92 protein-coding genes and 1 CRISPR repeat array (2 of these 93 only partly in view) are annotated in these 115,343 nt (G+C 45.2%); of the genes, 36 read left to right on the top strand and 56 right to left on the bottom strand.

Annotation, left to right across the window (positions count from 1 at the left end; genetic code table 11):
• On the top strand, positions 1-56 hold the 3' portion of the coding sequence (locus RA178_RS05975) for an AEC family transporter (protein ID WP_306684916.1). Its footprint begins 907 nt before the window's first position; 56 of the gene's 963 nt are visible here — the last part of the coding sequence; its start codon lies off the left edge, out of view; its stop codon occupies positions 54-56.
• 128 nt (positions 57-184) lie between these two features.
• Positions 185-1,843 carry a DNA repair protein RecN gene (recN, locus tag RA178_RS05970; RefSeq protein WP_306684915.1) on the top strand — a complete coding sequence of 553 codons (1,659 nt, stop codon included), beginning with the start codon at positions 185-187 and terminating at the stop codon, positions 1,841-1,843.
• A gap of 153 nt (positions 1,844-1,996) precedes the next feature.
• Here the strand turns inward: recN and RA178_RS05965 are convergent, their stop codons facing one another.
• From RA178_RS05965 to glyA, 9 genes are all read right to left on the bottom strand, one after another.
• Positions 1,997-2,491, bottom strand: a complete 495-nt coding sequence (locus RA178_RS05965) for a phosphatidylglycerophosphatase A family protein (protein ID WP_263199869.1) — start codon at positions 2,489-2,491, stop codon at positions 1,997-1,999.
• Between the two features lie 15 nt (positions 2,492-2,506).
• Complete coding sequence (gene thiL, locus RA178_RS05960) at positions 2,507-3,463, bottom strand: thiamine-phosphate kinase (RefSeq protein ID WP_263199961.1); 957 nt, start codon at positions 3,461-3,463, stop codon at positions 2,507-2,509.
• A 78-nt stretch (positions 3,464-3,541) separates the two neighbouring features.
• Positions 3,542-3,946: a transcription antitermination factor NusB gene (gene nusB / locus RA178_RS05955; protein WP_006082638.1), complete on the bottom strand. Its 405-nt coding sequence runs from the start codon at positions 3,944-3,946 to the stop codon at positions 3,542-3,544.
• 11 nt (positions 3,947-3,957) lie between these two features.
• Entirely contained in the window at positions 3,958-4,437 is a 480-nt protein-coding gene (ribH, locus tag RA178_RS05950) for a 6,7-dimethyl-8-ribityllumazine synthase (protein ID WP_006082639.1), read from the bottom strand.
• 130 nt (positions 4,438-4,567) lie between these two features.
• Complete coding sequence (gene ribBA / locus RA178_RS05945) at positions 4,568-5,671, bottom strand: bifunctional 3,4-dihydroxy-2-butanone-4-phosphate synthase/GTP cyclohydrolase II (protein ID WP_306684914.1); 1,104 nt, start codon at positions 5,669-5,671, stop codon at positions 4,568-4,570.
• A 95-nt stretch (positions 5,672-5,766) separates the two neighbouring features.
• Positions 5,767-6,423, bottom strand: coding sequence for a riboflavin synthase (locus RA178_RS05940; protein WP_306684913.1), 657 nt, complete (start codon positions 6,421-6,423; stop codon positions 5,767-5,769).
• A 50-nt stretch (positions 6,424-6,473) separates the two neighbouring features.
• Positions 6,474-7,652 (bottom strand): bifunctional diaminohydroxyphosphoribosylaminopyrimidine deaminase/5-amino-6-(5-phosphoribosylamino)uracil reductase RibD, encoded by a 1,179-nt coding sequence (gene ribD, locus RA178_RS05935; protein ID WP_306684912.1) that lies wholly within the window; start codon positions 7,650-7,652, stop codon positions 6,474-6,476.
• Positions 7,653-7,771: 119 nt separating this feature from the next.
• On the bottom strand, positions 7,772-8,221 hold the full coding sequence (gene nrdR, locus RA178_RS05930) for a transcriptional regulator NrdR (RefSeq protein ID WP_006082643.1): 450 nt from the start codon (positions 8,219-8,221) through the stop codon (positions 7,772-7,774).
• A gap of 274 nt (positions 8,222-8,495) precedes the next feature.
• Entirely contained in the window at positions 8,496-9,749 is a 1,254-nt protein-coding gene (glyA, locus tag RA178_RS05925) for a serine hydroxymethyltransferase (protein ID WP_306684911.1), read from the bottom strand.
• 189 nt (positions 9,750-9,938) lie between these two features.
• On the opposite strand from glyA, the gene ettA reads away from it, so the two are divergent.
• Positions 9,939-11,606, top strand: coding sequence for an energy-dependent translational throttle protein EttA (gene ettA / locus RA178_RS05920; protein WP_028761391.1), 1,668 nt, complete (start codon positions 9,939-9,941; stop codon positions 11,604-11,606).
• A gap of 140 nt (positions 11,607-11,746) precedes the next feature.
• Here ettA and RA178_RS05915 read toward each other — a convergent pair whose 3' ends face one another.
• Positions 11,747-12,688 (bottom strand): LysR family transcriptional regulator, encoded by a 942-nt coding sequence (locus RA178_RS05915; protein ID WP_306684910.1) that lies wholly within the window; start codon positions 12,686-12,688, stop codon positions 11,747-11,749.
• A gap of 275 nt (positions 12,689-12,963) precedes the next feature.
• On the opposite strand from RA178_RS05915, the gene RA178_RS05910 reads away from it, so the two are divergent.
• From RA178_RS05910 to RA178_RS05880, 7 genes are all read left to right on the top strand, one after another.
• Positions 12,964-13,887, top strand: coding sequence for an MBL fold metallo-hydrolase (locus RA178_RS05910; protein ID WP_306684909.1), 924 nt, complete (start codon positions 12,964-12,966; stop codon positions 13,885-13,887).
• Between the two features lie 202 nt (positions 13,888-14,089).
• Positions 14,090-14,782, top strand: coding sequence for a DsbA family protein (locus RA178_RS05905; RefSeq protein WP_306684908.1), 693 nt, complete (start codon positions 14,090-14,092; stop codon positions 14,780-14,782).
• Between the two features lie 2 nt (positions 14,783-14,784).
• Positions 14,785-15,255 carry a nuclear transport factor 2 family protein gene (locus RA178_RS05900; protein WP_306684907.1) on the top strand — a complete coding sequence of 157 codons (471 nt, stop codon included), beginning with the start codon at positions 14,785-14,787 and terminating at the stop codon, positions 15,253-15,255.
• Positions 15,256-15,552: 297 nt separating this feature from the next.
• A complete protein-coding gene (locus RA178_RS05895; protein WP_219254122.1) occupies positions 15,553-16,755 on the top strand; it encodes a metallophosphoesterase in 1,203 nt (400 codons plus the stop codon).
• Between the two features lie 246 nt (positions 16,756-17,001).
• Entirely contained in the window at positions 17,002-17,796 is a 795-nt protein-coding gene (locus tag RA178_RS05890; RefSeq protein WP_306684906.1) for a substrate-binding periplasmic protein, read from the top strand.
• Between the two features lie 210 nt (positions 17,797-18,006).
• On the top strand, positions 18,007-19,116 hold the full coding sequence (locus RA178_RS05885; protein WP_105251741.1) for an efflux RND transporter periplasmic adaptor subunit: 1,110 nt from the start codon (positions 18,007-18,009) through the stop codon (positions 19,114-19,116).
• On the top strand, positions 19,116-22,256 hold the full coding sequence (locus tag RA178_RS05880) for a multidrug efflux RND transporter permease subunit (RefSeq protein ID WP_306684905.1): 3,141 nt from the start codon (positions 19,116-19,118) through the stop codon (positions 22,254-22,256). Before RA178_RS05885 ends, RA178_RS05880 begins: the two co-directional genes overlap by 1 nt.
• A 79-nt stretch (positions 22,257-22,335) precedes the next feature.
• On the opposite strand, the gene RA178_RS05875 is transcribed toward RA178_RS05880, so the two are convergent.
• The gene (locus tag RA178_RS05875) at positions 22,336-23,499 is read right to left on the bottom strand and encodes a multidrug effflux MFS transporter (protein ID WP_306684904.1); all 1,164 of its coding nucleotides are present in this window, start codon (positions 23,497-23,499) and stop codon (positions 22,336-22,338) included.
• 145 nt (positions 23,500-23,644) lie between these two features.
• On the opposite strand from RA178_RS05875, the gene RA178_RS05870 reads away from it, so the two are divergent.
• Positions 23,645-24,412, top strand: coding sequence for an AraC family transcriptional regulator (locus tag RA178_RS05870; RefSeq protein ID WP_306684903.1), 768 nt, complete (start codon positions 23,645-23,647; stop codon positions 24,410-24,412).
• 75 nt (positions 24,413-24,487) lie between these two features.
• Here the strand turns inward: RA178_RS05870 and RA178_RS05865 are convergent, their stop codons facing one another.
• Positions 24,488-25,399 (bottom strand): DMT family transporter, encoded by a 912-nt coding sequence (locus tag RA178_RS05865; RefSeq protein WP_306684902.1) that lies wholly within the window; start codon positions 25,397-25,399, stop codon positions 24,488-24,490.
• 193 nt (positions 25,400-25,592) lie between these two features.
• On the opposite strand from RA178_RS05865, the gene RA178_RS05860 reads away from it, so the two are divergent.
• Positions 25,593-26,453, top strand: a complete 861-nt coding sequence (locus tag RA178_RS05860) for a helix-turn-helix transcriptional regulator (RefSeq protein ID WP_168822879.1) — start codon at positions 25,593-25,595, stop codon at positions 26,451-26,453.
• A gap of 115 nt (positions 26,454-26,568) precedes the next feature.
• Positions 26,569-27,042 (top strand): LabA-like NYN domain-containing protein, encoded by a 474-nt coding sequence (locus RA178_RS05855; RefSeq protein ID WP_006082658.1) that lies wholly within the window; start codon positions 26,569-26,571, stop codon positions 27,040-27,042.
• 113 nt (positions 27,043-27,155) lie between these two features.
• Here RA178_RS05855 and RA178_RS05850 read toward each other — a convergent pair whose 3' ends face one another.
• The 6 genes from RA178_RS05850 to RA178_RS05825 form a co-directional block, all read right to left on the bottom strand.
• Positions 27,156-27,632 carry a group I truncated hemoglobin gene (locus tag RA178_RS05850; RefSeq protein ID WP_306684901.1) on the bottom strand — a complete coding sequence of 159 codons (477 nt, stop codon included), beginning with the start codon at positions 27,630-27,632 and terminating at the stop codon, positions 27,156-27,158.
• The gene (locus RA178_RS05845; RefSeq protein ID WP_306684900.1) at positions 27,629-28,510 is read right to left on the bottom strand and encodes a DUF3034 family protein; all 882 of its coding nucleotides are present in this window, start codon (positions 28,508-28,510) and stop codon (positions 27,629-27,631) included. Before RA178_RS05845 ends, RA178_RS05850 begins: the two co-directional genes overlap by 4 nt.
• Positions 28,511-28,586: 76 nt before the next feature.
• Positions 28,587-30,893, bottom strand: coding sequence for a bifunctional diguanylate cyclase/phosphodiesterase (locus tag RA178_RS05840; RefSeq protein ID WP_306684899.1), 2,307 nt, complete (start codon positions 30,891-30,893; stop codon positions 28,587-28,589).
• A complete protein-coding gene (locus RA178_RS05835; protein ID WP_306684898.1) occupies positions 30,883-31,560 on the bottom strand; it encodes a methylamine utilization protein in 678 nt (225 codons plus the stop codon). The genes RA178_RS05840 and RA178_RS05835 overlap by 11 nt, the downstream gene beginning before the upstream one ends.
• Before the next feature lie 443 nt (positions 31,561-32,003).
• A complete protein-coding gene (locus RA178_RS05830; RefSeq protein WP_306684897.1) occupies positions 32,004-35,162 on the bottom strand; it encodes an efflux RND transporter permease subunit in 3,159 nt (1,052 codons plus the stop codon).
• 13 nt (positions 35,163-35,175) lie between these two features.
• Positions 35,176-36,414 carry an efflux RND transporter periplasmic adaptor subunit gene (locus RA178_RS05825; RefSeq protein ID WP_306684896.1) on the bottom strand — a complete coding sequence of 413 codons (1,239 nt, stop codon included), beginning with the start codon at positions 36,412-36,414 and terminating at the stop codon, positions 35,176-35,178.
• Positions 36,415-36,836: 422 nt separating this feature from the next.
• On the opposite strand from RA178_RS05825, the gene RA178_RS05820 reads away from it, so the two are divergent.
• Positions 36,837-37,454, top strand: coding sequence for a TetR/AcrR family transcriptional regulator (locus RA178_RS05820; protein ID WP_306684895.1), 618 nt, complete (start codon positions 36,837-36,839; stop codon positions 37,452-37,454).
• A 99-nt stretch (positions 37,455-37,553) separates the two neighbouring features.
• On the opposite strand, the gene RA178_RS05815 is transcribed toward RA178_RS05820, so the two are convergent.
• The gene (locus RA178_RS05815) at positions 37,554-38,441 is read right to left on the bottom strand and encodes a LysR family transcriptional regulator (protein WP_263140162.1); all 888 of its coding nucleotides are present in this window, start codon (positions 38,439-38,441) and stop codon (positions 37,554-37,556) included.
• A 90-nt stretch (positions 38,442-38,531) separates the two neighbouring features.
• Between RA178_RS05815 and RA178_RS05810 the strand changes: the two genes are divergently transcribed.
• Positions 38,532-38,966, top strand: a complete 435-nt coding sequence (locus RA178_RS05810; protein WP_306684894.1) for a PACE efflux transporter — start codon at positions 38,532-38,534, stop codon at positions 38,964-38,966.
• A gap of 319 nt (positions 38,967-39,285) precedes the next feature.
• Positions 39,286-40,110: a substrate-binding periplasmic protein gene (locus RA178_RS05805; protein ID WP_263140160.1), complete on the top strand. Its 825-nt coding sequence runs from the start codon at positions 39,286-39,288 to the stop codon at positions 40,108-40,110.
• Positions 40,111-40,138: 28 nt separating this feature from the next.
• On the opposite strand, the gene RA178_RS05800 is transcribed toward RA178_RS05805, so the two are convergent.
• Positions 40,139-41,029, bottom strand: a complete 891-nt coding sequence (locus RA178_RS05800; protein ID WP_306684893.1) for a LysR family transcriptional regulator — start codon at positions 41,027-41,029, stop codon at positions 40,139-40,141.
• 140 nt (positions 41,030-41,169) lie between these two features.
• Between RA178_RS05800 and RA178_RS05795 the strand changes: the two genes are divergently transcribed.
• Positions 41,170-42,426, top strand: a complete 1,257-nt coding sequence (locus RA178_RS05795) for an adenylosuccinate synthase (protein WP_028761418.1) — start codon at positions 41,170-41,172, stop codon at positions 42,424-42,426.
• Between the two features lie 152 nt (positions 42,427-42,578).
• Here the strand turns inward: RA178_RS05795 and RA178_RS05790 are convergent, their stop codons facing one another.
• Positions 42,579-43,559, bottom strand: a complete 981-nt coding sequence (locus tag RA178_RS05790) for a chemotaxis protein (RefSeq protein WP_105251730.1) — start codon at positions 43,557-43,559, stop codon at positions 42,579-42,581.
• Between the two features lie 354 nt (positions 43,560-43,913).
• On the opposite strand from RA178_RS05790, the gene RA178_RS05785 reads away from it, so the two are divergent.
• Positions 43,914-44,345, top strand: coding sequence for a thioesterase family protein (locus tag RA178_RS05785; protein WP_105251729.1), 432 nt, complete (start codon positions 43,914-43,916; stop codon positions 44,343-44,345).
• Between the two features lie 192 nt (positions 44,346-44,537).
• On the opposite strand, the gene RA178_RS05780 is transcribed toward RA178_RS05785, so the two are convergent.
• The gene (locus RA178_RS05780) at positions 44,538-46,031 is read right to left on the bottom strand and encodes a putative bifunctional diguanylate cyclase/phosphodiesterase (protein WP_306685400.1); all 1,494 of its coding nucleotides are present in this window, start codon (positions 46,029-46,031) and stop codon (positions 44,538-44,540) included.
• A gap of 90 nt (positions 46,032-46,121) precedes the next feature.
• Complete coding sequence (locus tag RA178_RS05775) at positions 46,122-46,964, bottom strand: HDOD domain-containing protein (RefSeq protein WP_028761421.1); 843 nt, start codon at positions 46,962-46,964, stop codon at positions 46,122-46,124.
• A 328-nt stretch (positions 46,965-47,292) separates the two neighbouring features.
• Between RA178_RS05775 and trhP the strand changes: the two genes are divergently transcribed.
• From trhP to RA178_RS05760, 3 genes are all read left to right on the top strand, one after another.
• Positions 47,293-48,660, top strand: coding sequence for a prephenate-dependent tRNA uridine(34) hydroxylase TrhP (gene trhP / locus RA178_RS05770; protein WP_105251727.1), 1,368 nt, complete (start codon positions 47,293-47,295; stop codon positions 48,658-48,660).
• A gap of 4 nt (positions 48,661-48,664) precedes the next feature.
• A complete protein-coding gene (locus tag RA178_RS05765) occupies positions 48,665-48,916 on the top strand; it encodes a YfhL family 4Fe-4S dicluster ferredoxin (protein ID WP_006082676.1) in 252 nt (83 codons plus the stop codon).
• A 521-nt stretch (positions 48,917-49,437) separates the two neighbouring features.
• Positions 49,438-51,327: a S8 family peptidase gene (locus tag RA178_RS05760; RefSeq protein WP_306684892.1), complete on the top strand. Its 1,890-nt coding sequence runs from the start codon at positions 49,438-49,440 to the stop codon at positions 51,325-51,327.
• Positions 51,328-51,436: 109 nt separating this feature from the next.
• Here the strand turns inward: RA178_RS05760 and ubiT are convergent, their stop codons facing one another.
• On the bottom strand, positions 51,437-51,970 hold the full coding sequence (gene ubiT / locus RA178_RS05755) for a ubiquinone anaerobic biosynthesis accessory factor UbiT (protein WP_219234640.1): 534 nt from the start codon (positions 51,968-51,970) through the stop codon (positions 51,437-51,439).
• Between the two features lie 138 nt (positions 51,971-52,108).
• On the opposite strand from ubiT, the gene ubiU reads away from it, so the two are divergent.
• Positions 52,109-53,119 carry a ubiquinone anaerobic biosynthesis protein UbiU gene (gene ubiU / locus RA178_RS05750; RefSeq protein ID WP_306684891.1) on the top strand — a complete coding sequence of 337 codons (1,011 nt, stop codon included), beginning with the start codon at positions 52,109-52,111 and terminating at the stop codon, positions 53,117-53,119.
• Between the two features lie 37 nt (positions 53,120-53,156).
• On the top strand, positions 53,157-54,044 hold the full coding sequence (locus RA178_RS05745) for a U32 family peptidase (RefSeq protein WP_306684890.1): 888 nt from the start codon (positions 53,157-53,159) through the stop codon (positions 54,042-54,044).
• A 36-nt stretch (positions 54,045-54,080) separates the two neighbouring features.
• Here the strand turns inward: RA178_RS05745 and RA178_RS05740 are convergent, their stop codons facing one another.
• On the bottom strand, positions 54,081-54,794 hold the full coding sequence (locus tag RA178_RS05740; protein WP_028761881.1) for a DUF998 domain-containing protein: 714 nt from the start codon (positions 54,792-54,794) through the stop codon (positions 54,081-54,083).
• Between the two features lie 706 nt (positions 54,795-55,500).
• Between RA178_RS05740 and RA178_RS05735 the strand changes: the two genes are divergently transcribed.
• Positions 55,501-56,859: a YjiH family protein gene (locus RA178_RS05735; protein WP_173243401.1), complete on the top strand. Its 1,359-nt coding sequence runs from the start codon at positions 55,501-55,503 to the stop codon at positions 56,857-56,859.
• A 325-nt stretch (positions 56,860-57,184) separates the two neighbouring features.
• Here RA178_RS05735 and RA178_RS05730 read toward each other — a convergent pair whose 3' ends face one another.
• Positions 57,185-57,958, bottom strand: a complete 774-nt coding sequence (locus RA178_RS05730; protein WP_306684888.1) for an HNH endonuclease — start codon at positions 57,956-57,958, stop codon at positions 57,185-57,187.
• 706 nt (positions 57,959-58,664) lie between these two features.
• Between RA178_RS05730 and RA178_RS05725 the strand changes: the two genes are divergently transcribed.
• From RA178_RS05725 to RA178_RS05715, 3 genes are all read left to right on the top strand, one after another.
• Positions 58,665-59,762: a UDP-2,3-diacylglucosamine diphosphatase gene (locus RA178_RS05725; RefSeq protein ID WP_306684887.1), complete on the top strand. Its 1,098-nt coding sequence runs from the start codon at positions 58,665-58,667 to the stop codon at positions 59,760-59,762.
• 100 nt (positions 59,763-59,862) lie between these two features.
• Positions 59,863-61,638 carry a bifunctional ornithine lipid synthase OlsF gene (gene olsF, locus RA178_RS05720; RefSeq protein WP_486669402.1) on the top strand — a complete coding sequence of 592 codons (1,776 nt, stop codon included), beginning with the start codon at positions 59,863-59,865 and terminating at the stop codon, positions 61,636-61,638.
• A gap of 115 nt (positions 61,639-61,753) precedes the next feature.
• Positions 61,754-62,185: a CBS domain-containing protein gene (locus RA178_RS05715; protein WP_113939315.1), complete on the top strand. Its 432-nt coding sequence runs from the start codon at positions 61,754-61,756 to the stop codon at positions 62,183-62,185.
• Positions 62,186-62,247: 62 nt separating this feature from the next.
• Here the strand turns inward: RA178_RS05715 and RA178_RS05710 are convergent, their stop codons facing one another.
• A complete protein-coding gene (locus tag RA178_RS05710) occupies positions 62,248-63,600 on the bottom strand; it encodes an NCS2 family permease (RefSeq protein WP_306684885.1) in 1,353 nt (450 codons plus the stop codon).
• A gap of 692 nt (positions 63,601-64,292) precedes the next feature.
• Between RA178_RS05710 and RA178_RS05705 the strand changes: the two genes are divergently transcribed.
• Entirely contained in the window at positions 64,293-64,664 is a 372-nt protein-coding gene (locus tag RA178_RS05705; protein ID WP_173243387.1) for a PilZ domain-containing protein, read from the top strand.
• A gap of 81 nt (positions 64,665-64,745) precedes the next feature.
• Here RA178_RS05705 and radA read toward each other — a convergent pair whose 3' ends face one another.
• Complete coding sequence (gene radA, locus RA178_RS05700; protein ID WP_006082696.1) at positions 64,746-66,110, bottom strand: DNA repair protein RadA; 1,365 nt, start codon at positions 66,108-66,110, stop codon at positions 64,746-64,748.
• Positions 66,111-66,210: 100 nt separating this feature from the next.
• On the opposite strand from radA, the gene RA178_RS05695 reads away from it, so the two are divergent.
• Positions 66,211-68,592 carry a PilZ domain-containing protein gene (locus RA178_RS05695; RefSeq protein ID WP_306684883.1) on the top strand — a complete coding sequence of 794 codons (2,382 nt, stop codon included), beginning with the start codon at positions 66,211-66,213 and terminating at the stop codon, positions 68,590-68,592.
• On the opposite strand, the gene RA178_RS05690 is transcribed toward RA178_RS05695, so the two are convergent.
• Both RA178_RS05690 and serB read right to left on the bottom strand, forming a co-directional pair.
• On the bottom strand, positions 68,589-69,575 hold the full coding sequence (locus RA178_RS05690; RefSeq protein ID WP_306684882.1) for an alpha/beta fold hydrolase: 987 nt from the start codon (positions 69,573-69,575) through the stop codon (positions 68,589-68,591). The two genes, RA178_RS05695 and RA178_RS05690, sit on opposite strands and share 4 nt — an antisense overlap.
• Positions 69,576-69,702: 127 nt before the next feature.
• The gene (gene serB, locus RA178_RS05685; protein ID WP_287480234.1) at positions 69,703-70,683 is read right to left on the bottom strand and encodes a phosphoserine phosphatase SerB; all 981 of its coding nucleotides are present in this window, start codon (positions 70,681-70,683) and stop codon (positions 69,703-69,705) included.
• Between the two features lie 79 nt (positions 70,684-70,762).
• Here serB and RA178_RS05680 point away from each other — a divergent pair, with 79 nt between their 5' ends.
• Positions 70,763-71,800, top strand: coding sequence for a YtjB family periplasmic protein (locus RA178_RS05680; protein WP_306684881.1), 1,038 nt, complete (start codon positions 70,763-70,765; stop codon positions 71,798-71,800).
• Between the two features lie 190 nt (positions 71,801-71,990).
• Here RA178_RS05680 and deoD read toward each other — a convergent pair whose 3' ends face one another.
• From deoD to cas1f, 14 genes are all read right to left on the bottom strand, one after another.
• Positions 71,991-72,701 carry a purine-nucleoside phosphorylase gene (gene deoD, locus RA178_RS05675; protein ID WP_006086929.1) on the bottom strand — a complete coding sequence of 237 codons (711 nt, stop codon included), beginning with the start codon at positions 72,699-72,701 and terminating at the stop codon, positions 71,991-71,993.
• 91 nt (positions 72,702-72,792) lie between these two features.
• Positions 72,793-74,007: a phosphopentomutase gene (locus RA178_RS05670; RefSeq protein ID WP_028761437.1), complete on the bottom strand. Its 1,215-nt coding sequence runs from the start codon at positions 74,005-74,007 to the stop codon at positions 72,793-72,795.
• A 9-nt stretch (positions 74,008-74,016) separates the two neighbouring features.
• The gene (gene deoA, locus RA178_RS05665; RefSeq protein ID WP_173243376.1) at positions 74,017-75,348 is read right to left on the bottom strand and encodes a thymidine phosphorylase; all 1,332 of its coding nucleotides are present in this window, start codon (positions 75,346-75,348) and stop codon (positions 74,017-74,019) included.
• Between the two features lie 184 nt (positions 75,349-75,532).
• On the bottom strand, positions 75,533-76,303 hold the full coding sequence (gene deoC, locus RA178_RS05660) for a deoxyribose-phosphate aldolase (protein WP_306684880.1): 771 nt from the start codon (positions 76,301-76,303) through the stop codon (positions 75,533-75,535).
• Between the two features lie 420 nt (positions 76,304-76,723).
• Complete coding sequence (locus RA178_RS05655; protein WP_263140120.1) at positions 76,724-77,593, bottom strand: nucleoside-specific channel-forming Tsx family protein; 870 nt, start codon at positions 77,591-77,593, stop codon at positions 76,724-76,726.
• A 347-nt stretch (positions 77,594-77,940) separates the two neighbouring features.
• A complete protein-coding gene (locus RA178_RS05650) occupies positions 77,941-79,236 on the bottom strand; it encodes a NupC/NupG family nucleoside CNT transporter (protein WP_263140119.1) in 1,296 nt (431 codons plus the stop codon).
• Between the two features lie 176 nt (positions 79,237-79,412).
• The gene (locus RA178_RS05645) at positions 79,413-80,177 is read right to left on the bottom strand and encodes a TatD family hydrolase (protein ID WP_306684879.1); all 765 of its coding nucleotides are present in this window, start codon (positions 80,175-80,177) and stop codon (positions 79,413-79,415) included.
• Between the two features lie 10 nt (positions 80,178-80,187).
• Positions 80,188-80,391: a DUF5363 family protein gene (locus tag RA178_RS05640; protein WP_306684878.1), complete on the bottom strand. Its 204-nt coding sequence runs from the start codon at positions 80,389-80,391 to the stop codon at positions 80,188-80,190.
• Positions 80,392-80,482: 91 nt separating this feature from the next.
• Positions 80,483-82,054, bottom strand: a complete 1,572-nt coding sequence (prfC, locus tag RA178_RS05635; RefSeq protein ID WP_173243370.1) for a peptide chain release factor 3 — start codon at positions 82,052-82,054, stop codon at positions 80,483-80,485.
• A gap of 268 nt (positions 82,055-82,322) precedes the next feature.
• Positions 82,323-88,110: direct repeats of the CRISPR family, unit length 28 nt; unit sequence TTTCTAAGCCGCCTGTACGGCGGTGAAC.
• Between the two features lie 129 nt (positions 88,111-88,239).
• Entirely contained in the window at positions 88,240-88,791 is a 552-nt protein-coding gene (gene cas6f / locus RA178_RS05630) for a type I-F CRISPR-associated endoribonuclease Cas6/Csy4 (protein WP_011919227.1), read from the bottom strand.
• Between the two features lie 8 nt (positions 88,792-88,799).
• Complete coding sequence (cas5fv, locus tag RA178_RS05625) at positions 88,800-89,810, bottom strand: type I-Fv CRISPR-associated protein Cas5fv (RefSeq protein WP_306684877.1); 1,011 nt, start codon at positions 89,808-89,810, stop codon at positions 88,800-88,802.
• An 8-nt stretch (positions 89,811-89,818) separates the two neighbouring features.
• Positions 89,819-90,766, bottom strand: a complete 948-nt coding sequence (gene cas7fv / locus RA178_RS05620; RefSeq protein WP_263236829.1) for a type I-Fv CRISPR-associated protein Cas7fv — start codon at positions 90,764-90,766, stop codon at positions 89,819-89,821.
• 3 nt (positions 90,767-90,769) lie between these two features.
• Positions 90,770-93,706: a CRISPR-associated endonuclease Cas3'' gene (locus tag RA178_RS05615; protein WP_306684876.1), complete on the bottom strand. Its 2,937-nt coding sequence runs from the start codon at positions 93,704-93,706 to the stop codon at positions 90,770-90,772.
• A 12-nt stretch (positions 93,707-93,718) separates the two neighbouring features.
• Positions 93,719-94,696 carry a type I-F CRISPR-associated endonuclease Cas1f gene (cas1f, locus tag RA178_RS05610; protein ID WP_263236825.1) on the bottom strand — a complete coding sequence of 326 codons (978 nt, stop codon included), beginning with the start codon at positions 94,694-94,696 and terminating at the stop codon, positions 93,719-93,721.
• Positions 94,697-97,819: 3,123 nt separating this feature from the next.
• Here cas1f and RA178_RS05605 point away from each other — a divergent pair.
• The 4 genes from RA178_RS05605 to RA178_RS05590 all read left to right on the top strand — a co-directional run bounded on the left by RA178_RS05605 (position 97,820) and on the right by RA178_RS05590 (position 103,816).
• Positions 97,820-99,643: an NACHT domain-containing protein gene (locus RA178_RS05605; protein ID WP_306684874.1), complete on the top strand. Its 1,824-nt coding sequence runs from the start codon at positions 97,820-97,822 to the stop codon at positions 99,641-99,643.
• A 528-nt stretch (positions 99,644-100,171) separates the two neighbouring features.
• On the top strand, positions 100,172-101,506 hold the full coding sequence (locus RA178_RS05600) for a hypothetical protein (protein ID WP_306684873.1): 1,335 nt from the start codon (positions 100,172-100,174) through the stop codon (positions 101,504-101,506).
• Between the two features lie 703 nt (positions 101,507-102,209).
• Entirely contained in the window at positions 102,210-102,557 is a 348-nt protein-coding gene (locus RA178_RS05595) for a helix-turn-helix domain-containing protein (protein ID WP_306684872.1), read from the top strand.
• Positions 102,554-103,816: a type II toxin-antitoxin system HipA family toxin gene (locus RA178_RS05590; RefSeq protein WP_306684871.1), complete on the top strand. Its 1,263-nt coding sequence runs from the start codon at positions 102,554-102,556 to the stop codon at positions 103,814-103,816. Before RA178_RS05595 ends, RA178_RS05590 begins: the two co-directional genes overlap by 4 nt.
• 259 nt (positions 103,817-104,075) lie before the next feature.
• Here the strand turns inward: RA178_RS05590 and RA178_RS05585 are convergent, their stop codons facing one another.
• The 12 genes from RA178_RS05585 to RA178_RS05530 all read right to left on the bottom strand — a co-directional run bounded on the left by RA178_RS05585 (position 104,076) and on the right by RA178_RS05530 (position 114,203).
• On the bottom strand, positions 104,076-107,321 hold the full coding sequence (locus tag RA178_RS05585) for a phosphoribosyltransferase-like protein (RefSeq protein WP_306684870.1): 3,246 nt from the start codon (positions 107,319-107,321) through the stop codon (positions 104,076-104,078).
• A 777-nt stretch (positions 107,322-108,098) separates the two neighbouring features.
• Positions 108,099-108,458, bottom strand: coding sequence for a hypothetical protein (locus RA178_RS05580; protein WP_006082022.1), 360 nt, complete (start codon positions 108,456-108,458; stop codon positions 108,099-108,101).
• The gene (locus tag RA178_RS05575; protein WP_006082023.1) at positions 108,448-108,663 is read right to left on the bottom strand and encodes a helix-turn-helix transcriptional regulator; all 216 of its coding nucleotides are present in this window, start codon (positions 108,661-108,663) and stop codon (positions 108,448-108,450) included. The genes RA178_RS05580 and RA178_RS05575 overlap by 11 nt, the downstream gene beginning before the upstream one ends.
• A 60-nt stretch (positions 108,664-108,723) precedes the next feature.
• Positions 108,724-109,992, bottom strand: coding sequence for a tyrosine-type recombinase/integrase (locus RA178_RS05570; protein ID WP_306684869.1), 1,269 nt, complete (start codon positions 109,990-109,992; stop codon positions 108,724-108,726).
• Complete coding sequence (locus RA178_RS05565) at positions 109,993-110,217, bottom strand: hypothetical protein (protein ID WP_106650792.1); 225 nt, start codon at positions 110,215-110,217, stop codon at positions 109,993-109,995.
• Entirely contained in the window at positions 110,207-110,890 is a 684-nt protein-coding gene (locus RA178_RS05560; protein WP_306684867.1) for a replication protein P, read from the bottom strand. Before RA178_RS05560 ends, RA178_RS05565 begins: the two co-directional genes overlap by 11 nt.
• Positions 110,887-111,657 carry a helix-turn-helix domain-containing protein gene (locus RA178_RS05555; RefSeq protein WP_306684866.1) on the bottom strand — a complete coding sequence of 257 codons (771 nt, stop codon included), beginning with the start codon at positions 111,655-111,657 and terminating at the stop codon, positions 110,887-110,889. The genes RA178_RS05560 and RA178_RS05555 overlap by 4 nt, the downstream gene beginning before the upstream one ends.
• Positions 111,658-111,800: 143 nt before the next feature.
• Positions 111,801-112,523, bottom strand: a complete 723-nt coding sequence (locus RA178_RS05550) for a hypothetical protein (protein ID WP_306684865.1) — start codon at positions 112,521-112,523, stop codon at positions 111,801-111,803.
• A gap of 163 nt (positions 112,524-112,686) precedes the next feature.
• On the bottom strand, positions 112,687-113,013 hold the full coding sequence (locus RA178_RS05545; RefSeq protein ID WP_006083868.1) for a hypothetical protein: 327 nt from the start codon (positions 113,011-113,013) through the stop codon (positions 112,687-112,689).
• A 5-nt stretch (positions 113,014-113,018) separates the two neighbouring features.
• Complete coding sequence (locus tag RA178_RS05540) at positions 113,019-113,642, bottom strand: toxin YdaT family protein (RefSeq protein ID WP_173497755.1); 624 nt, start codon at positions 113,640-113,642, stop codon at positions 113,019-113,021.
• Positions 113,639-113,944 (bottom strand): hypothetical protein, encoded by a 306-nt coding sequence (locus RA178_RS05535; RefSeq protein ID WP_306684863.1) that lies wholly within the window; start codon positions 113,942-113,944, stop codon positions 113,639-113,641. Before RA178_RS05535 ends, RA178_RS05540 begins: the two co-directional genes overlap by 4 nt.
• 28 nt (positions 113,945-113,972) lie before the next feature.
• Positions 113,973-114,203, bottom strand: coding sequence for a transcriptional regulator (locus RA178_RS05530; RefSeq protein WP_115336105.1), 231 nt, complete (start codon positions 114,201-114,203; stop codon positions 113,973-113,975).
• A gap of 107 nt (positions 114,204-114,310) precedes the next feature.
• Between RA178_RS05530 and RA178_RS05525 the strand changes: the two genes are divergently transcribed.
• Together RA178_RS05525 and RA178_RS05520 are read left to right on the top strand one after the other, a co-directional pair.
• On the top strand, positions 114,311-115,036 hold the full coding sequence (locus RA178_RS05525; protein WP_115334413.1) for an XRE family transcriptional regulator: 726 nt from the start codon (positions 114,311-114,313) through the stop codon (positions 115,034-115,036).
• Between the two features lie 218 nt (positions 115,037-115,254).
• Positions 115,255-115,343, top strand: partial view of a hypothetical protein gene (locus tag RA178_RS05520; protein ID WP_115334412.1) — the start only. Its footprint extends 673 nt past the window's final position; only the first 89 of its 762 coding nucleotides appear in the window; the start codon lies at positions 115,255-115,257; its stop codon lies off the right edge, out of view.

Below are 115,343 nucleotides of genomic sequence, written 5' to 3'. Positions count from 1 at the left end.
TAGTTACTTTTTTTAGTTTGCCTATCTTAGAAAGCTTAGTAAGAACCCATGCATAATCAGTCAATTAAAAATATTTACTGCCGATAATGCCGATTATTTACCCAAGCCACTTTACTGTATATAAAATCAGTATATACTGTTTATCAATACAGTGGTTTGGTATGTTTTTCGACAGGAATTCACTATGCTTTGCCAACTCAGCATTAATAACTTCGCAATCGTCCGTTTTTTAGAGCTGGATTTTCGCCCCGGTATGACCAGCATCACAGGTGAAACCGGTGCGGGTAAATCGATCGCCATCGATGCGCTAGGCCTGTGCCTAGGCAATCGCGCCGATGCCAGCAGTGTTCGCCCAGGAGCCAATAAAACCGAAGTCAGCGCCCGCTTTTCCTTGGACGATATTCCACTGGCAAAACGTTGGTTAGAAGATAACGATCTTGAACTCGATGATGAGTGTATCCTACGTCGAACTATTGGTAGCGATGGCCGTTCACGCGCCTACATCAATGGTAATCCAGTGCCGCTGACGCAGCTCAAATTACTGGGTCAGTTGCTTATCGGTATTCACGGTCAACATGCGCACCATGCGATGTTGAAGAGTGAACACCAACTTACCTTGCTCGACAGTTATGCCAACCACAGATTGCTTATCGATACGGTTGCCGCCAGTTTTCAACGCTGCAAACAAATTGAGGCCGATCTAAAGCACCTCGAAGCCTCCCAACATGAACGTATTGCCCGTAAGCAATTAGTGCAATATCAAGTAGAAGAACTCGATGAGTTTGATCTTAAAGTCGATGAGTTCGATGAAATTGAGCAAGAGCACAAACGTCTGGCCAATGGCACTGAGTTGATTGATACCTGTCAGGCGAGCTTAGATATACTCACTGAAGGCGAAGAGAACAATATAGAGTCGCTGCTTAATCGAGTCGTTTCCCTCGCCGAAGATCTGCAAAGCTACGATCCTGCATTAAGCAATATCAACACTATGCTCAATGATGCCTTAATCCAAGTGCAAGAAAGTGCAGGCGAATTACAGCACTATTTGAGTAAGCTTGAACTCGATCCAACCCACTTTGCCTATTTAGAAGAACGGCTATCAAAAGCCATGCAACTGGCGCGTAAACACCATGTCAGCCCAAATAAACTAGCCGAACATCATTTGGCATTAAAGGCAGAGCTGAGCACCTTAGACAGTGACGAAAGTAAACTTGAAGAAATTCAACTACAGGTCGATGCTAGCAGAGCCGCTTACCTTAGCAACGCACAAAAACTCAGCCAAAGCCGGGCTAGATATGCCAAAGAACTCGACAAACTCGTGACTCAGTCAATCCACGAACTGAATATGCCAAAGGGTAAATTTACTATCGAAGTCAATTTCCACCCAGAGCAAATGTCAGCCAACGGCAGTGATAATATCGAATTTATGGTCACCACTAACCCTGGCCAACCTTTACAACCGATTTCGAAAGTCGCATCTGGCGGTGAACTTTCACGGATAGGCTTAGGGATCCAAGTCATTACCGCGAAGAAAGTTGCCACGCCGACATTGATTTTCGATGAGGTGGATGTCGGGATTTCCGGTCCCACCGCCGCAGTAGTAGGCCGCATGTTACGCAGCTTAGGGGAATCGACCCAAGTACTGTGCGTGACTCACTTGCCGCAAGTTGCGGGCAATGGTCATCAACACATGTTCGTCGATAAATTTAATAAGGCAGGCAGTACTGAGACCACAATGAAATCGCTCGATCGTGAGCAGCGTATCCAAGAGCTTGCAAGACTGTTAGGTGGCGATACTATCACCAGCAATACCCTAGCAAACGCAAGGGAACTGCTGCAATAGTAGTATGGATCAAATAACGAATGAGGTCGCTAAACGCTTGAATCTACACACTGTATATCACAAGCTAAGGGGCTATATCAAAAACTAAGGGTTAGTTGTTGACTATGCTAACTAACATGCCGGGTTAACTATCATGTTAGGTTAGCGATAATGTTAGCTAAAAAACCAGACTAGCCCTTGCAGACAAATAAACGAAAACACGCCCGCTAAGACATCGTCAATCATAATGCCAAAGCCACCATGAACTTTGGCATCGAGCCATCGAATAGGCCAAGGCTTGATGATGTCGAAAAAGCGAAATAGACCAAAGCCGACTAACAACCAACCCCAACCTGCTGGTGCCGCTATCATAGTGATCAGTAGCCCAACCACTTCATCCCACACAATCGCACCGTGATCGTGTACCCCCATATCTTGAGCGGCTTTACCGCAGATATAAAATCCCGCAAATGCGCTCAATAAGGTTAAGCCGATATACCAAGTGAGCGGTAATGGCGCCATCAATAAATAGAGGGGAATGGCTGCTAAGGTACCGAAAGTACCAGGCGCTTTAGCGGCGAGTCCACTACCAAAACCGAGTGCCAAAAAGTGGACAGGATTTTTTAATGACAGGCGCGTTAGCACCTGATCCTTTGACAACCATTTCATTAACATGCTCTTCGCTTAAAAGTGCTCGAAACCGTGATACGGCGGTGTAAACGGCTCACCATTGAGTTGCAACTTGAGCTTACTGCCTGCACAAATTTGTCCAACGCGAACAAACTTTGCTCCAGCATGGCTCAACGCTGTCTCAAGCGCACCTTTTTGCGCTTCAGGAACGGTGAACAGCAGTTCATAATCTTCGCCCCCCGTAAGCGCATAACCTAAGGCATGCTCCTCGCTGACGGTATCTTGCATCGCGCGTGAAAGCGGGATGCAATTAACGTCCACCACAGCACCAACTGCCGAAGCCTTAAGCACATGACCGATATCCGAGATAAACCCGTCGGAAAGGTCGATTGCACTGGAGGCAAGCGAACGCAAAGCTTGGCCCGCTAAGACTCTTGGTGTTGGACGATAATGTCGATTAATCAGGAATTCTTTATGCTCGGCTCTGGCCTGCTGCGCGCCTCGAATGATATCCAGACCTAAGGCCGAATCTCCGAGCGTGCCCGTGACATAAATCCAATCACCCGCTTTAGCACCATGGCGCGTGAGTGCCTTGCCCGGTGGGACTTGGCCGTGCACTGTGATGTTAATCGCCCGTGGACCACGAGTCGTATCGCCGCCAATTAAGGCGATGCCATAGTAATCGGCCGCTTCAAACAAGCCTTCACTAAAGCCACTTAGCCAAGTCTCATCGACTTCGGGTAGCGTTAAGGCAAGCGTCATCCACGCGGGTTCAGCGCCCATGGCAGCCAGATCAGATAAATTTACCGCTAAGGCTTTGTAACCTAAGGCAGCAGGAGGCATATCGGGGAAGAAATGGACATTTTCAACTAAGGTGTCACAGGAGATAGCGATCGACTTGTTTTCTGCAGGTTGCACTAAAGCGCAATCGTCACCGATGCCAAGCTTCACATCACGGCGAGTGGGGCCGCGGTTGCTAAAATAACATTCAATTAATTGGAATTCTTTCACTGTACAGTTTGGCACGACTTACATCGGCCACCTTTGTTAGCAATGAAAAACGGTATCCTAAGATACCGTTTGTCTTTATTACTTGCGTGCAACCAGTTTGTCGAGCAGTCCGTTCACAAACTTATGACTCTCGTCCGCACCGAAAGCTTTTGCCAACTCAATCGCTTCGTTAATCGCGACCTTGTATGGCACATCTTTACGGAAAGTCAGCTCATAGGTCGCTAAACGAACTATGGCTTTCTCTACTGGAGACACTTCATCAATCGGGCGTTCCAGATGCGGGATGATCAGCTCATCCAATTGGGTTTTCTTCGTTGCAACGCCTGAAAATAGCTCACGAAAATAAGCTACATCAACACCGTCGAGACTTTGTTCAGTTAAAAACTCATGCTCGACATCGGCAATATTATTCCCGCTTAGTTGCCATGAATAGATGGCTTGAACGGCTAAACGGCGGGCCTTGCGGCGCTCAGAAGGCTTCATTATTTTTCCTACTATAACAACTGTTGTTCAAGTTCTTGCAGAACATTGACCATTTCAAGCAGGCTTAGAGCAGCTTCGCCGCCTTTGTTACCCGCTTTGGTACCTGAACGTTCAATCGCTTGTTCAATGGTATCAGTGGTCAAAACACCGAAAGCAACAGGCAGATCAAATTCTAAAGCAACTTGAGCTAGACCTTTATTACATTCGCCTGCAACAAAATCAAAATGAGGAGTACCACCACGGATCACCGCACCTAATGCGATAATACCGTCGAATTTACCACTGGCAGCTACGCGACGCGCAGCTAGCGGCAACTCAACCGCACCTGGTACACGGACAACAGTGATATTGTCGTCGCTGACTTGGCCAAAACGTTTCAGCGTGTCAAGTGCACCTTCAAGCAAGCTCTCAACTAAAAAGCTGTTGAAACGCGAAATTACAATCGCAACTTTGGCATTTTTCGCTTCGATATTACCTTGAACTACGTTCATTATCTTACCTAATTTAGCTAAAGCACCCAGCTCGGGGCGAAAAGTGGCGACATGATATCACAGCCAATTGCCCAGAGCCCTATGCAAATTATCAGAAATTGTTAATTTTACTTCAGTGTAACTTTGGGCTTCAGTCCGCCACATACTCAATCACTTCAAGGCCAAAGCCTGAAAGTGAATGGTAGCGTTTAGGCGAGCTGAGCAGACGCATCTTAGTCACGCCAAGGCTAGCGAGAATTTGCGAACCCACACCCACACGACGCGACGTCCCCTGCCATTTTGCAGATGCAGGCGCTTGGCCTTGATCTTCAGCTTCAAAGGCTTTCACCTTAGAGAGGATTTCACAGGGATGTTCTTGATTCCCGAGTAAAACCAATACACCACCTTCTGCAGAAATACGCTCCATCGCCTTTTCGAGTGGCCAGCTGCGTTGCTGATCGCGCTCTGAGTGGAGTAAATCGTTGAAGGTATTTTGCAAATGCACGCGCACCAAACAATCTTCTTTCACCTCACCTTTGACTAAGGCAAAGTGCAGTTGATTGTCGATAGTGTCTCTGAAGGTCACCATGTCGAACTCACCAAAACGGGTCGGTAATTTGCATTTAGCTTCACGCACAACCGTGGTTTCTTTGGTATTGCGATACTCGATTAAAGCCGCGATAGTGCCGATTTTGATGCCATGCAACTCGGAGAAAATCTCCAAATCTGGGCGACGTGCCATAGTGCCGTCTTCGTTCAAAATCTCAACGATAACGCCCGATGGCTCAAGTCCCGCAAGACGGGCTAAATCACAGCCAGCTTCAGTGTGGCCTGCGCGGGTTAATACGCCGCCGTCCTGTGCCATTAACGGGAAGATGTGCCCTGGTTGCACTAAATCAGACGCTTTAGCCTCTTTAGCCACAGCCGCTTTCACCGTTACAGCGCGATCGTGGGCCGAAATACCGGTAGTCACACCCTCCGCCGCTTCAATAGAAACCGTAAAGTTAGTCGAGAACTGGGCGTTATTATTCGTCACCATTAAGGGTAGATTTAACTGCTGGCAACGGGCTTTAGTCATGGTCTGGCAAATGAGCCCACGGCCATATTTCGCCATAAAGTTAATCGCTTCTGGCGTGACCATTTCGGCCGCCATGATCAAATCACCTTCGTTTTCTCTGTCTTCGTCATCCATCAAAATAACCATTTTGCCTTGACGAATATCTTCGATGATCTCTTCTATACTGTGCAGCGCCATTGTAGGACCTTATGATTTTGCTGTTATTATGAAATTCTATACCTAAATAACCTAAGCTGCCGATAAGCTTAAGTTAAATAATCTGCTCCTGTGCACTAACGCACAAAGCCGGCACGGGCTAACATTTCCATGGTGACGCCACCGCTCTTGCTGTCTTTGCTATAATAATTCATCAAGCGTTCAAGATAACGGGCGATTAAATCCACTTCGATATTCACCTTATCGCCCGCTTGCAGGTCGATTAACGTGGTTTCACCTGCGGTATGCGGCACTATGGTCAAGCGGAATCGACTGCCGTCCACTTCGTTAACCGTCAAACTCACGCCATCAATGGTGATGGAACCTTTATGGGCAATGTAACGCCCAAGCTCTACGGGTGCGGCTAACCAAAATTCAATGGCTTGACCACGCACTAAGCGTTGCTCAACCGTTGCAATACCGTCAACATGGCCGCTAACCATATGGCCGCCTAAGCGTGTGGTTGGGGTAACGGCCTTTTCAAGATTCACCTTAGTGCCCACTTTATAGTTGGCAAACCCGGTTAGACTCACTGTTTCGGCTGAAACATCAGCCACATAACCGTCTGCTAATTGCTGCACAACCGTTAAGCACACACCGTTGGTAGCAATACTGTCGCCTAAACGCACATCGTTTAAATCCAGTTTGCCGCTCGCCACGGTAAGACGAATATCATCGCCTTTACGCTCCAGTTTGCGCAGGGTGCCAACGGCTTCAATAATCCCAGTAAACATGGTTAACTCACTTAATTAAATAAAGAAGTAATAAGGCATAAGACTCAAGGTTAAACGGTTATCTTGCTCCAATTCGATTTAGATAAAGAGGTATCAAGCATAACGCTCAAAGTTAAACGGGTATCTGGCCCTAATTTGCGCTCATCTACCAAAATTAGTGCAGGAATGTGTGCCATGGTTTGATAATCGGGCAATTGCAGCAGATTTCGCCCATGCCCACCGAGGATTTTCATCGCTTGATATAGCACTAACTCATCGGCCAGCCCCTCCGCTAAAAATGCGCCCGCTAAGGTTGCACCCGCTTCCACCAACACGTGATTACAGCTTTGGCCTAAATAGCTTAATAGTTCAGGCAATGAGACGCGACCTGCAATTGCAGGTAACACGAGGCAACTCACATGGGAGGGCAATTGTGCTTGAAACTCTGCGGGATAAGCCACGGTCGAGACCAAGAGTATCGGCGATACGATAGTCAAGCAGGCGGCCGATAACGGCAAACGGACGCGGCTGTCGAGTATGACTCTTAATGGCTGCAGTAATTGCGCCTCGGTTACACTGTCTTTTAAGCTGCCAAGTTCCTGATAACGCACATTGAGTGAGGGATCGTCCGCCAGTATGGTTTCAATTCCCGTGACCAGTGCACAAGAACGTAAACGTAATCGCTGCACGTCGCGGCGAGATTCTGGACCGGTTATCCATTTAGACACACCGTTAGACAGCGCGGTTTTACCATCGAGACTCGCAGCCAATTTTACTGTAACTCTGGGTAAACCCGATTCCATGCGCTTCATAAAGCCTACATTCAAGGCATAGGCTTCATCGCGATGTAATCCCACATCCACTTCAATACCAGCGTCGCGCAGCATTTGAATACCGCGACCAGCCACTTGCGGATTAGGATCTTCCACCGCCACAACTACACGTTTAACGCCAATATTGATCAGCGCCAAGGCACAGGGCGGCGTGCGGCCATAATGACTGCAGGGCTCTAAGGTGACATAGGCGGTTGCGCCGCGGGCGTGTTCGCCAGCCATACGTAGTGCGTGCACTTCGGCGTGGGGCTCACCCGCTTTTTGATGATAACCTTCACCAATAATTTGGTTATCTTTAACGATAACGCAGCCCACACTAGGATTGGGTCTTGTGGTGTAAAAGCCTTTGCGCGCCAATTGAATCGCGCGGCTCATCATTTGGGTATCGAGTACGGACCAACTTATGTTCAAGCTCATGTTCAACCCTGTTGTTAAAGGTTTCGGCTTTCACCAGTCTTACAAACCTGTCTTTTAAATTTGTGCTTTCACGCCAATCGCTCGTACACGTCTGCCTTGTCGGCGACAAAACTCAATGACTACTTTTGCAGTTTGGCGATGGCTTCGCCAAATTCAGACACGTCTTCAAAGGCACGGTACACGGAAGCGAAACGTATGTAGGCGACTTTATCTAGGCTCATCAATTGCTCCATCATTAAGTTACCTACCATTTCTGACGGCACTTCCCGCTCGCCAGTGGCGCGCAGGGTTGACTTGATTTTGCTAAGCGCTTGCTCGATTTCATCCATAGACACGGGGCGTTTTTCAACGGCGCGCAACATGCCACCTTGGAGTTTTTCTTCATCGAAGGGTTGGCGTGAACCATCACGCTTAATCACCCTAGGCATGACTAATTCAGCGCCTTCGAAGGTGGTAAATCTTTCATGACATTCGGTGCATTCTCGGCGACGGCGCACTTGGTGGCCTTCTGCCACTAATCGGGAATCGATGACTTTAGTATCTGTCGCGCTACAAAATGGACAATGCATTGAGCCTCCTGCCAGTGAATGGTCGTAAAGCGTTAATGGGTTTACCTGTTAAATCTCAGTCAAACGCAATGGATTTAAGCCTAAGATTTTACCAATAAAAATGGCCGCAAGATGCGGCCATGGGATTTTATCCTATTTATGGGCTGAGGTTAACTACCTGAGCTTAACAACCTAATGTTAAGTGCCTGATGCTAAGTACCTGATGTGACAGGTATCAAGTCAGTCGGCGGTCAATCTCGGCCATTCATCTACTAAACGTAGATGCATAGGCAAATTAGCCGTAAACAGGGAAACGTGCGCAAAGTGCCAATACTTGGCCTTTAACACGCTCAATCACAGCAGGATTGCTTGCATCATCAAGGATGTCACAAATCCAGCCAGTCAGCTCTTTCGATTCCGCTTCTTTAAAGCCGCGGCGCGTAATGGCTGGCGTACCGATACGCACACCTGAGGTCACAAAGGGTGAACGTGGGTCGTTTGGCACTGAGTTTTTGTTCACAGTAATGTTAGCGCTACCTAAGGCGGCATCGGCTTCTTTACCCGTTAAGTCACGACCAATCAGGTCAACTAGCATTAAGTGGTTGCTGGTTCCGCCAGAGACGATTTTGTAACCGCGCTCAAGGAACACTTCAACCATAGCTTTAGCGTTGTTAACCACTTGCTGTTGGTAAACTTTAAATTCTGGCTCTAGGGCTTCTTTGAACGCCACCGCTTTACCGGCGATAACGTGCATCAATGGACCACCTTGACCACCAGGGAATACCGCAGAGTTCAACTTCTTATACAAGTCTTCATCGTCAGCAGCTGACAGGATCACGCCACCACGAGGACCCGCTAAGGTTTTGTGGGTCGTAGATGTCACAACATGTGCGTGTGGAACTGGGTTTGGATAAACGCCCGCAGCAATAAGACCGGCAACGTGTGCCATATCGACAAATAAATAAGCACCGATTTTGTCTGCGATTTCACGCATTTTTGCCCAATCAACGATACCTGAGTAGGCAGAGAAACCGCCGATCATCATCTTAGGCTTGTGTTCTAAGGCAATACGTTCCATCTCGTCGTAGTCAATTTTGCCAGACTCGTCGATACCATAAGGAATGATGTTGTACAGTTTGCCAGAGAAGTTAACCGGTGAACCGTGGGTCAAGTGACCACCATGAGCTAAGCTCATGCCCAGTACGGTATCGCCAGGCTTTAACAATGCCATGTAAACCGCGCTGTTTGCCTGTGAACCTGAATGAGGTTGTACGTTAGCGTAAGTTGCGCCAAACAGTTGTTTAGCACGTTCAATCGCTAAGGTTTCAACTACGTCCACATACTCACAACCACCGTAGTAACGCTTGCCTGGATAGCCTTCAGCGTACTTATTGGTTAACTGTGAACCTTGCGCTTCCATCACGCGTGGACTGGTGTAGTTTTCAGAAGCAATCAGCTCAATATGCTCTTCTTGACGCAGAGTTTCATTCTGAATTGCGTTAAACAGTTCCGGATCATAATCTGCGATATTCATATCTTTTTTCAGCATTGCTTACTCCAGCTGCCAATTCTTATAGGTAGGGTTGCGCGGTATTCTACTCGGAACGCGGTCACAATCCCAGTATTTGAAACATGAAATTCCTGCAGAGAGTGCTTGAACTTGGCTCATTGTCGAGTTGAGTTCGGCGCGCAATCGAGTAGAATTAGCCGCATCATTAGTCACTTAAGATAGAGAAAAATGGCTCAGTTTGTTTACAGCATGCTGCGGGTGGGTAAAATTGTTCCGCCTAAGAAGCAGATCCTTAAAGATATTTCTTTAAGCTTTTTCCCCGGCGCCAAAATTGGCGTACTCGGCCTCAACGGTTCAGGTAAGTCGACACTACTGCGCATTATGGCGGGTATCGACACCGAAATTGAAGGCGAAGCGCGCCCAATGCCGGGATTGAAAATCGGTTACCTGCCGCAGGAACCTAAACTCGATCCGAATCAAACCGTACGTGAAGCGATTGAAGAAGCGGTAGCAGAGGCAAAAAATGCCCTGACTCGCCTCGATGCCGTTTACGCAGCCTACGCCGAGCCGGATGCCGATTTCGACGCCCTTGCAAAAGAGCAAGGCGAACTCGAAGCCATTATTCAAGCCCAAGATGCCCATAACTTAGAGTACGTCCTTGAGCGCGCCGCCAACGCCCTGCGTCTGCCAGATTGGGATGAGAAAATCGAAGTATTATCCGGTGGTGAACGTCGCCGCGTGGCGATTTGTCGCTTGCTGCTTGAAAAACCAGAAATGCTGTTACTGGACGAACCAACCAACCACTTGGATGCTGAATCTGTGGCTTGGCTTGAGCACTTCCTGCAGGAATATGCTGGTACTGTGGTCGCGATTACCCATGACAGGTACTTCCTCGACAATGCCGCTGGCTGGATTTTAGAACTCGACCGCGGTGAAGGTATTCCGTGGGAAGGTAACTATTCTTCATGGCTTGAGCAGAAAGATGCCCGTCTAAAGCAAGAATCGGCTACCGAAAGCGCTCGCCAAAAGACCATTGCCAAAGAATTGGAATGGGTACGTCAAGGCGCGAAAGGCCGCCAGTCTAAAGGCAAAGCCCGTATGGCACGCTTTGAAGAACTGAACACTAACGATTACCAAAAACGTAACGAAACCAACGAGCTGTTTATTCCGCCAGGACCACGTTTAGGTGACAAGGTTATTGAAGTGAATAACCTGACCAAATCTTACGGTGACCGCGTATTGATCGACAACCTGTCGTTCTCTGTGCCTAAGGGCGCGATCGTCGGCATTATCGGTGCCAACGGCGCGGGTAAATCGACCCTGTTCCGCATGTTATCCGGCGCTGAAAAGCCAGACAGCGGCAGCATTGAGCTGGGTGATACAGTGCAACTGGCCTCGGTTGAGCAGTTCCGCGATTCGATGAATGATAAGAACACCATTTGGGAAGAAATTTCCGGTGGTCAAGACATCATGCGTATCAACAACATGGAAATTCCGAGCCGCGCCTATGTAGGCCGCTTCAACTTCCGTGGTGGCGATCAGCAAAAAGTCATCGGTACTTTATCTGGTGGTGAACGTAACCGCGTGCATTTAGCCAAACTGCTGCAAGCGGGCGGTAACGTATTACTCCTCGACGAACCCACCAACGACTTAGACGTTGAAACCCTGCGCGCACTGGAAGAAGCGATTCTGGAATTCCCAGGTTGCGCTATGGTGATTTCGCATGACCGTTGGTTCCTCGACCGTATCGCGACCCACATTCTGGATTATCGCGACGAAGGTCAAGTGAACTTCTACGAAGGTAACTACACAGAATACTCGGCATGGTTGAAGAACACCTATGGCGCCGATGTGGTTGAGCCACACCGCTTGAAATACAAGCGCATGATAAAGTAAATCTAGAATCTAGAATCTAGGCAAGTGTAAATCTGAGGAGTTTAGCTCGAAAGAGTTAAGCTCCTTTTTTATGGCATCCAGTTACGCTATGAGTGCCGTAGACTTTGGCGCTATTTCAAAGGTGCTATTTCAAACTGGCACTATTTCAAACTGCCAAAATAGGCCACCAGCATGTCCATCATCACCCTAAGTGCAGGCTGCATATGTTTGCGGGATTGATACACGCCATACACACCGAGGGACTGAGGCTTAAACTCAGTTAACAAAGGCACTAACTGACCCGAGTCTAAATAGGGTTTCGCCGCCCAAACAGGCTGCATAGCAATCCCCTCGCCTGCCAGTGTAGCATTGAGCACCACCATGGAATCATTGGCGCTAAAATTGCCATTCACAGGCACATTAAACGCCTGACCTTGGTTTACCTTAGGATCGGAGTTCAGCGCTTGAGCCTGTTTCGCCCCTACATCGGTTTTATAAAAGCACCACATCACATCGCCAAAATAGGAATAGGTTAAGCAGTTGTGCTGAGTTAAATCCTCGGGATGCAGCACGGCGGCGCGCGCGGCAAGATAACTCGGTGCGGCACACACCACAGACTCACACTCCCCTAAGCGCCTAGCGATAAGATTGGGATCGAGTTCATTGGTAATGCGAATAGCCAGATCAATCCGCTCGGCGACTAAATCGACGGTTTGGCTGCTCACGTGGAAATTCACGCTCGCCTGCGGATAACTGGCTAAATATTGCTGTACCACGGGCGCTAAAATCTGATGCGCCAAAAACTGGGAGCAACTAATACGGAGTAATCCCCGCGGAATCGCCACAGCGGCGTGGCTTACCGCAGGCACTTCGTTAGCCAGTTCGAGCAGCCGATGGCAATAGTCCAGCACTTGCTCACCCGCGGGCGTTAAGCTGAGGCTACGCGTCGAACGATGCAGCAACCTAGCACCAGACCATTCTTCCATTTCGCTCAAGTAACGGGTCACCATAGAACGCGACATATCTAAGGCATTGGCGGCGCTGATCATGCTGCCGCGCTCAACAATAGTCACAAACACCTTAGCCGCTTCAAGTCTATCCATGATTTATCTCCACTCACATTCAATCACTAACTTTCAATCACTCGAAGGCCCACTCACATACTCGCGTATCCACATAGCTAATAGCTAATAATTAAGAGTGCCAGAGTGCATACAGCTATTCGTCCGATTAATGCAACAAACATGGGCAGATACTCGCATTTATCTATTGATTATTGCAACCTATACTTAACTCACTTTTTGCAGCAGCTGCAAATCAATGAATGCTAAATCGAACCTTTTTACTCTTTCATCCTGTGACTATAAGTGAGCCCAAAATGAACACATCGACCTATGCTATACGCAACACAGTTAACGCCACATTGAAGGCCTCGTCTAAAATCAGCCTAGCCGCCACCTTGTTGCTGGCAGGGCTTAGCGCGGTCAATGCTGCGCCATTGCAAGTGAGCCATTTTAATCCCGGCGAAAACAGCATCTTTGCCGTGTCATCAAGCTTTATCAGCGGCGAACACGAAATGATGTTAGTCGATGCGCAATTTCAAAATAACGATGCCCAAACCTTGGTTGATACCATCAAGGCCAGCGGTAAAAAGCTGACTCAGGTGTATATCAGTCATAGCGACCCTGACTTTTATTTCGGTTTAGCCGTGATTAAAAAGCATTTTCCCGATGCTCAAATCGTCGCGACTCAAACCACAGTCGATGCCATTAAAGCCTCAATGGAAGGCAAACTCGCCTACTGGGGACCGATTTTAAAAGATAATGCGCCAAGCGAATTAGTGTTACCTAAGGCGATTCACAGTGACACTTTTACTATCGACGGTGAGCAAGTGATTATCAAAGGTTTTAATGATAAACACCCTAAACACACTTTCCTGTGGGTGCCATCGGCAAAAACCATTACAGGTGGCGTTGAAGTGTTTGATAACACGCATGTTTGGATGGCTGACACTCAAACTGCCTCTGAGCGTCAGGAATGGTTAACCCATTTAGATGCAATGGAAAAACTGCTGCCGACCACAGTGATCCCAGGGCACTATTTAGGCAAAGCGCGATTTAATACCCACGCCATCGGTTTTACTCGTGAATATGTAAAAGCCTTTGAAATCGCTGCAAAAGCCTCGAAAGATTCAGCCGAATTAATCCAAAAGATGCTGGCGCTATACCCACAAATGCCAGCTGATGCAGGGCTTGAGATCAGCGCCAAAGTTTACATGGGCGAAATGACCTGGCCTATGTAAGCCCAGCCATATCTATCTAGGCGATTAGGTACAAGCATTTAAGTGAAAACAGTTAAAGACGGGCACGTGAGCGATTGCGTGCCATTTTTTAGCTAAATGACTGCACCTAAATAACGGTACCAATCTAACTATTTTAATCAATAATCTCAAAGGGCTTAAGTCGCTAATGTCGCGACGAACTTAAGCCAAAAGGTTTAACACTATGACTCAGCCAACAACTCATCCAACTAGCAAAACCAGCAGCACAGCAACGGCCAAAGAGCGCACTCTGCACGCCATTATCGACCCTTTATGTGGCTGGTGTTATGCGGCAGCGCCTTTACTCGATGCCGCTGCAAAAGCAGGCTTTACCATTAAGCTCCACGGCGGCGGTATGCTCACGGGCCCAAGACGTAAACAAATCGATGCTAACTGGCGCGACTATGTTATGCCCCACGATCTGCGTATTGCCGAGCTAACCGGACAACCTTTTGGGAAAAACTATTTTGATGGTCTACTGCGCGATACCGCAATCGTACTCGACTCGGCGCCTCCGATTAAAGCCATGCTCGCAGTCGAGGCCATGGGTGGCGACAGTTTGGCCTATCTACACTCAGTACAACTGGCCCATTACCGTGATGGTCACAGCGCCAGTGATGAAGGTAATCTCGCAAGGTTAGCCGCTGAACTTGGGCTCGACCCTATAGGCTTTGCGCAGCATTATGCCCAAGGTGAAGACAAGCTATATGAGCATATTGTTGAATCCAGAGCATTACTGAATCTGATGGGTGCCCAAGGTTTCCCTTCAATGGCTATAGAGGATGATGACGGCAACATCACCGCCATTAATATCAACCGCTTTTATGGCCAACCCGCCCAGTGGTTAAGCCATCTTGAAGCACAGTTTGAGTCGTAATCATGCCAACGCTTAATAGTGTTCCAACAAGCTCTTTAGTGAGTGAGCCTGCTCAGTTAAATCTTATCGAAACAGCAAGGCAAACTGATGCGAATCTTGCACTTGTCAAAAGTACTTACGAGGGACATAGCTCAGCCGAAAATGCTAAAAATCTTGAGCATGCACTGGCAAATGACGCACGCTGGACAGAGGCGGCAGGTTTTCCCTATACGGGCACTTACATAGGTTTTAGTGCGATAGCCGCCAATGTGTTCGCCCGCCTCGAAAAAGAATGGGATAACTATCGCGTCGATATCGAAGACTATGTGGCACAGGGCGATAAGGTTTTTGCCTTCGGTACTTATTCAGGTACTTATGTCAAAACGGGCAAACATTTTACCGCTCGAGTCGCCCATTTATGGAAGATACACAGCGGCAAAATCGTCAGTTTCGAGCAGTTTGTTGATAGTTATACCGTCGTCAATGCCATGTAACTGCCAATACCATGTAACGACAGTCATGCACTTATTAGACATGCAATGATGGAATAACTGAATCACGAGGCGAACAAGTTTAATTTAGCCCGCCTCACGACTTGCCGATGTTAAGCCTTATCCGTATGATTTAGTGTTTTCAATAGGTTGAGCACTTGACATTAAGTACTTAAGATTAAGCACTTGCGATTAAGCGCTTGAAATTGAATTCGTCAAGCTGCACGTTCGAAGACTCATCAACTCAAGTGTCTAAAATGACAAAATAAATAACTAAAACAAGAACAAGGATGCGGTCTAATGCAAATCAATTCGATGCCAGTCGGGGCTCACCCAATCATGCTATCTATGACGCGACTTAGCCGAGCCAGCCAATGGATACTCAAGCAACAGAGAAAATTCACGCCCCTGTTATGGCTTGTCACCGCACTCCCCTTTACCTCACTTGCGTTTATCTCACTGGCGGCCAATGCAAGTGAAACTGATACAGAGTTAAAAATTCAAGAAAGCAGCATCACCGATGGCCCTTATGTGTTTTTAGATGATGCTCAAAAAGACACAGCCTATTGGATTTGCCATAGTGAACTAAAACAAACACCGATTGCGAAGGCGCAGTTAACTCGCCCTGCCAGTTGCGGTGAATTACCCCAACCACACCTTCACACACAAGCTGTCACGGTTGAGCCAGATACCTTCACCCATGTCAGCAAAATTGTCGCCCTTAGCGATGTACACGGCCAGTTTGATGTAATGATTAACTTGCTAAAAGCCCATCAGATTATCGACAAAGATAACCACTGGGCCTTTGGTGACGGTCATATGGTGATGACGGGCGACATGTTTGACCGTGGTCATCAAGTCAATGAAGTATTGTGGTTTTTATATTCCTTAGACCAAGAAGCCCAAGCTGCGGGCGGACGCTTACATCTACTCATGGGCAATCACGAGCAAATGGTGTTTCGCGGCGACTTACGCTACGTCAACGAACGCTACCAAGTCTCGGCAGATTTACTCAAACGCAGCTACGATGCGCTCTACAACAAAGACACCGAAATAGGCCAATGGCTTCGCAGCAAACATACTTTAGTCAAAATCAATAATATCTTGTTTATGCACGGCGGCATCAGCCCTGAATGGGTCGAGCGTAAATTAAATATCAACGATGCTAACCAATTATTTCGGCAGCATTTAGATGATAAAAAATCCGATTTAAAGCAAAATGATTTACTCAACTTTTTGTTTTTTACCAATGGTCCAACTTGGTATCGCGGCTACTTTAAAGATGAACTGAAAGAGTCAGATATCGATAGCATACTGAGCTATTTCAAGGTCGATCATATCGTCGTAGGGCACACATCGCAGGAACAAGTTATTGGGCTTTATCATAATAAAATCATTGCGATAGATAGCAGCATTAAGAATGGTAAATCAGGTGAGCTGTTACTTATCGACGCTGGAAAACTCCGCCGAGGTTTGTATCAGGGTGAGCAGGTTTCGCTATAACCTGCCTCACTAATATCTTTTGCCCCAATACGTGCATGAGCTAGCGCCTTAATCCACGAATGCGCTGGGGCAATAAGGCATGAATAAGCAAGGGTAAAACGGGCGCCCGCCATGGATCTAAATCGGCATAACACTCAATCGTATGCTCTCAATATACGCTCATCTTAATATCCATAAGTTCGCCAGTTTTAATTAACTCTGACTATACTCAAGCCAAGTGCGACTCACCTAAGTACTGGAGTAGAAATGGGGAAGAAATTACTCAGATTATCTAGCTTTTGCTTGTTTCTATTCAGCTTCTATCCCCCAGCATTTGCGGGCAGAGAACTCCAATTAGTCGCCACTAACTATCCTCCTTTTTATGCCGATGCCTTACCTGAACAGGGCGGCGTTGCGCAAGTCGTCAAAGAAGCTTTTAAACGCCAAGGTTACACTGCAAGTCTCAAGTTTTATCCCTTCGCCCGCGCAGCTTTACTCGTTAAAACAGGCCAAGCTGATGGCATCATTGGGCTCTGGTATCGTAAAGAGCGCGAGCAATGGGCCCAATATTCTGCGCCTATCCAACCCGTACAAATTGTATTTTATAAACGTAAAGATTCACCGCTGAGTTTCAGTCAACTTTCAGATCTTAAACCTTTCACTATCGGTATAGGTCGCGGTTACGCTAATCCACCAGAAATCTTCGCCGCGGGACTCACCACAGAGGAAGGAAATTCGGATGAGATGAATCTCAAAAAGCTGTTTTTAAAGCGTATTGACTTAGTCTTGATTGGCCATAACTTAGCGAGGTATTTAATTAAAAAAGGACCAAGTGAATATGAGGGTGCCTTTGAGCAAGTCGGCCACCCCATAGCGACTGAGGTATTTCATTTAGGGATCTCTTTGGCTGTGGCGGATCATCCGCAGTTAGTGACGGATTTTAATCAAGGTTTAGAGAGTATGCGCCGCGATGGACGATTAGCGGCAATTTTAAGCCAATATCCTCAGGTTGAAACGACTCAAGCGCCGATTGAAAAAACGCGAACTGAAGTCCATCCCTAAAGTCCGTCCAGCTTTTAAAAAGCAATAACAGCACAAAAAAACAGCAAAACTCTCGTTGAATTGTGCTCAATGCTCAAAAAACACAATTTCTTTCATTTTCGTTCGCTTACCTTTACAAACTTTTACCCAACTGGCGTACGTTATTCACTAGAATAGCGCCATTAGAGCGATTACCTTTTTAAACTGCCTTTGCGCGAGATAATAATTACAATGAAAAAAACCATTATTGCCATTGCCCTGCTTGCGATTATCGCCACAGCGGTGAGTTTTAGTGATGTCCTTCAAGCGGCTAAACCCGAGAACGCACCACATCTTATGCGTACCGTTCCTGTGGTCACGGGTGAAGTGATTGAATATCCATTAGCGCAATCTATCTCTCTTATCGGCAAACTCGCGGCTGAACGTGCAGTGATCATTGCACCGCAAGTCACAGGTAAGATTAAACAAGTCGCAGTGACCTCAAACCAAGCGGTAAAAAAAGGCCAGTTACTGATCGAACTCGATGATATGAAAGCCCAAGCCGCCGTCGCCGAGGCTAATGCTTTCCTCAATGATGAAAAACGTAAACTCAAAGAGTTTGAAAAACTGATCAGCCGTAACGCCATTACCCAAACCGAGATTGACGCACAAAAAGCCAGTGTTGATATCGCCCAAGCACGCTTATCCTCCGCCCAAGCAGATTTACATTACCACTCGCTGATAGCGCCGTTTGCGGGTAATACTGGCCTGATTAATTTCAGCGAAGGCAAGATGGTCAGCATGGGCACTGAGTTGATGTCGCTAGATGATTTGTCCAGCATGCGCCTCGACTTACAAGTGCCTGAGCATTTCCTATCGCAACTGAGTATTGGCATGCAAGTGTCAGCCACCAGTCGCGCTTGGCCGAATGAAATCTTTACTGGCAAAATGGTGGCTATCGATCCCCGCGTCAATGAGGAAACCTTAAACCTCAAAGTACGGGTGCTATTCGATAATCCGAAGAAACGCTTGAAACCGGGCATGATGATGTCGTCAACCATCACCTTCCCAGCGATTTCAGCACCTATGGTGCCAGTACAAGCTCTTGAGTATTCAGGAACTAAACGTTACGTATACGTAGTTAGCGCCGACCACATTGCCCACCGCACAGAAGTGACACTAGGGGCACGTATCGATAACCAAGTCTTAATCGAAAGCGGTTTAAACATAGGTGACAAAGTCGTGGTACAGGGCTTAGTCAATATGCGCGATGGCCTGCAAATCAATGAAGTCACGCTCGATGGTAAAGCCTCAGCCCGTGCGACAGAGCTTTCAGGTCCTAAAGCAACGGAGACGAAATAATGTGGTTATCCGATGTTTCGGTTAAACGCCCTGTCGTTGCCATCGTTTTAAGCTTACTGCTGTGTGTATTTGGCATAGTGTCGTTCACTAAACTGTCGATACGGGAAATGCCCGACGTCGAAAGCCCTGTGGTCACCATCAGCACCAGTTACTCGGGTGCATCGGCGGCGATTATGGAAAGCCAGATCACTAAGACTTTAGAAGATGAGCTAACAGGGATCAGTGGTATTGACGAAATCACCTCGACCACACGTAACGGTAGCTCGCGTATCACAGTTAAATTCCTCCTCGGTTGGAACTTAACCGAAGGGGTCAGCGATGTGCGTGATGCTGTGGCCCGCGCCCAACGCAGACTCCCAGAAGATGCAAAAGACCCCGTCGTCTCAAAAGACAACGGCTCCGGCGAACCCTCTGTCTATGTGAATTTAAGCTCGAGTGTGATGGACCGCACTCAATTAACGGACTACGCCCAGCGAGTACTCGAGGACAAATTCAGCTTAATCAGCGGCGTGAGTTCTATCAGCATTTCCGGCGGCTTGTATAAGGTCATGTACGTCAAGCTAAGACCCGAACAAATGGCAGGGCGTAATGTTACCGCAACGGATATTATCAACGCCCTGCGTAAAGAGAATATAGAAACGCCCGGCGGCCAAGTGCGCAACGACACCACTGTGATGTCGGTGCGTACCAAACGCTTGTACTACACGCCGAAGGATTTCGACTATCTTGTGGTGCGTACCGCCAGCGATGGCACGGCTATCTACTTAAAAGATGTGGCAGATGTGGCTGTTGGCGCACAAAACGAAAACTCGACCTTCAAAAGTGACGGCATAGTTAACATCAGTTTAGGCATTATTGCCCAGTCCGATGCCAACCCCCTGCTCGTTGCCAAAGAAGTGCATAAAGAAGTTGATCGCGTACAAGACTTCCTGCCCGAAGGCACTAGCCTAGTGGTCGACTTCGACTCGACCGTATTTATCGACCGCTCAATTAACGAAGTGTATAGCACACTTTATGTCACGGGCGCCTTGGTCGTACTCGTGCTGTATATCTTCATTGGACAAGCGCGAGCAACGTTAATCCCAGCGGTGACGGTTCCAGTATCTTTGATCTCGGCATTTATCGCCGCCAACATGCTAGGTTATTCGATTAATCTACTGACATTGATGGCATTAATCCTCTCCATCGGTCTGGTGGTGGATGATGCGATTGTGGTGGTCGAGAACATTTTCCACCATATCGAAAAAGGTGAAGAGCCCTTACTCGCCGCCTATAAAGGTACTCGCGAAGTGGGCTTTGCCGTTATCGCCACTACGGCGGTACTGGTGATGGTATTCCTCCCTATTTCCTTTATGGAGGGCATGGTCGGGCTACTATTTACCGAGTTCTCCGTGATGCTGGCGGTGTCAGTGCTGTTCTCCTCCTTAGTGGCACTCACACTTACGCCTGTACTGAGCAGTAAATTACTCAAAGCCAACGTCAAACCGAATCGCTTTAATCGTTGGGTCGACAGCGGCTTTGCTCGCATGGAAAGCGTTTATCGCGTCGCCGTGACTCGAGCGATTAAACTCCGTTTACTCGCGCCCTTAGTTATCCTCGCTTGTATCGGCGGCAGCGCTTGGTTAATGCAACAAGTACCGTCACAACTCGCGCCGCAGGAAGACCGCGGCGTGTTGTTCGCCTTTATTAAAGGCGCCGAAGGCACCAGTTATAACCGTATGACAGCCAACATGGACATAGTCGAAGACAGACTCATGCCCTTGCTCGGTAAAGGTGTGCTGCGATCCTTCAGCGTACAAGCTCCCGCCTTTGGTGGCCGTGCTGGCGATCAAACTGGCTTTGTCATCATGCAGCTAGAAGATTGGGAACACCGCGATGTGACTGCGCAACAAGCCCTTGGAATTATTAGCAATGCCTTAAAGGATATTCCAGATGTAATGGTTCGCCCTATGATGCCAGGCTTTAGAGGGCAATCGAGCGAACCCGTGCAATTTGTACTTGGTGGTTCGGACTATGCCGAACTGTTTAAGTGGGCGCAGATATTGAAAGAAGAGGCTAACGCTAGCCCTATGATGGAAGGGGCTGACTTAGACTACGCAGAAACAACGCCAGAACTCATTGTTACTGTCGATAAAGAGCGCGCCGCAGAACTGGGGATCAGTGTCGACCAAGTATCGGAAACCTTAGAAGTCATGCTGGGTGGCCGTACCGAAACGACCTTTGTTGATCGAGGCGAAGAATACGATGTGTATTTACGCGGTGATGAAAACAGTTTCAATAATGTCGGTGACCTGAGCCAAATCTACATGCGGTCAGCTAAGGGCGAATTAGTCACTCTCGATACTGTCACTCATATAGAAGAAATTGCCTCTGCACAAAGATTAAGCCACACCAATAAACAAAAATCGATCACCCTCAAGGCTAACGTCAGTGAAGGTTACACCTTAGGTGAAGGCTTAAAGTTCCTTGACGCTAAAGCCATTGAATTATTACCTAAGGATATTTCGATTGGTTACACGGGCGAATCCAAAGATTTTAAAGAAAACCAAAGCAGTATCTTTATCGTATTTGGTTTAGCTTTACTGGTTGCCTACTTAGTATTAGCCGCACAGTTTGAGAGCTTTATCAACCCGTTAGTGGTGATGTTTACTGTGCCTATGGGTGTATTCGGTGGTTTCTTAGGACTACTGATCACGAGCCAAGGGATCAACATCTACAGCCAGATAGGCATGATCATGTTAATTGGTATGGTGACTAAAAACGGTATCCTCATCGTGGAATTTGCCAACCAATTGCGCGACCGCGGCTTTGAACTCGATAAAGCCATTATCGATGCGTCATCCCGTCGTTTACGGCCAATCCTAATGACAGCCTTCACCACCTTAGTGGGTGCTGTACCGTTAATTTTCTCAACGGGCGCGGGCTCAGAAAGCCGTATCGCTGTAGGTACTGTAGTGTTCTTCGGAATGGCGTTTGCTACCTTTGTGACCTTACTGGTGATCCCCGCCATGTATCGATTAATCTCGGCCACAACGCACTCTCCTGGTTATGTTGAAGCTAAGCTCGAAGCGGCGATTAAAGCACAAGAGTTAGCGGCACAAGAGGCGGCAAAGCAGCAGGAACTCGCACCTAAAGCCTAGCTTTTCACGTCTACACAAAATGTAGAAATTACATAAAAAAAGCCAAGGTACTTACTATCTTGGCTTTTTTATTTGCGTCTTAAGCGTTTTTTGCTTTATTGGCTAAGCCTAAAAGTAAACCTAAGCCAACGCAAAGCAGTGCACTTAACGTAATCACAATACCTAAATGGTGGATGATTCCCGCGCCGCCTAAACCTAATCCCAACAGAATATAATAAAATAGTCCAAAGAGTGCGCCAGCAGAGCCCGCATAGGTGTGGTAGCTTGCCAGAGCCGAGCTGAGTATGTTCGGAATTGCGATACCGTAAGCCATCACAATCAATAGCATAGGGGCTAAAAAGTAAACATTATCCAGCCCTATAAAGGTCGATTGGATCAGCCAAATACCCAGCCCACCGACAAGTGCAATAGCACTGGCTAAGCGAACGAGTTGTGCGCTGGTGTGGCCTCGACCCAGCATTATTTTATTAACATAACTACCAAGGAAAGCACCAAAGCCTAACAGTAAGCCACTAGTACCAAAGGCAAGCGTCGATAAGCCTTGCGCCTCAAACATAAATGGCGCCAGTGAAAAGTAGCTAAACCACATTAGGTTAAACGCCGCCACCAACAAGCTGCTCTTAATAATCTCGCTGTCGGTAAGCATCTTAATCGCTAACTCGCCTATCGCGATTTTCTGGGTATGTGCGGGTTTCGTTTCGGTTAAGGATTTTACCGACAAAAACAGCAGCACAATTGCAGAGACCATGAGTGCGGCAAACACACCTTGACATCCCCAATACGCACTGAGGATACTGCCCAATAGCAATCCGATGACAGGGCTTATCCCAAGTGACATTCCCATCACAGAAAAGACTTTGGCTAATTCTTCGCCGCTATAACTGTCACGCATCATAGTTTGGGTAATCACAGAACCCACTGCCGCGCCAAAAGCCGACAATACGCGGGCCAGCAACAACAGGCTAAAATCGCTCACCATCAAGGCTAACGCTGAGCCAATGGCATAACATACTAATCCCGCGAGCATAGCTTTCCGGCGACCAATAATGTCGGCTAAGCGGCCCCAGCAAAATACGCCGATAGCAAAGGCAATAAAGTACACAGATAAGGTTTGCGATGCGCCAGCAATCGACACCGCAAAGTGTTCTGCAATATTAGGCAACGCTGGGCTATAGATAGTTTCCATTATTTGCGGAAACATCATTAGCAGCACAGCGAGCCCTAAAGGGGGTTTTATATTCATGATTTTTAGTCCATTTCAGCACTCCAACAAATGAGTTGGTTTACCGAAATGTCACTCCATACTTGTCAAAGATAGCGCAGTATAGATAAAATCCAAATGTAACAATTAACAACACTTAGACAAAAAACATCAAAAATAGGACAAGATGGCCTTTATTCTACCCGAACAACTATTTAATCCAGATCTGCTGGATAATCTGGTTATTGGCATTGCCGCCGATATGGGCGAACACGATTCGGGAATGCATTACCACAGGAAGGCACAACTGCTTTATGCTCCAGCAGGATGCATGACATTCACCCTAACCCAGGCTCAAGTGGTATTACCGCCGACGCGAGCCGCTTGGCTGCCAGCAGGTGTCGAGCACAGTGTCAGAATGCATAATGTCGTCGCCTATCGCTCACTCTACTTTGAGCCAGAAACCGTCAGCTCATTGCCCGATAAGGTCACTATTTTCCATGTAAACCCACTACTCAAAGCCTTAATCGACACTATGTCGTTTTGGCCTTGGGACAAACCAAGAAGCAGTCAACACAATGCCTTTTTGCTGCTCTGCGAAGAATTGGGCAATGCCACGGAAGAAAATCTGGCTTTACCCCTCCCACAGGATAAACGTTTAACAACCTGGCTTGCGCAACTACAGCAACATCAGAAACCGCCAGCCAATCTTAAGGATATGGCAGTAGAAATCGGAGCCAGTGAACGCACAATTAGCCGCATTTTTAGCGCACAAACGGGAATGGCTTATCAAGCCTGGCGCCAGCAATGGCGATTACTTGCGGCCATAGAACAATTAACAACGGGAACCTCGGTGGCGCAGGTGGGCTTTAATTTACAATTTTCCAGCGACAGTGCCTTTATCAGCTTTTTTAAGCAATATACCGGCACTACTCCGGCACAATATTTCAAATAAGTACTGGCTCGACTGACTTACAATCGTCGAATCGAGCCTTGCCTCATATGCACTTTCATGACGCTAGCTGCGACGTTAGGCTTTAAAAGCTGGCGTGGCAGAAGACTTAAACCAAGCAAGCGGTTTTTGACGGCGCGTTAACATGTTTCCGAGCGCGACCAGCAAGAGTCCCACGCTTGAATACCAAGTCCACTGATAATCCTCAAACACACTCGATACACTTAACGCCACCACAGGGGTAATCACCAACAGATATGCAGCGGCATTAGCGCCAATTCGCTCAACCAAGATCAAATAAGCGGTAAAGCCAATCACAGAGGCGATAACGGCTAAGTAAAACAAGCTGCCAAGATAGCTGGTTGTCAGCGGTAAACTAAAGCTTAAATCTTTAAACCAGATGATCAGCAGTAACGCCGCACTGCCATAGCACATGGCATAGGCTGTTGAGGTAAAGGGCGACACATTATCGCGCGAGTTGCGCATACTGATCATGTTACCAATCGAGAAAAACCACGTACCTAACAGCGAAAACAATAAGCCCCACACTAAATTTTGTGACCACTGAGTCGCGAGCAAATCGGCACCAAAGAGTAAGCTAATGCCCCCCAGACCGACACCGACTCCTAACCAAAAATTACGACTAGTTGGCGTACCGTAAAAAATGCGGCCATGTATCGCATTAAAAATGGGGGCAGTGGCCATAATCACCGCCGTTAAACCGCTGGCGATATAATGGGTTGCGGTATAAAACGCGATAAAGTTCAAACAAAATAGACACACGCCTTGTAGCGCAAACCAAGGATGCTGCCTAAGCTTTACCGCTTGCAGCTTGTTAAAGGCAAAGCCAATGGTGAACATCAAGAGACTCGCAATCGCAAACCGATAGAAAATCGAGACTTCCGTCGCCACCTCACCGTGCTGCCACTTAATGGCAATCCACGAAAAACCCCACACAAAAATCATCAGCAAATACATCACAGCAGCCATAATGAGTCCCCTACACCTTCATAAAATGCTTAATGAGGCAAACTATACAGCGATGGCTTTCGTCCTTATGTCACCATCTTGTTGGCCATAACACGATATTGCGGTTTTAATCGCGAGCGGACGTTGAGCCACGCCCATAAGTGCGATAATTTGGAAAGACAAAATGCTTAGCCAGTGAGATCACTAGGAACCCATGGAGCCCAAATACATCAGTTTTGATAAATCCGCCAAAACCTGTATTCGTAAACAAGCGATTACGGAGGATTTATCTTGGGCTCATTATCAAAATGCGAGCGAGCGTCTGTATTACCAAAACGATGCACAACATACGCTGAGCATGTATCTGGATGGCGGCTACGAAACCCACAGAACCGATATCAAGGCCGACTATGGTGCGCCCAGTAAGTTTTGTCTTATGCCCCAAGGTAGCGAGAGTCGTTGGCAACTGGGACAACCGCAGCAGTTTATGCATTTGTATTTTAGCGATGAACATCTTAAAAAATTGGCGGTGCGAGTCTTTGATAAAGATCCACGCCAAGTGCGTTTACCTGAGTTGACCTTTGTCGATAATCCGAGATTGGAGGCGCTGTTTCGGCACCAAGTTGCGGGGCTCGATTGGCAGACGAGGGATCACCATCTGATGATGGAACAAGTAACCGACACTGTGCTGGTGACTTTGCTGCAAAGCTCAGGCTTTAATTTGTCGGTGGGGCCAATTAAGGGCGGACTCGCACCTAAAGTGGCCAAAGCGATCAAAGAGTTTATTCATTGCCATTCCCATCGGCAAATTTACTTGTCTGAGTTGGCCGAGCTTGCCCAACTTAGCGAGTACCATTTTTGTCGCATGTTTAAATGCCAATTTGCGATGACGCCGCAGGAGTATTTGCTGCAAGTGCGCATTGAAAAGGTCAAACAAAGCTTGAGTCATTCAACGCAATCATTGACTGAGATCGCCCTCAATAATGGCTTTGCCAATCAAAGTCATATGGGGCGTTACTTTAAAAAACTCAGCGGCATGTCACCGGGCGAATATCAAAAATACCATAGAAGCTAACATACGCTTTGGGTTCACCATCTCGACGGCTGAACCCAACACTCTAACATCCTTGAAAACCCCATTGCCTCGATATGCTATAGTGCCCTTACTCCCCTAACCGCTGGAAAACGCCTTGAAGAAAATCGCTTTATTTGTCGATGTACAAAACATCTATTACACCTGCCGCGAAGCCTATGGTCGCCAATTTAATTATCGTAAACTGTGGCAACACTTAGGTTATGAAGGTGATATAGCGTTGGCCGTGGCTTATGCCATCCATAAGGGCGACGATGGGCAATTGAAATTCCAAGACGCACTAAAGCACATAGGTTTTGAGGTGAAGTTAAAACCGTTTATTCAGCGCAGCGATGGCTCAGCCAAAGGCGATTGGGACGTGGGGATCACCATAGATATTATGGAAGCGGCGAGTGAAGTGGATACAGTGATCTTATTGTCTGGTGATGGCGATTTCGATTTATTGCTGCAAAAAATTCATCAAAAATATGGCGTTGAAACCCAAGTGTATGGCGTCCCTACCCTGACGGCTAAATCCTTAAGGGATGCAGCCTCTCAATTTCACCCTATCGATGAGGCGTTATTGCTCTAGTCACAAGACAAAAATGAGGCGATTCATCACACTAACCGTATCTGACTCATTCACTCTTTCGCCCCACAATGTCGAGACACTATGTAGAGCTTCTACTTTAAAGATGAAGCAAGTCACTGATAGGTAATGTCCGTATACATAGGGGCGAGACGTTTTAGAAAGGCATTACGGGTAGATAGCGGAATATGTTGCTCTCTCATCGATTCAATCAAATGGCCGACTAAGGCATCGAAATCCGCTTGAGTAATATTCAAGCCTCTATGACTGTGCTGCATACTTTCGCCGTGATACACGCAGCCGCCATCGGCAACCAGACAGAAATGTTCAATGGCACGCTCACGAAATAACGCAATATCAGTCTCTTGAAAGTGATGCACTATGCGTGGATCTGTGGCAATACGTGCCAGCAAACCATCGACTATCGCCGATACGCCTGCGTTACCACCTAAATCTTGATATAAGGTTTGCTGGCTTGCGGTTTGATGACTCGAGTGAGTTTGTGATGCAGAGGTTTCGGTCGTTTGCACCGCACAGCCAGTGAAAAAAAACACTACGACGAAAGGTATTAACTTCACCCGTAAACGCCTCATAACGCCCCCTCCACCGATAGGTACCAACCCCGTTGCTCTTCAAACCCCGCTATGCTGCCCAAATTCGCATAGGCCGTAACCACGGAAAGATGCTTATTGATAAACCACGCTAAAAACACATCTTGCCAATCATCCTCACGGGCAAAAGCTAACTCATCGGGTTTCTGGCGATATTCGATACCCAGCGCCACATTATCCGTCAGCAATACCGCGGCAGAGGCTTCGAGCACAAACTGGTAATCATGATTGGCTTGAGTACCAAAACCCAATAAACCTGTTTGATTCGCCTTAGTCGCGCGCACGGTACCATTGAGTAATACATTTCGTCCCGCTATCGCATCAAAAAATACTTTGCTGGCAGCAACATACATATCTAAACCCCAATCATCCCGCGCCCCAACCGCCTGAGGAATCGCAAAGTCATCGACTCTTTTATACTGGGCACCTAAGGCAATTTGCGGCATAGCCGTATAAAGTAACTCTCCGGCAAGCTTGTATTTTACCCCAAAGATATCTTGGCCTAACTCGCCGCCCATAGTATCCAAATCAAAGGTTTGCCGAGCAACACTGAGCTCGAATCGATTATCAAAACTCAAGGAAGCGCCAATCACTTTCAGCGTAAAGTCATCGACATAAACGCCTGTCGCCATCGCCGTAGCGGACCATTCACCGCTACTACCATAACCGTTGATCACAGCCCATGGCACTATGCCACCGCCAGCACTGCCTTCAATCATCGTCCCGCCGCTAGTCGTGACCACACGGCTACCTTCAGCAAACGTAGGAACAGTGCCCAATAGTAAAAATAGGCAAAACAAAGCCTTAACATAAGTCCAAGTTAATGAATTCAACTTCAATGCATTTATGGAAATGTTCACTTGATGCTCCGCTCTAATTCTGTCGACGATGAATCGTTAGTCTAACGTCTTTGCATATTGACTTGAGTAAACGCGCTTATGCATCAGAGGTATTTGGATGGTTAAACGCCTCGAACCACAGATCAAATTCAGCCGCTTTTAAGGGTTTCGAAAACACGTAACCTTGAATGATATCGCAATCAAGATTGCGCAATATCTCAACACCTTCTTGTTCTTCAACCCCTTCGGCTACTACGGTAAAACCTAAGCCATGGATCAATTTAATACTCGTATCGACTATCATCACATCTTGGCTATCCGTGAGCATGTCTTTGATAAAGCTGCGATCAATTTTCACTTCATTAACGGGTAAAATTTTCAAATAGGCTAATGATGAATGACCTGTGCCAAAATCATCAATGGCAACAGACACGCCCATGTCACGGAATCGCTGTAATACACTCACCACTGTCTGTGCATCTTTCATCACGGCGCCTTCAGTGACTTCGATACAGAGTGCACCGCTTGGCAGATTATTGTCTTTCAGTAAAATGGCGATTTGATTCGGTAAGCGAGTATCGACTAAATCATGGGCCGACAGGTTAATAGCCAGTTTTAGCACCATACCCCGCCGCTGCCATGTCACTAATTGCTGAATTGCCTGCTTCAATACCCACTGGCTAACAATATCAATGTTGCCAGAGTTTTCTGCGAGTTGAATAAACTCATCGGGCGGAATAAACCCTAAGGTTGGATGCTGCCAACGGATCAGTGCCTCGGCGCCAGTACACTGATTTAAGTGTAAATCCACCTTAGGTTGAAACACGAGATAGAGTTGGTTTTGCGCCAAACCTATGGGCAAATCGCGGATAATAGTCAGCTCACGCTGGTATTTCTCATCGGCGCCCTGACGATAACTGACAATGCGTTGCTCCTCGAGACAGGCTTGATTGAGGGCAATTTCGGCGCGGCGCACTAACACATCGATATCGGCACCGTTGCCATCGATTTCCAGTAATCCCGCCCGCACGGTAAGAGAGATATTTGAGCCTTGGATTGGAAATGGCGACTCCAACATATCCAATGATTTCAGCAAGTGCTCGGGACGAATACCTTGGCTATACAGGAGTAAAAATGAGTCGCCGTCTAATCGCGCGAGTAAATCTGGAGTGGGGGCTAATTGCTCTAAGCGACGGGCAAAAAGCAGCAACAAAGTATCGGCGTTAGCAAAACCGATAATGTCGTTGATATGGCGAAAATGTTTAATATCCAGCAATACCATAGCGCCGGATAGCTCATGTTTAAGATCCGCTAAATGCTGTTTTGCCGCAAAACGATTGAGTAAACCTGTCAAGCTATCGTGGCGAGACTGGTAGACTAAATCCTTTTCCCGCGCTTCAATATCATCGCGCATTAAGGATAAACTCTTAGCCAACACCCTCAGCTCTGCTGGCGCACCTTGAATATTGGCAGGCTGCTTACCTTGACCGATTTTACGGGCATAATTCACAAGTTGATGCACGGGTTCAGTCAAACTGCCCGACAACCAAATCGCAATCGCAATCGCCAGTGCTAAGGTCAAAGCAAAAATCAGCAGCATATTATTGCGTAGTTGCTGATAACTTTGCTGCCACTTGAGGTTTGATTGATGTAGTAGCGCTAATTGGCTGCCGTTGTGATCATAAAGTTTGATGCCCATAGACAGATGATCTACGGGAATACTTTCACTAGGCATTTTCAGCAAGCTAGGCAATAAGCTCGCCTGCTCAATTACACTTAACTTTTCATTATCTGATAAGGTTGAAGCTATTTCAGTGCGGCCCGTTGCCTGATTGACAAAACTCACATCAATGCCCGTAATAGCTTTAGCTTGTTGGGCGACCTTCTCATCCAATAAAAAACCCATGCCAACCCAAGCGATTAAGGTCGGCGCCTTCACCGGCTGCAGCACAAACTGATAGCTAGCATGATCAAAATTAAGGATAGCTAACGCATTATGATTGCTGGTGGTCATATTAAATAAGGATTGAATATCATCCTGAGTGAGTCCGGGCAAACTCGAGGTCAAGAGCTCCCCTTTAGGTGATAGCAATACAGCGGCGTCGGCACCAATACGAGAGCCGTGATTAGATAACACTGATTCAATGGTTTCTTGCTCACCAGTAGCAATCGCGCGCTTAAAACCAAAATCGGCACTGAGTACGGACAAACTTTGACTAAGCTGAATACCGCGATTCGATAACACTTCGAGAAACACATTCGCGCCAATATCGAGGCTTTTCTGTTGCTGTAAAAAGTTATCTTTTTCGGTCGCTGTCAACACGGAAAAAGCCGTGGCAAATTGCACCAACGTCAGCACAATAAAGAAAACTAAAATCAGCCGAGCGCGAAAACTATTTAGCATGTAATGGCTTACCTTCAGAATCGTAGTGACCAAATCCCGACGGCGGAGCCGACGGTTTAGCTTGACGCTCAATGTCTAAGGACAGACTGAGTTGATTAGGACCATTAACTATCAGTAAATCCGTTGGCTCTGATGCCGCCTTCTGCCATGGATGCCAGCGCTTAACTTTATATTGACCGACGGTAAGTCCCTTAAACTGGATCTCACCTTTCTCGTCCGTCACAGCGACAATAGGGCTATCTGCCACATAGATAAATGCCTGCATATAATCGTGAATATTACAGCCAAGCGCGACCAAACCGGGTTTATCGAACTGAATCGGCGCTTCGGCCTGACCCACATACAATTTAAGTTCGAAAGGTTTAGCTTCTGAAAAAGAATACACATGGTGGCGAGTACGATCTAAGTTGGGAAAATCCACCTTTGCACCTTTAGGCACCGCCAGCACAAAGGGGATAAAGGTTCGATTTTTTTGCGACATTTCATAATGCTCGACAGGTATTGCATTATCGGGCATCACTGCAGGGATTAGCTCCACAACAGCATCGGCAATGGCCTGTTGTTGCAGATCTACTAAATTAATATTGAGTTCAGCAGCCATGACTTGAGGCGTGAAATAGATCAAAACGCAAAGTACTAACGCATATAAAACGCGATATAGGATCATCCGTTACCTCGGGCATAGTGATGCAAGGCCAACAAGTACCTTAGCTGAGTTCTGCGTAAAAAAACGATCTAGATTCATCTAGCATTGTACATTACTAATATATTGAATAATCATCAAATTATATAGAAAAGTCGTAAAACAGTAACCATTCTACTCATTCTGTGATAATGACGCGCTCAAGTGGCAATAAGTTATAAGCTAACAGAATGGTCTGGTAATAGTTATTCATTGTTTCTTATTGATGATCCAGAAAATACCAACGATATTCCTCATTTCTGGTTTTAGTTTTAACCTAGTGAGCAATACCATCACTAAGCATCAATTGACCTAATGTTATTTAACCCCAGCTAAAGATAGTCAAATCTAATCGCTCTCGCCGTGAATAAACAAAAAAGGCCTACTCAATGTAGACCTTTCATGTATTTTTCAACTAGAAAACAAGCTTAACCGACTGTTATCTCTTTATGCTCATCGGCTTTTTTACCGCCTCTCTTTGCTAAGGCATAGTAAAACAGCGGCGTTAGGATAAGACCAAATACAGTCACCCCAATCATACCAGCGAATACTGCCACGCCCATGGCTTGGCGCATCTCGGCGCCCGCGCCAGTGGAGAACACCATAGGTACCACTCCCATGATAAAGGCGATAGATGTCATCAAGATAGGACGTAAACGTAATCTTGCTGCCTCTAATATCGCCTCCATAGGTGCCATACCATGGTCTTGTTTCTCCTTTGCAAACTCGACAATCAAGATAGCGTTTTTAGTCGCCAGCCCCACCAGCACTATCAGGCCAATTTGGGTGAAGATATTATTATCGCCACCGTAAATCAGCACACCACTGAGGGCTGAAAGTAAGGTCATTGGGATGATTAAAATAATCGCCAATGGCAAGCTTAAGCTCTCGTACTGGGCGGCTAGCACCATAAACACTAAGATGATCACCAGCGGGAAAACCAAAAGACCCGTATTGCCCGCTAGGATTTGCTGATAGGTCAGCTCGGTCCACTCATAAGTCATTCCATTAGGTAAGGTTTCAGCCAAAATTTTCTCAATCGCCGCCTGCGCTTGACCTGTACTCACTCCGAGTGCTGGGCCACCGTTGATTTCAGCGGTTGTGAAACCGTTATAGTGCATCACTCTGTCTGGGCCTGAGCTTTGGCTGACGTTGATGAACGAACCCAGCGGGATCATATCACCATTCAGATTCGGCACCTTTAGCTGACTTATCTGCTGCGGGCTTTGACGGAACGCCTCGTCGGCTTGCATATTCACCTGATAGGTTCGACCGAAACGATTGAAGTCGTTGACATAGGTCGAGCCCATATAGGTTTGTAATGTCTGGAAAATCTGATCGAGCGACACTGCCTGCTGTTTCGCTTTAGTCCGATCGATATCCAGTTCAAGTTGCGGCACGTTCACTTGATAGCTAGAGAAAACTCCGGCTAACTGAGGATCGGCCCACGCCTTGTACATCACTTGTTGGGTCACCTGATACAAGGCCTCATAACCAAGGTTGGCTCTGTCTTGAATTTGCAGACGGACCCCTCCTATAGTGCCGAGGCCTTGCACAGGTGGCGGCGGGAAGATGGCAATAAACGCGTCTTGAATAGCAGCAAATTGCTGATTCAATTGTCCTGCAATGGCATTCGCCGACAGTTCAGGACTGGTACGCGAGTCAAAATCATCGAGCGCGACAAATACCACGCCTGAGTTAGGACTATTGGTAAAACCGTTGATGCTAAGGCCAGGGAAGGCAATCGAGTGCGCGACTCCGGGGTGATTTAGCGCAATCTCAGACATCTTCTTGATCACACTATCCGTACGTTCAAGGGATGCCGCATCGGGCAACTGAGCAAAGGCCACTAAATACTGTTTATCTTGGCCGGGTACATAACCCGTTGGTGTATTGGCAAATTGCACACCCGTTAACGCCACCATGCCTAAATACACTAGGCCAATAATGCCGCCAAAACGGATCACCTTACGCACTAACCAGCCATAACCATCGGATGCACGGTTAAATAAACGATTAAAAGGCACAAATAACCAAGCACCAAACAACTTATCCATTAGACGGGTTAAGCCGTCCTTAGGTGCATCATGACTCTTGAGTAACAGCGCCGATAATGCCGGACTTAAGGTCAGTGAGTTAATCGCCGAGATAAAGGTCGAGATAGTAATAGTCAAGGCAAACTGTTTATAGAACTGCCCAGTTAAACCGCTCATAAAGGCCGTTGGAATAAACACCGCCGCCAGCACTAAGGTGGTTGCCACAATCGGGCCTGTCACTTCCTTCATCGCCTTTTGTGTTGCCGCAACTGGGCTTAATCCTGCGGCAATATTACGCTCGACGTTTTCGACCACGACGATGGCATCGTCAACCACAATCCCGATGGCGAGCACCAGCCCGAATAGCGACAAGGCATTTAACGAGAAACCGAGCAAATGCATAAAGGCAAAGGTACCGACCAAAGACACAGGCACGGCCACCAGCGGAATAATCGATGCGCGCCAAGTTTGCAGGAACAGTACCACCACTAACACCACCAGTAACACGGCTTCGAGCAGGGTTTTTACCACAGCTTCAATCGAGCCACGCACGAACACTGTTGGGTCGTAAACGATTTCGTATTCGAGTCCTTCAGGGAATCCTTTAGACAGCTCTGCCATTTTGGCGCGCACATCGTCGGAAATCTGAATCGCGTTAGAGCCCGATGCTTGAAATACAGGAATAGCCACCGCATCCTTATTATCGAGTAAAGAGCGCAGCGCATAACTCGTTGCCCCGAGTTCCACCCGCGCGACATCTTTAAGGCGGATCACCTCAGCATTCTGACCAACTTTGATGATGATATCTTCAAATTCAGACAGTTCAGTTAAACGGCCTTTCACGTTAATTAAAAGTTGAAAGTCAGCACTGCCACTGGGCTGCGCGCCTAAACTGCCCGCTGCTGCCTGTTGGTTTTGCTCACGTACGGCGGCAATAATGTCCGCTGGCGATAAACCCAGCGCCGAGACTTTATTGGGATCAAGCCAAATCCGCAGGCTGTATTCGCCGGCGCCAAACAAACGTACAGCGCCGACACCGTTAATCCGCGCTAACTCGTCTTTGACGTTTAGCGCCGCATAGTTAGACAGATACAACATGTCGTAACGGTTATCCGGCGATAACAAATGCACCACCATGGTCAAGTCTGGCGATGATTTTTCGGTGACTATACCTAAGCGCTGTACTTCCTGCGGCAGACGGGGCATAGCGCGATCCACTCGGCTCTGCACTTGGGTTTGTGCCTTATCCACATCCGTGCCAATCGCAAAGGTGATGGTCAAGGTCATACGTCCATCGGACGTCGCCTGCGATGACATGTACAACATGTCTTCGACGCCGTTAATTTCCTGCTCCAACGGTGAAGCCACAGTTTCGGCAATCACTTTAGGATTTGCGCCAGGATAATTAGCAGTGACCACTACCGTAGGTGGCACTACCTCTGGATATTCGGTAATAGGCAACTGCCAAACAGCAATCGCCCCCGTGATAAGAAACAGCAATGACAGCACGGCTGCAAATATCGGTCTTTTAATGAAAAATTGCGACAACATAGTGTGTTATTCCTTAACCGCGGCTCGCCGTTTCAACCGCTTGCGCCGTCAAATGCTCTTGGTTTTTATCGAGTATTAACTGGGCTTGGCGTAGCGCCTCGAGCTTGTCGCTGTCGACCATGTCCACTATGTTTGGCTCAATTTGCATCTTAGGACGAACGCGTTGCATACCGTTGACGACGATCTTGTCTTCGGCCATCAAGCCTTGGGTTACAATGCGCAGTCCTTGGACTTTTTCGCCTAAGGTCACACCGCGATATTCGACCGTGCCATCATGACCGACGACCAGCACAAACTTATTATTGAGATCTGTGCCAACCGCTTTATCGTCAATCAAGATCCCCTCATAGGCGCCACTGCCCGCAGTACGAAGACGCGCAAACAAGCCTGGCAATAGGTTATTGTCTTCATTGTTAAAAGTCGCACGCACTCGAATAGTACCCGTCTGCTTATCCATCGCATTATCCACAAAGTCGACCATGCCAATATGGTGATAATCGCGCTCATTGGCTAAAGCCATGTAAACAGGATTATCGCCAGCACGGGGATCGTTACGTTTGTTCTGCGCAGTTAACTTCACGTATTTAAGGTAGGTTTGCTCGTCCACATCAAAATAGGCATACATGCTGGCGGTAGAGACTAAGCTGGTCAGCACACTCTGCCCTGCGGTGACATAGTTACCCGCAGTGACGTTGGCGTAGGATACTCGGCCATCAATCGGCGCTTGTACTTGGGTATAAGCTAAATCAAGCTCGGCGCGCATGAGTGCTGCTTTCACCGAAGCGACTGCGGCTGCAGTCTGACGTTTATTCGACTCACGGGTATCGAGTAATTCGGCCGAGACCGCCTTTTGGTCAAATAATTTATATGCCCGTTCAAAGTCATTAGTGGCCAGTTGCTCTGCAGAGAGTGCGCTAGCAAGGTCTGCTTTTAACCGGGCCACTTCCACTTCAAACACGCTTGGATCGATGCGAAATAACACCTCGCCTTTTTTCACTAAGGCGCCTTCTTTAAAATTTACTGAGTCGATATAACCCGACACCCGCGGGATAAGGGTGACACTTTCTGGCGCCTGTAAACGACCGGTAAACTCATCCCATTCGGTGACTCGCTCATGCAATACCTGAGCGACATCCACCTTAGGCGCACTCGGTGCAGGTCCCTGCTGCGCAGTTTGCTCACCACAAGCTGAAAGGACGAAAGCAGCCACAGCCGTTAACATCATTATTCGTAAAGGTTTGTTACTCATCATATTACTATCCTCAAAGTGGCGGGCATTTCACGCTGTTCGAACCACACACATGCAGCTGTGTTACAAACCAATTAAATACCGACTGGTAAAAAATATTCTGTACTGGACGGTAATATATAGCGTAAAATGATGCTGTCAACAAATTTATGTACCGAATGGTATTTAATTAAAAGTGTGCACTTACCCTAGGCATGCAATGCGTCCAGAGGCAAAAGGCTACAAGTTTGAACGGCAAAGCATTTTGATGAATATTGAAGCAAACACTGACTAACGCAGATAACATGCTGAACTTAGGTGACACCTTGAATGACTAAGTAGACATATCCCCCTAACCCCCCTAAGTCCGTCATCAGTGGCAAGTGTGGCTGGACAGGGACTAAACCCATGTCTATCCTAGGGGCAATTGAGAATTGAGGAGCCTAATGATGTCAACCGTCACCCAGACGCCCTGTGTTGGTCGCCCACGAGCTTTTGACACTGACGATGCATTAGCAAAAGCCTTAGAAGTCTTCTGGCTCAAAGGTTTTGAAGGTACATCGTTAACCGATTTAACCCAAGCTATGGGCATTAATAAGCCAAGCCTTTATGCCGCCTTCGGCAATAAAGAACAGTTATTTCTCAAAGCGATAGAATTATATGAACAACGCCCCTGTGCGTTTTTCTATCCCGCACTTGAGCAGAAAACCGCCTATCTGGTGGTCGAGTCGATGCTGCTCGGGGCCGCGAGCTCTTTTGTGGATAAAAGCCATCCGCAGGGATGTTTGATTGTTCAAGGGGCATTAACCTGCAGTGAAGCAGGGCAAGCGATTAAAGACACTTTGATTAATCGTCGCCGCGACGGTGAAATCGCTCTGTGCGAACGACTGCAACGCGCCAAAGATGAAGGAGATTTGCCCGCAGATGCCGAGCCATTACTGCTTGCCCGTTATGTCGGCACAGTATTGCAAGGCATGGCCGTACAAGCGACCAGTGGGATTTGCCCGAATGAACTGCGCAAAGTGGCCGAACTAGTGCTGGCTAACTTTCCGCGTAATGATTAATCCTGATTCACAAATCCTGATCCACAAAAACTAAACCCCAGTAGAGTACTCACTTAACTGGGGTTTTATTTATGCTTTGCTTTATTTCTGTCCAACCATTTATTTCTGTCCAACCAAGAGTTCTCTAAACAGTTGTCTGAGTCGTTTCAATAATGGCAGGCTGCTTTTATCTTGATGCTGGATCACATCGACGTTTGCATACCAGCCTATCTGCTCAAATTCTATGGGGACGCGAGTTAAGTTACCCGATAAAACTGAATTGGACGCCATGTGCTCGGGTAACAGACACCAACCATGGCCCTGTAATGCGAGCTCCAATAACACGTAATAGTTATCGGCATACCAAACATCAGGACTGAACGCCTGCTGAAAACTACTGGTTTTAGTATTCCGTGAGCGGATGAGTAATTGTCGATACAGTCGCAATGAGTCCATGTTCGGTGCAACTGATTTTGCTAAGGGATGCGAACTCGCCACATAAAGATCGAATTGAATCACCCCAATACTCTCAAAATCTATACTACTTGGCATAGATAATTCACTAAAAATCAATCCTGTAGATGCTCTTCCCGAATGCACCATGTCGATAATATCTATGCTTGAGGCACTGAGAAACTCGAGTTCGATATTAGGAAAATCACCTTCTAACAACCGAATAATTTCAGATATTCTCTGTATCGGAATGCCTTCATCCATCGCAAGGCACACTTCTGAAGATTGACTACTGAAGAGCGATAAGGCGGTATGTTTGAGCCTACGATGTTGAAGAATCGTCGCTCTTGCGTAGGGCAGTAATTTACTGCCTTCGGCCGTTAATACCGGATAACGACCCGAACGGTCAAATAACTCAACCCCACAGTCAATTTCAAGATTCATCACATGCTGGCTAATCACGGATTGTGCTTTCTTAAGTTGCCTTGCAGCATTCGAAAATGAACCAGACTCTACGGTTTCCATAAAGGCTTCGAGTTGTTCGAGACTAAACATATCGTTTTTACCGATACTATCTAACTATAACTTATCCCTATACTAGATAAAATTATGGCCATAGTCACATTAAATGAATGGGAAATAGCCATGAAAACGACAGAACGTATCTTTAACGCCTTACTCTTTGAAGCGATTGCACTCGCTATTATTATCCCCGTTTCTGCCCTTATATCAGGCAAGGGAACCAGTGAACTTGTCATAGTAGGTATCGCTTTGAGTCTTTATACCGTGGTATGGAACTACTTCTACAACCTAGGATTCGACTGGGTATTTGGGGCAAATCGAGAGCAACGTACTTTGAAAACCAGAATACTGCATACCTTTGGATTTGAAGGGGGACTTATTTTCATTAGCATACCGACCATCGCCTGGTTTCTACAGATAGGTTGGTTGGCAGCCATGGGCTTAGAAGCGGTTTTTTTGATCTTTTTCTTCTTCTACAGCACCCTATTCCATTGGTGTTATGACAAGTATCAGCCCTATAAGACTTGGATTACTATGCAAGCCACTAAGGTCAAATAGCGCAGCTAAGATCAACACACATCACCATCAAACGAACCTCACTAAACAATTTAGCGATTCGTTTGATGGCAGATTATCCATTTCAATTTCTTCTACTTAGCAAGAAAGCTAAGCCAGTTCATGTGTTGCCCAACGTAAAATTCCCCTTAAACACAGTACATAAAAATAATAAACCCGCACACAGTAAACTGAGGTTGTTGAAATATCCTATAAACATCACAAAAGGACTAACTATCAGTAATTAATATTCAAATCATTAGTCTAGATATAATTCTTTATGCTATAAAAGCCATATATTAAGCGGGGAGATGGAAGCAAAATGCGTGCAGGGAACAGAATGAGGCTCAGGATGCAGCAGGCATTAAATTTGCCGTCAGCATTGATACTTAGCATCGTTTTATTGCTCGTATCCATTATTTGTAACATGGCACTCGCTAAAGAAAGCAATGCAATACCAGCAGAATCGCAACCTCAAGCCATAACCTTAGCCGCAGAAGACAGTTGGCCACCTTTCGCCAATCAGTTTGGTCAAGGTATTTCCCATCGTTTAATCCAAGCCGCATTTAAACAGTCGCATATTGAAGTGAATAGCTTAGTTGTACCCTACTCCCGTGCCTTAATGATGGCGGAAAAAGGTGCAGTTGATGGGGTGTTTAACGTCACCCGCGAGAACAGTACTGAGCAACGCTTCATCTTTGGAAACACCCCATTATTTATCGCCACGGCATCTTTTTATCAAAAGAAACAAAAACCTATTCTGGCAGACAATAAATGGGCGCTACCTAAAGGCACCGTTATCGGCGTGATTAAAAGCTATGAATATGGCGATGAGTTTCCCAAATTAGTTAAACAGCAACAGCTCAATATCGTCACCGTCGCCAACCAACAACAGCTCATCAATTTATTATTGATTGGTCGCATAGATGCCGCCTTGATGTTCGACTTAGTCGCCAAGGAAAACCTGAAAAAAATGGGGGTAGATGATGAGATTATTCCTGCATTTGCTAACCACAGCAGCGATATTTTTTTGGCCTTCTCGAAAGGAAATCCACAAGCACAAACCTTAGCAAGCCAACTCGACGCTGGCTTATCACAGCTAAAAGCCACAGGCCAATACGACAAACTGCTCTTAGTCGCTGACTAATCCACTATCGCTACAAGCGAATGATAGATTACCGCTGCGAGCGAATGATCTCTTGATTCACCCAATATAACAGCTGCTTAATAGCCTTCGACAGGATCTGATTCTGGCGCACAATATAACCTAAACTCGTAGTAGGGAATTGCGGTAGAGGAGTGACTTTAGTGGTGATATTCGCCTTAGTGTAAACCGAAAACTCCGGTACGATAGCCACACCAAATCCCGCCTCAGCCCAATCGATTTGCGCGTCAACACTGCCGACTTCCATTATTCTGTAATTCGATAAGTTCAGCGACGGCAATGCAGGATCTAACAATTCGCGGGTTCGCGTATCGTGTCCTAATAAAATCAACGTCGGTTGCTCGGCTAAGGGCGTATCCACAGAGGGTTTTGCCTGCTGCCATTGTTGTAAGTTATCTCCGATTGCACACCATTTAATCTGTTGTAGCTCAGTAAAATGCAGTGGCTGACTTTCCTTCTGCGCAATCACAAACCCTAAATCGGCCTCGGCATTTTTCACCAATTCAGAGGCTTGTGATGAGGTTGTGTTGAGCAGTGAGAAATCTATTCCCGGAAACTCCGCCTTAAAGAGCTGAAACGGCTGGATCAACAATAACCGCGAGATAATGTCGCTGGCGGCAATGGTCAAGGTGCCTTGGCTAAGGTCATTAATCGCATTGAGATCCGCCTGACAAATTTGCAGCTCCATTAACGTCTTCTGACTGCTCTCTAACAGGCGAAATCCCGCTTGCGTTAATCGAAAGGGATTACGGTCAATCAACTTGACTCGAGTGCTTTGCTCTAACTGCTTAATATGCAAGCTAACATTGGGCTGCGTCATGTGCAGCGCTGTGGCCGCTTTCCCAAAATGCTTGTATTCAGCCAAAGTCACGAAGGTCTTTAACCAATGGATATCGAGCATCACGTCACCTTTTGCAAAGTATTAGAGTTAATGATAGCCAATGATATATGAAATTCTTATTGGGATGATAACCATAATTAATTTCTCTTATTCAAATGATGGGTCTAGCATAGCGTCTTAATCAATGAGGAGATGTTGTTATGCCGTCGATCGTGGTTGTGGGTGCAAATTGGGGTGATGAAGGCAAAGGCCGCATCGTAGATTATTTAGCCGCGGATGCCGCTGCCAGTATTCGCTTTCAAGGTGGTAACAACGCTGGCCATACCGTCGTCAACGACTATGGCACCTTTAAATTACACCAATTACCGAGTGGCATTTTCAACCCTAACTGCGTTGCAGTTTTAGGCCCTGGCATGGTGATCAGCCCTGAAAAACTCAGTGTAGAAATTGCTGAAGTGCAAGCGGCTGGCATTGAAGTCAAATTATGCATTTCTGACCGTGCTACCCTGTGCTTACCTCTACATGCATTAGAAGATACCTTAGAAGAACAACGTCTTGGCGACCTCGCCTATGGTTCAACCCGTCAAGGGATTGCACCAGCCTATGGCGATCGCGTGATGAAAAAAGGCATTTTAGTCGGCTGGTTAAACCAACCTGAAGTACTGCAAGAGCGCATTCAATTTATGCTCGACTGGAAATTACCACAGTTAAAAGCACTTTATCCAAGTTGCGATTTTAATCAAACCGCCGCCGAAATGACCGCATGGTTATTAGAAGTGACGGCACCTTGGCGTCCATTTATTTGTAACGTGACAGAGCCATTAAAAGCATTACAAAAACAAGATGCTAGCTTGCTGTTTGAAGCGCAATTAGGTGCTGGCCGCGACTTAGTCTACGGCGAATATCCTTATACCACATCTTCAAACGTGACTGCGGCTTACGCGGGTATCGGCAGCGGTTTACCTGCCCTGCGTCCAGAGCGCGTAATTGCTGTCGCGAAAGCCTTTAGCTCATCAGTCGGCACAGGCACGTTAGTGACCGCAATGGAAGAGCAAGACGCCTTCCGCGAAAATGCCAACGAGTTTGGTGCAACGACAGGCCGTCCACGTGACATGGGATATTTTGATGCTGTTGCCACCCGTAATGGTGTTGAGCTACAAGCAGCAACCGAAATTGCCCTGACTAAGATTGATTGTCTTTCTGGCATGAAAGATCTGAAAATCTGTGTTGCCTATGCTGGTGAACACACTGAGAACCCAATTTGGCCACAAACTGCTGCGTTAAGCCCAGTGTATGAGCAAATGCCAAGCTGGAGCGAAGATATTACTGGTTGTCGCACCTTCGAAAGCCTGCCAGTCGCCGCACAACAATATGTTGAACGCATTGAAGACTTAATGGGTGTACGCGTTAGCATGGTTTCTGTTGGACCAGAGCGCGATCAAATGATCATTCGCTAGTAAACAACGTTTACCCTACAAAAAAGCCATATTCGCCTCGGTGAATATGGCTTTTTACTTTGATATGGTTTGTCATTGAAGAATCACTCAAGACGTTGATAGCGATGACTCGAATACCCCATATTCAAATATCGCCACTAAATGAAATGGCATTACTCTTCGAATACGTATTTATCTATCATACCGACCATACGACCAATTTCTGGTTTAGTAATGGTATCGTTAGCACCTAATGCCATCGCCTTTGTGCGGTTATCTTCACTCATTAAAGAGGAAAACATCACAATTGGCATTTGTCGATACGCCTTGGATTCTCTTAAGCGTTTCACCAAATGCATGCCATCCATGCGAGGCATCTCAACATCTGTAATAATGGCGCTGACAAAATCAGAAATAGAAGCATTATCTTGGTCAGCAAGATTCTCAAATTCCATTAGCATTTCAAGGGCATCACCACCATCTTTGGCTGTGATAATGTTGTAACCTGCGCTGCGAAGGGTATTTTCGATCATCTTACGAATAAAAGCGGAATCATCGACAATTAAAATCGTTTTCGCTTCACGTTTCGCCAGCATTTTATCATTGATCAGTACACTTCTATCGAGCGTGACATCGTACTTATCCATACTCAGTTCAGGATTAATGTCAGCAATAATTTTCTCAAAATCCAATATCATAATGAGCATGCCATCACGGCGCACTACGGCAACGACACAATCATTTTCACCCGCTTCTAAAAATTGACTCGGCGATTCAACTTGCTCCCACGACACTCTATGGATGCTACGAACACTATCGATTAAGAACCCATTAATCATCTTATTAAAATCAGTCACTATGACCACTTTGTGGGTTAAATCCTCTGGTGTCGATATTCCGAGCCAACCGGCAAGATCGACCAAAGGGATCAACTTTTCTCGCAGCGAGAACACCCCAACCATGTGCCGCTGGGCATTGGGATAATCTGACGTTTCTGGCACCCTAATCACTTCTCTCACTTTGGCGACATTAATACCGTAATGGCACACTTTATGGCCACCGTTAGGAAGTGTCTTATGTAGATGAAACTCAATAATTTCGAGTTCATTTGTGCCACTCTCAGTCAATATTTCTGATTTTTTAATTTCGCTCATATAAAGCTCTCAACCTAGCAAATCAACGTAAGAAAGGGATTGCAGTTATCAGTATAGGAAGGGATTAATGAATTAGGCACGATAGTGTGATTTTACTGCCTGATTAGCGTGATATTTTTTGGGTAACAAGCATTTTATCTATAAGCAGAAAAGCGTCCCATAATCGAATCTAATGACGATTTCAGTCGTCACATTGTCAATCATGTCCAGATTAAGCATCGCCGTTGCCGACCTAAAGTAGCCTGCACATTTCCCTTAACAGCGCTTTTGTCTCTCCGCATTAGAGGTTTTGTTTTAAGAGATAAGCCGCTAAACTATTGCGCAATAAAAACTATCTAGAATAGCTGTAGCCCCATGCCGCAATTTAGCCCGACCTTTTCTTTCCCAGTGCAAATCTACTATGAAGATACTGATTTTTCTGGCGTGGTGTATCACCCCAACTTTTTGAAATACTTCGAGCGAGCCCGTGAGCATGTGATTGGTGCTGAGCGTTTAAGTGCATTATGGCAACAAAACCAACTGGGTTTTGCTGTGTATCGTAGCGATATGTTGTGCCATGAGGGGGTGGAATTTGCCGATATTATCGATGTTCGCACTAAGTTTTACTTTGAGAGTAAGTACCGCACTGTGTGGCAGCAGGAGATTTGGCGTCCACAAGGTAAAAAGCCAGCGGTCACGGCAACCATTGAAATGGTGTGTATGAATCAAGCCCGTCAATTAGCGCCTATGCCGGCAGAGTTAATCGCCATATTAAGTCTTGGTTTCACATCAAGCGAACAAAGCTAATACTCTTACATACAAGTACGCGCGCGATTTCCTGAGCTTATTTCGACATAAGCAAAGGCAACAAAAATCACTCAAAGAAGTACAACTCAAATAGCGATAACTGGACAGTATTAAGGCTCGACTGCAAGCCTTAGTACTCTTGATTTAACGAGCATTTGATTTAACGAGCGCTTACTTTAATGAGCACAAGGTTTAGATTGTATTATGTAGTTGGGCCCAGTTCATTTCGAGTTCGGCGGCACTCATGGGCTTCGCGTAATACATACCTTGTATAGTATCAACCCCCATAGCCACTAACCTATCTCTAATCTCAAGCGTTTCAATTCCTTCAACAGTTACCTCATAGCCGAGTTTTTTGGCAATATTAATACTGGCTTCGAGGATGTATTCCGACGGTTTATCCTGCTCTAGATCCTTTAAAAAGGCTTTATCAATTTTGACTTCATTAACGGGTAAATGCTTTAAATAAGCTAAGGAAGAATGACCCGTACCAAAATCATCAATTGCAAGTCTAACCCCTAAGGCACGTATCTTTCCTAACGTCTCGACCGCCTTAGTTAAATCCGCCATTAAAGTGCTTTCAGTAATTTCGATCATCAAGGATTCGGGTGGGAGCTGGTAATAGGCTAATCTTGCAGCAATTTCTTGGGGTAAGGTTTCACTGTCAAGATCCCGTGTCGACAGGTTAACTGCAACACACAATTGTATCCCCGCCGCGCGCCATTTTGCCTGCTGTGCTAAAACCTGATCGAGTGCCCATTGGCTGACTAAATCAATCATGCCAGCATATTCAGCTAAGGGAATAAATTCTCCCGGAGAAATAATCCCGAGTTCGTCATGCTCCCAACGCATCAAGGCTTCAACCTGAAAACATCGACCCGTGGCAATATCCTGTTTAGCTTGATACACCATATATACTTGATTACGTTGCAAACCTTTAGGCAAACTATCGATAATTTTCAGTTCCCTTAACTGACGAATATCATCATTTTGGGCATAGTAAGCAATCGCACTACGAGAATGGCGGGCTTTCTTCAGCGCCAAATCGACTCGACGTAGCATCTGACTCGTGTCGGCATGGTGTTCTTGTAAATGCAGACAGCCGATTTGAAGCTTAACGCTGACGGGTGTGTTCTTAATGCTAAAAGGCACTTGCAACCGCCCTCTTAAGTGGACTAATTGCTCCTCAGTCAACGCTTGCTCGTAATATAAACAAAATTCATCACCATTGAGGCGTGCGATTAATCTCGGGGATAAACTTAAGCTGTTTAAGCGTTCAGAAAATTGCTTCAGCAGGATATCGCCAAACACAAAACCAAAGAGATCATTCACATAGCGAAATCGATAAATATCAATTAGCACTAATGTCCCTTGAGTCAGCGGCATCATGCCAGTAAGAGTACGTTTCAAGCCGACACGATTAACAAGTCCTGTTAGCTTATCCTTACCCACACTTGCCGGTAACGCCTTTAATAATTCATTTAAAGTATGGTAGAGAGGAGCAAACGCTTGGGGGACGATGCCAATGTCTAAAGCTTGGCGTTCAACCTTTTGCTGCTCTAGCTGGGTACAAAGCTGTACTAAGAATTTTTGCTGCGACCGTAAAGATCTGTATTTTGCCTGCAGGATATACAATGAAAATATCAATAAAGCGAGAGAAGCGACAACTAACCCGATTACGAACATACCTTGGCCTCTGCCATACCACGTAAGCTTTTTCTCAAATGACACGATAAAAGATATCAGCGCCATTTGAATTCCATTTAGGCCTAACGATTATTGGTAACTTTCTCTAATTGAATGGAATTTTTCCATAAACTCATCACTGGCTAAATCATCGGTCGTCACAGGTAATCCACGGGCGACAAACACACCGAGACGTTGCTCTAGTTCAGTGCCCGCTCGCAATTCACCGGTATAAAAGGCCGCTGCACGGATAAAGTCGAGATAGGTGACGTGATCGGGTAGATAAGGTAAATCAGCCCAACGCTCAACCACTTCCATCACTTCGGTAGAGAAATCCCAACTTTTCAAAACAGCACGACCCAAAGGCCCTTGCATTTTACGTACGAGCGCGCGTAATTGATCAATGCTAGTGAATAAATGGGGATGCGCCTCCGCTTCTGTTAATACAGGTAAGGCGCCAATGTTATGCACGAGTCCAGCTAAGGTTAAGGTATCAAAATTTAACCGGCTGGTTGAATGGCGCTTATTGTACATCTGCAGCATGGCACAAGACGCAGCAGTTACATCGATTGAGGTACGCCACACTTCGTCCATGACTTCCCACACCATTTCATTGGTGGAAATGAACAATTGCTCCATCGCCACCGAAGTGGCAATGCTTTTAATCTGGATTAAACCAATACGAGAAACCGCACTGTTGATACTTTCAGCTGGCACGCCTCGGCTATATAGCGCGCTGTTGGCGACCTTAATAATACGCGCAGAAATCGCTGCATCTTGACCGATCACTTCAGCCACTTGTTTAAGGCTCGCATCGGAGCGTCCAACCACTTCTTGCACCCGCATCGCCACTTCAGGCAAGGTCGGTAGTACTAAGGCATCGTCTTTTAGTTTTTTTAATAAACTGACTAACAGTAGATGTTCGGTAGACATCTTAACTCCCATCAATCTGTAAACATCAACATTGGATTGTTGGAGTATATCAGTTGGCTGTCATTAGATGCGTAGAAAAAACAGCAGACGTTAATAATTTGTATGATTGCGTTATCAATTTTGCCTTACTTATCTGTCTTGATCATCGACCTCAATCATCACTCAAGTTGAAATATTCCGCTCCAGTCGATCTAAGCCAAACTCACTATATTCGTAAAATGTGAAGTACTGCTAAAGTTAGCTAAGGCAATTTGCATACCCCTACTTTCATTGTGTAAAATGCCGCCCCCGCGCACCGCGTCATTTATTAACCCATTTGAGAGTGATTATGTTTAAACCTGAGCTGCTGTCTCCAGCTGGAACCTTAAAGAACATGCGCTACGCCTTTGCCTATGGTGCAGATGCAGTGTATGCCGGTCAGCCAAGATATAGTCTAAGGGTACGTAACAATGACTTTAAAATGGAAAACCTTGCCACTGGGATTGAAGAAGCCCATGCACTCGGTAAAAAGCTGTATGTGGTGAGCAATATCGCACCCCACAATGCCAAGCTAAAAACCTATATCAAGGACATGGAACCCGTAGTGGCGATGAAACCTGACGCACTGATCATGTCCGATCCCGGTTTAATTATGATGGTGCGTGAAGCGTTTCCTGATCAAGTGGTACATTTATCCGTGCAAGCGAATGCCATCAACTGGGCCTCGGTAAAGTTTTGGCAAACCCAAGGCATCAAACGCGTGATCCTGTCACGCGAATTGTCTTTAGATGAAATCGAAGAAATTCGTCAGCGCTGCCCCGATATCGAGCTTGAAGTGTTTGTGCACGGCGCCCTGTGTATGGCGTATTCAGGCCGTTGTTTACTCTCAGGTTATATCAATAAACGCGATCCTAACCAAGGTACCTGCACTAATGCTTGTCGCTGGAAATACGATGTACACGAAGCGCAGCAAAATGACAGCGGTGACATCATTGCCATGCCAAATGCGGTGCAAATTGAAACGCCAACGACCTTAGGCGCAGGCGCCCCCACAGATCAAATTTACCTACTACAGGAAGCCAATCGCCCCGGCGAATACATGCCCGCCTTCGAAGATGAGCACGGCACTTATATCATGAACTCTAAAGACTTACGGGCCATTCAGCACGTTGAGCGCCTGACTAAAATGGGCATAGACTCGCTCAAAATTGAAGGTCGCACTAAGTCCTTCTATTACGTTGCCCGTACCGCACAACTGTATCGCCGCGCGATTGAAGATGCTTCATCGGGTAAAGATTTCGACCGCAGTCTAATGAATCAATTAGAAGGCCTAGCCCACCGTGGTTATACCGAAGGCTTTTTACGTCGCCATGTGCATGATGAATACCAAAATTATGACTATGGCTACTCAGTTAGTGACACCCAACAATTTGTAGGTGAACTGACGGGCAAACGTAATCTTGCAGGATTGGCCGAAATTGAAGTAAAAAACAAGTTCTCCGTTGGCGACAGTGTTGAACTGATGACACCGCAAGGCAATATCAGTTTGACGATTGAACAACTCGAAAATCGCAAAGCTGAAGCAGTTGAAGCAGGCTTAGGTTCTGGGCACACTGTGTATCTACCCGTGCCGAAAGAAGTCGATTTGAGCCACGGTATTTTGCTGCGTAACTTGCCCCAAGGTCAAGATACTCGCAACCCACATGAACTAGGTTAAGATCATGGCACTACTGATCGACGATAGCTGCATCAATTGCGACATGTGTGAACCTGAATGTCCTAATCAGGCCATCACTATGGGCGAAGAGATCTATGAAATCGATCCAGACCGTTGCACCGAATGTGTGGGTCACTACGACAAACCGACTTGCGTGTCTGTCTGCCCCATTGATTGCATCGACCCAGATCCAAACCGTGTCGAATCTAACGACGAATTGTTAGTGAAATTTGCCGTGTTAACGCAAAAAGCTTAATCACGTCACCTGACCGAGTGGCTATAATGCCTCTCGGTCAAATCTGCTCTAATACCTGCCATAACCTGCGCAAAACAATCCGCATAAAAAATCACAATAAAGATGCATTTAACGGTATGGAAAACCTTTAAATCGCTTAAATCCAAGCCTTTATTTCAGTATTAGTCAAAACACTACTTTAGACTGACTTCTTTTCAGCGGTGAATGTCAAAAAAGTAGCAGACGGAATTTATCGCTGCTTCACAGTTTGTGATTCGGACAAAATGTCGCTTGATAAATCACCACTTTTATAGACTAGGTTGTTTTAATAGACTAATAGTTATTATTTTGACGCTTATTTGTACACCTCACTCTTTAGCTAAGTAAAAAGTCACTTGCGGTCAAATTGTAAATCAAGTGTTACATTTTAACCTTGTAAATTAGATATACCTTAAGCATCGAACTGGGCAGGTTGAAAATACCTTCTACATTGAATTATGTCTCGAAGTCCGTGGAGACATAAAAAGAAAATGGAGTTCAACATGCATAAGAAACATTTAATTGCAGTCGCGGTCGCAACTGGACTTGCTTACTTCCCTGTTAACGCTAATGAATACCAAGCGAGTATGGTAAGTGTCCCACAATCTAAAGCCATCAAAGATACTTACATTGTTGTATTCAATACCCCAAGCGTTCTTAATCTAAGTAATAACAACACCATAGCTGAATTCGCGACGAAACAAGCCGAGAGTTTAGTCAACCAATATGATGTCACTGTGATGAAAAACTTTGGCAATGTGCTCAATGGTGTACTCATCAAGGCCAGCGCCCAACAGATTAAAGCACTGCGTAAAGATCCAAATGTGAAATACATAGAACAAGATCAAATCATGTCAGTAACGCCTATGGTTGAAGCCAATGCCAATCAACCGAGTCCGACTTGGGGCATAGACAGAATCGATCAACGAAACTTGCCATTGGATAGTAACTATCACACGGATTTCGACGGCTCTGGTGTAACCGCCTTTGTGATCGATACTGGCGTGCTTAATACTCACAATGAGTTTGGTGGTCGCGCCAGCAGTGGCTATGATTTTGTGGATAATGATTACGATGCGACTGACTGTAACGGCCATGGTACCCATGTGGCAGGAACTGTTGGTGGCGCTACCTACGGTGTGGCTAAAAATGTCAATCTTGTGGGAGTCAGAGTACTCAACTGTTCAGGTTCAGGTAGTAACTCTGGCGTGATTGCAGGGATAAACTGGGTGAAAAACAATGCTTCCGGCCCCGCCGTCGCAAACATGAGTTTAGGAGGAGGAGCCTCCCAAGCAACTGATGATGCAGTCAATGCCGCAGTTGCCGCAGGGGTCACTTTCGTAGTGGCGGCGGGTAACGACAACAGCAGCGCTTGTAACTACTCACCCGCCCGTGCGGTAAACGCCATCACAGTTGGTTCAACCACCAGTAACGATTCCCGCTCGAGTTTTTCTAACTTCGGGACTTGCCTTGATATCTATGCGCCTGGTTCGAGCATTACGTCCGCTTGGTATAACTCGAATTCAGCGACTAATACCATAAGTGGTACCTCAATGGCAGCCCCACATGTGGCAGGCGTTGCCGCATTATACTTAGATGAAAATCCAAATCTCTCTCCCACACAGGTGACAAACTTACTTACGACACGCGCCACGTCAAATAAAGTTACAGACGCTAAAACAGGTTCACCCAATAAATTACTCTTTTCACTCGCAGGCGATGATGGTGGCTGTGGCAATAATTGCCCCGTCGATGAAACACCGCTGCAAAATAATGTGGGTGTCGCAATCAGTGGTGCCACAGGTTCTGCGACGTATTACTACATCGATGTCCCAGTCAATGCGGCAAGTTTAGGGATCAATCTAGCGGGTGGTTCTGGTGATGCGGATATTTATGTCAGCCAAGGGCAAAAACCGACGACAACAAGCTACCAATGCCGCCCCTATCAAAATGGCAACAACGAGAGCTGTAATTTCACCACACCTACGGCGGGTCGGTGGTATGTGATGGTGCAAGGCTATAATAATTACGCCAATGCCCAACTGACAGCCAGCTATAACCTGAATGGCGGCGGAAGCTGCACCGATGCAAACTGCTTAACCAATGGCGTACCTGTCACGAATTTAAGCGGGGCAACGGCAACAGAGAAACTGTATAAGATAGTGGTTCCAGCCAATAGCCAACTCAACATTGCCACCAGTGGCGGAACTGGAGATGTAGACCTGTATGTCAAAGCAGGTACTACCCCAACGACCACCAGCTATGATTGCCGTCCCTATAAAAACGGGAACAATGAAAGCTGTTCAATTTCCGTGACTCAAGCGGGAACTTACCATGTGATGTTACGCGCTTATTCGAGCTACTCGGGACTACAACTGAGTGCAAGCTACTAACTCATTGACCAAACCATACAATAAAGTTTAAATAAAAATAAGCCCACTAAGATAACAACTTAGCGGGCTTCTTTATGGAGTTAGCAGTGTGTAGTCTCACTAAATAACGTTAAAAGCTTGGGGATTTGGCGAGAATAATTGTCGGTTTCGCTTCAATTTGCAGACGCTCAATCACAGCGGCAAGCTTTTCAACACTAAGACGAATTGGGGCTGGCATACTGGCAAATTCGATACTTAACAGCAGGTTTTTCACTTCAAGTCCTAATTCAGTATCACCTTGAATACTCAGCTTACGCTGGAAGAATAGCGTGTCGGGATCTTCCTTCGCCGCCGCCACTAACACTAGCTCAGCAGAGTTGGCACTGAAGGTCACCTGCGCATCCGTGAGCTCTCTGACTTGCCATTTTCCATTAAAACTGACTTCGAAGGCTAAGTTTATATCTTCCACTCGAATTGCGACCCATTTATCCGTCAAAAATCCAAGCTCATCGTCAGCAGCTTGCTCGGCAAGTAAGAGTTCAAGCAATTGGCTGATGGCTTTTGCTTTGAGGCTAAACGGCATCTTAGCAAGGGGAAAGCCGATGGCTTTTGGGGTGAACTCTAAAAGTTGCTGAGCAAATTTTGCGAAAAAAACAGCGGACATGGTGGGAACCCTACAAGAATAAAACATGATATATCCCAGTTTATCGGGATTTTATGATCTTAAACCTGTTTTAAATCAATTCATCGCCATTCAATCTTACCTACACTCAGCGGCTATCATTTTATCGGGAGCATCACTATGGAGCTGTTGTGTCCAGCAGGAAATCTGGCCTCGCTAAAGTCGGCATTACATGCCGGAGCCGACGCTGTGTATCTAGGGTTAAAAGACGACACCAACGCGCGCTCGTTTGCAGGATTAAACTTCACCCCCGCAAAATTGCAAGAAGCCACTGAGCTGACGCAAAAGCACGGCAAGAAAATCTTTTTGACCTTAAATACTTTTCCAAAGCCCGGTGAAGAGCATCGTTGGTATCAGGCTATCGATTTAGCGGCAAAACTGGGTATGGATGCATTAATTGTCGCCGATCTTTCTTTACTCGATTATGCCCATAGGCACTATCCAAACCTGCCACTGCATTTATCGGTGCAGGCCAGTGCAACCAATCTGGGTGCGCTGAGCTTTTATAAGGAAGCCTTTAACATCGCCCGAGTAGTATTGCCACGGGTGTTATCCATGAAACAAGTACGGGATCTTGCTAAAGTCAGCCCAGTGGATTTGGAAGTATTCGCCTTTGGTAGTCTGTGCATTATGGCCGAAGGGCGTTGCCAGCTGTCATCCTATGTAACGGGCCAATCGCCCAACACAGGTGGATCTTGTTCACCGGCAAAACACGTACGCTGGCAAGAAGAAGGACAGAACAGATTAACCCGGCTCAACGATGTGTTAATTGATAAATCGGCCCTCGACGAACAAATGGGTTATCCCGTGGTATGCAAAGGCCGTTACATCACAGCAGATCAAGACTCGCCGCAATATTTACTCGAATCACCAACCAGTTTGAATACCTTAAGCTTAATTCCAGAACTAGCCAAGGCTGGCATAGTGTCGCTGAAAATCGAAGGACGTCAACGCAGCCCCGCCTATGTTGAACAAGTCACTCGAGTATGGCGTCAAGCCATAGACACCTATCTAAATAATCCAGCGCTGTACTCACAAAGCCAAAATCAACCCCATTGGGAACAAGCCCTAGCGAAAGTATCCGAGGGTCAGATCACTACGCTTGGCGCCTACGAGCGCGATTGGCAATAAAAGGTAAATAGAGAGCAAGATTGACAAAGGACACCTTATGAAGATTTCCCTAGGACCACTGTTGTATTGCTGGCAGAAACAGCAAGTCGCTGACTTTTACCAGCAAGTCGCCGCCAGTCAAATTCCCTTAGTGTATTTAGGTGAGGCGGTTTGTAGCCGCAGACGCGAACTCAAGTGGGGCGATTATCTAGAGCTGGCGCAAATGCTCAAGCAGGCGGGTAAAGAAGTCGTGCTTTCGACGCTGGCCTTAATCGAAGCGCCATCTGAATATACTGAGCTCAAACGCCAGGTCGATAACGGTGAATTTATCGTCGAAGCAAACGATATGGCGGCAGTGTATCTTGCTAAAGAGCGTAAGTTGCCCTTTGTCTGCGGCGCGAGTATCAATAACTACAATCGCGCCAGTTTAGACATTTTGCAGCGGTTTGGAATGCAAAGATTTGTGATGCCAGTGGAGCTATCTAAGGCTTGGTTACAACAAGTGATTCAAGAGCAGCCATCATTTGAGGTGGAAGTGCTCGGCCACGGCTATTTACCACTCGCCCATTCAGCGCGCTGCTTTACCGCTAGACACAAACAGCTCACGAAAGATCATTGCGAAACGGTGTGCCGTGAATACAGTAAAGGACTACTCGCGCAAACCCAAGAGCAGCAGCCTTTACTCAGGCTCAATGGAATTCAAACCCAATCCGCTAGCTGTTTAGATTTACGCAGTGAAATAGCGGTAATGACACAAATGGGGGTCGATGTGTTTCGAGTATCACCCAGTAGTCTTGACTGCATCATTAAAGCCAATGCTTTGGTCGATACGATTCAAGCGACTAAAAATGTTCAGGATTTTTCGATGAATAGCAACCTTGATATAACCCAGTGCAACGGTTATTGGTTTGGTGAAGCGGGCCTTGCTGTGCATGTGAATCCATAGCCTAAAGCTGAAGATAAGTCTAAATTTAAAGATAACTCAGCCAATGATTTTGGGATCTTGGCTGAAGCTTAACTGGCTAAAAAGCAGCACACTTGTCCAGCACAATAAACTTCCCAGTCCAATCCATTCTAGTAGGGCTGGCCACCACAAAGTAGGACGCGGCAGTTGCAATACCATCTCCTGATAAAACGGTCTATCGCCTTCGGTCAAACCTAAATTGAGCTGTGGCGCATACAGAAACGTCAACATGCTACATAAGACTATTAACGCCAACAACCCAGTCCAACGGCCAAAGTTAGACTTGCCGAAACAGACCAAGGCTAAATAGAAGATCGCACTCAAACTCCCCAGATAGAAAAACCATTTCAGCCCAAGAACATGCAAGTGATACACGTTCACCGGAAATAATCCCACGCTCGCTAAAGCCAGAAAAGTGAGAGCCAAACTGATAAAGAAAGGGTATCCCCAGCAAGAAGTTACCTGCTGCAAAGAAGACAAACAATAGAAAACGAGGCTTAAACTGCCAAAAAACAATCCACCGTTGAGAATGACAGCGAAAGACGAATGACCATAAGTCCCTAATTCACTTAGGGTGTGATTCAAAAAATTGAAGCGATGGAATTCAGAATCATCGAACCCCAAAACAGTAATAACAATGCCAATTAAAAGCCCAAAGATCCCCAAAAAACCAAACTTAATGGCCAGTGTTGAGCCGCCTTTAATCGTAACCTTCTGTACTTTTGCGATCATGAATACTAGAGCTGGATGGGAGTAATACTAACTTACATGGAAATGAGAAGATTTAAAGCGGCGGGTATCCGCTTTATGAATAATATTTTTACTTTCATCGTTATTTGCGACTTTTTAGTCAATCACAAAAGCATCAAGATAATGGAGAAGGTCACTTTTAGAGATAGGTCGATTTAAAGGCTTATCGCATAAAAATGTATCCTAGTGCCCAAGGCTCCTTAACATTACCGCGATATGCACAAGAGGTTCTCGTCAACGCTATATAGCCAGAGTTATCTCTATTGCACTTTAAAATCGAACAGAAAACCAGCCAACATGGTGGTAGCGCTAAAGTTGCTGATGTTTTTTTGTGCAGAAATAACATCTGGATAGTTTCACACACATCAGCAAACAAGTAATTAACCAGTCGTTAACCCACCTAAGGTAGGCTATGGTAAGTCCATGTTTAATAATTCTTTTACAGTAATACAATCCAATATAACCACTCTTAATTTATCGACAACTGAAGTAAAATAACTATGCTGTTTTGCTGCTTATATCAAACTAACTAGCGAATCGTTTTACATAGAGAAGCTAAGCGAGTAATCTTCCCCATTCTCGTTTTTGAGTTGAATTTAAATGCACCTTAATTAGCGTCGACAGCTTGTTACGTGCGGCTATTTATTCAAATTTACCATGTACGACTCGTACTTTAAGGTGTACAACATTGGCTACTGAAAATAAAAACCGAAACATTAAGACGATACTCACCTTTATCGTCCCTTCGCTGATTGGTCTGTTGTTATTTATGACTCCTATCAGCTACAACGATGCGATCACGATTCCTATAGCTATCATATCTAAAGCACTGCAAGGCGCATTGAGCGGTGTGCTAACCCTCATAGTGACTATTATTGTTGTGACTACGGCGCTGGCCTCTTTGCTGTCAAAAGTGTTTAAGCCCACATTCGTTACGCAAAATCACTTCCTTAATGGTTTATTGAATGTCAGCCCTATGTGGTTGACGACTCGGATCTTAGGTGCAGTGTTTATCGTACTGACTTACTTAGGTTTAGGTCCAGAGATCATCAACTCCTCGAGCACTGGCGCATTAGTCTTAAACGACTTATTACCTGTGTTGTTCTCAGTATTTATCTTTGCGGGTATGTTACTGCCGCTGCTGCTGAACTTCGGCCTACTCGAGCTCTTTGGCACACTCTTAACGAAAGTCATGCGTCCCGTGTTCAATCTACCGGGTCGTAGTGCTATCGATTGTATGGCCTCATGGTTAGGTGATGGCAGTGTCGGCATTTTGCTGACCAGCAAACAATACGAAGCCCGTTTTTATACCCAGAGAGAAGCCGCAGTTATTGGTACAACCTTCTCGGCGGTATCGATTACCTTCAGCTTAGTGGTGATTTCACAAGTTAAGTTAGAGCATATGTTTGTGCCCTTTTATTTGACTGTGTGCCTCGCGGGTTTTGCCGCCGCTGTGATTGTGCCTAAGTTGCCACCATTATCGTGGAAGAAAGACAACTACATAGATGACACACCACGCATGCCAGATGATGAGCTGATCCCTGCTGGACACGGCGCCTTATCTTGGGGCTTTGATAAAGCCTTAGAAAAAGCCGCCAGTGCCGGTGGCATAAAAGCGGTCTTAAATGAAGGCATTAAAAACGTTGTCGATATGGTATTTGGCATTATCCCTGTGGTAATGGCCATTGGTACGCTGGCACTGATTATTGCCGAGCACACGCCCATCTTTAACTATCTGGGTATGCCGTTTATTCCATTACTCGAATTACTGCATATTCCAGAAGCCACTGAAGCCTCTAAAACAATCGTGGTCGGTTTTGCGGATATGTTTATTCCGTCAATCCTTGCCAGCTCAATTGAATCAGATATGACCCGCTTTGTAATTGCAGCCTTATCTGTAACTCAGTTGATCTATATGAGTGAAGTCGGTGCGCTGCTTATCGGCAGTAAAATTCCCGTCAACTTCGTTGAGCTTTTCGTAGTATTTATTCTACGCACCTTAGTGACACTGCCTGTTATCGCAGGCGTAGCACATTTATTATTCTAACATTACGCTAGTTTGGGCCTAACGTAGGTTTTAATGTAAGTCCAACAAGCGTTCCAAAAAAGGGGAGTCAGATTAACTGACTCCCCTTTTTGTACTAACTCATACACGCGCTCATACACGAACAAGTAGTTTTGATTATTTAGTGTGGCTTAAGCGTACAATCTCCACTCGACACCACACAACTCACTTTGGGACATTTCCGAGTTAGACTTTTAGCTCGAATGAGTGAGTTTAGAATTAAAATTTCTATGGTTAACGCTCCGCACATGGGCGCGAGTTTACGAGCGTCCCGCCGACGCTTGCGGCGCCGTAATGGTGCGGCTTGTTAGCCGTAGTGCGCTTCTCTATGGCAATTTGGGCATAGAGCAATTGCGTTCTCCACTGTGTCATCACCATCTTGAGATAAGGGTACTTTATGATGAACTTCCAAAAACGGGCTGCCATCTGACTTACGATTAAATGGGGCTAACCTAAAACACTTTTCACAATTGCCTTTTGCTCTATAAAGAACTTCAGCAACAACATCAGGATTTCGCTCATAAATTATTGTAATTACAGATTTTTTATTCGGTTTGAGTATTGCTGATTTTAGACGTTTACGTCGCTCTTCTGGGGGCGTTCTTGAGGAGCTTATAACTTTCTTTCTGAAATTATCTATAACACTTTCATAAGATATACCGTGAAAACCTATTTGAGCTAGCAATAGCTCAGCGACCTCAGGTTCTAGGTATTTTTGAAAAGTTATACCTTGAGCACAGAAGTGTTTCTGAAAATTACTCCAACCTTTGTTGCCACCAGTTATAGCAGGAAGTTCATCACTTAGTTCAACATCATTTAAAACAACATACTCAGTCAATTTTGATACATTTTCCAACGCAAAACGATATGGAAAACCATTTGTCATATCATCATAGTGCTTAGTGACCTTGAACACACCACACAAACGGAACTCCAAATCTTTATCTGGTTTTTGAATAACAATGACTTGTGAACGTACAGGAACTTTATCTCTCTTAACTTTACTCGTCAGCCCGTAGCCAAACCTCCAATCAAAATCACTTTCATTTTTCGGCCCATGATAAGCATAATAATACTTCATCTATTCTCCATACTTTGACTAAGGCTAACGTCTTAGTATTTATGCGCTGCGCTGTTTGCAGGGCATAAATCGCTTGTTGGACTTGGCAGCTGCCACATCCATGTCAATTGGTATAAATGATGCTATAGGAACTTGCTTTTTTGCGGTAGCGGTTTTTTATACAGTTTGATGAATAATCACTTGATATCATTTTAGCTTTCTCATTTTTCGCGCTTATTTTTTGCTGATCAATCGCTATCTAACGACTCAAAACTCCAAGGAATACACCTACCCTCGGAGTTGCCGCAGGGCGAATAGACAAATTGCGTGAGTTCGGTCATGGATGACCGACTAGCTTTCGCAGGTGCAGGGACGCATCCTTCGGAAGCGATAGCAAATTTGGCAATGAGCACAAGGGGCTTTCAACTCCGTTGGGGGCGTCTTGGAGCATCCAAGGAGGATAGGACGAGCAGTCCTCCTTGGTCGGGTGTGGGGTGAAGCCCCACGACTTTGATTTTGATTAAAGCATTCAAACTACGAAACACACTTTGGGGCAGAAGTAAGTTAAACCAACCTATCGGATCTAATTGCATCCTGATGTGAATCTTGCAGGTTCAGTCCAGGCTAATCCACCTTTTGTCATCTGCATGTCATCTAAACTTCATCATTCGGTCAAAGCCCCCCACTAAGCTCATATTCGTTAACAGCCTAATGGGGTGAATACGAGATGACAGGATTTAATTTCAGGAAACTTGAGAGGTCTACGCGGGAAGAGATAAATGACCCCAGCCTTTCTCCTCCCATCTTTAATCGCTCAACACAAACGCCAACATTAGCACCAACATCCTCAAATCAATTCAATTGTGCCGCTATTACCCCATCCGCATTAACTTCAGCCCATACAGCAAGCATCACAGTTAACTCCCTCTGGTTGTCAGATATCCATTTAGGCTGTAAAGATTGCAAGGCCGACTACCTGCTCAGTTTGCTTGAAACCGTGCATTGTCAGCACTTGTATCTGGTCGGTGACATAGTCGATTTATGGGCGCTGAAACGTAAGCTGCATTGGCCCGATAGCCACAATAAGGTGCTACAAAAATTCATTGAACTGGCACAAAACGGCACCCAAGTGATTTATCTGCCGGGCAACCACGACGAACTGATCAAACCCTATGCCGAACTAAGCCTGTGGAATATCAAAATTGCCCGCCAACATATTCACCACGGAATTGGCGGCCATAAATTGTTGATGCTCCACGGGGATCAGTTTGATGCCGATGTGTGTGTAGGCCGTTTCTACGCCATATTGGGCGACCATTTATATGACTTATTACTGTTCCTTAATCGCAATCTCCACAGTCTGCGGGAACGTTTAGGTTATCCCTATTGGTCACTGGCAAGTTACATCAAATCCAAAGTGGGTAAGGCTCAAGCCGCTATCGGACATTATCGCCAAGCGGTGCTCAACTATGCCCAGCATTTCGATGTTGACGGCGTGATCTGCGGCCATATCCATCAGCCAGAACTCTCAACTCACCCCAGAGCAGCACAATACTGCACGCCCCAAAGTACGCCTGAGCAGAGGCAGATCATCTACGCCAACGACGGTGACTGGGTCGAAAACTGCAGTTTAATCACAGAAACCTTAAGCGGCGAATTACAACTTTGCCGCTGGAACGAGCAAACGCTCAAGCTCGATATTCTCAACAGTATAGCGCTGGTACAACAGCCGTCTGAGACGCACAAAGACAAGCAACAAAAAACGGCAGCGCAGCAAATGCCAAACACAAATACCGGCGAAACTCGCCCAAGGGATGTTGCCTAACACTATGAATCAATTACATAACGCTATGGAATACAATGAAAAAACGCTAAACAGCAACCTTAGCCATAACAAGCATACTGTGCCGTTTAAGGCGAATAACATGATTTTTACCGTTGATAATGTGGTTGAACAAAATCTACCAGCGATCAATGACAAACCTTGGCTCGCTAAACCTGCCAAGGCCATGCTGCGTTACCTGCTCAATGAAAAACAGTGCAACGATATCGCCAGTCAATATACCTATTTACAGGGCGTAGACTTTGTCGAACAAATGCTGGCGAGTTTTGACTTTAGTTTTACCGTGCCCGCCAACGAAATAGAAAATATTCCCTGTGAAGGCCGAGTGGTCATATTCGCGAACCATCCTATAGGTTCACTCGATGCATTAGCGCTCATCAAACTCATCAGTGAAGTTCGCCCTGATATTAAAGTCGTCGCGAATGAACTCTTGATGGCGCTGGAACCGCTGCACTCAATCCTACTGCCGGTGCGCAATATGACTGGTGGCACACCGAAACAACATTTAGAAAAAATCCACCAGCACCTGCGTAACGAAGGCGCAGTGCTGATTTTTCCGTCGGGCGAAGTCTCGCGTCTGCGCCCTAACGGCGTGCGTGATACCCAATGGCACTCAGGCTTTTTAAAGATGGCGATTTCCTGCAATGCGCCCCTACTGCCAATATTTTTAGATGCCAAAAACTCTGCCACTTTCTACGGCGCATCTATGATTTACAAGCCACTTGCGACACTGCTGCTAGTGAAGGAAATGTTCAAGCAGGCTAAACGTAATATGCCGATCCGCATTGGCGAGCTCATTCCCAATGAAGCCGTACGCTCAATGGACTTTCCACTCAAGACAAAGATAAAACTGCTTAAAAATCACTTGTATCGTATCGGCAAAGATAAAGATCCACTGTTTATCACCCAGAGCGCTATCGCCCACCCCGAATCGCGCCGTGAACTGCAAGCGGCACTGCAACAATGTGAACTTCTAGGGGAAACGCAAGATAACAAGTTGATTTATCTCTACCAACACCACGACAGTAATCCCATCATGCGGGAAATTGGCCGCCTGAGGGAAATCGCCTTTCGCGCCGTAGGCGAAGGTTCTGGCAAGCGCCGCGATATCGATAAATACGATTCCTACTACCAACACTTAGTGTTGTGGGATAAAGAGCAGTTTGAAATTATCGGCGCCTATCGTTTTGCCAGTGGTGAGCAAGTCTTAGCAAAATATGGCGACAACGCACTCTACAGCCAATCCCTATTCCAATACGCCGACAGCTTTATGCCCTTTGTGAAGCAAGGGTTAGAACTCGGTCGCAGCTTTGTGCAGCCTAAATATTGGGGTAAACGCAGTTTAGATTATCTGTGGTTTGGCATTGGGGCTTATCTCGCCAAGCATCCTGAATATCGTTATCTATTTGGCCCTGTGTCCATCAGTAATCAACTGCCTGGAAGTGCTAGGGAAATGCTAGTGCACTTTTATGCGCGGGAATTTGCGCCTGCGCAGCAGATGGCGGTTTCCATGTCGCCCTTTGGTTTATCCAAATCCCAAAAAGCCAAGTTAGATGATTTGTATTTCTCCGAGGATTATCAGAGTAATTTCAAACAACTCAAACAAGTGCTCGCGAGTATGGGCGCTGCAGTGCCTACCCTCTACAAGCAATATGGTGAGCTGTGTAAAGCGGATGGGGTTAAGTTTCTCGCCTTTGGTATCGACGCCGACTTTGGCGATTGTATCGATGGCTTAGTGCTGGTGGACACCCACAAACTGAAAGGCAAAAAGTATCAACGCTACATAGGCGCACACTTGCCCGAATCGGAGCGGATGCCAATCACAGCGGATGATGAGCCAGAGGTCCAAGATCTTTGAGTTAAAACTTTGTAATGGGTGTTGGCTAAACTTGCACCACTCTGTTATAAGTAACTGTAATGCAGCGCATTAACAGAGCGCATCCTAGGATGCGCAAGCTTATCAGGGGATCATCATGCCGATCATTATCGCCGATATTATGAGTACCCGAGTCGTCACGGTTGAAATGGACGATCGATTAACTGTGGCGAAGGAAATCTTCGACCAAGCGAGCTTTCATCACTTGTTGGTCGTCGATGAGTACCAACTTGAAGGCGTGTTATCGGAGCGGGATCTATTGCGCGCGATTAGCCCGAACTTGGGCAGTAGCGCCGAAACCGCAAGAGACTTAGAAACCCTACAAAAACGTGTGCATCAAGTGATGACGCGTAATCCGGTTACCGTCGCACCCCACATCAATTTAGACACGGCCACCCGCATGTTATTAGATAACAATATAGGCTGTTTACCCGTGTTAGAGGACGGTAAATTGGTTGGAATTGTTACTTGGAAAGACTTATTACGTGCCTATTGTGAGTACAGAGCACAAAATCAAAGCGAGTGCTAATCCTAAGACTGCACTCGCTTCTGTTCTCAATAACTCAGTTAAAATCACTCAGTTTGCCTAACTTAAATCGCCCAACCACCCATATAAAACACCACTAAACCTAAGGTGATGGCAAGCACGCCTAACTTCAGTTTACGCCATTCGCCACTGCAAATACGGCCTACCACCAGTGTCACAAAACCCAGCATAATACCGGTAACGATATTACAGCTTAAGATGATAAACACAGCGCAGGTTAAGCCCGACATGGCATCAACTTTATCGTCAAAGTCGAGTTTCGCCACATTACTCAGCATCAACAAACCCACATACATCAAAGCAGGCGCTGTCGCATAGGCAGGCACTAAATAGCTTAATGGTGCTAAAAACATCATCAATAAAAACAGTACGCCAACTATGGTAGCCGTTAAACCTGTCTTACCGCCCGCTGCAGTACCCGCCGCCGACTCGATATACACAGCCGCTGGTGCGCCGCCCACTAAACCCGCCACCATGCTGCTAACGGAGTCTGAGGTTAAGGCTCTGCCGCCGCCGACAATATTGTCGTCTTTATCGAGCAAATTCGCTTGGCCAGCCACAGCACGGATAGTGCCGGTCGCATCGAAAATTGCCGTCATCACTAACGCTAATACGATAGGCAATACCACAGGATTAAAGGCGCCCATGATATCGAGCTGACCAATCAGTGAATGCTCTGAGGTTAAATCAGGCAAGGCAAACAAACCTTGGTATTTCACGCTCGGATCGAACACTAAACCAAATACCGATAACGCGATAATCACCAACAGAATACCGCCAGGTACACCACGGCGCTCTAAACCAATAGTTGCCGCTAAACCTAGAATAGTCGCGATAACAGGTAAGCTGTTAATGTCGCCCAACTTCACCGGCAAGCCTGCGCTATTGGCCACAATCAATTGCACGCTGTTAGTCGCAATCAATAGTAAAAACAAGCCGATACCTATGCCAGTACCGTGGGCAATACCCTTAGGTAAATTAGCCAGCACCCACTGACGAATACCCGTCACACTCACAAGCGTGAAGGTCACGCCCATTAGGAAAATCGCGCCTAAGGTAACCGGAATCGACATGCCCTGACCTAGCACTAAGCTAAAGGCCGTAAAGGCGGTGAGCGAAATCGCGCAGCCAATCGCCATAGGTAAATTTGCCCATAAACCCATGAGCAAAGAACCAAATGATGCAATTAAACAGGTGGCGATAAACACGGCACCAGGATCAAATCCCGCTTGGCCTAACATGTTAGGCACCACAATCACTGAGTAGACCATAGCGAGGAAAGTTGTTAATCCCGCAATCACTTCTTGGCGAACTGTGCTGCCACGTTGTTGAATAGAAAAATAACGGTCCAGAAACGAACCAGAGGGTACGGCTGTTGAACTCAATTGCTCAGACATAATGTTGTTATACCTTGTGATCTCTTAAAATGGGGTCGATACCAATTACCCTAAAACGCAATTGGCGACGCTGGCTGCGGCAGATTAGAGCCCCAAATCCATCGGACTTGGGTGAGAGATCCACATCATTTTCCTACTGTGGGAAAAATCCATGATCTGCAAGCAGTGATGCTTCGCGATGATTAAAAAGCCATTAATCATGTAGACGCAGCCGTTGTTGGCCGCGGATGATACTGGAATCTCCCAAAGATAGCTAAGACATCACCTGCACTTCGATAAAAAATTAGCGGCAAAAGCCGAAATCAGTTGTTCAAAAAACTGCCTAAACCTATGTAATAACTGCTACTTAATATCACATTAATCACGATAAGAGTCTGCCAGTGCCGCGTAAACGTACGCTAACTTCCCCCCTCCTTCATCTCCCAATATTAGAATATGGCAAGTCAACCAAGCCTTGATACTGTGTATTGATACTTGGCGTATTAACGTTTCAGGGGTTGTTGTACAAGGAGCCACACTTACGCTTTATGTAACGAACACCTCTTCATTCACACCGCCTGCGTAAATATGCGATCTTGGTAGCTTTATTGAACAAAAAATTACTCTGCTTTTACAGTCACATCAATATGACTTATGCTTAGAGGCACTGATGGGACTACACTTAGCTGACTATGAAAGAAAAAGGATTGGGTATGGACGAAAGGCGTAAGTTTTCGCGGATTCTATTTGCCACGAGCGCACATCTACAACAAGGTGGTGCACAGTGGGAGACGACCATTCTCGATTTGAGTCTAAATGGCGCCTTGGTTGAAGAACCGCAAAATTTTATTAATTCGGGTGATGCTATTACCCTCAGTTTTGCCTTACCAGAATCTGACATTGAGATCCGTATGGAAACTGAGTTGGTCCATCAAAAAAATGCCCAATTAGGTTTGAAGTGTAACTTTATCGATGTTGATAGTATCAGCCACCTAAAACGTATGGTGGAACTGAACCTAGGTGATGCTTCTTTGCTAAATCGTGAACTCATGTTGTTTATCGAAAAACACAATATCACAGATTAAGACACTCGCTCACAAATACAAACAGCGCCTAATGGCGCTGTTTTGCTTGCTGGTGTTAATCTCACTCGCGAGCATTTGATGCTAAATCGCTTCTAGCGCTTCGGATAACTTAGAAACACCCACCACTTCCATCCCAGCTGGAGGCTTTTTCGGCACATTGGCCTTGGGCACTATTGCTCGCTTAAAACCATGCTTAGCGGCTTCGATTAATCGCTCTTGCCCATTGGGCACAGGACGAATTTCGCCGGACAGCCCGACCTCACCAAAGGCAACTAAATCGCTAGGTAAAATGTCACCGCGAAAACTCGATACCATAGCAAGCAGCAAGGTTAAGTCGGCACTGGTTTCAGTCACTTTCACGCCACCCACCACGTTAACAAACACGTCCTGATCCGACATCTGCAAACCACCATGGCGGTGCATTACGGCAAGCAACATGGCCAAACGGTTTGCATCCATACCCACAGCCACGCGGCGCGGGTTAGACATGGCCGAGTTATCCACCAGCACTTGCAGCTCCACCAACAAGGGTCGCGTTCCTTCCCAAACCACCATAACAAGCGAGCCAGATGATTCTTCTTCACCACGAGAGAGGAAGATTGCCGAAGGATTGGCGACTTCCTTTAAGCCGCGCTCTGTCATGGCAAATACGCCTAATTCATTGATCGCGCCAAAACGATTTTTATGGGAGCGCAAGGTGCGGTAACGACTATCGCTATCCCCTTCGAACATCACAGAGCAGTCGATACAATGTTCCAATACCTTGGGCCCAGCCAAACTGCCATCTTTGGTCACATGGCCGACCATGATCACGGCAATGCCATTTTCTTTCGCAAAACGGGTTAAGTAAGAAGCGGATTCACGCACCTGCGACACACTGCCAGGGCTCGATGCCACATCACTCATGTGCATCACTTGAATCGAGTCAACAACGATGACTTTAGGCAATTCTTTAAGGGCAACTTCGCAAATTTGCTCGACGCTGGTTTCAGACAACATCCGCAATTTATTGGTTGGTAAACCAAGGCGATGGGCGCGCATCGCTACCTGCTGCAACGATTCTTCACCCGTGACATACAGTGCAGGCATTTGCTCGGCCAGATGACACAGAGTTTGCAATAAAAGCGTACTCTTACCTGCGCCTGGATGTCCGCCTATCAAAATGGCAGAACCTGGTACAATCCCACCACCGAGCACTCGATCTAATTCGCCAAAATGACTCAAGATCCGCGGTAAGGCATTGAGATCGATTTGATCTAATGTCTTCACTTCATTGCTGCTTGCTCCGGCATAACCGACAAACTTAGTGCTGCGCCCAGGCGAAGCTGCACCGAGCCTCACCTCAGTGATCGTATTCCATTCCTGACAAGCGCTACACTGCCCTTGCCAACGGGGAAAGTCTTGTCCACACTCATTACATACGTACGCCGTTTTATTCTTTGCCATAACTCATTAAAATCTGTATAAAATCAATTTAAGTAACTGCGAATACTGCCGACATAAGACTAACAGCCCAATACAAAATAAGCATTAAAAAGAACCCTACATGAGTCTAGATAACCATAGTGCACTCATCGAACAGCTCAAGCCATTGCTCATGGAACCTAACTTCCAAGAGATTTTCCAGCAGCTGACGATAGATGAAACCAATTCGACCCGTTTTCTAGTGAAAATGGAACTCAGTCGTTTGGCTTCACCATGCACGCGAATTATCGATCTCAGGGATAAATCTGAGCTTCCTTGTGTTGAAGTGATGTTAGGTCAACAGCGACATTTTTTAGATGAACCCGCCAAAAACAGTATGCATGAGGCCATGTCACTGTTTCGCAACCAATATACCTTGGGAGTATACGAGTATGTGCTCAATGCTCACCAACAACGTCGGTTAAAGTTGCGCCAAGGTGTCACGCAGGTAGAGGCCCCAGAATCAGAGCCTTTTATGGTGCCCGGCGTGGTATTAGGCAGTTATTTCAACCGCACAGAAGAGCGGATGAATTACAGTATTCGCATCGCAGCATCGCAAACCGGCCGTGGTGAAGTACAAGGGATAACTGCAGATTTATCCGTAGGTGGTGCCCGTATTCGCCTTGTAGCTAACCATCCCTTCGATCTCGACCATCCTCTAAAAATAAAGTTACTGGAACTCAGTGAAGAGTTTTACTATCCCGATCTCCAGCTCGGTGTTGACTATGAGGTTGTCGATAGCCAAACCAATGGCGAATATATTTGGTTAAGACTCAAGCGTATTGGGGGCAGCGAAGCCTTAAGTGAAATGCTTGGCAATTTAATCCGCGGCTACAAACTGCGTTACAAAGTAGATGTGAATGATGTGATAGTCACAGCAACAGGGCTTGGATTTGAGCGTCATTATTTACCCCATTTGCCGCACTTACCTTTATATTTCAATACTCAAACTCAAGGTTTGAGCCACATGCTACTCAGCCGAGATAACCAGCAGATAGTGCATTATTTTCAAGATGAAAATGATGTGAGTCAGTTACCAGCTATGCTGACACCAAGCCGTTTATCTGAGCTACTTAATCACCCTGAAAATCCCGACCATGGGCTATTTTTTAGCTTTACCTATAATGCCCAAGGTTGCTTATATTTTTACTCTGCCACCTTAGCAGAGCTTAAAGCTAAGGGCATGATGCCTTTATTTTTAGGCTTTGCATCGACCAAGCCCAGCTGGCGGATCTTCAAAGTCACCCAAGATAAAATTTATCATGATAAGGGTTATCGACGTGCGACCCTCCCCGGAGATGAAGCAAAATTTAGCCCATTGGTCGAACAACAATTATCACAATTTAGTCATTTGCTTCAGCTCATCGAAATCAGTAACGAAGATACCAGAGGCCATTACAAAGCTTGGCAAGACGACAGTAATGCCAACGCCCTAAAAACCTTTGGTCAACAACGACTGACCACCAATCAAATTAAGTTAGTTTCCATGCAGTTTAGCGAGCGACGCCAAGAAGCGCGTTTCGCCTTTAAAACCTTAGTCAATGTGACTCAAGACAAGCACAAAGCCACGGGCATTACTTTAGATATTTCTAGCCGAGGCATGCAATTAACCTTGGATAACCCTGCCGATTTTTCATCAAATAAACCACTACTGTTAAGCTTCCCAAAGCTCCAAACCATTGCAGGCAAAACACAGCTAGATAACCTCCCCTACCGCTTAGTGCGTACCCGCAAGAATGGTGTAACCTTGCATTTAACCGCCGTTATGGGCCATACGCCCCATGTTGGGGTCGAATTTTTAAATAAACTTATTGCCCATAACAAAGAAAAATTAGAGCAACTCACCGAAAACAATAGTGAAATCAAAGAACTTGCCGATGGTTTAAAAAATATTTTGATGCATGATTTACATTCTGTGCCCTATTTTGTTGAAAAAACGACAAAATCTGCCCAAGTCGCTTGTTTAGGCGTTGGCACACAACAAGATGAGATCAGCGATATTTTTGCCGCGGGCACCTCAGATACCCTGCAATATAATTTAGCGCCGCTGCTAAAAGACGGTTTTTTTAAGCGAGATATTCTCGAACCTATCCGTCAAATGAAACCCCAACAGGACATGGATTTTATTGAAGTGTTTATTCAGTTAATTCGCCAATCTCGCGGAAAAATCTTTTTAAAGTGCACTCTTGCAACTGAAATCGGTGATGTCGAAGCACAGATAACCTTTATCAATCAGAGCAAAGCATTAGGCAGATTCCTCGCCCTACGGATTTATCGCGGCGCGACAGAGAAGCCTGACATGAACTACCTACGCCGTGAATTGGAATACATTAATATTCATGCAAACCATAAAGCTAAACAGTTAGAAGAACAGTTATGGCGTGTGATTGGTGTCGGCGAACTGTTAGATATTACCCAAGAAGTCGAATTAAGATACCCAGTACTTCATAAAAAGCAGTCTTAATTGTTCAATACCGCCAGATCAAAACTTAAATACCAATCCCTTATCTTAGGAAAATGATCACTGGTGGCATCTAAATGCGTCAGCATATCTGCATGGCCATAGTCATGCTTAAAGCCATTCTCCTTAGCGAGAAGCGTCGATTTAACCCGTTTAAAGCCACACTCTACGACCATGTCCGCCACATCTTCTGGATGCCCCAACACAGTATCGTTTTGCCCTGAGATAAACCAAGCCGGTGGCCAATGAGCGCACTTTGCAGCTTTAGCATAATCAAACCCATCATCGTGATCGATCCAATCGCCCCGTACCCAATCGATACTTTGAACTAATGAGGCGCGGCTCTCATTGTCCATACCAATACGCAGCTTATCGGCGGCGAGGTAACCTTGGCCCATCGCTAAACCTGGCGCTAAACGATTCCAAAAAACATCAACCATTAACCACTTTTTGAAGGACTTAACCCGAATTGTCCGTTTGCTACCGAAAGTAAGCAGTGAACGAACGCTTTGCTGCAAATCAGGATATCGGGCCAAACTACTCGCCATCAACACGCCGCCCCATGAATGGGCACACCAATGCACCTGCGAAGGCGCCACGGCTTTACGAGTCGTCTGCTCTTGGCAGATTTTTTGATGTAAATCGAGAATCGCCTGCTGCACTAAAGGTAACTGCTCGCGGATCACTTCCCCCTGCCCTAAGGTAAAATCACGATCGATTTTAGGCAAGCTGAGCCCTCTTCCTGCAGTATCCAGCACATACACCACAAATCCCACCTTCGCTAAATAACAACCAAGACCACGGCCACTCTGGCTATAAAACACCCGACCGTTAGACATAGCACCATGGAGCATGAGGATAGGCGTTTTAGAAAAATCAGGCGCAGCCGGTAATAACTGGCGTAGATGCAGTTGACCATCGCGGTACGGCAGGTAGATTGAAGACTGTGAAATAGTCGAAATTGAGCCTTGGGCGAGCTGAGTCAAAATAAGTCACTGGTAGTTTATCAATATCCCTAAACTACCAGCTCATCAATAAAAGACAAGAGTCATTGCTCTAACTCAGTCCTTACTTAGGCTTTCATCTCGACTTATATTTAAATAAATGAATAACCTAGATTTGTAGCAGGTAAGGTAGAACTCGCAGGTCGAGGTGACGAATATTGGCATCCGCCGCCGCTGCCAGCTTAGGTTTGGCATGGAAAGCGATACCAAAATCCGCAGCCATCACCATAGGAATATCATTCGCGCCATCGCCGATAGCGACTCTTTGGCCTTTTGGAATTTGCCACTGCTCACTGCAACGCTCAACCACATCCGCTTTAAACTGCGCATCCACAACTTTACCTGTTACTTCACCCGCAAGTTTACCGTCAGTGATCACTAACTCATTAGCAAAGGCCGCATCTAAGTTTAGAAGCTGCCTTAAATGGCCAACAAAAGGCGTAAAGCCGCCAGATGCAACCACTAAACGCCAGCCATGGGATTTAAGCTCTAAAAGCATAAGCTCAAGCCCAGGCATCAAAGGCAAGTTGTCGCACAAGGTCCTGATAATACTGGCATCGGCGCCCTTAAGCTGTGCCACACGCTGACGCAGACTCTGCTCAAAATCTAGCTCACCTTGCATAGCACGTTCAGTAATCGCCGCCACGCGCTCACCCACGCCTGCCATGGCCGCTAATTCATCAATACATTCAATCTGAATCGCCGTGGAATCCATGTCCATCACTAATAAGCCGGGATGATTCAAGCGAGGCAAATCAGCATGAATGACATGCAATTCAGCTAAAGACTGAGGGAATGCCGCTAACTGCGCCTGAGAAGGCAAATTTACCAGTGCCAACTCGATACAATGTAAACCAACTTGTCGTTCGATATGGGCGATACCGATAACGTTAGACTGAGGTAATTGCGCTATCCATGCCGATATTGTCGCCTCTACCACGGCATCTTGATAAATAATTCGCACACGTGAAACACCTGCGGGGTTTGCTGACTCTTGATAACGTTCAAACACTTGCCCTTGGCGTTCAAACCTTGGGGAATGGTCAGAGACTAACCACAAAAAAAGCGCATCTTGGTTCAAGCTTTCCATCGGACTTAAATTCTCCAACTATCGGGCTCACTCAGAATCAATTATGATTAGGCAAGCGCTCTACATTTTAAGGGTCAAAGTGTTATATCTTAAAGGGCTAAAGAAAAGCCATAAAATCAGTAGACTGATCCAAATTGCCGCCGCATTCGCCTTAATATTCGGCTTAGTGCAATTGTGGCAAACAAGCCTACTACAAGGTCAGCTGCTTCTAAAGTCCCAAACTCAAAAGATGGCCAGATTACTGGTACAGCAAACCGCTTATGGTGCCGCACCCGCGCTACAACTGCAAAATGACGAGCAGTTGCAATGGCTCGCCAGCGCTTTAGTGGAAGATCCTAAGGTGATGTCCGCCGCCATCTTCAGTGACCAAGGCATGCGGCTATCCTTCGCTCAAAGCATCACTAAGGATGTAGTTGATCCTGACTCTGAAGATATGAATTTGCTGCTAAGCAAATATCCTCCCTATGTAGAGCCCGTGATCCAAGAAGGGAAAAATCTAGGTTATGTCGAAGTTAGGCTTGATACCAAGTTATTTTTCAACGAAATCAAAGAAGCCCATAATTTAAACATGGAGCAACAACAAATCATGCTGTTGGTTGCAGGCTTGATTGGTATGTTGCTTTCGCGCTCTTTGTCTTTCAAACGTGCCGACTTCGACCGCCGTCGCTTTCGGGTTAAGTTGCGTCAAGCGCCGAAAAAACCTAAGAAACGATCCATAGCTGAAGAGCCATCAGAAAGTGTTAATAATGGTTTGGCGCAAGTGCTAACCGAAGAGCAACCGGTGGCAACCACTGATAACCCACAAGAGAAAGTGACTAAGCCCACTAAGGCACCAAAAGCAGTGACAGAGGCAAATACCGATAAGCTCACTCAGACCAGCGTGCAAACTAAGGCCGAAAAAACGTCAGAAAAATCATTGGAATTACAGGATAATACAGCAGTTGAAAACGCGGCAAACGATGCGGAACAAGCGGCACCTGTTAAGGTTAAACCTAAAGTGAAAAGTGTCCGTCGGGTAAAACACGCGACTAAATCAACAGCAACAGCAGCAGCCGAAACCTCGACGCCAAAAACACCCAGTGAACCAAGTGATCTCGACACAGATTCAACAGGTTAATCTCTATTTCGATAGATAAGGCAAATCACTAATCTATTGATAGCTAAGCTCTAGAAAAGCCATGAACAAGCAATTTCGAATAACCAAACCATTAATAACAAAGTCGAATAGAACAGCCGCTAAAAATTGGCATAAAAAAGGGTTCGCATTGCGAACCCTTTTTCAGTAGCACACTCTTACAACGTAACAGTTACAGTGTAATCGCCGCTTCTAATGTCATGATGATCATGTCATTGAATGTGGTTTGACGTTCTTCTGCAGAAGTCTTTTCACCGGTGCGGATATGATCAGATACAGTCACAACGCACAGGGCACGCGCACCAAACTCATGGGCAACGCCGTACAAACCAGCCGCTTCCATTTCTACGCCTAATACGCCCATCTTCTCCATCACGTCAAACATTTGTGGATCAGGAGTGTAGAACAGGTCCGCAGAGAAAATGTTACCTACGCGAACTTTAGTGCCACGAACTTTCGCAGATTCGATAACCGCATTCATCAGCTCATAGTTAGCGATAGCGGCAAAATCTTGGCCTTTAAAACGTAAACGGTTAACCGCTGAGTCAGTACATGCACCCATACCGATGATCACGTCACGTACTTTAACGTCAGTGCTGATCGCACCACAAGTACCCACACGGATCAGGTTCTTAACGCCGTAATCACGAATTAATTCAGTTGCATAGATAGAGCATGAAGGAATACCCATGCCAGAACCCATTACTGAAATACGCTTACCTTTGTAAGTACCAGTAAAACCTAGCATGTTTCGAACATCAGTCACTTGCTCAACATTTTCTAAGAATGTTTCAGCAATATATTTTGCACGTAATGGATCGCCTGGAAACAGCATTGTCTCAGCGAATGCGCCCTCTACAGCATTAATGTGTGGTGTTGCCATCGAAATAACCCCTGTTTATTTTATTAAGACTTAAGTCTTTGTTTACTGACGGCAAATGTCAGCCGCCAAATCGAAATAAATGCTAATTTGCCTAAAGGAACGATTCGCCATAGGCCATAGGTTCAAGCTTAAAGTGGCTCGCAATAGATTGGCCAATATCGGCAAAGCTATTACGACGACCCAGCGATCCCGCTTTCAATCCAGCGCCAAAGGCTAATACTGGCACATATTCACGGGTATGATCCGTGCCTTGCCATGTTGGATCGCAACCGTGATCCGCCGTTAAAATCAGCAGATCGTCTTCGCCTAATAATGCGAGCATTTCAGGCAAACGGGCATCGAAATATTCCAGCCCTTTCGCGTAGCCAGCAACATCACGGCGATGACCGTAGTGAGAGTCGAAATCAACGAAGTTAGTAAACACGATAGTGTTATCACCCGCAGATTTCACTTCGGCTAAGGTCGCATCGAAAAGTGCTTCTAAGCCGTTCGCCTTCACTTTTTTAGTGATACCACAGTAAGCATAAATGTCGGCAATCTTGCCCACACTCACTACTTCACCGCCAGCCTCTTTCAGCTTATCGAGTACAGTTTTTGCAGGTGGTGCGAGTGAATAATCCTTACGATTGCCGGTACGGGCAAAATCACTTGGACCAGTACCATCAAATGGACGGGCAATGACGCGACCTATGTTGTAAGGCTCTAACTCTTCACGGGTTATTTCGCAAAGACGATAGAGATTGTCTAAACCGAAGGTTTCTTCATGACAAGCGATTTGGAATACTGAATCAGCAGAGGTGTAGAAAATAGGCTTGCCAGAGCGCATGTGCTCTTCGCCTAACTCTTCTAAAATGGTTGTACCTGAGGCATGGCAATTACCTAAGAATCCATCCAGACCTGCACGGGCTAAGATCTTATCCGTCAGTTCTTTAGGAAAAGAATTTTGATGCTCGCTGAAATAACCCCACTCGAATAGTACGGGCACGCCCGCCATCTCCCAGTGACCGCTCGGCGTATCTTTACCCGAACTTAACTCTTGTGCATGACCATAAGCACCAATCAGCTCAACATTATCGCCAAAACCGGAGGCAAAGGCGCCAGTACTTTCCATCGCTGCATGGCCTAAACCTAAGCGCGCTAAGTTAGGTAATTTCAGCGGGCCTTCACGGCCAATATCGGCTTTGCCTTCGGCGCATGCTTTAGCAATATGACCAAAGGTATCGGAACCGACATCACCAAAGCTTGCTGCATCAGCAGAAGCACCGACTCCAAAGGAGTCCAACATCATAATAATGGTACGTTTCATAATTCTTCCTTAAAGGTCCGATGCACGAATATAGGCATAGATCTCAGGTGTTTTTTCTGGAGCGGTTTCACCAATGTGAATCGCTTTTTTCACCGCGAGTTCAGCTTCCGCGAAGGCGGCTTCAGACTGTGCATGGATAACGGCAATCGGAGTCGATGAATCTACTTTATCGCCTAAAGCACACACTTGAGTTAAGCCAACACTATAGTCTAGTGCATCACCGGGCTTACGGCGGCCGCCACCTAAGGTCACAACCGCTAAACCTAATTCACGTGTATCCATGCTATAGGCATAACCTTGCATATCGGCAAAAACTGGGCGAATAATTTGTGACTGCGGTAGGTATTTACTGTAGTTTTCAACAAAATCGACTGGACCACCAAGACCCGACACCATCTTGCCAAAGAGTTCTGCAGCGCGACCATTATCGAGCACACGATTCAGTTTAGCGCGAGCATCGGCTTCATTGCTTGCAAGACCGCCCAGAAGCAACATCTCAGCGCAAAGACCCATAGTGACTTCATATAAACGCGGGTTACGGTAAGCACCCGTTAAAAAGTCGATGGCTTCTTTCACTTCAACCGCGTTACCGGCACAAGATGCAAGCACTTGATTCATATCGGTAAGCAAAGCTGTCGTTTTAGTGCCCGCGCCATTAGCAACAGCTGCAATACTGCGAGCTAATTCTTCAGATGCCTCATAGGTTGGCATAAAAGCACCACTACCAACTTTCACATCCATCGCTAGCGCATCTAAATTACAGGCTAATTTCTTAGACAGAATCGACGCTGTAATGAGGGAAATGGATTCAACGGTGGCGGTATTATCGCGGATAGAATAGAAACGTTTGTCGGCAGGAACGAGATCGCCTGTTTGACCAATAATCGCCACACCGACTTCTTTAACCACTTTGCGGAATAATTCACTTGATGGCTCAGTTTGATAACCCGGAATGGCATCAAACTTATCGAGCGTGCCGCCCGTATGACCTAGGCCACGCCCAGAAATCATTGGCACATAACCACCACAAGCCGCAGCCATAGGACCAAGCATAAGGCTAATCACATCACCCACACCGCCAGTGCTGTGTTTGTCGATAACAGGGCCATTGAGTCCCAATGATTGCCAATTAAGTACAGTGCCAGAATCACGCATCGCTGTCGTTAAAGCGATTCTTTCATCCATATTCATGTCATTAAAGTACACAGCCATGCCTAATGCGGCAATCTGACCTTCGGACACTGCGTTAGTAGTGATACCTTGAACAAAAAACTGTATTTCTGCGGAACTTAGCGCTAAACCATTACGTTTTTTACGAATAATCTCTTGAGCTAGAAACATGATACTGCCTCCAAGATAGGCACTAACAACCCTGTCGCTAGTGCTTATCTTTGCAATGAAACATCAAAACTGTAGCAATATTACAAGTTCATACTATCGAAGTTTTGAGTTTGCCAAATAGATTTAGGTCACACTTAATTAGGCTCGCTATACGCTGATAGTATTAATCAGCGATAGTATGCAATTAATAGCCTTGAGTCGGCTTAGGCGCATCAGCTAATTCTAGTGTGTGTAACAAACTGTTTAGTAAACTTGAAGCACCAAATCTAAAGGTACGTGGTGAAACCCAATCAGCACCTAAAATACGCTCAGCAACACCGAGGAATTCAGCCGCTTGCGCAGCATCACGCACACCACCGGCAGGCTTGAAGCCTACTTGGGTATTCTTCTCACTGATCACAGTTAACATGATTTCAGCTGCTTCAAGTGTGGCGTTTACAGGCACTTTACCAGTAGAGGTTTTAATAAAGTCAGCACCTGCATCGATTGAAAGCTCTGATGCACGGCGGATAAGTGCAGGATCAGCTAACACGCCAGATTCGATGATGACTTTTAACAAGACTTCACCACAGGCTTCTTTACAGGCTTTGACTAATTCAAAACCAATCGTTTCATTGCCTTCCATCAGCGCACGGTATGGGAATACCACGTCAACTTCGTCGGCACCATAGGCAACAGCGGCGCGAGTTTCTAGTACGGCAATGGCAATGTCATCGTTGCCATGGGGGAAGTTAGTCACAGTGGCGATTTGGATATCTTCAGCACCGATTTCATCGAGTGTCTTACGTGCAATTGGGATGAAGCGAGGATAAATGCAGATAGCGGCAGTATTGCCCACAGCCGTTTTCGCTTTGTGGCACAGGTCGATCACTTTTTGATCTGTGTCGTCATCATTCAAAGTCGTTAAGTCCATTAACTCGATGGCGCGTTGTGCTGCTTTTTTTAAATCAGTCATAATAGCTCTCCAAAATAAAAATTAAATGAATAGAAATCAGTCGCATAAAAGCAACGCTTAAGAGGTGGCATTATTTTGATTATTTTTATGGCCGGGCCTTCAGGCGGTGCCGAGTAATTTGCTTATTACAAACTACCTTGTTGTAGGTATTCAATCTTGCCTAAGTCATAAAGAACAATAGGCATCCTGACACTTAAAATAACTTATAAGTGACCACGACTTGAATCCTTGAAGACCGGAAGAGAGGATACGAATAAAATCTTGCTCCTACTTTTCCGCGAAAAATCCATTTTAGCGCGAGAAAAACACAAACCTTTATATAAACCCACTTATTAGCCTAATAGGCTTAGATAAAGACTCATGGTAAAACTAAAGATGGAGCCGCATAATGCGGCTCCAACAAGCAATGATTACAAGAGATTAGAACTTGTAAGTTGCTGACAGGTAGTGTGACCAACCTGTTGATTCTAGGCCAGTAGCACCATCATCAGTTAGCAAGTAAACATCTTTGAAGCCTTTCAAGCCATAACCCAGAGCATAACGATCTGAATGCCAGTATAGACCGAAGAATACGTTACCGCCGTTAGTTGATTTGCCCTTAACTAAAGGACCATTCTCAACAGCAGGCCAATATGCTTCGTCAGCACCAAATTGATAATCGATGTAACCTTGGAATGACAGGAAGCTTTTGTTATCGAAGAAGTAGAAAGGTTTGAACCAGTTAGCAGAGAACTGATACCCATTCCACTCTTTAGCGTTCATGTCATAGTAACCGTACAGGTTCATGCCTGTTTTGCCTAACCAAGGCACGTTTACATCAGCACCGACACCCCAAAATGTAGAGTTAACGCCAGAACCATCACCATCGTTAACTAATCCATCCCAGTTGAACAGAGTAGAGAAGTAAACTTCTTGGATTGGTCCAAAAGACAAGTCTTTACCAGTCAGCGCATCGATAGATACACGTGGAGCAAACTTCATAAACAGCTTACTTTTACCTGTACCTGGATTCTTGTCACCATTGCTTGATGTTTCGTTTGCCAAGTTGAATACGTCAACATAACCGTATAGATCGAATACGCCAGAACGACCGCCGAATTCCATTTCTAAGTAGTTGTGTTGATCGCCAGCCGCTGGGTTCTCTGGCTTTTCACCGATAGAGTACATAGCGTTGAACTGCATCCACTTGTAATCAGAACCGTGAAGGTCTGTACGATCAGCAGCAAATGCGTTGCCAGAGATTGCTGCTACTGCAGTAGCGGCTAAAGCTAAAGTTTTAACGTTTTTCATCATCAACCCCATTTATCTTGTTTGCTACCATCGAGGGTAGCGTTCTTTTTGTGGCGTTCGCATTCTACCTAGATTAAAAAAAATCTCAATAATCTAGCGTAAAATCACAAACACAAAATTCTTAATTGTGAACAAAGTCGCGACTTCTGCATTACGATTAATTAACGTAACCGTAGACTCACGACATTTAAGACAGAATGACAGCTACACTTCAGTTGCATTCTGTGTCTTTCAATTGGAGAAACTATTCACTACTGGAATCACTACTGGAAAATGGTTGAATTAACTTAGGCCCTGCCCCGCATGGTCAGGACCCAGTTAGTGGGGTTTCCCCCTGCTGTTGTTACTTAGATAGCTAAGAACAAACCAGCAAGTGTTGCGCTCATTAAGTTAGCTAAAGAGCCGGCGATAACCGCACGAATACCCATTGTAGCTAAATCATGACGACGGTTAGGAGCCATAGCACCTAAACCACCAAGCAAAATCGCGATTGAAGACAAGTTAGCGAAACCACACAGAGCAAACGAAATAATCGCTTGTGTTCTATGAGTCATCACAGCTTGAGTTTCAGCAACGCATAACGGCAGGCCTTTAACAACTTCAGCAGCAACCGCTGTACAAGTAGTGGCAGCATCAGAGATATATGGAGCAAAGTTTAAGTAAGCAACGAATTCGTTAACAATGATCTTTTGACCGATGAAAGAACCTGCTACTAATGCTTCATTCCAAGGCACACCGATAAGGAATGCTAATGGCATAAACACATAGCCAAGGATCAGTTCAAGTGTTAAACCTTCAACACCAAACCAACCACCCACACCACCAATAATGCCGTTGACCATAGCGATCAAACCAACGAAGGCTAACAACATAGCGCCTACGTTTAAGGCTAAATGCATACCAGATGAAGCACCTGCAGCAGCGGCGTCTAACACGTTAGCTGGTTTGTCAGGATCTTCTGGTAAATCGCTCATGTCATTTTTAGCAGCTTCAGTTTCAGGGTGCATCAGTTTAGCCATTAATAGACCACCTGGTGCTGCCATGAATGAAGCGGCAACTAAGTATTCGATAGGTACACCCATCTGCGCGTAACCAGCCAATACTGAACCCGCGATTGATGCCAAACCACCCACCATGATCGCAAACAGTTCAGACTGCGTCATAGTTGGAATGAATGGGCGAACCACTAATGGGGCTTCAGTCTGACCAACGAAGATGTTAGCAGTTGCTGACATAGATTCAGTACGGCTTGTGCCCAATGCTTTTTGTAAACCACCACCGATGATACGGATGATCCACTGCATAACGCCTAAGTAATATAGAACCGCAATCAGAGAAGAGAAGAACACAATAACGGGTAACACGTTAACTGCGAAGATAAAGCCAAGTTTGAAGTTAGCTAAATCACCAAACAGGAAACCGATACCGTTTTGTGCGTAACCAATAACGCTAGAAACCGCATCAGACATCCCTTTCAGAATGTCTTTACCAACAGGAATATACAGTACAAAACCACCGAAGGCAGCTTGGATAGCTAACGCGCCGCCCACTGTACGTAAATTAATTGCTTTTTTGTTATTCGATAGGAGGAAACCTATCGCAAGTAGGGTGACCACCCCTACTAAACTCATTAATATATCCATTAACCATCACCCTATTGTTAACACTTTTTAATTATGTTGTTAATCAACCTATTTCCGAGTCAGATTATACCCGAGGCAAAGTCGAAAATCGTCGTTTTGATCATATTTTTGGAGTTTAATTTCAATCGCTTAGTGCAGAATGCTAGTGCGACCTACACCTGTTTATTTAAAAACAGCTAAAGGTCAAACAGTTGCATTGCATTCGACACCAAGTGTTCTGATATTAGAACACTTGATTTTTTTTGCAAATTGGCAATTTTGTCTATAAAAAGAACAAGGTTAGCGGGCTGGTTACGTTTTTCAGTAACATTTATCGGCGTCATTGCAGGAGAGTCAGTCTCAAGTATGAAGTGCTGAAGTGGTAATTCGCTGACAGTTTTAAGCAATTTTTTGGCATTAGGGTTCATAATCAAACCACCAATTCCCAGCTTAAAACCTAATTTGATATATTCCAGTGCAATTTCAGTACTGCCAGAAAAAGCATGTATCACACCGCCTCTAGGCAATTGATACTTTTTCAAACACCCTAAAACCTCTAAATGTGCTTTTACGCTATGAATAATAACTGGCAGATTAACGGACTTAGCTAAAGCTAATTGTGCCTCAAAAAATGCGAGCTGCTGAGGCCACGTTGAGGAATAGAGCTTATCTAAGCCACATTCACCAATAGCAACAAAGCGAGGACATTCTAGTAACGCCGAAACTTGAGATGTTAATGCTAAGATCCCAGCATCAACATCCTCTGGACAAAACCAAGGATGAATACCAAGGGCAAAATAAGTTTGGTATTGTTCGGCAACGGCGAGCTGTTTGTGCCAGTGCAGCGGGGACACACCAGGAATAATCAGATTATCTACGCCAACACTGTGCATTCGCAACACCACATCGTCACGGTCAACATCAAACTCGGCAAAATCCAAATGGGCGTGGGTATCAATCACAGTAAATGCCTCACTCTGCGGTCGATTTACCAATTGAATGAGGTTCAGGTGATGATACCGTTTCGTCAACCACCAAAGCTTTGGCGCATTTTACCGCTAATGGAGGATCTTCAAGGCGTGGCATGCAACAGCGACGATTTTCAGGTGTCAGCCCCATTCGGTCGCACCAATGAATATAAGCCTGCCATGTTTTTGTGATCCAATTCGCCATCATTCACATCCAGAACCGATTTTTAGTTTTCGTTAGATACAAAAATGGCGGTGAATTCACCGCCATTTCAACCACTATTCTAAACCGAACCCTATTAGTGTTCGCGGGTTTTCGCAAACTCAATATCAGGATATCTTTCCATCGAAAGATTAAGGTTAACCATAGTTGGTGCAATATAGGTTAAGTTATCGCCACCATCGAGAGCCAAGTTTTGGCTACACTTACGGCGGAACTCTTCAAGCTTACGCTCATCCTTACAATAAACCCAACGAGCTGTCGACACGCTAATACCTTCGTAAATAGCTTCGACGTTATATTCACTCTTCAGACGACCAACAACCACTTCAAACTGCAGTACACCCACAGCGCCAACAATCAAATCGTTAGTATCAATTGGGCGGAATACTTGTACAGCACCTTCTTCAGATAACTGTACTAAGCCTTTTAAGAGTTGCTTCTGTTTAAGCGGATCGCGCAAACGAATACGGCGGAACATTTCAGGGGCGAAGTTAGGTACGCCAGTGAAACGAAATTTTTCACCTTGGGTAAACGTATCGCCAATACGGATAGTGCCATGGTTATGTAAACCGATGATATCGCCTGGGTAAGCTTCTTCAGCACGCTCACGATCGCCTGCCATAAAGGTCAATGCATCGCTAACGTTAACATCTTTACCAATACGCACATGGTGCATTTTCATGCCTTGCTCGTAACGGCCAGAACACACACGCATAAAGGCGACACGGTCACGGTGTTTTGGATCCATGTTTGCTTGGATCTTGAACACAAAACCGGTGAATTTTTCTTCATCAGGCATGATAACGCGTGTATCGCTTTCGCGCGGTAATGGCTTAGGTGCCCACTCGACGATGCCGTCAAGAATATGGTCCACACCAAAGTTACCTAGCGCAGTACCGAAGAACACTGGCGTCAACTCGCCTTTCAAGAAAGCTGCATGGTCAAATTCATGCGACGCGCCGCGCACTAATTCCATCTCATTGCGCAAATCAGCGGCATAACTGCCAATCGCTTTCTCAAGATCAGGATTATTAATGCCTTTAATTACACGACGCTCTTGGATCGTGTGTCCCATACCTCCTTGATACAAGACCACTTCATCACGCAGTATGTGGTAAATACCTTTGAACTCTTTACCGCTGCCAATAGGCCAAGTAATAGGTGCACAGGCAATATTCAGCACGCTTTCGACTTCATCCATCAGATCAATAGGATCACGGATATCGCGGTCGAGTTTGTTCATAAAGGTCACAATCGGCGTATCACGCAGACGTGTCACTTCCATCAACTTGATCGTACGGTCTTCAACACCCTTAGCAGAGTCGATAACCATTAGACAGGAATCAACGGCCGTCAGAGTACGATAAGTATCTTCAGAGAAGTCTTCGTGACCAGGCGTATCGAGTAGGTTAACAAGGGCACCACCATAGGGAAATTGCATGACAGACGTAGTAATAGAAATACCACGGTCTTTCTCCATTTCCATCCAGTCAGACTTAGCATGCTGACCCGATTTTTTGCCTTTAACCGTACCCGCTTTCTGCAAAGCGTTTCCGAATAACAGCACTTTTTCGGTAATGGTTGTTTTACCCGCGTCGGGGTGCGATATAATAGCAAAAGTGCGTCGTTTATTGATTTCTATAGACATATTTATTAGGTCTTACTCGTTGTTCAGTCAGTTTGTACACATGTTTGTACACAAAACTAAAATAATGATTTGTCATTTGATATCTTGGCGCGGAGTATAGCAGAATCATTCAATTAAAATCGCGCTCAAAAATCGGCTTGTCATAGATTTTATGTACAGCCTTTACGACTGTGAACAATCATATATTTTGAAACTTAAATATAAAGAATATCTAGGCTACCTGTGCGGTAGTAAACAGTAACACTTCATTGACGGAAGTAGGGCGAAATTTCTAAGCCACCTATTCGGCGGTGAACGAATTTTAAACCGTCAGTTTAATCATACACAATTTCCGAGCCGCCTGTGCGGCGGTGAACGGTGGGTTAGATAAACCACACACTCTAATAGTTTTTTAAGCCGCCTGTGCGGCGGTGAACAGTCATTGCGAAATTATTGGTTTACAAATAGATTTCTAAGCCGCCTGTGCGGCGGTGAACAACTTAGCTATCATAATCGAGGGCTGATACATTTTCTAAGCCGCCTGTGCGGCGGTGAACAACAAGATTCAGGATTTGGCGGTTGAGATTGGTTTCTAAGCCGCCTGTGCGGCGGTGAACTCCGCTACCTCGCCACGGGTAAACCGATTGACTTTCTAAGCCGCCTGTGCGGCGGTGAACGGAAGATTTTCTTTTGCGCTTACGACAGATAATTTCTAAGCCGCCTGTACGGCGGTGAACAGTCATTTAGCGATACAAAACTCATAGTCGAATTTCTAAGCCGCCTGTACGGCGGTGAACTTCCCTCGTGTCGCGCTTAACCCAGGAGAAAATTTCTAAGCCGCCTGTACGGCGGTGAACTACTCAAACAGATTGGACACAGATACCTGATGTTTCTAAGCCGCCTGTACGGCGGTGAACGGAAAGTGACTCAGCAAACAAACACCCCGCTATTTCTAAGCCGCCTGTACGGCGGTGAACTCCTTTGTTGCTGGTTAAAACGTCATTCTATCTTTCTAAGCCGCCTATACGGCGGTGAACAACAACATCGACAGCAGAAAAGGACACAATATTTTCTAAGCCGCCTGTACGGCGGTGAACGGTCGCTAAAAACATAAGCGGCTTGCTCTAATTTTCTAAGCCGCCTGTACGGCGGTGAACGGTGCGACATAGCTTACTCATGTTGCTGGAATTTTCTAAGCCGCCTGTACGGCGGTGAACATAACAACGATGTGCGCCAGGTTAGTTCGTGATTTCTAAGCCGCCTGTACGGCGGTGAACAAACGATTCTAGGTGCTGTGATGATCGTAGTTTTTCTAAGCCGCCTGTACGGCGGTGAACTGACTGCGTATGAAGTCGCTTTGTTTATAGCATTTCTAAGCCGCCTGTACGGCGGTGAACTATAAAATGCAAACAATCGAACAACAATTAGCTTTCTAAGCCGCCTGTACGGCGGTGAACTGGTCAGCATGCGGGGATACCTCCATGCGTTCTTTCTAAGCCGCCTGTACGGCGGTGAACCAGACTTTGAGCGCCAAGACGGTTGGTGGGAATTTGTAAGCCGCCTGTACGGCGGTGAACTCTACTTGACTTAGTTTCTAGTTCATTCTGTATTTCTAAGCCGCCTGTACGGCGGTGAACAAAACTGCCAATTACAAACACGCACTTTTGAATTTCTAAGCCGCCTGTACGGCGGTGAACGAACCCTAACCATCATAGTCTTTTCGGTTTTATTTCTAAGCCGCCTGTACGGCGGTGAACCTGATACCTTGTGCCTTAGCCTTAGTTACAAATTTCTAAGCCGCCTGTACGGCGGTGAACCTCGGTACGGCCGTCATGGATAAAGTGAAAGATTTCTAAGCCGCCTGTACGGCGGTGAACCCTGTGCTGAAACCTTCTACAAACATATAAACTTTCTAAGCCGCCTGTACGGCGGTGAACATCGCACTTTGCAGACCTCAGGCGGCTCTACGTTTCTAAGCCGCCTGTACGGCGGTGAACTTCGGTAATATCGGCCGTTGCCATAGCTTCGATTTCTAAGCCGCCTGTACGGCGGTGAACTGCCAATCTCCGCCCATAGTCGGGTCTGTTACTTTCTAAGCCGCCTGTACGGCGGTGAACAGTTGCTACGGCTGGCGGGCATTATTACCACATTTCTAAGCCGCCTGTACGGCGGTGAACTTAGAACTTTACTGCCTGATCTTGCGCCCTCATTTCTAAGCCGCCTGTACGGCGGTGAACTAAAATTAAGGGGTTTTAAGCCCTTTTTGTTATTTCTAAGCCGCCTGTACGGCGGTGAACTATTTGGACCGCTTACAGCCCTTGGTATACATTTTCTAAGCCGCCTGTACGGCGGTGAACATCTGCCTTGGGCTGAATACATGCTACCTACATTTCTAAGCCGCCTGTACGGCGGTGAATCAATGCATAGCGCGTATAATTAGGTCACTTTTTTTCTAAGCCGCCTGTACGGCGGTGAACCCTATAAGTGCTTGTGAAATACTCCGGTTGATTTTCTAAGCCGCCTGTACGGCGGTGAACTACTAACCTGCCTCTTGGTGTTTAAATAAATATTTCTAAGCCGCCTGTACGGCGGTGAACCGTCAACGGTCGTACACTCAACACCTGTGAACTTTCTAAGCCGCCTGTACGGCGGTGAACGAAGCCGCTTGAGCTTGCAAATTCTGTAAATATTTCTAAGCCGCCTGTACGGCGGTGAACCCAGCGAGCCATTTACGCTAGTTAATAACAACTTTCTAAGCCGCCTGTACGGCGGTGAACCTAAGTGATCGCGGCCTGAGTCTTAAGCGCAATTTCTAAGCCGCCTGTACGGCGGTGAACGTTAAATCTATCTGTCCTCCAATCTTTGTCACTTTCTAAGCCGCCTGTACGGCGGTGAACAACTGAATAAAATAATAGTTGCGTTACTGACATTTCTAAGCCGCCTGTACGGCGGTGAACACTAGCCACTCGCTGATATTCGATTGGCGCCATTTCTAAGCCGCCTGTACGGCGGTGAACCCAGGCGAATGCCGCGAGCTGGTTAACTACGATTTCTAAGCCGCCTGTACGGCGGTGAACACCCATGCGAGCTGACTCGACACTGGCCAAATTTTCTAAGCCGCCTGTACGGCGGTGAACAGCTTACGAGCATGTCACTCTCTCTAATATTATTTCTAAGCCGCCTGTACGGCGGTGAACGTCAGTCATCTGCAATAAAAACGAATTCTACATTTCTAAGCCGCCTGTACGGCGGTGAACGTAAAGAATTTAACGAAGTCTGCCCATTTCTTTTTCTAAGCCGCCTGTACGGCGGTGAACGCGTGTCGATTGGTTTACGTCGCGAAATGTTATTTCTAAGCCGCCTGTACGGCGGTGAACACTAAGCGCAATACCCGCTTTGCATGGCGTTCTTTCTAAGCCGCCTGTACGGCGGTGAACTGGCCGCAGAGCCAGAAGAAGAAAAACAATCATTTCTAAGCCGCCTGTACGGCGGTGAACCTACAGTAGTCGGTGCGGGTGCTACAGTAGTCTTTCTAAGCCGCCTGTACGGCGGTGAACATTAGCGAACCTAAATCCCTTTTGTTACGTACTTTCTAAGCCGCCTGTACGGCGGTGAACGCACATGCGGCGACTACCCGGACAGTGAATAATTTCTAAGCCGCCTGTACGGCGGTGAACTATCTGGAAGATTGTAAGCATTATATGATTTATTTCTAAGCCGCCTGTACGGCGGTGAACATAACCCAAGCAAATATCCGTATATCGATACATTTCTAAGCCGCCTGTACGGCGGTGAACTGTGATGAGTTTTTCAATGCGATAGGGGATGCTTTCTAAGCCGCCTGTACGGCGGTGAACACTATTCAAATTACAAAATACCGTGCGCGGTGTTTCTAAGCCGCCTGTACGGCGGTGAACTGGGTCAGCTCTTCTACATACAAAAAGCGAATTTTCTAAGCCGCCTGTACGGCGGTGAACTACAATGTATCTAATCACTGAATACTCGACAGTTTCTAAGCCGCCTGTACGGCGGTGAACTCTCATTTGAACGGTTCGACCTAGGACCTATATTTCTAAGCCGCCTGTACGGCGGTGAACTGCCCAGTCATAGCCCACGTTTGGTACATAATTTTCTAAGCCGCCTGTACGGCGGTGAACGCCGGGCTCGATATGCAGAATGATCGGGTTGATTTCTAAGCCGCCTGTACGGCGGTGAACATAAGATGCTTGGTCTTTGCTCAATGGCTAACTTTCTAAGCCGCCTGTACGGCGGTGAACCAACCTTGCCTGTTCCCATGGCTACGTCATTATTTCTAAGCCGCCTGTACGGCGGTGAACCAACAAAAAGCCCCTTACCTGCAGCTGTTACTTTTCTAAGCCGCCTGTACGGCGGTGAACGGTGACTATGAGACAACGATCTATTTCAACAATTTCTAAGCCGCCTGTACGGCGGTGAACCGCCAATGACTCAGTTAATGGGCTATCAAACTTTTCTAAGCCGCCTGTACGGCGGTGAACAGCGCAATTCAGCTTCACTCTGCATTTCAAAATTTCTAAGCCGCCTGTACGGCGGTGAACTTCACTACCGACTCGCATAACTTCAGCTTTAATTTCTAAGCCGCCTGTACGGCGGTGAACTTTCCGAGATAGCGACAATCGAGCGCTTCCAATTTCTAAGCCGCCTGTACGGCGGTGAACTTATGCATGGCCTTAAATACTGTTTGGTTTCGTTTCTAAGCCGCCTGTACGGCGGTGAACCGCAGGGGGTTGTTAGCCATGTTGGCCATAATTTTCTAAGCCGCCTGTACGGCGGTGAACGCGTTTGATAGCAAGCTCGCGCGCATTGTGCATTTCTAAGCCGCCTGTACGGCGGTGAACACTAATTCGTCCCCTTCGGTCTTGGTCTGCCATTTCTAAGCCGCCTGTACGGCGGTGAACCTAACCACGGGAAACCATGGTTAGCCTTCCATTTTCTAAGCCGCCTGTACGGCGGTGAACGAGTAGCGGAAGCCGTGGTTTTGCGAGCATAATTTCTAAGCCGCCTGTACGGCGGTGAACTAGAACCGATGACGTTTATTGAAAAAACGTATTTTCTAAGCCGCCTGTACGGCGGTGAACTACAGACAAACTTAACTGTTAACGCTCCGTCATTTCTAAGCCGCCTGTACGGCGGTGAACTTTCAAAAGGATGCCAATCTTTCAAACACTCATTTCTAAGCCGCCTGTACGGCGGTGAACCATATACTCAAACTCTGACACTATGGCGTAAGTTTCTAAGCCGCCTGTACGGCGGTGAACTTTATTTATGGGTTAGCAACTTCAACATCACATTTCTAAGCCGCCTGTACGGCGGTGAACGCTGTGTTTATTCGCCACATGATGCCGCCTTATTTCTAAGCCGCCTGTACGGCGGTGAACTGGACAGAAAGCAACGAGTAGGGCAATACGCATTTCTAAGCCGCCTGTACGGCGGTGAACTAGCATCTGCTAAGCCTGACCTTTTGGAGTCTTTTCTAAGCCGCCTGTACGGCGGTGAACGATGTAATATCGCGCACGTTAGAGTTATTGAATTTCTAAGCCGCCTGTACGGCGGTGAACGGGCGCGCCGTTTATGTCGTTAAATGTCACAATTTCTAAGCCGCCTGTACGGCGGTGAACCGCCAAAAACCACAATGACAGTTAACATCGAATTTCTAAGCCGCCTGTACGGCGGTGAACCTGAACAGACTAAGCTGATGCGAGTTCCCCTCTTTCTAAGCCGCCTGTACGGCGGTGAACTTATGAACATGCCAATAATGAGCTTCTTACGTTTTCTAAGCCGCCTGTACGGCGGTGAACCTTTTGCACTATCTGGATTGGAAGGGTCAATATTTCTAAGCCGCCTGTACGGCGGTGAACATCAAAAGCAGAAATAGTTTTCCGATTAAAAATTTCTAAGCCGCCTGTACGGCGGTGAACCTAATGGCCTTAATGGGGCAACTGGAGCAACTTTTCTAAGCCGCCTGTACGGCGGTGAACTTTGCGGAACCTGTGGCAACTGATGTTGTAACTTTCTAAGCCGCCTGTACGGCGGTGAACAGTAGAAAATCTTCAAAAAAATAAGCTACAACAGGCGGATAGGTAAAATTCACTTTTTTACCTATTGAATAACCACCTGAAATAAGTAATTGTTTTACAATCAATTTTTTAAAGAGCAAAAATAAAGGGTTAAAACCAAGGTACTGTTGCGGTTTTGCTAAGACCATAACTATCAAACTCACCATCAAGGGGGTGAGCTTGAATGTCGCTAAACTCAAAGAATTTACGATATACCTGCCCTGTGGAACTACTAAACAGATCAAGATATGGATTATCAAATCCTTGGCCGAGCATTTTTACCTTGTACCGTTTCTCTCCGTCTTTATCTATGCTGCCTCTGGCAATTAAACGCTTCAATTTTGCTTTACTTAAATTACTGCGTTTAACGGAAACAATACGATATTGCACGTGATCAGGCACGGCAGAAACAGCAGTAACCTGACAATATCCTGCCAAAGGGCCTAACCAATCCAGGCCTTGTAAATCATGCAATAAACTCGCATCACCATGAATGCGAAATAACTGCCCTAAGCTTAATTTCATTTGCGGAAAGCTAATGCCAATTTTATGGCTATTGAGCGTCACTAACGCTTTGTGAAATTTAGTAAATACTTTACTACTGAGCTCAGCCTCCCGCATTTCGGCATCTGGCTTAAGCCGTATATCAATATATGAGTTCATAATTCCTCCTAAATTCGAATGTTTGATACATAAGCCAGCCCTTTTTTCCCAAGGTAAAAGCTTGATACGCCAGCATTTTCAATCAAGCTTTTGATTTCTTGGGCTTTGTTTCGATCCACATCGATACTAATTTCCAATTGACCACTGGCTTTGGTCATCATGGAAGTCACTTCACCTTGCCCTTTTATCTTTTCTTTTTTGATAAAAGGATTACCCCAGATTGTTTTTTTGGGTCCCGTTGTATATCGGTCCATGAAGTCTTTTTTAGTGAAACCTCGTTTGGAAATTCCACTAATCCCCCCTGCTTTCGTTTTAGCTGTGGTCATATTAAAGCTAGTTTCTAAGCGGGCAAGCTGAAGGTAAAGCGCCGAGCAATAAATGCTGATAGGTGTGATCAAACCTTTATTATTTAAATATTCAATATCAGGAAAGTATTCATTTAGTACCTTTAATACTTGGGCTAAATCATCACTATTTTCTAGTGCTTTTTCCTGATTAAGGCTCTCCAAGCGATTGATAATACTTAACGGGTTTAACTCAATAGATCCTACAACTTGTGATTGCTTAATAATAAAATCACAGAGCTGAGTGAAATCGAGATCCAAAACGCCCCAAAATTGCTGTGAATATTCAGAGGTAAAAACAGGATCAGACACTTTGATCATTCCAGTAAATGCATTCTGATCCGTACTGCCATTCATATTACGAATAAATGATATTTCATTGGTCAACTGCGGCTTATCTATAAAGCTGACTTTATCTTCCAGTGCTTCGAAGTAATAAGCGGATTCGTACATTTTACTGCGCGCCTGATAAAGCTTTCGTTGGTCGCCAATTAAACGATTTAGTACTCCCATTACGGTATCTAAGGTATTTTCACACACCTTAAAATTGCCTTCTTTTTTTAAGCTCGTCATTGAGCCTAAAAATTCGCGGCCTTTTTTCGGTACAGGTTCATTATTTGAACCACCTAAAAAGGCATTACGCCAGCAAGAGTCATATTCTATGATTATTTTCATGCAACCTCCTATTTTGCATAAAAATACTGTGCAAATGGTGCATGCTGCTCATTGATGATTTCTGACTCATCACGCTTGATACGCATCATTTTATGGCTGTCGTTGTAATCCACCGTGATGTCATCCACGTACATATAACCTTTAGCTTGGCGAATAGACAAATTAGCTAAGCGTTCTAATGTTTCAGCAATCAAGGCTTTTACTGCATCATCATTAAGTAAAATGCCGCATTCTCCCTCTTCGAATATAGTGCCTCTTCTGACGTAGTTTGAATGAAAAATGGCTTGTGGATTTAAGCTGGGGTTAAGTGACTGAATATAATTCTGTAGTTCAGCGGCAATAACCTCCCCCTCTCCTTCTTTGATAACCATTGCAGCACGATCAAACTTCTTATCCAACGATATAAACTGCAGCTGTTCAATACTAATAGAGCCATAGGAAATGTATTCTGTATCCCCAAAAGTGGTTTTTGAAAAAAATGATGTACTATCTCTTGCTCCTGCCTGCCCATATTGTTCAAAATTGCCGTTGCCCAATTGATCAACAAAATCTTCCAACAATAGCGGACTGGTGCGCTTACATTGACTTGATGGCACTACGTAACCACGGATCAACCCCGTAATTGAAGCTAGGACATTTTTGAGGTTTTTGTCACTGGCATAATGTAAATCGAATGCTTGTTCACGAAATAAATGATGGCGAATGCAATTTTGACTTATATACAGTGGCGTTTCTTTAAAATTAATGTCAGTTGCTTGTTTTTTATATTTATAGCCCGTTTCATCTTTCACTTTACCGGTCAAGTTTGTGTAACCACGCAATTTTGGCAAGGTATGATTATCAACCGTTTTACCATCATCGCCGGTTAAGGTTGTAGGCCCATTCCAATTCACTACGCCATGACCTAATGCTTTAATTTTAAAATCAACACTTTTAATTCCCGTTACTTTTTGCATGATTTATTCCTCATCTTCAGTGGTTTGATTAATTTGTTTAATGGACATAGCACCGATGGCTTGTTTGTCGCACACGGCGTAATAAATGGCATGAGGATGACGAGCACTTTCGCCACCCACTTGCAGTAAATCATTAGTGGTATAACTCAAATAAATCGGTGACTCTGGGTCGCGTGCTTCGTTGAGTAAAATCTTATCAGTGAACGCCTTACCCGTGCCGCCCATAATGTTGTGATGTTTTTTAAACATGTGGGATAGTAAATCTTTATCGCTTTGATCATAACCACAAATAGCTTTGATGGCGTATGTGAGATTGTCGATATTACTGTCATCATCCACTGGAATCGAATAAGCGTAGGCTTCAATATATTTCGGCTCAGCTTGACTTAAATCCACCACAGCTAATTGTACAAAGCGATTATCACCGCGCAGTGATCCTTTGCTGATCTTGGTGCGTTTTTTATCTTTGTTGTTCTTTGGTGAAGCAGTAATGGGATCAACAATTTTCGCTTTGATTTGTTGCACACTATTTTTGAGGGCGGCCACTAAGTCACTTGCAATAACCCCCCGATTACGCTCGGTGTGATGAAAGGTGAAATAAAGTTGATAAATCTCTGGCAAAGTAAAGGTATTGTCTACCAATTCACTATGTAAAAACTGATACCAAGCCCGAACAGAACTCAATGTATACATTTTTGATAGAAAGCCCGCTGCTGGCCCCTTACCTTTGCCATTGGCGATTGTTTCAGGCACAGCTAAGGTATAGGTATTCACCTGACTATTTTCACCAAAACGATCTAAACGACCCAAACGCTGTAAACAATCTTCAGCACTGGTGATTTCGGCCACCATATAATCACAACTGATATTAAGCGACGCTTGTACAATCGGACCACTGCGTAGCACTTCATATTTGCGAGTGCCATCGCGCTTGTAAGCCTCGTACACTTCACCAAACCATTTACGTTTATCACTTTTAATAAATTTGGAATGCAATAACACCGCATTCTCGTTGTGCTGATTTTTAATAAAACTGTTTTGCGCCGTCAGCGCCATGTTACTGATAACAAAAGTACAGCCACTCTGTTGTGCAAATAGCGGGTTTATATTGCTTAGATTAGTATCATCAAAGATTTTAAAATCGAGTTGATACTGGCTTGGGTTAAATGATGGCATGACTTTAATATCGTCAGGGTGAATACCGAGTAAATCTTCTACAAAGACATAATGAGGTGTTGCCGACACTAATAAGGTCTTAGCTTGATCTTTTTGCATTTTTTTTGCTGCTATGAGTTCAGCAAACAGCAAATTAAAAGCTGGCATGTTGACGTATTCATGGAACTCATCAAACACTACATGCACATTTAAAAAATCAATAAGCGTATTAGCTTTCGTGTGACTGATCACTGAGCCAAGAATTTGGTCTATGGTGGTGATCACTATATCACCGGAAAAGTTTTCATCATCAGGAATAGGGTTATCCCATTGATTGTGGAATTTAAATTCACCTGTATTAATTTCAATGGTGCTATTGGGAAGGTATTGCTCTGAGGTCAGCTCATAAAATAATCCTTGGCAGACTTGTACGCGAGGGCAAACCCAAATAATCCGTTTTGCCCCCTGCAATTTGGCCCACTCTAAGGCGATTTTGGTTTTACCACAGCCTGCAGCCCCCGCGAGCACAGCGACATCTTCGGCGGTGGTTAGCTGCTTGGCAATATCCCTTTGTTTTTGACTGCGCTCACTCGTAGGAAAAAAGGCGTTTAGGCAAGTGTCAATATCAGAACTAAGTGTCGTTTCCACTTCAAATAGCTCGGTAACTATTTCATCTAACTGGCGCTCAAAAATGGCAGTATGTAACTCTGCCGCGCTCAATGCCGATACAGTACGATCAGCTGAGATCAAACAAGCACGTACTATGTTGTTTAGCGCATTGAGTTTAACATTGGTGCTATTGGCCAATACCGACTCTTCAAATTCATATTCTTTGTAACTGGGTAAGGCTGGTGCATCGGGCAGATTCGCCACTAGATCTTGTTCAACTTCAGTTAAGAAGGCTTTTTCAAGAAGGCTATTCGTTAACTCACGATACTTTTTATCGATTCCGATAACCTGCCTAAGCAGTGTTTGAGCTTGAGCGACAATATCAGATAGACCTATCTCTTTTTGATTTGCCACTAGCTTTTTGCTGATGTCTTTATAGGTATCAAAACCATTCTTTTCTTTACGAAATGGCTTAGCATGATGCCAGTACACCGCATGCTTTACTGAGCGTTTATTACTTGGGTTTAGTAATTTAAGTTCTGCACTATCAAGCAATTGATAGAGTAGCAGTGACACTTCATTATGCCTTGGATGTTTATCAAAGCTAAATTTAGCATCATCAATGTGTTGTCCATCTTCGGCAATTAAGCCCCTCTTTTTGGGATTAGTCACCCACTCTTGAAACTTGGGGTCAATTTTTCCTAAGTCATGCAAACAACCTGCAATAAAATTCGCAATTGAAAACTGTGTATTGTCTGGAAATAACTGACGGTGCAGTAGCTCGGCTACAAAGCCGACCGCAAATAAATGCTCACTCAGCGGCTGTAGTTGGGTGTTGGCATACAACACACCTTGCTTGGGTTTGTCTGTTACAACATCCATAAAAACCTCTTTCACTGTATTATTAACCGGCACTATGCCCTGGGCATTAAATTTCGACCTGTTACCCACCACCCACAACAGCTGAGTTCTTGAACGTGAGCGGATCCAGTGGCAACTCACGGCGGTGCTTTTACTGGCGGTTTGGCGCAGCATTTTTTTAACAGTTAATAGCCCATCTTCGGTGATCAGAGTTTGCCAAGTGTTATCACCTATGCGATTGGCGAAAGCATCAAGCACGCGGCGGGTCTTTTTCAGGGCATTTTTCTCGCACTGACTGATAAAAGTCACCATCATAGCTGCTGTACCTTATAAGCCTTGGGCTGCAATTTGCTCAGCACTGTAGTCTTGGAGTGCAACGGCTTTAACCGTATTAAACATAAAATCTAATGCTTTATGATCGGTAAATGCCTGCAATACTTGCTGACGAAATTCTTGCTCAGTGGCGTTCTCTTTGGCGCAAACAAAAGCCCATGGCAACACTATGGCATCTTTGATGAGATCCGCGACGTCGAACACTAAGGCCCCGCGGCGAGTCTTGCCATGCATCACCGCAAAACCGTGGGGAATGCCCAGTACCCAGAGGCAACTAGCTGCAAGTCCATAGGCTAAATAATTGCCGTGGTTTAAAAAGTCATTAGCGATATCTGTGCTTTGGTGTTGACGGGTAAAATCTTTGAGTTGGGTATTATTGGCGGCGTGCTTGTATAGCACTTTCGTTAACTGAGCTTCGGTCAATAGCAGGTCGGACTGTTTGGTTGCCACCTTTGTGCGGGTATGAAAAGTCTCAAGCGCGGCTTGGATTGCCGGATCCTTAAAAATAAAGCCTTCCGTTTTGAGTTCGCGATCCCTCTGCCACACTTGCTCGATAAATTGGATGCGGGCTTGCTGAAAGGTTTTCGCGGCGAGTAATCGTTTTTCATCATCGAACCAAAATTGCATCCAACCGTGCAAATATTCAGTGGGCCGGTATTCACTCTGGGGCGTCAGCCATTCCACTTCGCAGGTCATATAAAGTGGCGTGCCGCCACCGCCACAAAAGCCGACTAATACACCTGCCTGCGCCAGCATTCGCATGGCAGCTTGGGTGACGGACGTGCCATTGCCCAATAACAAAACTGTGGTATTGGCGATGGGGATATTGAAATATTGGTTTTCGTTTTTTGCTTCGGTTAAGTAAAGCACACGACCGTCTTTCTGCATCACTCGACAGTATTCGAGGTAATAAACATTAGCTCGTTTAGAATGAAGTATCGTTTTTAAATCCGAGGGAGAAAGATCGTCCATAAATACCTCCATGTGGAATGAAAAGCTTCAACAAATCAAAGCTATCGTCCTAATTCAAGCAATAGTAACTTAGAACCATTTGATTCCCTATGCAACAATCGATACATCGCTCACATATCAGCAACAACCTCACGAAAAACATACATTGTCAGAACCAAAGTCAATAATTAAGAAAGGATCAAAGGATCACAAAATCGATCTATTGAAGTTGGTATATCCGAGCACACCTATTTTTTGAGCTTCTGAGAAAGTAAGGAGAATAATTATTTATAATCAACACTATAGATAGCGTTCAAAATTATGAACGCCCCTTAAAAGCCCGCTAATAAAACAACAACCAAGCCCTCTAAAATCCTCATATGTAGTGAAGCACTGCGCGTCACTGCCCCCGCAATCAACCGAGCCGGAAGGACCCGTGATGATAATGGTTCGCATCTACATCGAGTTGAGAGCGATTCTCATCATCATAAAGTGTCGCGTTCGGTTTCAATCAAACCGTGAGCATCGGCGAGACACAAAATCCGCCCATCTGAAAATCAAAATTCCTCATAATTGCACATGATCATCGCTCCATTCCTATCCATGCAGGATGACTAATATAGGTAAAGATAACGACTCTGGCACTCGGTTAAAATGAGCCTAGTCCTAGACAGAAGCAATTCACCTAAAACCGTCTAAAACCGTTTAAAACCTTGGCTTTTACCCTCTTCACCCTATTGCCAATATTTAACACCAAAGCAACAAATGCACGCTGTTGCATCCTCCACTAGGGTTGATGCAATGACTCGTCTGTAGCCTTACTGCTGCATGGGCTAGAGTGCTCCCAACTTTTTGAGGCTATCTAGGGATTATCTAGGCCGCATCGAAAAACGGTTGAACCATATTGGTGCAACACACTGAACAACACCCATTGAATAGAAACATATCAGTAACAATTCAAACTAAGGCAGCATGAGCCTAAAAACGCGTTCAATCACTCAGAAACAGTGTGCAGATCATCCCACTTTGCCTGCTTTTAATGACCAAAAACGGCGAGCGGATAGCACCCAAGCAGGATGAGGCAACGACCGAAACCGTGAGCCGAATAGAAGGATCCATTTGGGCGCCATCAATTCACCCAGAACTGCCAAAAAACTCACCTTTTGCCCTACCCTTTACGCCCTTCAAGCGTTAACACAAAAGCAACAAAAGCGAGCCGTTGCATCCTCCTCTAGGGTTGATGCAACGACTCGCCTGTAGCCTTACTGCTGCATGGGTTTGAGTGCTCCCAACTTTTTAAGGGGATCTAGGGATTATCTAGGCCGCATCGAAGTACTGTTGAACTCGAATGGCGTAATCCCCCTATCGCCGTATAACATATAAGCAACAACTACAACTAAGAAAACGTGCGATATTCTCACTCGTCATCGTCGCATAACACGCCTATATCCGCCCTAACATTACCGACTTCACCCACAGACATGATGTAAATGCCTGAACGACTAATACATCTGCAGGTATTAAGCAGCTAACGAACGGAAGCATGCACCTTAATGCTTGGTATCAGCCCTATCCATCCCCTTATCCCAACAAGCAATTAGCCAGCGTGAGATCAGCGGACACAGCTGCAGGTAAACACGGCAGGATCATAGAACCAGCGGAACAACATGCTTAGGTACCCACCATCATCGACCACCGGCATTAGCGAATTACTGTTCAGCGCTCATGATGCGCTTTGGGATTGGATAAAGCTGACGACTAGGCATGACGCGTAAGGTGCTCGGGTGACACGTCTGCAGGTGAAGAAAGTGGTCTAAGAACAGGTCAAACAGAACGCACGATGCAATTAGATCCGACAGGTAGCTTTAGCTCACTTCTGCCCATTCCTTGTTTCGGCGTAGTTCGCTGACAGCTCTCGAGTCATGATTGATGACCAAATTTTTGTAATGCTACAGTGGCTACTTTGACTGTGGCGATTCTGGCGCCAGCAGAGTATGAGAGGCTGTATTTTGAGGATTTAGAAAGGTGTACTTAAACGCTAACAACATAGAGTCTGGAAAATATAGGCTACTCGAAAGCAGCCTATATCGGCAGTGTTACATATCATTTTTTCGAAGACTTGCTAGGTTTTAAATCGGGGTTGTTGCCGGGGGTGTTTTTATTGTCACGTCTGCGTTGATCAACTTTACCAGTAGAATCAGCAATCGGTTTTGGACCTGGTTTAAGAGCCATAATAGTTAACCTTATTTTTAATGAGGGAATATCCTCACTTTAGTAGATGAGGGTGTGAAATCAGGTTTCAAGGGATGCCAAAAAAATATTTTAACTTCTCACTGGTGACTCACTCTAACCAAGAGTATTTCATTGCCTGACCTTTAAAGGACAACCTTTTACCGGAAGTCACCCCAGTGAAGCTCTTGTGATAAGGCTTTTGACACAGCGGTTATTCTCTCTGGATGTTAAATTGCACCCAAAATTGTTCCACTTCCCCCCCTAATTTGCATCCAAAACAGATCCACAAACTTAATGAAATCCTGCGGACTACTGGTAGGGAGGATGTTGAGTGTTAGATGTGTCTTTATTAAGCGTGCTCAGACGTTGGTGTAAGCTAAGCATCCCGTCTTAGGTGGCGAGCTGAATAGCCCAGAACACGAGTGGGGTTTCAAGGCAATAAAGTCTGTGATGCTCATGATCCCGAAGGCAATATCTTTCAGGTCCGGGGCAGTATGCTGTAACAACTGGTTCAAACCATTCGCTTCGCTCATTGGGACGGGCTTAAAGCCCGCCCCTTAACCAAACGTAGAACTAAGCCGCTGCGCGTAGCCCAAAAGAGGCTCAGTTGAGTATATTATCCTCATTAAATCAGCTAAACTTAAAAAAATATGAAGGATTACAACGATGACAAAGGATTTTCAATGAAATACGTAGAAACCACGCAATATTATTTTTTCAAAAAAGCTCTACAGCTCAGAGGCTGTGTCAAAGAAATAAAATCCAATGACGTGAAGAATACTAACTAACTTTAACTCAGATTTTGTAATGAATTTAGCGAATGGTACAAAAACTAAAATGTTAATAAAATTTCAGTTATTTTATCACAAACCATTATATTGTTGACCGCAATAGTCATAGGAAAGAAATTATATGGATAGCATTGAGACTGCAACAGTAGCGGCAATTAAGAATGTAGCAGGTAAAGAGGCCGAAGCATTAACAAACTTCCTAAAGAAAAAAATTACTAATAAGTGGCAGGAGCATGTAGGTGAGAGAGAACTAATAAAATATCAGAGCAAGATAATTGGATATCTATATTTCTTTACAATTAATAATCCAGACCAAAAAACATATATTGATGATATATATGTACCTATAAATATAGAAACTGCGCAAGGAAATAAATTCAAAGTAGAGTCTCTTCTAAGTCGGGGGCGTGGTTTCAGTGCGGTTTCAGGTGTAGCTGGACATGGAAAATCAACCTTCCTGCGTCACTTAATGAGAACTCTCATTGTTGATGAATTATCCGAACAAATCCCAATTTTCTTCGAATTAAAGTACTTTAAGGATGATAGGATTGAAATCCAATTATGCGAATGGCTTAATCAGTGCGGACTGCAAGTCGATATTAGCTTTGTAACCAAGTTGCTTAGAGAGGGACGATTTACAGTATTGCTTGATGCTTTTGACGAATTGCCATCAGATCTTATGGATATTTGCGAGCAGAGAATTGTTCAGTTTTGCCAAAATTATGAAAACATAAACCTAATTGTTACAACAAGGCCAAACTTGCAGATTTCACGAAATTCTTTGGGAAATCATTACCAGATGGTTGATCTGGATAGAATGCAGGTGACAAAAATATTGGAACAAGTATGTGAATCAAAAGCGGACGCAATAAATGCGACTAGTGCCATCTTCTCTAGCAGTTTTGCCTCTGGTGCAATTAAAACTCCAATTTTAGCTGTTCTTGTCTCTCTTACATACAAAAGATGGAAGAGTATCCCTAAAACAATGTCGGAGTTTTATAATCGTGTATTTAACACTTTACTTTCTATTCACGATAACACTAAATCCGGTAAGCAAATTCGTCGAGAAATAAAAACAAATCTTGAAGATGTTCAAATACTAAGCGTTGTTAACAATCTGTCCTATTACTTGACAATAGATGAGAAGTATAACTTTACAAAGTTTGATTTTGATGATGTGTGTTTAAAGTCGCTAAAGAACCAATCTTTCGAATCAAGCGAATTAGACGCAATTTTTAAATGCCTAAAGAGTGCTTGCAATATCCTAGTTAAAGATGGTTTCGATGAATATAAATATATCCATCGCAGTTTTCAAGAGTTTTACGCTGCAAAGTATATTACTTCATTGCATCATAGTAAAAAGAAGGTCTTCTATTCTAAATGTTTAAGTGACAACAGCTTCGGTCTTAGAATGAGAGAAGTGATTAAATTTCTTTGTGAAATTGATGAAGTATATATGTATGAATTTTATATTGTACCATACTTACTGCAGAACAAATGTATAGCACCGTACAAGCATCTCGACATCTTTTCATTAAGGGAGATTAATTTCACTCACCTAGTTGAAATAATTATTGAGTCCAAAAGTGTAGCCCTTGAAGGTAGGATGATTGAAACGTCATACTCTAACCTTTTTATCTACATATTATTGCTTGGTGAGGATGTTATAGATGAAATTTCTGAACAGATTGATATATTGTTGTGCAAAAACGACTTGTCTATCATAAATGAGAAACTAGTTCCCTCTCATACTACCCATCGCCAATTGAATATGTATCCAGCAAAAAAAATTGTCGAATTATACTATTCCGATGATAGTTTTATTCAAAAGGTTTGTAGGGCGTTAGAAGAAGAACTGAGTGATGCTGAGACTGAATTAGATAGAAAGCTTGATAAAATTTCTAATAAGACAGAAGAAGATGTTGATGACGTATATAATCTTTAGAAACTGTAGGTCATACTTCAGTTGTACTATAATCTGGTATATGTTAACAGGTGATAGCAAAGACAATAATAAATAAAACAGTCTGTCCTTTCGAATAAACTAACCTACTTTTTATAATCAACGGTAGGTTAGTTAGATTCAATGTTCTAACACGCTTTTGTCCAGGTACTTGTCAGAGGAATGCAGTTGACACGTTCGTGCCCCAAAACGAGTTAACAGGTTGTCAGTGGTAAAGTAATGAGCGGACTTTCTAGGCTAAAAATTTTCATCGTTACACCCCGTGTGATGTAATTCACTAATCCCCCATCAAAAAGCAGGATAAGAACACAGTCGTATTCAAAGCATAATAATTTTGAACTATTTTTACCCTGTACTTGTGCGCGTTTGTCCGGATGGCATATTTGAGGAAAATCTGATAAGTTCCTTTTATTACAAGTAATTAACTATACGCGTTTTTACTGGTCTAATGAGGTAAACGCGCATGCACATAAATACTAAGACGTTAGACATAAAAGGAACTTCTATCCTATGAATTGTTTTATCTGCAACAAACTACTGGTTGATAACATTGAACAAAAAAATGAATGTGAGAAGCACTGTGAACATATTTTACATAATGCTCTTAGAGGAAAGCTAAAGTCACAAAATATTTTATGCAAACAATGTGGAAATAAACTTAATGACGAGATAGACATTGAATTTGTTAAATTTTTCTCCCCCATAAATGAATTATTTAAAGATTACATGAGGAAAAAGGATCATGGTTCTGCTTCTTCAACAACGATACTCGGCAAACTATTTAATGGAAGGTTATCTGATTTCGATGTTAACTACAAAGACGGTACTATTTCCCCATCAAGACCAAGTCATTCAATAGACTATGAAAATAGAATAGCTGAAATATTTGCCAGTAGCTCAATTATTACAAATTACAAGAAAAGAGTAACAGATGAAATAGAGGGGAATGGATATAACCAAAACTATTTCGAATATATAAATATTGAAACATATAAAGATTCGTTATTTGTGCCTTATATCGGCTTGAATATTGATAACTTAGATGAAAATATTAAGCTAGGTTATAATAAAATTGCTTCAGAGTTCGCCTTATATAGTGGTATTAAAAGAGAGAATTTAAACAGAACTATTAAAATTGATATAGATGGTTATGGAAAAATAATTTTTTCTAATAATATATTCCCATACTTTCCTAATTCATTGATAGAAGCTATTTATGAAGAGTTCAAGCCATTGATGGAGCCTAACTATCCTACTCACACCTTAATACTTTTCACTGAAGAGAAAAGCAACGGAAGGTATGTGTTGTACTGCTATATTGAGCTATATAGTACTTTTCAGAATTATGTAATCCTTAATCATGATTACCATCAAGAAGAAAATCATATTTATCATCAAACAATTTTGAAGCCTAAAATTTTAGACACTTCTGTTGGTGATGATTTGCGACAATCACTGAGAAGGTCACATGAAATGTTGATGAAAGCCATTAACAATGATGAAGTGCTAGATCCTTTAGAAAAAATTGTTAGAAAAAGAATAGATAGTTTATCGGAGTATGAATTATCTATACTAGAAAAAGAAGTCGATATAATAGAAGACTCTATATATAACCAAAACATGAGAAAAGAAAATTATTCATCAAGAGAAAGTTATGATTTAACATGGATTTATAAAAAGCTGTTTTATAATCTGCACAATGAAAGATTAGAGTCTACCCCCAAATTTTTAAGCATTGGCGCTACAACTAGTAAGGAGGCTACTGAAAAAATGGCTCAAAAATATTACTATGAAAAGTTGCAAAGACTACTAGTTACCATTCAGGCAGTAAAATACTCACTATAAAATGTCTAACAAGGCCATTTTATACGCTCACTTTAGTCACCTGGCGCTCGCAAGCTCGCGCCGTTTATGTCAGCATAAATTCATAGAAATTTTAATCTGAAACTGACGAGTTAGAGCAAAGGGTCTATCACGTTTTTGTCCCAAAAGTGTGATGTCGAGTGGAGATTGAGCGCTTGGAGCTCACGCAAGACTACTCAAAACCTCGCAATTCCCCTGATCTTTTTAACCTGATAAAATTAACATAAGGCCAACAAAAGCGAGTCATTGCATCCTCCTGTAGGGTTGATGCAATGACTCAACTGTGCCCCACTGCTGCATGAGGTTGAGTACTCCCAACTTTTTGAGGGGATCTAGGCCGCATCGAAGTGTAAGCAGGCTAAATTGACCCACTATAAATATCACCATCTAAAACTAGCAAATTAATAACATTGCAGATGTTCAATAACGACTCTTCAATGTCTACACAATCAAGCCGGCCTAATCACACACCCCAGCGCGGCCATATCGTACCCCACGACAACCTCCTCAACTATGACAAAATCCAATACGACATCAAAGGCACATATACAACGAATATGTTGTATCTATCCGTATAAACAACAAATTGATTGTATTCATACAAATTAACATCGTATTAGTTGTAATTAATAGCAAATAACAACTAATATGATGTTTATGAGTAAAAGATAACCGAGCCAACACCATGAAGCACCTCAGTGAATTAGCCGTAGAACTCAAGCACTACCGAGAACAACTAGCACTAAGTCAGAAAGACATGCTGCTGAACATTGGTATGTCACAGCAACAATACCAACGAATAGAAAGTGGCAGTGATACTCGCTTATCGACATTACTGAGAGTCTTGGAAGGATTAAATCTTGAAATGATGATCGTTCCTAAACAGCACATAAGTGCAGTAAAAACACTCATTAACCAAGCAACTTTAGAACCAGAAATTGACCGTCACTCGCCTAACAACTTAACGACAGAGACGGGCACATCTTGGGATAAGGTCCTACATTCAGTTGATGATAAAGAAGATAACCTATGAAACCGGCTGAATCAGTAGAGGCCCTCGCGCTTTATTTAAATCATCAACGGATTGCGATACTCACCCATTATTCTGGTGGTAAAAACATTCTGAAATTTGACCCTGAATATATCGCGATGCCAAAAGCACTTCGACCAACATTAACGCTCACCCAGCTGCTAGACCCCCACTACATCGATAAAATACAAGTCAGAACACAAAGATTATCACCGGTGCTGTCCAACTTGCTCCCCGAGGGCGCATTGCGGCATTGGATGTCTGCCGCGCTAAAAGTACATGAGAACAACGAATTTCCCATATTGGCATGGGCAGGAAACAATCTTCCCGGCGGCTTAATCGCATCAGCCATAGCAAAAGAAGATATCCCAGCCTGGGCACTATCACCACGGGAAAGAACAGAAGCTATCGTAATCGACATCACCCACACCAGTAATAAGTTCTCACTTGCTGGTGTTCAAATGAAATTCTCGACAAGCAGAAACGATGGACGATTCAACATAAATGCCAATCAAGAAGGCCAAGATAGTTGGATTATCAAGACGCCTTCAACAGTACACCGCAATGTCCCACAAAATGAATACACTGCAATGAAATTGGCACAAATAATCGGAGTCAATATCCCTGAAATTGAGCTCATCTCGCTTAATGCATTGGATAATCTACCCAACATCAAACTACCAGATGAGCCAACGGCTTATGCAATTAAGCGCTTTGACCGCAGTGATACGGGCCGCATTCATGCAGAGGACTTTGCCCAAATATTCGAAGTTTACGCTCATGATAAATACGGTAAATACAACTACGAAGCCATAGCTAAAGCTCTATATATGAGCAGCTACAATGGACTAAAAGACGTGCAGCAAATGGCAAGGCGATTGCTGGCCAATATCTTGCTCGCCAACGGTGATGCCCACTTAAAAAATTGGAGTGTTATCTACCCAGATACCCAAAATGCGATACTCTCGCCCGCTTACGATATTGTGAGCACCTTACCCTACATAGAAGGCGAAACCGCCATTGCACTCAACATGAATAAACAAAAGCTATGGTACGCCATTGATATCACTACCTTCCAAGCATGGGCAACGAGAACAGGCATACCATGGCCCGCGATAAAGGTTCATTTACTAGATGCCATGCAAAAAGCCCGTACTCTTTGGCCAGAGGCACTTGCTGAACTCCCAATGCATGAAGAGCATAAAGCGATATTAAAAGCACACTGGGCCAAACTACATAACGACTTTAAAATCCTCTGCTAGCTAATGATGTCAGGCCCTAATAACAATATTGATTTCGGTGGCAACATCGGGGTATAGGTGTGAATTAATTATCTAGAGATTTGATTCATCTTAAGGGAAAATTCCGCCCCAGAAGAGCCGCAAATGGGGGACTAGGGCGGGTTTTAGCGGTTGGTGTGAATCAGTCTGGGGTAGTGTGATTCAACCATACTGTTTCAAAATTATGTGTCCGATGAAATCGGACCATAACAAACCACTATAGCCAAGTCATTCAGATTATTCAGGTTGTAGGCCGACAAAAAAGCGGAACCCAAGATATAGAGCCGACTTTGGAGCAATGTAGTATTGGTAATGAATTATTAGGACATGTCTCTGGAAGAACTAAAAGTAGCCCCTGATTCTTATAGCCTAATGGATGTTTGTATAGTTTTGAACCTAATTGTAGGCAAAGTGCTTTAGCGTTATGCAGCTGTTCTTCGCTCTCCCAAAATGCTTGTCCTTCAGAAGGAAAAGCATAAGAGGCCGTGGATAATATTTCGCAAACATATACGTTGTATCTAACTCCATACCTTTCAAGTGTAGATTTGACTTTACTCTCCCCCTCTTCAGTTCCTATCAACGCAATTACCAAGATTGGAACGTCCAATTTCTTAATGTGAGGAGCAAGCTTCTCTAGTAGGTCAGACATCCCTTTTGATAATGTATCGCCACTACCAATAACATCGTCCACGACTATAATCGCTTTACAAAGTTCATCAGCTTTCTGGCTAGTTAGTCGTTTTATGAGCGAATTGCTTTCCAGGATACATGTTGTTGACATCAAGTTTATTTTAGCGTAATTCCTAGCATATTGGAGGCCGCTTTTTCCTACGCCATCTACAAATGTAATTAGGACATCATTGCGACGATCGGTACGACGAGTAATTGTTGAAATTCCGATCTCTGATCGAATAATTTTATCGTGTGCTTTTTTTAGATGCTCTTCAATCTCAAGTGGGTTAATGAATCGAGTTTGTTTAAGTATCGTAAATAACAGTCGTTGGTTCAGTACTTCAGGAACTTGGTCAAGCCAAGCTCTAACTCGTTCGCTATCAACTTTTTGTGAACGATATAGTGGCCACTGGGATACTAATTCTTGAATTTCTTTCGCAGTTACGTGGGCCTTGTCCTCTGCAGCTTTTATACCTTCTTCCAATTCGTCACCAAGAGTGCTCGTAATTAACTTGGTCAACCCATATTCTGTGAGCCAATGTTCGAATAAAGGTACCGTGAAATACAATTCACCGCCTCGCTCATATAAAATCTCTCTGCGTTGGAAATCTGAAACTAGCGGCGTTATCTCGTGCTCTGGTAGATGCGGACTAACACATCTCAACTTCACTTCATCTTCTTTTCGCTTCTGCTCGCGAAGCGATCTAGCGATCCCAACTAAAAGTCTTTGTCGCTTGAGCTCAGTAACTTCGGCATATTCACGTTCGAAACTGATACCATCTTTCCACAAATGTGCAAATGCATTCGTATCTAATTCGGATAAAACCATGGGTAAACTGTTTGCGACATCTGAAACAATAATTTCAGTGTCACGTACAGTAATTGCTGCATTAACAATTTTCGAGCACAACAGTTTTGTATAGTAGGGATGCCCATGTGTTAAGTTGAAAATATCATTTATAGCTTCATCATCCCAATTTAATTTCTCTTCTACAGGCTTAGTTATTAGTTCTAAGTATTCAGCCCACTCTGTACTTCGAGAGAAGTAGTCCAGTGTTTCTCTAGAAAATTTATTGAGTTGATCACCTTGAGCTCCAATAATGAAAGGCATTTTCTCACCACCAACCAATATGAACGCTAGATTCTTTCTTGCTGCAAGTGTCCTTAGGTTTGCAAAAAATGTTTCAGCAATTGGACCAGCTCGATACATCTCAGGGTGAATTTCATCAAACTCATCCAATATAATAATAAATTTTTTGTCTGAATGAGTTTGTTCTAGAGACTTTGCAATTAGATTGAGATGAGATAGGGATTCACTAAAATCAGCAGGTTTTACATCCTTCGCATTCATATATTCCGATAAAAAACTGTGAATATTTTCACCAAGAGCCTTCAATGTACCTTGTGGGGTTGTGGAGCAATATTCTCCATACTCCAAATATAAACTATGGAAATTTGAATGTTCGCGTTCCAGATAATTAACTACTGCTTTAGCAAGAGATGTTTTTCCTATTCGCTTTTGCCCGGTAACATAAGTTGATGTCATTGGATATTTTAGTAGTTTATTTGCGATTGCTTTCACTTTCGCACTTCTTCCCACGAACATATCACCTTCAGCCACTTCTAAACTATACGGCTCAAGAGTTTCTAGAGAACACCAATCTACATGCTCATTTTGCCCTTCAACGATTAAGTCAAATATTTCGCTCTGTTGTGTACCAAAAACTTCCCTCCAACTTATTTCTACCGTCATCTCAATTTTTTTAGAAGGTTCTATAACGAATGCTCTTATGGATACTGCAAACTTGCCAGGAGTAACATCACCACAACGCAGCTGATCATTTTCTATGATTATACTGGATTCACTGCCGCAATCGATTTCAACAACGACATCGACTGCAGTACTTGGTCCTTTGTTCACAAGAGGTAAGATAATATTTATATATCGATCCACTTGGTGAAGTGGATAGCGCTTTGCTGCTGCTCTTGGCGGTTTCCTTAAAGGCTCGATAACGGATGATAATCTTTCAGATGAAGTAGTTTTGACTAAAGTTATAGCTTCTTTTACAGCCACTAGAAACGGAAGCGCGAATTGTTCAGTAAAAAAGGATGGGGAAGTATTTACTAATAAAAAGCCTTCGTTCAAGATCTGTTCTAGCTCATCTAAACTAAGTTTATAATCTGCTCCACTACTATTCACTAAAGCATCAAGTACACCCACAAGTGCTTCAAGCTTTGTACTAATAGCTATAAAGTTAAAAGGCTGAAGGTAGGCTTTGTAGCCCGTGTGTCGTAAGCACTTAGAAATAGCATTTTTGTGAGTCGAAATTTCGTTAAGCGTTCCTGACATTTGGCTCAATATAGAGTAATGAGTGCATACTATACTGTGTAGATTTTTTATTTGTTTTATTTTTTCAAAATTTTGTTGTTTATCTTTAACATGACACAACTTCATCAAATCAGGGGCATTATGTTCGATAACAGAAATTAACTTTCTATTTACTAGGCTATGTTCGTCATCTAACAGGAATAAACCATCGATCGCCATACAACGGATTAAAAGAATAGCAACGTTTCTCTGCCCGCAAGTTGCAGTTTCAACTTTCCCAAGCACTCTTTCAAGATTAGATCCTGTGTGGAGTCCTTGGATATGGCACTCTTCAGTGATAAATTTAACTAATGCATTACGAGCCTCGTCGTAACTAGCGCTTGAATGAACACCTTCATCAACTTTGCGAATTTCGGTTTCAAAAAGAGACACTTTAGAAACACTTTCATCCACTTCAATACTTCGATTTAAAGTAATTTCATTCATAATCAATTTCCTACTCCTGCGTTGAATTTTTAAATTAGCTATCCTGTGTAGTTGCACACTAAATTTATGCCACTTAATAAGAATTGTTACTATTTCAAGGTTTTCACTCACATCTCAAAAATCAGGCAGGTTACCGTACGAGGCTGTCACTACCATAATGCACATTTCATCTGTTTTACACTGGTTTTATAAGCGCAATAATCAAAGCATTCCATCACAGTAAGTACTGCGTTCATCTTGGCTATAGATGCGCTAAATTATAATAAAAACAAGGAGATTATACGTTTAAACAGGGAGTGATTAGTGATAGATATCAAGAGTTGTGATTTAACACATATTGACAGTTCGTCCCTGATGCAAGTATTTGTCATCGCAGTGCTGTGATGAGGTATTCATCGAAGGTGCACTTTGAGCTCGTCCTTGTTAGGAAAGCAATATAACATCCAATTTACAATATGAATACATGTAACTTTAATGATTAATATTACATTTCAGATGGTTAATAGACTGCTAAATTAGACTTCAATTTCAAATTAGTTAGGGTTTACGGTATTAGTCGCTGTAAAGGATAGGAAGCAGAGTCGTTAACCACGAACTTTAGATCAACAGGCAGTGGAAACAACCTAGATTGACAAGGTTATTCCCATTGCAATGAAAAGTGGAATCGGCATATTTACCGAGATAGCGGGCTAAACCTTTGATAAAATCCAATCAACGGGTTAGCAGTCTTGGTGGACAACCGTCTAACCCGCCAGCCCTCGTAAGAGGGCGTTTCATTTAATTCATCCTATCCAGCAGTGCCATTTCGGCTTTTCTTAGCCAGAAGATGTAAGATTTTTTACTGTCAAATCCCATTAAGGCCCACTGCTCTTTGCAGAGGTAATGGGCGCGGATGGCGCGTTTACAGTTAATGGATAACTGCTCAACGAGGTGGTCAAAATGGGCGACGTGGGCAGGCACGTTGAGTTCGTGCTTTAAGTTGCCGCCGCCCAGCGCTTCGCCTAAACGGTCGCAGGCGCTGCGGTTCGAAAAACCCTTGCCCAATTCTTGATACACCCAATAACGGCCCCAGCGATACAGCCCTAACCGCAACGCCTTAATGTTCATCCTCTGCTCGGGTTCATCACTAAAGCCCATTGGCCACCTCATTTATCTTCTCGATGGAAAGCTTAAACACATCAAGGCATATCGATGTCACATCGTCATAGGGCGCAGTAGTACGGCCATTTTCCCAACGTTGGTAAGTGTTGCGGCTAATGCCGTAAATCTCAGCCACTTCGTCTTGGGTCATGCCCCGTAAACGGCGGCCTACTTTCAATACATCCGCGGCACGATTAGCCATAAATCCTCCTGCGTGAAGTCCATAACTCACTCGTTTTATTTCTAATTGTTATTGTCATTGTCATAACCACCCCACTAACATTGGCTCGTCTGGCTCGCTCGGCTCAGTGGTCGATTGGCGCATAATCTCGGGCGCCACATCATCAAACCCCAGCGTGATTAAGTGCGCATGGTAGGCATCTAACGCCATCAACATGCCCTTATCTAAGGTGCTGTTAACGTACGTGCGCAGCAGCAACGGCAAGGTGTGATTCAATATCCGCTCACCCACCATGGTATCTACCCCCATGTCGGCAATAATGGTGCGGCACAGTTTGCGCAGTGCATGCGATGTAAACGCCTTAAACCGAATCGTTTCACTCCAATATTGCGCAGTGCGAATGCTCACCGGCCCTACCTCGCCTGGGAACAAAAACGCCCGCTTGCCCACATGGGTGTATTGCCAGTGGGCATAATGGGTTATCAGCTTCTTGGCTGTGGGCGTCATAGGCAGGCGGTGCTCTTGGCGGTTCTTGGCATTCTCGGCGGGAATAAACCAGTAATCGCCGGCAAAGTGGTCCCATCTGGCTAAACGAGTTTCCCCTATGCGGGTACCGAACATCAGCATTAACACAAACAACATGGCCACCGGTCTTGCTGCATTTCGCAATGCGCTGAATAACGGGCCCACGTCCGACTCGCTTAACTGTGTGCCCACCAAAGGGGGCATCTTCAAACTCATTTGCACCCGATACCCCGCCAAGCTATTGCTGTCTAACACCCGTAAATCGGCCGCAACCGATAACGCCCGCTTTAACACCTTCACCGCGGCTTTGATGTAATTGGCCGAGTAGCCTTGCGCTAACATGGGTTTGATTAAGTAACTGTCCACCGCGATAAAGTTCAGCTCATTGAGTGGTAACTCACCAAAGCAGCCACTGAGATGTTTACTCACTAACGATTTACAGTTACTGCGCCAGCTGTTGCTTAAGGTGCGGTTGCATTCCACATGGGTGACAAACCACGCCAGTAATTGCGCTACTGTGGCAAACTCGTTGCTGATGACCGCTTGGCCCATGCTGCGTTTGGCGAGCAAACTGGGTAACTCGGTTAAAAAGGTCTTTAAGCACATCACTGGCCACACACCCTGCTTTTGCCACACGGTTTTGCCCGCTTCGTTCATCACTAAATACACCGAGGCTTGGCGTCTATCGGTCGAGGCCCGTAACCGCACCGCCGGAAACTGCGTGTCCCGAAAGTCCCGCGTTATCCCTGCCCGCAACCAACGGCGCAATACTGCATCGTTTAACTTGCCCTGCTCTACGCCTGTTGCTGTCATCACTTGCGCCATCTAGCCCTCCAACCGATATTCAAAGGTGTGATGGGTACCCGAGCGTATGCGTTTTACCCGCTGGTTAATCGGCATATCCCGAAACCGCGCACTTAACGCTGTCTCGCTGTCGTGAACCCCAAAGCGGTTAAAGCTCTCTTGCTGGATTTCAAACAGGGTCCAAAACCGTTTGCCTGTGATGATGCGCATCAAGCGTTCGCGCTGTGTCAGTGGTTTAGTCGCCATCGTTTGCCCCCTTAAGCCCAAGGTTGGTTCGTAAATTGGCAATAATTGATTTCGCCTTGGCCGCCTCAGTCGGCCGCGTCACGGTTTCGGGTAGTGCCTTAGGCAATTCCACATCGGTCAACTCGCCGCGGCTAAAGCGCCTGCATAAGACTTTGTAATTACGCTCAAACGTCATCAACACGTCCTTTTCAAGCCCTGTGGCAAACATCCAACTGCCCGTTTCACGTACCGCTAAGCGCACCACATCATGGCTCCACGTATGCTTATCAGGGTGATGGTAATGGCGGGTTGCCTCCTTAAACGCCGCCTCTAACTTGGGCAATCCCAAATCACAGGCCGTGGGTTGGCACCACAGCGCAAACTGGCGTGGTGTCGGCCAAAACTGCCTATCGCCCTGCTCGCGTCTGGCGCGATTTAGCCCCGCTTGCACTTGCTCGCGGCTTGTAATCCCCTGCGCCGCCAAGGTTTTAAGCCACTCGGCTTTGTGGGTTGCTTCGTCCTCAGGCCGCGGTGCACTCACCGGAAACAACACTCGCAACTTGCTAAACACGCTGTCCACAATCGCCATGTCCATTGCCGTGGGTTCGGGTTGGCTCACACGCCCCTGCCCAACCAGCGGTTGGCGGATTAAGGTCTGTAGTGATTTCATGCTCGCATTTTGATTAGCCGTCATATCAAGGGGTCCTCAGGGTCATACACCGCGTAACTCCAATCCACTTGCCCAACGGCGGCGGCCATCGGTCTTGGCAACGGCGTTAGCCAGTGGCGTTCGCGGATAAACTTGGTAATGCCGAGCACAAACTGGCCGTTAGCGCTAAAGCCCCAACTCGTATCCAGCGCCGCAGCCTCCTTCAACCACGTCACCGCCAACACACAATCGGCATCAGTCAGCTTTTCACCCTTCCACGCTTTCCACGCAGCCGAATCCGAGCCGCCTTTGCGATGGGCCGGATACGCTTTGAAAAACGCATTGAAAACCGACTTAGCACTAGTTGCTGGACAAGAGTCTTTTAAAGATTCATTGATAGGTTCAAAAGAGTGACAGATTCCGGTGCTATCTGGTGGCAGAGGGGGTCTGCTATCTGGTGGCACCCCTATGCTATCTCGTGGCAGAGGGGGTCTGCTATCTGGTAGCACCCCTATGCTATCTGGTAGCACAGGGGGTGCTACCTCGTAGCAGATTGAAATTGTATAAATATTGGTTAAATTCCCCTTAGGCCCCTTACGATATTTAACCGTGACAAAACCCATATCAACCAAGGCCGCAATATGCTTTCTCACTGTGCTATGACCAATCTCACACTGATCTGCGATATGCTGATGGCTCGGCCAACACTCACCATTATCGTTCGCGTTATCGGCAAGCTTGATCAACACCAGCTTGCGCAGTGGATTACCCACTTTGGCCTTCATCGCTTTTACCATCAATTCCATACTCATAAGTCACCCCCAAACAGAGCAACCCACTGCGCAAAATTGACGAAACCATCATGTATACGTAACATGTAATAGCCTCACTTAGGTATTAAGCCCGCACCTAGTCGCCAAACTTTAGCGGGCTTTCTTATGTCTACAGCAACGGGTCAACTGCAATGCGCCCCGTTGCCCTCCGCTCGCTCGCCTTCACTGCCAAGCAAGTAAACCTTGTGCGCCAAGTTACTGCGCAACTGGCTAAAAAAATCACGCCGTTGAATGTGCACGTTGCGGCTTTTCGCTATTGCACTCATATCAACCGCACTCGCATCAGCCGCGCCTACATCCTCCGCCAATAGCGCAATAGAACGTTCCGCGCGTTGTTCTTCCATCAACAGATAATTCATAATCCAATCAATGCTCACCGTTGGCAGCAACAACTGCTTACTACTGCCCAGCAACGCCTTATCCACTATGTCGGTCGCGATAACCGCCCAACGCTCGGGGCGACTATGCTGCAATTCATCGCAGTTCCTTAACACCTCAACCATTCGGCCCACCTGCGTTCGCCTAAACAACTCCGCCGTGGTATGCCCATGAAAACAGGCAATGTCTTTGCCCATGTTCACGCCACTTAACGCTGCCCGTTCAGAGGTTGCCGCGCTAGGATCTTTGGCGTTAGGCTCAGTGCTATTAGGCATGTTCGACTTAGATTTAAGCGCCATCGCCTTAAGCATTAACTGCTTTGCTTGCATCATGAGTAACGTCACTTGTGCGGTTTCCATCTCGGTAAGCGCGGCCACGGCGGGCCCATCAGCACGGCTAACTTGCCCATGCACCGAACACGCGGCGCCGCCCTCCAAACAACAAATTAAACATTCAGGATCAAACATCGTTTATCCTCCTCACTGCCACTTAGGTATCAAGCCCGCATTCGTCGCCAAACTTTGGCGGGCAATTTGATAACTGCGTTTTTTACGCGCCCAGTTATCACTTAACTGATTTGTGAACATGACATTCACTCCTTCTTTTATTCCAACAAGTCATTTCAACAACTCATTTCAACAACTGCCACTTATGCCCATTGGCACACACGGCGCGTTTTGAGCCCGACTTGGTTTGCTTTAAAGCCAAACCGCACTGGCCACACGGCACATCAGCCACCCGCTTAAGCATCACCGCATTAATCTGTGCGCTGTGATTAGCGCGTTTAGGCCGATAACCTAACGCCCGCGCCACTTTTACATACTCTTTCGCAATCCATTTGCCATCGGGTTCTAAGTGCAAACCGTCACCGATCATGTCGCCCAAGCGGATCAACTGCTGGTGCAACTCGGTCTTAGCACTGGCGATAACATTGATGTTAAGGTTCGATTGCGGCATCGCGATCACTTCTCGGCCGCGAATTGCGCCGCCTTACCGCCATGACTCGCTAAATATGGGTACGCCAGCTCTAGCGCCGCCATGCTCGCTTGCGTGGTCGCCGCCGACTCTTTTAACTCGCGGTGCGCCGCCACTAACTGCTCGCGCTTGGGCTCCTCGCCCAAATGGATCACCGCCACTTGCGCCTCGGCGTTCTCTTTGGTGAGCGATGCCGCCATATCGGCCACATGCAGCACATGGCCATCATTCATGCGGTCGGCAATGACCGTCACCCCAGTGCAACCAAACACATCGTTGAGATACTGCACCCGCAAATGCTCGGGCAATGCCGCCACCAGTGCTTGCTCAACATGAAACAAGCGATCCGCCTGCGGATGTTGGCCCTCGTACTGGCCAAGCCAACGGAACAGCTTTTGGGCATTAATTCGCGCATCGTTGTGCACGTCTTGCGTGCTCGCAAAGCTAATGCCCTCCGCCGCTAATACCTCGCTTAGCCCAAGGCGCTCAACCGCCGCAACAAAATCAATCGCCAGCGCAAAGCGCGTCATCTTGGGTAACTCCAACACCCGATGAATCGTTTTCATCAACAAATTCAAACGGCTATCTTTTTTTCGTGAATGGGTTTTCATGCTAATAAGCCTCTCTCTGTTAATTTACAGTTGTAGGAAGTACAAATGAGTTTGGATTGGTAGTATTGACGGTCTGATAGAGTCGCTTTTAAATTCAAGTGGTTGCCTATGGTGTGAACAAAATAAGTTGCATCACGTAGCTGTAAGCAACCATTGTCATTTTCAGATTTAACTTTGCTAAAGAGTGCAAAGATCTGTTTAGACATGGTTCCTGAATGCATACCTACTTCATGCTTTCGCACATCAGCATAAAACTGACGAATAACTGAGAGTATTTGATGAATAAAGGTAAATATTTTCATATAGTTACCACTATTAAGCATGAAGTGATTACGCAGCTTCATTTGGATGTGGAAATAAATCGACCAAGTCAGGGCGGATCTTGTATGCAGGAACGGCTCCATGAGTTGCCTTTTCAATTCGTTTCGCATTTTCTGCTGAAACTTTTTTCCGGCCATGAAGCCATGCACAAACTGATGGCTGCTTTACGTTGCAGGCATCAGCAAGTTTCTGCTGACTTCCTAATACATTTATAGCCTGCGCAATAGCTTTTACAGCCATAAAATACCTCCACTCATTTAAATTAACCAAATAATAGCCAAAGGTATTACCAATGTAAATAGCTTTAGATATTTGACGAGATATAACTATGGCTATAAATTTCACTTATGAATAAAAATGAATCTTTTGCGGATAGATTAAGAACGGCCATGGATGAGGCTGGTTACACTCAAGCATCACTAGGTGAGGCTATAGGCATGGCGCAACCAAGCGTCTGGAAACTAACAACAGGTAAAACTAAAAACACCAGAAAGCTTTATGAAATTGCGAAAGTTTTGAGAGTGAGTCCTGAATGGCTTCTCAATGGGCACGAACCCATGAGGTTGGGTGAACTCTCAAACAAACAACAACAGATTCCTGATAAATCAGAATGGGGTACCCTTGAAGCTTGGGATGATTCAACCCCAATTAATAGTGACGAAGTTGAAGTGCCATTCTTACGAGACGTTGAATTTGCCTGTGGTGATGGAACCTTTAATGATGAGGATTACAATGGCTTCAAGCTAAGGTTCTCTAAATCAACTCTACGTAAAGTTGGAGCTAATACGGATGGTTCTGGAGTGATTTGTTTCCCTGCCAGAGGAAACAGCATGGAGCCATACATACCTGATGGAACAACTGTTGCTGTAAATACAAACGATAAAAAGATTGTTGATGGGAAAATTTATGCCATCAATGAGAATGGATGGAAACGCATTAAAGTACTTCGCCGTTCTTCACCAGATAAGCTAAATATTTTGAGTTTTAATAGTGATGAATATGAGCCCGAGGACAAGCCTGCTGAATCAGTAGAAATAATCGGTAGAGTTTTCTGGTATTCAGTTATTGTGTGATCAAATTGAACTGGCTGATATTGGTTCTACTTCTTCGACAATCAGTTGCATCATTAAGAACTATTCAAGAAAAACAGCACTGTGGCAGTGGTGGTTAATGTATAGCAAATGGTAAACGTTTACTTTTTATAATCGAACGCTCATGATGTGAATTTAGACATATCAGCATTTATAAAAAGTAAGTATTTTTAGTTTATCAAATTTAAAAGGATTTTTACGTGATAAGAATAGGAAGGCTTCTCCCCGGTTGCCAAAAGATTCGTGAAGGTCAACACCAAGCTCTAAAAGGGTTTGCATCATTAATGAC

This window comes from Shewanella oncorhynchi (assembly GCF_030848765.1).
Lineage (GTDB): Bacteria > Pseudomonadota > Gammaproteobacteria > Enterobacterales > Shewanellaceae > Shewanella > Shewanella oncorhynchi.
This window is presented reverse-complemented; position numbering and strand designations above follow the sequence as displayed.

What these genes read in the sequence shown, in the direction of transcription:
- RA178_RS05805 (WP_263140160.1), top strand. Translation starts at nt 39,286, where the DNA reads ATGCGTGCAGGGAACAGAATGAGGCTCAGGATGCAGCAGGCATTAAAT.
- RA178_RS05670 (WP_028761437.1), bottom strand. Translation starts at nt 74,007, where the DNA reads ATGAAACGTACCATTATTATGATGTTGGACTCCTTTGGAGTCGGTGCT.
- cas7fv (WP_263236829.1), bottom strand. Translation starts at nt 90,766, where the DNA reads ATGCAAAAAGTAACGGGAATTAAAAGTGTTGATTTTAAAATTAAAGCA.
- RA178_RS05530 (WP_115336105.1), bottom strand. Translation starts at nt 114,203, where the DNA reads ATGGCTGTAAAAGCTATTGCGCAGGCTATAAATGTATTAGGAAGTCAG.
- RA178_RS05555 (WP_306684866.1), bottom strand. Translation starts at nt 111,657, where the DNA reads ATGAGTATGGAATTGATGGTAAAAGCGATGAAGGCCAAAGTGGGTAAT.
- RA178_RS05835 (WP_306684898.1), bottom strand. Translation starts at nt 31,560, where the DNA reads ATGATCCTATATCGCGTTTTATATGCGTTAGTACTTTGCGTTTTGATC.
- RA178_RS05740 (WP_028761881.1), bottom strand. Translation starts at nt 54,794, where the DNA reads ATGATCGCAAAAGTACAGAAGGTTACGATTAAAGGCGGCTCAACACTG.
- RA178_RS05550 (WP_306684865.1), bottom strand. Translation starts at nt 112,523, where the DNA reads ATGTTTGATCCTGAATGTTTAATTTGTTGTTTGGAGGGCGGCGCCGCG.
- cas5fv (WP_306684877.1), bottom strand. Translation starts at nt 89,810, where the DNA reads ATGAAAATAATCATAGAATATGACTCTTGCTGGCGTAATGCCTTTTTA.
- RA178_RS05825 (WP_306684896.1), bottom strand. Translation starts at nt 36,414, where the DNA reads ATGATGAGTAACAAACCTTTACGAATAATGATGTTAACGGCTGTGGCT.
- nrdR (WP_006082643.1), bottom strand. Translation starts at nt 8,221, where the DNA reads ATGCATTGTCCATTTTGTAGCGCGACAGATACTAAAGTCATCGATTCC.
- RA178_RS05905 (WP_306684908.1), top strand. Translation starts at nt 14,090, where the DNA reads ATGACTCAGCCAACAACTCATCCAACTAGCAAAACCAGCAGCACAGCA.
- deoD (WP_006086929.1), bottom strand. Translation starts at nt 72,701, where the DNA reads ATGGCAACACCACACATTAATGCTGTAGAGGGCGCATTCGCTGAGACA.
- RA178_RS05800 (WP_306684893.1), bottom strand. Translation starts at nt 41,029, where the DNA reads ATGCTCGATATCCATTGGTTAAAGACCTTCGTGACTTTGGCTGAATAC.
- RA178_RS05885 (WP_105251741.1), top strand. Translation starts at nt 18,007, where the DNA reads ATGAAAAAAACCATTATTGCCATTGCCCTGCTTGCGATTATCGCCACA.
- RA178_RS05580 (WP_006082022.1), bottom strand. Translation starts at nt 108,458, where the DNA reads ATGGGCTTTAGTGATGAACCCGAGCAGAGGATGAACATTAAGGCGTTG.
- RA178_RS05560 (WP_306684867.1), bottom strand. Translation starts at nt 110,890, where the DNA reads ATGACGGCTAATCAAAATGCGAGCATGAAATCACTACAGACCTTAATC.
- RA178_RS05780 (WP_306685400.1), bottom strand. Translation starts at nt 46,031, where the DNA reads ATGTTCGTAATCGGGTTAGTTGTCGCTTCTCTCGCTTTATTGATATTT.
- RA178_RS05595 (WP_306684872.1), top strand. Translation starts at nt 102,210, where the DNA reads ATGAAGCACCTCAGTGAATTAGCCGTAGAACTCAAGCACTACCGAGAA.
- RA178_RS05795 (WP_028761418.1), top strand. Translation starts at nt 41,170, where the DNA reads ATGCCGTCGATCGTGGTTGTGGGTGCAAATTGGGGTGATGAAGGCAAA.
- glyA (WP_306684911.1), bottom strand. Translation starts at nt 9,749, where the DNA reads ATGCTGAAAAAAGATATGAATATCGCAGATTATGATCCGGAACTGTTT.
- RA178_RS05785 (WP_105251729.1), top strand. Translation starts at nt 43,914, where the DNA reads ATGCCGCAATTTAGCCCGACCTTTTCTTTCCCAGTGCAAATCTACTAT.
- RA178_RS05575 (WP_006082023.1), bottom strand. Translation starts at nt 108,663, where the DNA reads ATGGCTAATCGTGCCGCGGATGTATTGAAAGTAGGCCGCCGTTTACGG.
- RA178_RS05815 (WP_263140162.1), bottom strand. Translation starts at nt 38,441, where the DNA reads ATGTTTAGTCTCGAACAACTCGAAGCCTTTATGGAAACCGTAGAGTCT.
- RA178_RS05615 (WP_306684876.1), bottom strand. Translation starts at nt 93,706, where the DNA reads ATGATGGTGACTTTTATCAGTCAGTGCGAGAAAAATGCCCTGAAAAAG.
- RA178_RS05725 (WP_306684887.1), top strand. Translation starts at nt 58,665, where the DNA reads ATGACAGGATTTAATTTCAGGAAACTTGAGAGGTCTACGCGGGAAGAG.
- RA178_RS05860 (WP_168822879.1), top strand. Translation starts at nt 25,593, where the DNA reads ATGGAGCCCAAATACATCAGTTTTGATAAATCCGCCAAAACCTGTATT.
- ribH (WP_006082639.1), bottom strand. Translation starts at nt 4,437, where the DNA reads ATGAACGTAGTTCAAGGTAATATCGAAGCGAAAAATGCCAAAGTTGCG.
- RA178_RS05650 (WP_263140119.1), bottom strand. Translation starts at nt 79,236, where the DNA reads ATGGATATATTAATGAGTTTAGTAGGGGTGGTCACCCTACTTGCGATA.
- deoA (WP_173243376.1), bottom strand. Translation starts at nt 75,348, where the DNA reads ATGTTTCTAGCTCAAGAGATTATTCGTAAAAAACGTAATGGTTTAGCG.
- RA178_RS05715 (WP_113939315.1), top strand. Translation starts at nt 61,754, where the DNA reads ATGCCGATCATTATCGCCGATATTATGAGTACCCGAGTCGTCACGGTT.
- RA178_RS05830 (WP_306684897.1), bottom strand. Translation starts at nt 35,162, where the DNA reads ATGTTGTCGCAATTTTTCATTAAAAGACCGATATTTGCAGCCGTGCTG.
- RA178_RS05775 (WP_028761421.1), bottom strand. Translation starts at nt 46,964, where the DNA reads ATGTCTACCGAACATCTACTGTTAGTCAGTTTATTAAAAAAACTAAAA.
- RA178_RS05915 (WP_306684910.1), bottom strand. Translation starts at nt 12,688, where the DNA reads ATGGATAGACTTGAAGCGGCTAAGGTGTTTGTGACTATTGTTGAGCGC.
- RA178_RS05540 (WP_173497755.1), bottom strand. Translation starts at nt 113,642, where the DNA reads ATGAAAACCCATTCACGAAAAAAAGATAGCCGTTTGAATTTGTTGATG.
- RA178_RS05910 (WP_306684909.1), top strand. Translation starts at nt 12,964, where the DNA reads ATGAACACATCGACCTATGCTATACGCAACACAGTTAACGCCACATTG.
- RA178_RS05965 (WP_263199869.1), bottom strand. Translation starts at nt 2,491, where the DNA reads ATGAAATGGTTGTCAAAGGATCAGGTGCTAACGCGCCTGTCATTAAAA.
- RA178_RS05695 (WP_306684883.1), top strand. Translation starts at nt 66,211, where the DNA reads ATGAGTCTAGATAACCATAGTGCACTCATCGAACAGCTCAAGCCATTG.
- RA178_RS05570 (WP_306684869.1), bottom strand. Translation starts at nt 109,992, where the DNA reads ATGGCGCAAGTGATGACAGCAACAGGCGTAGAGCAGGGCAAGTTAAAC.
- cas6f (WP_011919227.1), bottom strand. Translation starts at nt 88,791, where the DNA reads ATGAACTCATATATTGATATACGGCTTAAGCCAGATGCCGAAATGCGG.
- RA178_RS05940 (WP_306684913.1), bottom strand. Translation starts at nt 6,423, where the DNA reads ATGTTTACTGGGATTATTGAAGCCGTTGGCACCCTGCGCAAACTGGAG.
- RA178_RS05585 (WP_306684870.1), bottom strand. Translation starts at nt 107,321, where the DNA reads ATGAATGAAATTACTTTAAATCGAAGTATTGAAGTGGATGAAAGTGTT.
- RA178_RS05605 (WP_306684874.1), top strand. Translation starts at nt 97,820, where the DNA reads ATGGATAGCATTGAGACTGCAACAGTAGCGGCAATTAAGAATGTAGCA.
- serB (WP_287480234.1), bottom strand. Translation starts at nt 70,683, where the DNA reads ATGGAAAGCTTGAACCAAGATGCGCTTTTTTTGTGGTTAGTCTCTGAC.
- trhP (WP_105251727.1), top strand. Translation starts at nt 47,293, where the DNA reads ATGTTTAAACCTGAGCTGCTGTCTCCAGCTGGAACCTTAAAGAACATG.
- olsF (WP_486669402.1), top strand. Translation starts at nt 59,863, where the DNA reads ATGATTTTTACCGTTGATAATGTGGTTGAACAAAATCTACCAGCGATC.
- RA178_RS05840 (WP_306684899.1), bottom strand. Translation starts at nt 30,893, where the DNA reads ATGCTAAATAGTTTTCGCGCTCGGCTGATTTTAGTTTTCTTTATTGTG.
- RA178_RS05880 (WP_306684905.1), top strand. Translation starts at nt 19,116, where the DNA reads ATGTGGTTATCCGATGTTTCGGTTAAACGCCCTGTCGTTGCCATCGTT.
- RA178_RS05900 (WP_306684907.1), top strand. Translation starts at nt 14,785, where the DNA reads ATGCCAACGCTTAATAGTGTTCCAACAAGCTCTTTAGTGAGTGAGCCT.
- RA178_RS05545 (WP_006083868.1), bottom strand. Translation starts at nt 113,013, where the DNA reads ATGCCGCAATCGAACCTTAACATCAATGTTATCGCCAGTGCTAAGACC.
- ettA (WP_028761391.1), top strand. Translation starts at nt 9,939, where the DNA reads ATGGCTCAGTTTGTTTACAGCATGCTGCGGGTGGGTAAAATTGTTCCG.
- deoC (WP_306684880.1), bottom strand. Translation starts at nt 76,303, where the DNA reads ATGACTGATTTAAAAAAAGCAGCACAACGCGCCATCGAGTTAATGGAC.
- RA178_RS05890 (WP_306684906.1), top strand. Translation starts at nt 17,002, where the DNA reads ATGGGGAAGAAATTACTCAGATTATCTAGCTTTTGCTTGTTTCTATTC.
- RA178_RS05525 (WP_115334413.1), top strand. Translation starts at nt 114,311, where the DNA reads ATGAATAAAAATGAATCTTTTGCGGATAGATTAAGAACGGCCATGGAT.
- prfC (WP_173243370.1), bottom strand. Translation starts at nt 82,054, where the DNA reads ATGTCTATAGAAATCAATAAACGACGCACTTTTGCTATTATATCGCAC.
- ribBA (WP_306684914.1), bottom strand. Translation starts at nt 5,671, where the DNA reads ATGGCGCTGCACAGTATAGAAGAGATCATCGAAGATATTCGTCAAGGC.
- radA (WP_006082696.1), bottom strand. Translation starts at nt 66,110, where the DNA reads ATGGCAAAGAATAAAACGGCGTACGTATGTAATGAGTGTGGACAAGAC.
- RA178_RS05820 (WP_306684895.1), top strand. Translation starts at nt 36,837, where the DNA reads ATGATGTCAACCGTCACCCAGACGCCCTGTGTTGGTCGCCCACGAGCT.
- RA178_RS05640 (WP_306684878.1), bottom strand. Translation starts at nt 80,391, where the DNA reads ATGATGGCGAATTGGATCACAAAAACATGGCAGGCTTATATTCATTGG.
- RA178_RS05760 (WP_306684892.1), top strand. Translation starts at nt 49,438, where the DNA reads ATGCATAAGAAACATTTAATTGCAGTCGCGGTCGCAACTGGACTTGCT.
- RA178_RS05895 (WP_219254122.1), top strand. Translation starts at nt 15,553, where the DNA reads ATGCAAATCAATTCGATGCCAGTCGGGGCTCACCCAATCATGCTATCT.
- ubiT (WP_219234640.1), bottom strand. Translation starts at nt 51,970, where the DNA reads ATGTCCGCTGTTTTTTTCGCAAAATTTGCTCAGCAACTTTTAGAGTTC.
- RA178_RS05865 (WP_306684902.1), bottom strand. Translation starts at nt 25,399, where the DNA reads ATGGCTGCTGTGATGTATTTGCTGATGATTTTTGTGTGGGGTTTTTCG.
- RA178_RS05875 (WP_306684904.1), bottom strand. Translation starts at nt 23,499, where the DNA reads ATGAATATAAAACCCCCTTTAGGGCTCGCTGTGCTGCTAATGATGTTT.
- ubiU (WP_306684891.1), top strand. Translation starts at nt 52,109, where the DNA reads ATGGAGCTGTTGTGTCCAGCAGGAAATCTGGCCTCGCTAAAGTCGGCA.
- RA178_RS05590 (WP_306684871.1), top strand. Translation starts at nt 102,554, where the DNA reads ATGAAACCGGCTGAATCAGTAGAGGCCCTCGCGCTTTATTTAAATCAT.
- RA178_RS05850 (WP_306684901.1), bottom strand. Translation starts at nt 27,632, where the DNA reads ATGAGGCGTTTACGGGTGAAGTTAATACCTTTCGTCGTAGTGTTTTTT.
- cas1f (WP_263236825.1), bottom strand. Translation starts at nt 94,696, where the DNA reads ATGGACGATCTTTCTCCCTCGGATTTAAAAACGATACTTCATTCTAAA.
- ribD (WP_306684912.1), bottom strand. Translation starts at nt 7,652, where the DNA reads ATGAGCTTGAACATAAGTTGGTCCGTACTCGATACCCAAATGATGAGC.
- RA178_RS05655 (WP_263140120.1), bottom strand. Translation starts at nt 77,593, where the DNA reads ATGAAAAACGTTAAAACTTTAGCTTTAGCCGCTACTGCAGTAGCAGCA.
- RA178_RS05565 (WP_106650792.1), bottom strand. Translation starts at nt 110,217, where the DNA reads ATGGCGACTAAACCACTGACACAGCGCGAACGCTTGATGCGCATCATC.
- RA178_RS05730 (WP_306684888.1), bottom strand. Translation starts at nt 57,958, where the DNA reads ATGAAGTATTATTATGCTTATCATGGGCCGAAAAATGAAAGTGATTTT.
- RA178_RS05710 (WP_306684885.1), bottom strand. Translation starts at nt 63,600, where the DNA reads ATGTCTGAGCAATTGAGTTCAACAGCCGTACCCTCTGGTTCGTTTCTG.
- nusB (WP_006082638.1), bottom strand. Translation starts at nt 3,946, where the DNA reads ATGAAGCCTTCTGAGCGCCGCAAGGCCCGCCGTTTAGCCGTTCAAGCC.
- RA178_RS05870 (WP_306684903.1), top strand. Translation starts at nt 23,645, where the DNA reads ATGGCCTTTATTCTACCCGAACAACTATTTAATCCAGATCTGCTGGAT.
- recN (WP_306684915.1), top strand. Translation starts at nt 185, where the DNA reads ATGCTTTGCCAACTCAGCATTAATAACTTCGCAATCGTCCGTTTTTTA.
- RA178_RS05705 (WP_173243387.1), top strand. Translation starts at nt 64,293, where the DNA reads ATGGACGAAAGGCGTAAGTTTTCGCGGATTCTATTTGCCACGAGCGCA.
- RA178_RS05790 (WP_105251730.1), bottom strand. Translation starts at nt 43,559, where the DNA reads ATGAGCGAAATTAAAAAATCAGAAATATTGACTGAGAGTGGCACAAAT.
- RA178_RS05810 (WP_306684894.1), top strand. Translation starts at nt 38,532, where the DNA reads ATGAAAACGACAGAACGTATCTTTAACGCCTTACTCTTTGAAGCGATT.
- RA178_RS05600 (WP_306684873.1), top strand. Translation starts at nt 100,172, where the DNA reads ATGAATTGTTTTATCTGCAACAAACTACTGGTTGATAACATTGAACAA.
- RA178_RS05745 (WP_306684890.1), top strand. Translation starts at nt 53,157, where the DNA reads ATGAAGATTTCCCTAGGACCACTGTTGTATTGCTGGCAGAAACAGCAA.
- RA178_RS05535 (WP_306684863.1), bottom strand. Translation starts at nt 113,944, where the DNA reads ATGAAAATATTTACCTTTATTCATCAAATACTCTCAGTTATTCGTCAG.
- RA178_RS05765 (WP_006082676.1), top strand. Translation starts at nt 48,665, where the DNA reads ATGGCACTACTGATCGACGATAGCTGCATCAATTGCGACATGTGTGAA.